96 protein-coding genes (1 of these 96 only partly in view) are annotated in these 114,994 nt (G+C 71.3%); 45 read left to right on the forward strand and 51 right to left on the reverse strand.

The features are described from left to right. Positions 1 to 328: 328 nt before the first annotated feature. Complete coding sequence (locus tag ACIQUQ_RS06730) at positions 329 to 6,793, forward strand: RHS repeat-associated core domain-containing protein (RefSeq protein ID WP_403972093.1); 6,465 nt, start codon at positions 329 to 331, stop codon at positions 6,791 to 6,793. 530 nt (positions 6,794 to 7,323) lie between these two features. On the opposite strand, the gene ACIQUQ_RS06735 is transcribed toward ACIQUQ_RS06730, so the two are convergent. The 6 genes from ACIQUQ_RS06735 to ACIQUQ_RS06760 all read right to left on the reverse strand — a co-directional run bounded on the left by ACIQUQ_RS06735 (position 7,324) and on the right by ACIQUQ_RS06760 (position 17,660). Beyond that, complete coding sequence (locus tag ACIQUQ_RS06735; protein WP_403972095.1) at positions 7,324 to 8,370, reverse strand: PDR/VanB family oxidoreductase; 1,047 nt, start codon at positions 8,368 to 8,370, stop codon at positions 7,324 to 7,326. Between the two features lies 1 nt (position 8,371). Next, the gene (locus tag ACIQUQ_RS06740) at positions 8,372 to 9,256 is read right to left on the reverse strand and encodes a metal-dependent hydrolase (RefSeq protein ID WP_403972097.1); all 885 of its coding nucleotides are present in this window, start codon (positions 9,254 to 9,256) and stop codon (positions 8,372 to 8,374) included. A gap of 90 nt (positions 9,257 to 9,346) precedes the next feature. Beyond that, on the reverse strand, positions 9,347 to 11,305 hold the full coding sequence (locus ACIQUQ_RS06745) for a hypothetical protein (protein ID WP_403972099.1): 1,959 nt from the start codon (positions 11,303 to 11,305) through the stop codon (positions 9,347 to 9,349). Between the two features lie 78 nt (positions 11,306 to 11,383). Further along, on the reverse strand, positions 11,384 to 12,178 hold the full coding sequence (locus ACIQUQ_RS06750; protein ID WP_403972101.1) for a tyrosine-protein phosphatase: 795 nt from the start codon (positions 12,176 to 12,178) through the stop codon (positions 11,384 to 11,386). 61 nt (positions 12,179 to 12,239) lie between these two features. Continuing rightward, a complete protein-coding gene (locus tag ACIQUQ_RS06755; protein WP_403972103.1) occupies positions 12,240 to 12,842 on the reverse strand; it encodes a rhomboid-like protein in 603 nt (200 codons plus the stop codon). A 138-nt stretch (positions 12,843 to 12,980) separates the two neighbouring features. Then, a complete protein-coding gene (locus ACIQUQ_RS06760) occupies positions 12,981 to 17,660 on the reverse strand; it encodes an FG-GAP-like repeat-containing protein (RefSeq protein WP_403972105.1) in 4,680 nt (1,559 codons plus the stop codon). 691 nt (positions 17,661 to 18,351) lie between these two features. On the opposite strand from ACIQUQ_RS06760, the gene ACIQUQ_RS06765 reads away from it, so the two are divergent. From ACIQUQ_RS06765 to ACIQUQ_RS06780, 4 genes are all read left to right on the forward strand, one after another. After that, positions 18,352 to 25,362 carry an RHS repeat-associated core domain-containing protein gene (locus ACIQUQ_RS06765; RefSeq protein ID WP_403972107.1) on the forward strand — a complete coding sequence of 2,337 codons (7,011 nt, stop codon included), beginning with the start codon at positions 18,352 to 18,354 and terminating at the stop codon, positions 25,360 to 25,362. 35 nt (positions 25,363 to 25,397) lie between these two features. Further along, entirely contained in the window at positions 25,398 to 25,700 is a 303-nt protein-coding gene (locus ACIQUQ_RS06770; RefSeq protein ID WP_403972109.1) for a hypothetical protein, read from the forward strand. Positions 25,701 to 26,042: 342 nt separating this feature from the next. Continuing rightward, entirely contained in the window at positions 26,043 to 26,633 is a 591-nt protein-coding gene (locus ACIQUQ_RS06775; protein WP_403972111.1) for a hypothetical protein, read from the forward strand. 75 nt (positions 26,634 to 26,708) lie between these two features. Further along, positions 26,709 to 28,145: a PepSY-associated TM helix domain-containing protein gene (locus tag ACIQUQ_RS06780; protein ID WP_403972113.1), complete on the forward strand. Its 1,437-nt coding sequence runs from the start codon at positions 26,709 to 26,711 to the stop codon at positions 28,143 to 28,145. An 87-nt stretch (positions 28,146 to 28,232) separates the two neighbouring features. On the opposite strand, the gene ACIQUQ_RS06785 is transcribed toward ACIQUQ_RS06780, so the two are convergent. Next, a complete protein-coding gene (locus ACIQUQ_RS06785) occupies positions 28,233 to 28,928 on the reverse strand; it encodes a winged helix-turn-helix domain-containing protein (protein ID WP_403972115.1) in 696 nt (231 codons plus the stop codon). 373 nt (positions 28,929 to 29,301) lie between these two features. Continuing rightward, on the reverse strand, positions 29,302 to 30,327 hold the full coding sequence (gene glnII / locus ACIQUQ_RS06790; RefSeq protein WP_403972117.1) for a glutamine synthetase: 1,026 nt from the start codon (positions 30,325 to 30,327) through the stop codon (positions 29,302 to 29,304). 183 nt (positions 30,328 to 30,510) lie between these two features. Here glnII and ACIQUQ_RS06795 point away from each other — a divergent pair, with 183 nt between their 5' ends. Beyond that, the gene (locus tag ACIQUQ_RS06795; protein ID WP_403972119.1) at positions 30,511 to 31,437 is read left to right on the forward strand and encodes a Gfo/Idh/MocA family protein; all 927 of its coding nucleotides are present in this window, start codon (positions 30,511 to 30,513) and stop codon (positions 31,435 to 31,437) included. Positions 31,438 to 31,508: 71 nt separating this feature from the next. Here ACIQUQ_RS06795 and ACIQUQ_RS06800 read toward each other — a convergent pair whose 3' ends face one another. Together ACIQUQ_RS06800 and ACIQUQ_RS06805 are read right to left on the reverse strand one after the other, a co-directional pair. Beyond that, a complete protein-coding gene (locus ACIQUQ_RS06800) occupies positions 31,509 to 32,042 on the reverse strand; it encodes a hypothetical protein (RefSeq protein ID WP_403972121.1) in 534 nt (177 codons plus the stop codon). 199 nt (positions 32,043 to 32,241) lie between these two features. Continuing rightward, positions 32,242 to 32,610, reverse strand: coding sequence for an arsenate reductase family protein (locus ACIQUQ_RS06805; RefSeq protein ID WP_403972123.1), 369 nt, complete (start codon positions 32,608 to 32,610; stop codon positions 32,242 to 32,244). 123 nt (positions 32,611 to 32,733) lie between these two features. Here ACIQUQ_RS06805 and ACIQUQ_RS06810 point away from each other — a divergent pair, with 123 nt between their 5' ends. Further along, positions 32,734 to 32,982 (forward strand): hypothetical protein, encoded by a 249-nt coding sequence (locus ACIQUQ_RS06810; RefSeq protein ID WP_399939521.1) that lies wholly within the window; start codon positions 32,734 to 32,736, stop codon positions 32,980 to 32,982. Between the two features lie 125 nt (positions 32,983 to 33,107). Beyond that, positions 33,108 to 34,589: a VCBS repeat-containing protein gene (locus tag ACIQUQ_RS06815; protein ID WP_403972125.1), complete on the forward strand. Its 1,482-nt coding sequence runs from the start codon at positions 33,108 to 33,110 to the stop codon at positions 34,587 to 34,589. 69 nt (positions 34,590 to 34,658) lie between these two features. Here ACIQUQ_RS06815 and ACIQUQ_RS06820 read toward each other — a convergent pair whose 3' ends face one another. Further along, a complete protein-coding gene (locus tag ACIQUQ_RS06820) occupies positions 34,659 to 35,093 on the reverse strand; it encodes a hypothetical protein (protein WP_403972127.1) in 435 nt (144 codons plus the stop codon). A gap of 314 nt (positions 35,094 to 35,407) precedes the next feature. Then, positions 35,408 to 35,611, reverse strand: coding sequence for a hypothetical protein (locus tag ACIQUQ_RS06825; protein WP_403972129.1), 204 nt, complete (start codon positions 35,609 to 35,611; stop codon positions 35,408 to 35,410). Between the two features lie 199 nt (positions 35,612 to 35,810). Between ACIQUQ_RS06825 and ACIQUQ_RS06830 the strand changes: the two genes are divergently transcribed. The 5 genes from ACIQUQ_RS06830 to ACIQUQ_RS06850 all read left to right on the forward strand — a co-directional run bounded on the left by ACIQUQ_RS06830 (position 35,811) and on the right by ACIQUQ_RS06850 (position 39,997). Further along, a complete protein-coding gene (locus ACIQUQ_RS06830) occupies positions 35,811 to 36,308 on the forward strand; it encodes a DUF6907 domain-containing protein (protein ID WP_403972131.1) in 498 nt (165 codons plus the stop codon). Then, complete coding sequence (locus tag ACIQUQ_RS06835) at positions 36,305 to 36,682, forward strand: DUF6907 domain-containing protein (RefSeq protein ID WP_403972133.1); 378 nt, start codon at positions 36,305 to 36,307, stop codon at positions 36,680 to 36,682. The genes ACIQUQ_RS06830 and ACIQUQ_RS06835 overlap by 4 nt, the downstream gene beginning before the upstream one ends. Next, entirely contained in the window at positions 36,679 to 36,882 is a 204-nt protein-coding gene (locus ACIQUQ_RS06840) for a hypothetical protein (protein ID WP_403972135.1), read from the forward strand. Before ACIQUQ_RS06835 ends, ACIQUQ_RS06840 begins: the two co-directional genes overlap by 4 nt. After that, positions 36,869 to 37,786, forward strand: a complete 918-nt coding sequence (locus ACIQUQ_RS06845; RefSeq protein ID WP_403972137.1) for a hypothetical protein — start codon at positions 36,869 to 36,871, stop codon at positions 37,784 to 37,786. Before ACIQUQ_RS06840 ends, ACIQUQ_RS06845 begins: the two co-directional genes overlap by 14 nt. 78 nt (positions 37,787 to 37,864) lie before the next feature. Continuing rightward, entirely contained in the window at positions 37,865 to 39,997 is a 2,133-nt protein-coding gene (locus tag ACIQUQ_RS06850; protein WP_403972139.1) for a cell division protein FtsK, read from the forward strand. Positions 39,998 to 40,154: 157 nt separating this feature from the next. Here the strand turns inward: ACIQUQ_RS06850 and ACIQUQ_RS06855 are convergent, their stop codons facing one another. The 11 genes from ACIQUQ_RS06855 to ACIQUQ_RS06905 all read right to left on the reverse strand — a co-directional run bounded on the left by ACIQUQ_RS06855 (position 40,155) and on the right by ACIQUQ_RS06905 (position 49,330). Further along, positions 40,155 to 43,592 carry a phage tail tape measure protein gene (locus ACIQUQ_RS06855; protein ID WP_403972141.1) on the reverse strand — a complete coding sequence of 1,146 codons (3,438 nt, stop codon included), beginning with the start codon at positions 43,590 to 43,592 and terminating at the stop codon, positions 40,155 to 40,157. A 10-nt stretch (positions 43,593 to 43,602) separates the two neighbouring features. Then, entirely contained in the window at positions 43,603 to 44,805 is a 1,203-nt protein-coding gene (locus tag ACIQUQ_RS06860) for a phage major capsid protein (RefSeq protein ID WP_403972143.1), read from the reverse strand. Between the two features lie 268 nt (positions 44,806 to 45,073). Next, positions 45,074 to 45,352 (reverse strand): hypothetical protein, encoded by a 279-nt coding sequence (locus ACIQUQ_RS06865; protein ID WP_403972145.1) that lies wholly within the window; start codon positions 45,350 to 45,352, stop codon positions 45,074 to 45,076. 220 nt (positions 45,353 to 45,572) lie between these two features. After that, complete coding sequence (locus tag ACIQUQ_RS06870; RefSeq protein ID WP_403972147.1) at positions 45,573 to 45,953, reverse strand: HNH endonuclease; 381 nt, start codon at positions 45,951 to 45,953, stop codon at positions 45,573 to 45,575. Positions 45,954 to 45,961: 8 nt separating this feature from the next. After that, positions 45,962 to 46,333 carry a hypothetical protein gene (locus tag ACIQUQ_RS06875; protein ID WP_403972149.1) on the reverse strand — a complete coding sequence of 124 codons (372 nt, stop codon included), beginning with the start codon at positions 46,331 to 46,333 and terminating at the stop codon, positions 45,962 to 45,964. A 169-nt stretch (positions 46,334 to 46,502) separates the two neighbouring features. Further along, positions 46,503 to 46,751, reverse strand: coding sequence for a hypothetical protein (locus ACIQUQ_RS06880; protein WP_403972151.1), 249 nt, complete (start codon positions 46,749 to 46,751; stop codon positions 46,503 to 46,505). 174 nt (positions 46,752 to 46,925) lie between these two features. Beyond that, the gene (locus ACIQUQ_RS06885) at positions 46,926 to 47,126 is read right to left on the reverse strand and encodes a hypothetical protein (RefSeq protein WP_403972153.1); all 201 of its coding nucleotides are present in this window, start codon (positions 47,124 to 47,126) and stop codon (positions 46,926 to 46,928) included. Then, positions 47,123 to 47,326, reverse strand: coding sequence for a hypothetical protein (locus ACIQUQ_RS06890; protein ID WP_403972155.1), 204 nt, complete (start codon positions 47,324 to 47,326; stop codon positions 47,123 to 47,125). Before ACIQUQ_RS06890 ends, ACIQUQ_RS06885 begins: the two co-directional genes overlap by 4 nt. Beyond that, entirely contained in the window at positions 47,323 to 48,618 is a 1,296-nt protein-coding gene (locus ACIQUQ_RS06895; protein ID WP_403972157.1) for an AAA family ATPase, read from the reverse strand. Before ACIQUQ_RS06895 ends, ACIQUQ_RS06890 begins: the two co-directional genes overlap by 4 nt. Then, positions 48,615 to 49,079, reverse strand: coding sequence for a hypothetical protein (locus tag ACIQUQ_RS06900; RefSeq protein ID WP_403972159.1), 465 nt, complete (start codon positions 49,077 to 49,079; stop codon positions 48,615 to 48,617). Before ACIQUQ_RS06900 ends, ACIQUQ_RS06895 begins: the two co-directional genes overlap by 4 nt. Positions 49,080 to 49,135: 56 nt before the next feature. Next, entirely contained in the window at positions 49,136 to 49,330 is a 195-nt protein-coding gene (locus ACIQUQ_RS06905; protein WP_403972161.1) for a DNA-binding protein, read from the reverse strand. Positions 49,331 to 49,447: 117 nt separating this feature from the next. Here ACIQUQ_RS06905 and ACIQUQ_RS06910 point away from each other — a divergent pair, with 117 nt between their 5' ends. Both ACIQUQ_RS06910 and xerC read left to right on the forward strand, forming a co-directional pair. Then, positions 49,448 to 49,870, forward strand: coding sequence for a helix-turn-helix domain-containing protein (locus ACIQUQ_RS06910; protein WP_403972163.1), 423 nt, complete (start codon positions 49,448 to 49,450; stop codon positions 49,868 to 49,870). Then, a complete protein-coding gene (gene xerC / locus ACIQUQ_RS06915; protein WP_403972165.1) occupies positions 49,870 to 50,967 on the forward strand; it encodes a tyrosine recombinase XerC in 1,098 nt (365 codons plus the stop codon). Before ACIQUQ_RS06910 ends, xerC begins: the two co-directional genes overlap by 1 nt. A 21-nt stretch (positions 50,968 to 50,988) precedes the next feature. Here xerC and glnA read toward each other — a convergent pair whose 3' ends face one another. Beyond that, positions 50,989 to 52,398, reverse strand: coding sequence for a type I glutamate--ammonia ligase (glnA, locus tag ACIQUQ_RS06920; RefSeq protein ID WP_403972167.1), 1,410 nt, complete (start codon positions 52,396 to 52,398; stop codon positions 50,989 to 50,991). Between the two features lie 231 nt (positions 52,399 to 52,629). Between glnA and ACIQUQ_RS06925 the strand changes: the two genes are divergently transcribed. Next, a complete protein-coding gene (locus ACIQUQ_RS06925) occupies positions 52,630 to 53,097 on the forward strand; it encodes an RDD family protein (protein WP_399939532.1) in 468 nt (155 codons plus the stop codon). 96 nt (positions 53,098 to 53,193) lie between these two features. Here the strand turns inward: ACIQUQ_RS06925 and ACIQUQ_RS06930 are convergent, their stop codons facing one another. The 5 genes from ACIQUQ_RS06930 to ACIQUQ_RS06950 form a co-directional block, all read right to left on the reverse strand. Next, positions 53,194 to 53,898, reverse strand: coding sequence for a DUF4191 domain-containing protein (locus tag ACIQUQ_RS06930; RefSeq protein ID WP_403972169.1), 705 nt, complete (start codon positions 53,896 to 53,898; stop codon positions 53,194 to 53,196). Positions 53,899 to 53,917: 19 nt separating this feature from the next. Continuing rightward, positions 53,918 to 54,106, reverse strand: a complete 189-nt coding sequence (locus ACIQUQ_RS06935) for a hypothetical protein (RefSeq protein ID WP_403661412.1) — start codon at positions 54,104 to 54,106, stop codon at positions 53,918 to 53,920. 223 nt (positions 54,107 to 54,329) lie between these two features. Continuing rightward, a complete protein-coding gene (gene lipA, locus ACIQUQ_RS06940; RefSeq protein WP_403660357.1) occupies positions 54,330 to 55,277 on the reverse strand; it encodes a lipoyl synthase in 948 nt (315 codons plus the stop codon). A 160-nt stretch (positions 55,278 to 55,437) separates the two neighbouring features. Next, positions 55,438 to 56,262, reverse strand: coding sequence for a lipoyl(octanoyl) transferase LipB (gene lipB / locus ACIQUQ_RS06945; protein WP_403972171.1), 825 nt, complete (start codon positions 56,260 to 56,262; stop codon positions 55,438 to 55,440). 43 nt (positions 56,263 to 56,305) lie between these two features. Further along, the gene (locus tag ACIQUQ_RS06950; protein WP_403972173.1) at positions 56,306 to 56,713 is read right to left on the reverse strand and encodes a hypothetical protein; all 408 of its coding nucleotides are present in this window, start codon (positions 56,711 to 56,713) and stop codon (positions 56,306 to 56,308) included. Positions 56,714 to 56,885: 172 nt separating this feature from the next. Here ACIQUQ_RS06950 and ACIQUQ_RS06955 point away from each other — a divergent pair, with 172 nt between their 5' ends. After that, positions 56,886 to 58,325 (forward strand): regulator, encoded by a 1,440-nt coding sequence (locus tag ACIQUQ_RS06955; RefSeq protein ID WP_403972175.1) that lies wholly within the window; start codon positions 56,886 to 56,888, stop codon positions 58,323 to 58,325. 296 nt (positions 58,326 to 58,621) lie between these two features. Here ACIQUQ_RS06955 and ACIQUQ_RS06960 read toward each other — a convergent pair whose 3' ends face one another. The 4 genes from ACIQUQ_RS06960 to ACIQUQ_RS06975 form a co-directional block, all read right to left on the reverse strand. Further along, complete coding sequence (locus tag ACIQUQ_RS06960; RefSeq protein ID WP_403972177.1) at positions 58,622 to 59,857, reverse strand: FAD-dependent oxidoreductase; 1,236 nt, start codon at positions 59,855 to 59,857, stop codon at positions 58,622 to 58,624. Positions 59,858 to 60,004: 147 nt separating this feature from the next. Continuing rightward, a complete protein-coding gene (locus ACIQUQ_RS06965; RefSeq protein WP_403972179.1) occupies positions 60,005 to 60,916 on the reverse strand; it encodes a TIGR01777 family oxidoreductase in 912 nt (303 codons plus the stop codon). Between the two features lie 112 nt (positions 60,917 to 61,028). Continuing rightward, positions 61,029 to 61,523 (reverse strand): hypothetical protein, encoded by a 495-nt coding sequence (locus ACIQUQ_RS06970; protein WP_403972181.1) that lies wholly within the window; start codon positions 61,521 to 61,523, stop codon positions 61,029 to 61,031. Between the two features lie 279 nt (positions 61,524 to 61,802). Next, positions 61,803 to 62,474 carry a VIT family protein gene (locus tag ACIQUQ_RS06975; protein ID WP_403972876.1) on the reverse strand — a complete coding sequence of 224 codons (672 nt, stop codon included), beginning with the start codon at positions 62,472 to 62,474 and terminating at the stop codon, positions 61,803 to 61,805. Between the two features lie 160 nt (positions 62,475 to 62,634). Here ACIQUQ_RS06975 and ACIQUQ_RS06980 point away from each other — a divergent pair, with 160 nt between their 5' ends. Then, positions 62,635 to 63,819 (forward strand): PP2C family protein-serine/threonine phosphatase, encoded by a 1,185-nt coding sequence (locus tag ACIQUQ_RS06980; protein ID WP_403972183.1) that lies wholly within the window; start codon positions 62,635 to 62,637, stop codon positions 63,817 to 63,819. Between the two features lie 15 nt (positions 63,820 to 63,834). Here ACIQUQ_RS06980 and ACIQUQ_RS06985 read toward each other — a convergent pair whose 3' ends face one another. Then, on the reverse strand, positions 63,835 to 64,488 hold the full coding sequence (locus ACIQUQ_RS06985; protein WP_403972185.1) for a TetR family transcriptional regulator: 654 nt from the start codon (positions 64,486 to 64,488) through the stop codon (positions 63,835 to 63,837). Positions 64,489 to 64,599: 111 nt separating this feature from the next. Between ACIQUQ_RS06985 and ACIQUQ_RS06990 the strand changes: the two genes are divergently transcribed. After that, positions 64,600 to 65,370, forward strand: a complete 771-nt coding sequence (locus tag ACIQUQ_RS06990) for an SDR family NAD(P)-dependent oxidoreductase (protein WP_403972187.1) — start codon at positions 64,600 to 64,602, stop codon at positions 65,368 to 65,370. A 35-nt stretch (positions 65,371 to 65,405) separates the two neighbouring features. Here ACIQUQ_RS06990 and ACIQUQ_RS06995 read toward each other — a convergent pair whose 3' ends face one another. Further along, a complete protein-coding gene (locus tag ACIQUQ_RS06995; RefSeq protein ID WP_399940510.1) occupies positions 65,406 to 65,924 on the reverse strand; it encodes a DUF4240 domain-containing protein in 519 nt (172 codons plus the stop codon). A 56-nt stretch (positions 65,925 to 65,980) separates the two neighbouring features. On the opposite strand from ACIQUQ_RS06995, the gene ACIQUQ_RS07000 reads away from it, so the two are divergent. Continuing rightward, positions 65,981 to 66,892 (forward strand): SDR family oxidoreductase, encoded by a 912-nt coding sequence (locus ACIQUQ_RS07000; protein ID WP_403972189.1) that lies wholly within the window; start codon positions 65,981 to 65,983, stop codon positions 66,890 to 66,892. 74 nt (positions 66,893 to 66,966) lie between these two features. Here ACIQUQ_RS07000 and aceE read toward each other — a convergent pair whose 3' ends face one another. The 5 genes from aceE to ACIQUQ_RS07025 all read right to left on the reverse strand — a co-directional run bounded on the left by aceE (position 66,967) and on the right by ACIQUQ_RS07025 (position 75,829). Continuing rightward, positions 66,967 to 69,651 (reverse strand): pyruvate dehydrogenase (acetyl-transferring), homodimeric type, encoded by a 2,685-nt coding sequence (aceE, locus tag ACIQUQ_RS07005; protein WP_403972191.1) that lies wholly within the window; start codon positions 69,649 to 69,651, stop codon positions 66,967 to 66,969. A gap of 215 nt (positions 69,652 to 69,866) precedes the next feature. Further along, on the reverse strand, positions 69,867 to 70,490 hold the full coding sequence (locus ACIQUQ_RS07010; protein WP_399940513.1) for a GntR family transcriptional regulator: 624 nt from the start codon (positions 70,488 to 70,490) through the stop codon (positions 69,867 to 69,869). A gap of 286 nt (positions 70,491 to 70,776) precedes the next feature. Beyond that, positions 70,777 to 72,561 carry a 2-oxoglutarate dehydrogenase, E2 component, dihydrolipoamide succinyltransferase gene (sucB, locus tag ACIQUQ_RS07015; RefSeq protein WP_403972193.1) on the reverse strand — a complete coding sequence of 595 codons (1,785 nt, stop codon included), beginning with the start codon at positions 72,559 to 72,561 and terminating at the stop codon, positions 70,777 to 70,779. 57 nt (positions 72,562 to 72,618) lie between these two features. After that, a complete protein-coding gene (gene lpdA / locus ACIQUQ_RS07020; RefSeq protein ID WP_399939560.1) occupies positions 72,619 to 74,007 on the reverse strand; it encodes a dihydrolipoyl dehydrogenase in 1,389 nt (462 codons plus the stop codon). A 298-nt stretch (positions 74,008 to 74,305) separates the two neighbouring features. Next, positions 74,306 to 75,829 (reverse strand): leucyl aminopeptidase, encoded by a 1,524-nt coding sequence (locus ACIQUQ_RS07025; protein WP_403972195.1) that lies wholly within the window; start codon positions 75,827 to 75,829, stop codon positions 74,306 to 74,308. Positions 75,830 to 76,173: 344 nt separating this feature from the next. Between ACIQUQ_RS07025 and ACIQUQ_RS07030 the strand changes: the two genes are divergently transcribed. The 6 genes from ACIQUQ_RS07030 (at position 76,174) to ACIQUQ_RS07055 (ending at position 83,611) form a co-directional block, all read left to right on the forward strand. Further along, a complete protein-coding gene (locus ACIQUQ_RS07030) occupies positions 76,174 to 78,201 on the forward strand; it encodes a hypothetical protein (RefSeq protein ID WP_403972197.1) in 2,028 nt (675 codons plus the stop codon). Between the two features lie 109 nt (positions 78,202 to 78,310). Then, positions 78,311 to 79,834, forward strand: coding sequence for a GT4 family glycosyltransferase PelF (gene pelF / locus ACIQUQ_RS07035; RefSeq protein WP_403972199.1), 1,524 nt, complete (start codon positions 78,311 to 78,313; stop codon positions 79,832 to 79,834). Then, positions 79,831 to 81,369, forward strand: a complete 1,539-nt coding sequence (locus ACIQUQ_RS07040) for a hypothetical protein (RefSeq protein WP_403972201.1) — start codon at positions 79,831 to 79,833, stop codon at positions 81,367 to 81,369. Before pelF ends, ACIQUQ_RS07040 begins: the two co-directional genes overlap by 4 nt. A gap of 18 nt (positions 81,370 to 81,387) precedes the next feature. Beyond that, on the forward strand, positions 81,388 to 82,035 hold the full coding sequence (locus ACIQUQ_RS07045) for a spherulation-specific family 4 protein (RefSeq protein WP_403972203.1): 648 nt from the start codon (positions 81,388 to 81,390) through the stop codon (positions 82,033 to 82,035). Next, a complete protein-coding gene (locus ACIQUQ_RS07050) occupies positions 82,032 to 82,832 on the forward strand; it encodes an endo alpha-1,4 polygalactosaminidase (RefSeq protein ID WP_403972205.1) in 801 nt (266 codons plus the stop codon). Before ACIQUQ_RS07045 ends, ACIQUQ_RS07050 begins: the two co-directional genes overlap by 4 nt. A 77-nt stretch (positions 82,833 to 82,909) precedes the next feature. Further along, positions 82,910 to 83,611 carry a hypothetical protein gene (locus tag ACIQUQ_RS07055; RefSeq protein WP_403972207.1) on the forward strand — a complete coding sequence of 234 codons (702 nt, stop codon included), beginning with the start codon at positions 82,910 to 82,912 and terminating at the stop codon, positions 83,609 to 83,611. Here the strand turns inward: ACIQUQ_RS07055 and ACIQUQ_RS07060 are convergent. Next, entirely contained in the window at positions 83,538 to 84,338 is an 801-nt protein-coding gene (locus tag ACIQUQ_RS07060) for an adenosylcobinamide-GDP ribazoletransferase (protein ID WP_403972209.1), read from the reverse strand. The two genes, ACIQUQ_RS07055 and ACIQUQ_RS07060, sit on opposite strands and share 74 nt — an antisense overlap. Before the next feature lie 68 nt (positions 84,339 to 84,406). Here ACIQUQ_RS07060 and ACIQUQ_RS07065 point away from each other — a divergent pair, with 68 nt between their 5' ends. Further along, entirely contained in the window at positions 84,407 to 85,168 is a 762-nt protein-coding gene (locus ACIQUQ_RS07065) for a hypothetical protein (RefSeq protein WP_403972211.1), read from the forward strand. A 39-nt stretch (positions 85,169 to 85,207) separates the two neighbouring features. Here the strand turns inward: ACIQUQ_RS07065 and ACIQUQ_RS07070 are convergent, their stop codons facing one another. Then, positions 85,208 to 85,486: a hypothetical protein gene (locus ACIQUQ_RS07070; protein WP_403972213.1), complete on the reverse strand. Its 279-nt coding sequence runs from the start codon at positions 85,484 to 85,486 to the stop codon at positions 85,208 to 85,210. Positions 85,487 to 85,500: 14 nt separating this feature from the next. Further along, positions 85,501 to 86,292 carry a PspA/IM30 family protein gene (locus ACIQUQ_RS07075; RefSeq protein ID WP_399939587.1) on the reverse strand — a complete coding sequence of 264 codons (792 nt, stop codon included), beginning with the start codon at positions 86,290 to 86,292 and terminating at the stop codon, positions 85,501 to 85,503. 242 nt (positions 86,293 to 86,534) lie between these two features. On the opposite strand from ACIQUQ_RS07075, the gene ACIQUQ_RS07080 reads away from it, so the two are divergent. Beyond that, the gene (locus ACIQUQ_RS07080) at positions 86,535 to 87,146 is read left to right on the forward strand and encodes a DUF3043 domain-containing protein (protein WP_399939590.1); all 612 of its coding nucleotides are present in this window, start codon (positions 86,535 to 86,537) and stop codon (positions 87,144 to 87,146) included. Positions 87,147 to 87,304: 158 nt separating this feature from the next. Next, positions 87,305 to 88,060, forward strand: coding sequence for a class I SAM-dependent methyltransferase (locus ACIQUQ_RS07085; RefSeq protein WP_403972879.1), 756 nt, complete (start codon positions 87,305 to 87,307; stop codon positions 88,058 to 88,060). 52 nt (positions 88,061 to 88,112) lie between these two features. Here ACIQUQ_RS07085 and ACIQUQ_RS07090 read toward each other — a convergent pair whose 3' ends face one another. Beyond that, positions 88,113 to 88,328: a hypothetical protein gene (locus ACIQUQ_RS07090; protein WP_403660431.1), complete on the reverse strand. Its 216-nt coding sequence runs from the start codon at positions 88,326 to 88,328 to the stop codon at positions 88,113 to 88,115. Positions 88,329 to 88,433: 105 nt separating this feature from the next. Between ACIQUQ_RS07090 and ACIQUQ_RS07095 the strand changes: the two genes are divergently transcribed. From ACIQUQ_RS07095 to ACIQUQ_RS07125, 7 genes are all read left to right on the forward strand, one after another. Beyond that, positions 88,434 to 89,645: a bifunctional adenosylcobinamide kinase/adenosylcobinamide-phosphate guanylyltransferase gene (locus tag ACIQUQ_RS07095; protein WP_403972215.1), complete on the forward strand. Its 1,212-nt coding sequence runs from the start codon at positions 88,434 to 88,436 to the stop codon at positions 89,643 to 89,645. 62 nt (positions 89,646 to 89,707) lie between these two features. Then, on the forward strand, positions 89,708 to 90,769 hold the full coding sequence (gene cobT / locus ACIQUQ_RS07100; protein ID WP_403972217.1) for a nicotinate-nucleotide--dimethylbenzimidazole phosphoribosyltransferase: 1,062 nt from the start codon (positions 89,708 to 89,710) through the stop codon (positions 90,767 to 90,769). 104 nt (positions 90,770 to 90,873) lie between these two features. Next, a complete protein-coding gene (locus ACIQUQ_RS07105) occupies positions 90,874 to 92,703 on the forward strand; it encodes a phosphatidylglycerol lysyltransferase domain-containing protein (RefSeq protein WP_403972219.1) in 1,830 nt (609 codons plus the stop codon). Continuing rightward, positions 92,700 to 93,389: a hypothetical protein gene (locus ACIQUQ_RS07110; protein ID WP_403972221.1), complete on the forward strand. Its 690-nt coding sequence runs from the start codon at positions 92,700 to 92,702 to the stop codon at positions 93,387 to 93,389. Before ACIQUQ_RS07105 ends, ACIQUQ_RS07110 begins: the two co-directional genes overlap by 4 nt. 157 nt (positions 93,390 to 93,546) lie before the next feature. After that, complete coding sequence (locus ACIQUQ_RS07115) at positions 93,547 to 94,746, forward strand: sensor histidine kinase (RefSeq protein ID WP_403972882.1); 1,200 nt, start codon at positions 93,547 to 93,549, stop codon at positions 94,744 to 94,746. Continuing rightward, positions 94,743 to 95,429, forward strand: a complete 687-nt coding sequence (locus ACIQUQ_RS07120) for a response regulator (RefSeq protein WP_403972223.1) — start codon at positions 94,743 to 94,745, stop codon at positions 95,427 to 95,429. Before ACIQUQ_RS07115 ends, ACIQUQ_RS07120 begins: the two co-directional genes overlap by 4 nt. A gap of 210 nt (positions 95,430 to 95,639) precedes the next feature. Beyond that, the gene (locus ACIQUQ_RS07125) at positions 95,640 to 98,786 is read left to right on the forward strand and encodes an efflux RND transporter permease subunit (RefSeq protein WP_403972225.1); all 3,147 of its coding nucleotides are present in this window, start codon (positions 95,640 to 95,642) and stop codon (positions 98,784 to 98,786) included. A gap of 74 nt (positions 98,787 to 98,860) precedes the next feature. Here ACIQUQ_RS07125 and ACIQUQ_RS07130 read toward each other — a convergent pair whose 3' ends face one another. From ACIQUQ_RS07130 to nadA, 3 genes are all read right to left on the reverse strand, one after another. Next, positions 98,861 to 101,194 carry a TCP-1/cpn60 chaperonin family protein gene (locus ACIQUQ_RS07130; RefSeq protein ID WP_403972227.1) on the reverse strand — a complete coding sequence of 778 codons (2,334 nt, stop codon included), beginning with the start codon at positions 101,192 to 101,194 and terminating at the stop codon, positions 98,861 to 98,863. Further along, complete coding sequence (locus ACIQUQ_RS07135) at positions 101,181 to 101,606, reverse strand: hypothetical protein (protein ID WP_403972229.1); 426 nt, start codon at positions 101,604 to 101,606, stop codon at positions 101,181 to 101,183. Before ACIQUQ_RS07135 ends, ACIQUQ_RS07130 begins: the two co-directional genes overlap by 14 nt. 106 nt (positions 101,607 to 101,712) lie before the next feature. Next, on the reverse strand, positions 101,713 to 102,900 hold the full coding sequence (gene nadA, locus ACIQUQ_RS07140) for a quinolinate synthase NadA (RefSeq protein WP_403972231.1): 1,188 nt from the start codon (positions 102,898 to 102,900) through the stop codon (positions 101,713 to 101,715). Positions 102,901 to 103,203: 303 nt separating this feature from the next. Here nadA and ACIQUQ_RS07145 point away from each other — a divergent pair, with 303 nt between their 5' ends. Next, positions 103,204 to 103,560, forward strand: a complete 357-nt coding sequence (locus ACIQUQ_RS07145; RefSeq protein ID WP_403972233.1) for a HesB/IscA family protein — start codon at positions 103,204 to 103,206, stop codon at positions 103,558 to 103,560. 84 nt (positions 103,561 to 103,644) lie between these two features. Here ACIQUQ_RS07145 and ACIQUQ_RS07150 read toward each other — a convergent pair whose 3' ends face one another. Further along, positions 103,645 to 105,075 carry a hypothetical protein gene (locus ACIQUQ_RS07150; protein WP_403972235.1) on the reverse strand — a complete coding sequence of 477 codons (1,431 nt, stop codon included), beginning with the start codon at positions 105,073 to 105,075 and terminating at the stop codon, positions 103,645 to 103,647. 76 nt (positions 105,076 to 105,151) lie between these two features. Beyond that, a complete protein-coding gene (locus ACIQUQ_RS07155; protein ID WP_403972237.1) occupies positions 105,152 to 105,361 on the reverse strand; it encodes a hypothetical protein in 210 nt (69 codons plus the stop codon). Positions 105,362 to 105,519: 158 nt separating this feature from the next. Between ACIQUQ_RS07155 and ACIQUQ_RS07160 the strand changes: the two genes are divergently transcribed. Then, positions 105,520 to 106,497, forward strand: a complete 978-nt coding sequence (locus ACIQUQ_RS07160) for a carbohydrate kinase family protein (RefSeq protein ID WP_403972239.1) — start codon at positions 105,520 to 105,522, stop codon at positions 106,495 to 106,497. Between the two features lie 120 nt (positions 106,498 to 106,617). Here ACIQUQ_RS07160 and ACIQUQ_RS07165 read toward each other — a convergent pair whose 3' ends face one another. Then, positions 106,618 to 108,000, reverse strand: a complete 1,383-nt coding sequence (locus ACIQUQ_RS07165; protein WP_403972241.1) for a cysteine desulfurase/sulfurtransferase TusA family protein — start codon at positions 107,998 to 108,000, stop codon at positions 106,618 to 106,620. A 283-nt stretch (positions 108,001 to 108,283) separates the two neighbouring features. Here ACIQUQ_RS07165 and coxB point away from each other — a divergent pair, with 283 nt between their 5' ends. From coxB to ACIQUQ_RS07185, 4 genes are all read left to right on the forward strand, one after another. Then, entirely contained in the window at positions 108,284 to 109,255 is a 972-nt protein-coding gene (gene coxB, locus ACIQUQ_RS07170; RefSeq protein ID WP_403972244.1) for a cytochrome c oxidase subunit II, read from the forward strand. Continuing rightward, positions 109,252 to 110,982: a cytochrome c oxidase subunit I gene (gene ctaD, locus ACIQUQ_RS07175; RefSeq protein ID WP_403972246.1), complete on the forward strand. Its 1,731-nt coding sequence runs from the start codon at positions 109,252 to 109,254 to the stop codon at positions 110,980 to 110,982. Before coxB ends, ctaD begins: the two co-directional genes overlap by 4 nt. Next, positions 110,979 to 111,377 (forward strand): cytochrome c oxidase subunit 4, encoded by a 399-nt coding sequence (locus tag ACIQUQ_RS07180; RefSeq protein WP_399939632.1) that lies wholly within the window; start codon positions 110,979 to 110,981, stop codon positions 111,375 to 111,377. The genes ctaD and ACIQUQ_RS07180 overlap by 4 nt, the downstream gene beginning before the upstream one ends. A gap of 147 nt (positions 111,378 to 111,524) precedes the next feature. Next, positions 111,525 to 112,772, forward strand: coding sequence for an Ig-like domain-containing protein (locus ACIQUQ_RS07185; protein WP_403972248.1), 1,248 nt, complete (start codon positions 111,525 to 111,527; stop codon positions 112,770 to 112,772). 100 nt (positions 112,773 to 112,872) lie between these two features. Here the strand turns inward: ACIQUQ_RS07185 and ACIQUQ_RS07190 are convergent, their stop codons facing one another. Then, positions 112,873 to 113,274: a hypothetical protein gene (locus tag ACIQUQ_RS07190; RefSeq protein WP_403972250.1), complete on the reverse strand. Its 402-nt coding sequence runs from the start codon at positions 113,272 to 113,274 to the stop codon at positions 112,873 to 112,875. Positions 113,275 to 113,447: 173 nt separating this feature from the next. On the opposite strand from ACIQUQ_RS07190, the gene ACIQUQ_RS07195 reads away from it, so the two are divergent. From ACIQUQ_RS07195 to ACIQUQ_RS07205, 3 genes are all read left to right on the forward strand, one after another. Continuing rightward, positions 113,448 to 114,068 carry a heme-copper oxidase subunit III gene (locus tag ACIQUQ_RS07195; protein WP_399939640.1) on the forward strand — a complete coding sequence of 207 codons (621 nt, stop codon included), beginning with the start codon at positions 113,448 to 113,450 and terminating at the stop codon, positions 114,066 to 114,068. 65 nt (positions 114,069 to 114,133) lie between these two features. Further along, positions 114,134 to 114,943, forward strand: a complete 810-nt coding sequence (locus ACIQUQ_RS07200) for a c-type cytochrome (RefSeq protein WP_403972252.1) — start codon at positions 114,134 to 114,136, stop codon at positions 114,941 to 114,943. Further along, positions 114,940 to 114,994, forward strand: partial view of a Rieske 2Fe-2S domain-containing protein gene (locus ACIQUQ_RS07205; protein WP_403972254.1) — the beginning only. Its footprint extends 998 nt past the window's final position; the window shows 55 of its 1,053 coding nt (coding positions 1–55); it begins with the start codon at positions 114,940 to 114,942; its stop codon lies beyond the right edge, outside the window. The genes ACIQUQ_RS07200 and ACIQUQ_RS07205 overlap by 4 nt, the downstream gene beginning before the upstream one ends.

Raw genomic sequence — 114,994 nt, forward strand, 5'->3', positions numbered from 1 at the left:
TTTGGTGGGGGGGGGGGGGTGGGGTTTCTTGTTGTGGGGGGTGTGGGGGGGGGTTTTTTTGTCGTTCTCGGTGGGCGTGGCGGTGTTGGTGGGGGGGCCCGCGCCGCCCCCGGGGGGGCCGCGGCGCGCCCCCCCCGGCTCAGTCTCCGACACACCCAAACAATCGAAGGGCGATGACCGCTCGCGGGCTCGCCACATCTCAATGGAGTCCCTTTTGTCCATATTTGAACGCAGGTCTAGAGGTGAAGGGAGAGCTGGCCAGCGCTTCCACGCCCCCGGCCGCCGATCGCGCATACCGCTGATCGGTGCCCTGGCCCTGGCCCTTTCGGTGCCGGCCTCACTCACACCGCTGGCAGTCGCGGCCGAGCTGCCCGGTGCACCCAAGCTCCCGGAGCACAGGGCAAGTAAGGTCCACGCGATCACCACTCCGGGTGCCAAGGCCGCACGCGACCGGGTGGCGAAGGGCAAGGCTGAGAACAAGGTCCAGGCGGACCGTGCCCGCGCCGAGGCCCGCTCCACTTGGCCGGAGGCGCGGACGCTGACCCAGGACATCTCCTCCTCCCGCCCCGCAGGCCGGTCCATCGTCGACGTACGCCCGGCCCGCCAGGGCAAGGGCGTACCGTCCCTGCACTCTGCGGCCGGTACGGCCACCGTCAAGGTGCTCGACCAGAAGGCTGCCAAGAAGGCCGGCGTCACCGGCGTGCTCTTTTCCGTCGCCGCCCAGAAGCCCGGCCCGGCCACCGTGACGGTCGACTACGGTTCCTTCGCTTCCGCCGTCGGTGGTGCCTGGTCCACCCGGCTCGGTCTGGCCCGGCTGCCTTCCTGCGCGCTGACGACGCCGGAGAAGGCCGAATGCCGCCAGGCCACCGCGCTGCCGTCGGACAACAACCTCAAGACCGCCACACTGACCGGGACCGTGTCGGGCCTCTCGGCCGCATCCCGGGAATCCGCGGTCTTCGCCGTGATGGCGACCACCGCCACCTCAGGCAAGGGCGCGGGCGACTTCAAGGCCACGCCGCTCACCTCCTCCTCCACCTGGGAGGCCGGCGGTTCCTCAGGCGCGTTCACCTGGTCCTACCCGCTGCCCGTACCGCCGGCCGCGGCGGGGCCGGCCCCGTCGCTCTCCCTCTCCTACAACTCGGGGACGATCGACGGCCGGACCGCGAACACGAACAACCAGGGCTCCCTGGTGGGCGAGGGCTTCGACCTCAGCTCCTCCTACATCGAGCGCAAGTACGGCTCCTGCGACGACGACGGCCAGACCGACAAGCTCGACCTGTGCTGGAAGTACGACAACGCGTCCCTGGTGCTGAACGGCAAGGCCACCGAACTCGTCAAGGACGACGCCAGCGGCGAGTGGCGCCTCAAGGACGATGACGCCTCGCAGGTCACCCGCCTGACGGGAGCCGTCAACGGCACCGCTGGGGGCGAGTACTGGAAGGTCGTCACCGGCAACGGCACGACCTACACTTTCGGCCTGGACAAGCTGCCCGGCGCGGACACCCAGCGCACCAACTCCACCTGGACCGTCCCGGTCTTCGGCGATGACAACGGTGAGCCCGGCTACGACCAGGGCGCGACCTTCTCGGCCCGTGCCAAGGTGCAGGCTTGGCGCTGGAACCTGGACCTCGTCGAAGACGTGCACGGCAACGCCTCCACCTACTGGTACACCGCCGAGTCCAACTACTACGCCCAGAACGGCGACAAGACCGCACTGAAGGCGTACGTCCGGGGCGGCTACCCGACCGAGATCCGGTACGGCCAGCGCTCCGAGGCCCTGTTCACCGGCACGGCCTCGCACAAGGTCACCTTCAGCTACGGGGAGCGTTGCTTCGCCAGTAGCTGCGCCTCGCTGACCGAGACCACCAAGCAGAACTGGCCCGACGTACCCTTCGACTCGATCTGCTCCGAGACCGAGGCCGAATGCCGCGCCACCGGCCCGTCCTTCTTCACGCGCAAGCTGCTGAAGTCCGTGAAGACGTACGCGTGGTCCACCACGCTGGAGCCGGACGCCTACGCCTACATGGACTCCTTCGACCTCACGCAGGAGTACCTCGACGCCGGCGACATCGGTGACACCACCGACCAGACGCTGACCCTGAAGTCACTCAAGCGCACCGGCCGCTACGGCACGGACATCCCGCTGCCCGCGGTCGACTTCACGTACCACATGCGACCCAACCGGGTTGACGTCGACGGTGACGACGTCCTTCCGCTGAACCGTCCTCGCATCGACACCATCACCTCCGAGGCCGGTGCGATCACCACGGTGACCTACTCCGGTCAGGAGTGCGTCCGCGGCAGTGCCATGCCGGTCGCCGAGGACGACAACAACATGTCGTGCTACCCGGTTTACTGGCCCGTCAACGGCGGCGACCCGGAGCTCGACTGGTTCCACAAATACCGGGTGATCGCAGTCGGCACGGCCGACCCGGCCGGGCAGAACGAGCTCGTCGAGAACGCCTACGCGTACGAGAACCCGGGCTGGCACTACAACGACGACCCGTTCACGCCGGAGGACGAGCGCACCTGGTCCGCATGGCGCGGCTACGGCAAGGTCACCACGTACACGGGCGCCGTGGGCACCACCCGCTCGAAGACCGTCAAGGTCTTCATGCAGGGCATGCACGGCGACAAGCGCAAGGGCACGACGGCCACCCGGACAGCGGTCGTCACCGGCGTGGACCTGCCGGGGGTCTCCGTCCCTGACATCAACGACAACAACCAGTACGCCGGGTTTCTCCGCCAGGAGCTCACCTACGACGGCGCCACCCCCATCTCCTCGACGGTCAACCTCATCTGGTCCAAGATGACCGCCAGCCAGCAGAAGTCGTACGCCGACACCAAGGCGTACTTCCTCCGGGCGTCGAAGACCTACAAGTACACCTACCTCACCGCGTCCGACTCGTGGCGCAAGGTCCACACCGAAACCGCCTACGACGACTACGGCATGGCCTATCGCGTGACCAACGGGGGTGACTCGGCCAAGACCGGCGACGAGACCTGCACGCGCACCTGGTACGCGCGCAATGCCGCGAAGGGCCTGACCAGCCTGGTCTCGCGGACCCGCACAGTCGCGGAATCCTGCACGGACAGCGCCGGTGAGGTGATCACCGATGACCAGCTGACCCTGCCCACCTCCTCCACGAGCCGCGGGGACGTCCTGTCGGACACAGCCACCGTCTACGACGACGCCACGGTCACCGGCTGGATCCCCAACCAGGTCCCCACCCTGGGCCTGGCCACCTGGACGGGACGGGCGAAGGCCTACCCGGCGGCGAACGGCACCGCCGACCGCGACCCCGCCGAGACCACCGGCTGGCAGACGCTTTCCACCACGACCTACGACACGGCCACGGTGAAGCTGGGCCGCCCGCTCTCCGTGACCGACGCGGCCGGCAACGTCACGAGCACCAGCTACACCCCCGCCAACACGGGACCGCTGGCGTCGACCGTGGTCACCGCGCCGAAGCTGGCCTCGAACGGCCAGCAGCACAAGAGCTACTCGTACGTGGACCTGCGTGGTGCAGTGACGCGGTCGTTCGACGCCAACCTGAAGGAGACCACCAACACCTACGACTCGGTGGGACGCATCACGGCGACCTGGCTGCCCAACCGCAGCGTCGCCGCGGGCGACACCGCGAACGTCACCTACGCCTACTCGCTGGTGCGCGGCTCGCAGCCGTGGTCCTCGGTCTCCACGCTGAAGGCGGACGGTACGACCTACCGGACCGTCTACTCGGTCTTCGACGCGGCCCTGCGCCCGCTGCAGACCCAGACCCCCTCGCCCAACGGCGGCCGCATCCTGACCGACACCCGCTACGACTCGCGCGGCAAGGCCTACGAGATGTACGCCGACATCTGGGACAAGGACAAGGCGCCCGACGGCGTCTACGCCCGAGCCGAGTACGGCGGCGCCCCGTCCCAGACCCAGACGGTCTTCGACGGCGCAGGCCGGCCCACGACCACGACGTTCCTCGTCTTCGGCGTGCAGAAGCGGTCGACGACCACCAGCTACACCGGCGACTCGGTGGCCGCCACGGCCGTCCAGGGAGGCACCGCCTCGCGCGTCATCACCGACGCGCTCGGCCGCACGGCGGAGACCCGGACGTACAGCGGCACGACCCCGACCGACCCCGCCTTCGGCGGCACTGCTCCGGGTACACCGTTCACCAGCGTCGTCAACACATACACGCGGGACGGCAAGTCCGCGTCCATCACGGGGCCGGACGGGGCCAAGTGGACCTACACGTACGACCTCTTCGGCCGACAGGTGACGGCGGTGGACCCGGACAAGGGCACGGCGACGTCCACCTTCACCGCTCTGGACCAGCTGGCGACGACGAAGGACGGCCGGGGCACGACCATCGCCTACGGCTATGACGAGCTCGGCCGCAAGAGCGGTCTCTGGAAGACCTCCAAGACGGACGCGAACAAGCTCGCCGCCTGGACGTACGACACGGTCCTCAAGGGGTACCCCTCCGCCTCGACTCGTTACGAGGGCGGCGTGACCGGCAAGGCGTACACCAAGGAGGTCACCGCATACGACACCCTCAGCCGGGCGACCAAGAGCCGACTGACCATCCCCAGCGACGACGCCTTGGTGACGAGCGGAGCCATCGCGGCGACGACGGAGTACCAGACCGACTACCGGCTCGACGGCAGCCTCAGCTCCACCGTCACTCCGGCCGCGGGTGGGCTGCCCTCCGAGGCGCTCACCTACACGTACGACACCCACGGGCTGGCGCAGTCCCTGTCCGGCACCACCGACTACGTCCAGGATGTCTCGTACTCGCCCCTCGGCGAGGTCGAGCAGCTGACCCTGGCCCGCTCGGCCGCCGTCGGTGTCAGGAAGACCTTCCTCGGCTTCACGCGTGAGGAGGGCACCCGCCGGCTCCTGAACTCCACGGTCAGCGACCAGACGCATGCCGGGATGCTGCAGGACGTCACCTATGGCTACGACCAGGTCGGCAACGTCACGTCGATCATGGACGCGGCACCCCTGAGCGGAATCAGCAAGGCCGACTTCCAGTGCTTCGAGTACGACGGCCAGCGCCGTCTGACCGAGGCGTGGACGCCCAAGACGGCGAGTTGCGCCCTCGGCGGGCGCGACGCGTCCACCTTCGACGGCGCGGCCCCGTACTGGAAGACCTACGCCTACTCCGCCTCCGGCCAGCGCACGAAGGAGACCACGCACAACGCGACCAGCACGGTCGAGCGGAACTACTGCTACTCGGGCACGCGCCCGCACACCCTGGTGTCCACCACCACGGCGGCGAGCTGCACCGGCGTGGCGGACCAGTACGTGTACGACGCGGCCGGCAACACCACCAAGCGGGTGCAGGGGACCACGAGCACGACCGTCCACGACCTCGTCTGGTCGCCGGAGGGCAAGCTGGACATGCTCACCGAAGGCTCGATGTCGACGGACTACGTCTACGACGCCGACGGTGAGCTGCTGATCCGCCGCAACCCCGGCGGTGAGACGGTGCTCTACACCGGTGGCACGGAAGTGCACACCGAGGGCACGAAGAAGTGGGCCACCCGGAGCTACGCCCTGGCCGGGCTCACGGTCGCCGTCCGCAGCAACGAGTCGGGCACGTCCAAGACCTCCTTCCTCGCCTCCGACCACCACGGCACGTCCACGATCGCCGTCGACAGCGCCGACACCCAGGACGTCAGCAAGCGCTACACGACCCCGTTCGGCGCCTCCCGGGGCACCGCGGTCGGCACCTGGCCCGACGACAAGCGCTTCCTGGGCAAGCCTGCCGACGCCAGCACCGCGCTCACCCATATCGGGGCGCGCGAGTACGACCCGTACATCGGCCAGTTCATCAGCGTCGACCCGGTACTCGAAACGGACAAGCCGCAGACGCTGAACGGCTACAGCTACGGAATGCAGAACCCGCTGACGTTCTCCGACCCGACGGGAAGGGAGCTCGGGTCGCCGCCGAACTCGTGCCTCTACGATCTGGCGAACTGCTCCCCGGAGATCCAGAAGTCCGTCGGATACGACCCGAGCACGCGCGGCACCGGTTCCGGTGGCGGAGGCACGGGTGGTTCCGGAGGCACGGGCGGAACCGGTGGCACCGGCCGTGACACGTCCTGGGACCAGGGTGACGTCTACTACCCGCTGACCATGGAATGGAAGCCCGCCTTCCAGCCCGTCCCGTTCGCTCCCATCACCGAATCCTTCGGCATCATCGACGAGCACGAGGAGCGCAACCAGTGGCAGACCTCACGCGCGCTGTTCTTCGGGTGGCTCTGGGGCGGGGGCTACCCGCTCGGGCCGAAGCAGAAGTTCAGGGGCGGCGATGCCTTCACCAAGGTGCTGGCCGGTGACGAGACGATCGGCGAAGCGCGCGCGATGCTCCTGGGGCAAGCTCTGCGAAGCGGTATGGGGGCGCCCTATGCGAAGGCGACCTACAACTTCGGCTACAAGGACCGGGGGCCCGAACCAGGTGCTCCGTGGTACAAGATGAACACCGCGCGCGGAATCTACAACGATTTTTCGAGCGTGCTGACCAACGGAGGACTGGGTCACTCAAACATGGCCGATGCCTTCCTGGGAACGTATGCGGCGACCGCTCGGATCAAGAGCGTCGACCGGGCAAAGGGTGATGTTCGGATCGCATTCACAGTGCGGAACCTGAGTGACTGGAATTCAGCCACCCACACGATTCCCAGATCGTGGAATCCCTATTTCGAGAAGACTTTCGGTGCCGCCGTGTCACAGAATTTTGCCTGGGAGGAAAGGCTTCCGCTGAACAGCTGCGGTTGCTGGGTCGAATAGTCTGGTAAGCGGGAAAGTGGGGCGGCTGTCCGGCCGCCCCACTTATCCATGGCGTGTTGGGAGAAGGAATGCGAACGAGTCGTGTGCTGACGGTGGCCGTGGCAGCTCTGCTGCTCTCGTCATGCGGTGGAAGTGATGAAACCCGCAGCAGCGTCGGTGTCGACGCGATCGTCGGTGCCTGGGTTGCGAAATCGGGAGCCCGGTTCGAATTCACGGCGGGCCGAGAATTTAGATCCAATGGCCTCGAACTGGACGATTTCCTCGCTCCGGGGTGCCCTACTGGTCCCGCTTCCGGTACGTGGGGCTTCTACGTGGACGAGGGGAAGTCCGGAGGGCTGGTCGCGGTCTCCCCCCAGGCGCCCTCGGGGGACAGGATCGGAGTCGTCTTCGAGGAGATTCGGCAGGGAGACTGCAGCATCAGTCTCAGCGTCCTCAAGGGTGGCGCCGCCCTCTGCGTCTCGGTCGACCTCGACGAGGTCTGCACGTTTGAAGACAGGTTCTCGCGCGTCCGTCCGAAGTAGCTCCCGCACCTAGAGGTCCAGGACCAGGTGGTCGTCCTTGGCGCGGGAGACGCAGAGGAGCATCGAGTCCTCGCGTTCCCCGTCGGTGAGGAGTTCGTCGCGGTGGTCGACCTCGCCCGCGAGGACGCGGTGTTGGCAGGTGCCGCAGAAGCCCTGCTCGCAGGAGTACGGGGTGTTCGGGAGTTCCCTGCGGATCGCGGCCAGGGCCGTCGAGTCCGCGGGGACCTCGATCGTGCGGCCCGAGCGGTGGAGTTCCACCGTGAAGGGGCGTGCGTCCGCGGTGGCCGTGGTCGGGGCGAAGCGTTCCAGGTGGAGCGTGGCGGCCGGGGGGACGAGGGCCGTCACCGCGTCCATCAGGGGTTCCGGGCCGCAGCAGTAGACCGCCGTGCCCGGCGGCAGGGTGCGGACGAAGTCCAGGTCCAGGAGGCCCGCTTCGTCCTCCGGGGTCACCGTCACGCGGTCCCCGTACCCGGCCAGGTCCGCCAGGAACGGCATCGTGGCGCGGCTGCGGCCCCCGTAGTGCAGGTGCCAGTCCGTGCCCGCCGCGGTGGCCGCCCGGAGCATCGGGAGGACCGGGGTCAGGCCGATGCCGCCGGCGATGAAGACGTACCGGCCGGCCGGGACCAGTGGGAAGCGGTTGCGCGGGACGCGGAGCTCCAGTTCGGCGCCCTCCACGAGCTGCTCGTGGACCTCGCGCGAGCCGCCGCGGCCGTCCTCGACCAGCCGGGTGGCGAACTCGTACGCGCCCTGCTCGGCAGGGTCCCCGCAGAGGCTGTACTGCCGGACCAGGCCCGAGGGGAGGTGTACGTCGACGTGTGCGCCCGGCTCCCAGGAGGGGAGGTCCGGGGATTCGACGCGGATCCGGACCACGCCGTCGGCGACCACGTCCCGCCGCGTGATCAGCCCGTACAGCGGGCGGCGCGGCGAGTAGCCCGAGACCGGGTCCGCCAGGGCCGGCAGCGGCCACAGCGGGGACCGCTCGATGCGCGTGCGCAGGGCCCGCCTCACCACCAGCGCGGTGCCGGCCGCGAGGGCCAGCTTCAGGGCACGGGACACCTCACGCACCGCCGTTCGCGCCGGGCGACGAGGCCAGGTACGCGGCCGCCTGGGCCGTCGAGCCCTCCTGCGAGGGGTGGTACGCCTTCGACAGGTAGCGGGGTATGGACTTCAGCATCGCGGGGGTGGAGGGGAGCGTGCCCGCCCGGCCCGCCCGGTAGAACTGGCCGAAGGAGGCCTTGGCGTCCGTCAGCGTCGGGTCGTTCTCCATGAAGAACCGGGCCCCGCGCTGCCACAGGAACACCAGCGCGCCGAAGGCCGTGGCCCAGGTCCGCACCCGCCGCCGGTACCCGCCGTCCACGTGCATGAACAGCTCGAAGGCCACCGACCGGTGCTCCACCTCCTCCGCGCCGTGCCAGCGCAGCAGGTCCAGCATCACCGGGTCCGCGCCCCGCCGGTCCAGTTCGTCCGCGTTGAGCACCCAGTTGCCGAGGAAGGCGGTGTAGTGCTCGATGGCCGCGATCATCGCGACCCGTTCCATCAGCCACCAGTGCCGCGCCCTGCCCGGCGGCAGCGTGCGGTCCCCGAGGAGCTTCTCGAAGAGCCAGTCCACCTGGGCGGTGTACGGCGTCGGGTCGAGGCCCAGCCGCCGCAGGTGGGGGAGTACGTCGTCGTGGGCCTGGGAGTGCATCGCCTCCTGCCCGATGAAGCCGATCACGTCCTCGCGCAGCCGGTCGTCCCTGATGTGCGGCAGCACCTGCTTGTAGACGTGCACGAACCAGCGCTCGCCCGCCGGGAGCAGCAGGTGCAGCACGTTCATCGTGTGCGTCGAGAACGGGTCGCCGGGGAGCCAGTGGAGCGGGGTGTCCTCCCAGTCGAAGGACACCTGGCGCGCCTTGAGCTCCATGTGCTCGGACGCCACCGGGGCAGGCTGCGTATTAGACATGGCGTCAATGTACTGATGGGTAGAGCTTCTGCAATACCCCCTGCAAGCCAGTTGTTGCGGAAGGCCGCCTCCCGGGCAGCCCCGCACGCCCTACCGCAGCACCCCGGCCTTCGTCCCGTCCGCCAGCCGTCCGCTGAGCTCCACCTGCGCGCCCTCCTCGGCCGGCGCGGCGAGCCGGCTGCCCACGACGGTACGGTTCACCGCCCCGCCGACGGTCACCGAGGCGAACTGCCGGCTGCCGGCGGCCAGCACGTACCAGTTCCCGGCCCGCGACTTCCACAGCACACCCGCCAGCACTCGCGGCAGCCTCGGGCCGCACTCGGCCGCCCCCTCGCCGCGCGCCACCAGCGCCCCGACGCCGCCGCCCGGCGCCTGGAACTGCGCCAGCACCCGGTCCGCCGTGCCCCGCCAGGTGTCCGCCCGGGTGCACAGCCAGGCGGCGGTGCCGTTGCCCTCGGGCAGCTGCTGCTTCGCGTACGCCCAGGAGTTGACCGACCGGACGCCGTGCGCCCGTACGGCCGGGAGCAGACAGGCCGTACGGGCCCACTGACCCAGTTCCGTCGCGCCGGCCACATCCGTCGGCGCCTCCGGCGGGCCCGAGGTCAGCCGGGCCGGGATCAGCTCGCCCAGGTCTGTGACCAGGCGGGTGACGGAGCCGGAGCCCGACCCCGATCCGTCCCCGGAGCCCGCACCGGCGGCCGTGGCCGAGGTGAAGGCCAGTGCGTTCCACGAGACGCAGGAACGGTCCAGCGCAGGACCGGCGGAAGGCGCCGTCACCCCGTCCGTCAGCCGCAGCGGCGCCGGCTCGGCGGCGGGCTTCAGCAGGTCGCGCACCGCGGCCGAACGCACCCAGGGGGCCGTCAGGTACCGGACGTTGCCGTCCACCCGGCTCAGCACCAGGGCGTTCGCCGTCTCCGCGGAGGCCCCGTCGGCCCGCGCGAAGTCCAGGGCGGCGCCCGCGGTCCCGGCGCGCGGCTCGGCGTACCGCACGATGCGCAGCCCGTCGTACAGCAGCACCACCACGGCCTGGTCCACCTCGCCCGCGTACAGCAGCTGCGGGGGGCCCATCGCCGGGCCGGCCGGCGTACCCGGCGTCGCGGACACCCGTACGGCGGCGCCGGGCCGGGCCCACACGGCGAGCGCGCGCCGCAGCAGCTCGCGGTCGGCGGTCCGCCCGCCCCGCGCGGGCCAGACGGAGAAGTCGCTGCGGGAGGACGTGCGCCAGGCCTCCGCCCCGGCGAACGTCACCAGCGCCGGGTCCAGGGCCTGCTCGGCGGCGGCGTTCCGGGCGTACGGCGGGGCCGCCGCGCCGTCGGCGCCCCAGCCGCCGCCCGGCAGGGCGAGCAGCGTCCCGGCCACCAGGGCGGCGGCCGCCGCGGCGAGCGCGGTACGGGCGTGCCGGCGGCGCCGCAGCAGGTCGGTGGGCCGGGCCTGGAGCAGGCAGGGGTCGAACTCGGGGGAGTCCAGCAGCGGGTCGGACTCCGCGTCACCGGCCTGCGCGAGCGCCTCCGCCGGATCGGCCACCCCGGCCGCGGCCAGCACCCGGGCCACCTCGGCCTCCGGCAGGCCCTCCATGGCCCGCAGCACGTAGGCCGCGCGCCCGGCACCGGTCAGCGTGCCCAGCCACTGGTCCAGCGCCAGCTCCTCCGCGCCCCCGGCGCGCGGGAACAGCCGCAGCCCCCACACCTGGGGCAGGGCCGGCGGCAGCTGCGCCCGCTTGGGCCAGGCCCGCCGGCGCAGCGGCAGCCCGGCCTCCAGCGCGGCCCGCAGCACGCGCAGCCGGACGTAGGCGTACCCCGGATCACCGCCGGCCGCCCCCCTGCGCTGCGCGGGCAGCGCCCCGGTACGGGCCCGGGGGAGGGCGCGCTGCGCGAGGGCGTGCGCCGTGAGCACCCGGCGGTTGCGGCCGAGGCCGGGCGGCAGCACCAGGTAGGCGATGCGCACCAGCCGCGGGTAGTGCTCGACGATGGCGGCCTCGGCCCGGTCGAGGTCGACCTCGACGGCGGCTGAGGGGGGCGCGGGGCGGGTGGCGGTATCCGGATTGGGCACGTTCAGCAGAACGAGCGAATCGTCGGATGGTCACCGCCCCGGCACGGGCCTGCCCCGCCTGCCCGGACGGTCTGGGCCTCAGCCGGACAGCCGCGCCCGGATGGCCTCCACCGCCTCGTCGGAGACGCCCAGGCCCTCCCGTACGTACTTCTCCATCGACCCGTACCGCGTCGCGACCTCGTCCAGCGCCGCCCCCAGGTACGACGGCACCACGCCGATCAGCGCCAGCGCGATCTCGGGGTTGCCCCCGGACGCGGTGAAGCCCTCGATCATCGGGGCGAAGGCCTGCCGCACCGCCGGGTTCACGGAGAGGTACTCGGCCATCAGGGTCTCGTCGTCCGCGCCGAGCAGCGCCAGGACGACGGTCGCCGCCCAGCCCGTACGGTCCTTGCCCGCCGTGCAGTGGAAGAGCAGCGGGCCGGCCTCGGGGTCCGCCAGCTCGGTCAGCAGCGTGCGGTACGCGGCCTGGCCCGAGCCGGAGCTGACGAAGGAACGGTACGTCTGCTCGAACAGCCGCTCCGCGCGCCCGCCGCCCAGCTCCCGCTCCGCCACGGCCGGGTCCGCCAGCAGGTGCTTGAGCTGCGCCGCGGCCGGCATCTCGCCGGAGGTCACCTTGTCGGCCAGCACGTCGCCCACGAGCACCCGGACGCCCTCCGGCACCCGGTCGGGGTGGTCGGCGCGCTCGGCGTCCGTACGGAAGTCCAGCACCGTGCGCACGCCCAGGCCGGCGAACGCCGCGTCGGCCGACAGGTCCAGCCGGTCGAGCTGTCCCGAACGCAGGACGAGGCCCGGGCGCACGCTGCGCCCGCCGGGCAGCGGCGTGCCGCCGAGGTCGCGGACGTTGGCGACGGTGGTGGACGGTATGGCGGTCATCGGAGGGGCTCCAGGTCACTCGTAGGGCAGGGCACGGCACCCGCCACGATCGGCGAGGCTTTCATCCCGTTATGCGGGCTTTCATCAATGAACGTACGGGAGGTCGGCGGTCTCCGGCGACCGCCAGCCCGAGCCCGAGTGCCAGCGCCACCAGGTGCCCGGCGTCCGTGAAGGTGCGCTCCCGCCGCAGCAGCGGCCGCACCCCCAGGGCCAGCAGCCCCGCCCGCGCACCGGTCCGCACGGGCCCCCGCGGCAGTACGGACGTCAGCGCGCCCAGCACCGCGTAGAACCCGTAGCTGGTCCCCACGTCGACCGCACCCCGCACCTCGGGCCCGGCCCGCCGCGCGCGCAGCGCCCCGTACACGAGAGCCGTGGCACCCGCGTGCCCCAGCGCGAACACCCCGGCGGCCCACCAGGCCCCGTAGGCGTACTCGGCGTACCCGAGCACGGCGAGCAGCAGCAGCGCGTAGGGGAGCGGCATCGGCTCCTCGACCACGAACGCACTGCTGACCAGGGTGTCCCAGCGCCCGGCGGCGAGGTTGTCGACGTTGGTGGAGCAGGCCAGCAGCACCCGCCGCCGCACCCCGCCGTCCACCCGCGCGAGCGCGAGGGCACCGGCCTGCACGACCCCGGTGTACACGGGGGCGAGGAGTAAGGGAGTCATCCGGCCATGATCGCCTACCATCTCGGAACGGCGAGGGCCGGGGCGGCCGTACGAACACGGCGCCGCCGCGTCCCCCGCTGGGGGGAACTCGGCGGCGCCGCGGTGTGGCGATCACTGATCACCACGTGGTGGCCGGTCCTACCAGGTGCCCGGTTCTGCGAACCATGAGCCGAGCGGGTCCTTGAAGCCGCCCTCGGGGTCCGTCCGGAAGGTATTGATCTTGCTCGCCCCGCTGAACGTGTAGTTGTACGTCACGGTGATGTCGGCCAGGCCGTCCTGGTCCACGTCGCCTGTGAGGTAGTTCCCGGGGCCCGAGAACCAGGCGTCGGGGCCGGAGTCCCAGGCGCTGACGGGGGCGCCGTAGCCGCCGTCGGCGTTGGCCTTGAGTGTGTGGATCGTGGTGTTGCCCCCGCCGTTGTACCGGACTGCGGCGAGGTCGGTGCGCTTGTCCCCGTCGAAGTCACCCGCGGTGACGTCGAGGCGCTGCACGTCCCACCCGGAGGCCGCACCCCAGGACTTGAATGGGGCGTTGAGGAGGCCGTCCGCCTTGGCGGTGAACGTCCAGACGTTCACGCTGCCGGCGCCGTAGACGTAGACGCAGGTGAGGTCGCTCCTGCCGTCGCCGTTCGCGTCGCCGACGGTCCAGCGGCAGAGGGACGGCGTGAAACCGGACCCCTTCCAGCCGGCCTTCGGTGCGCCGAAGCCGCCGCTCGCGTCGGCGGTGAAGGTGTGGAGCCCCATCGTGCCGTCCTTGTGGTCGTACACCGCGATCAGGTCGTCCCGGTGGTCGCCGTTCGTGTCGCCGGCCAGGACGGTGGTGTTGTTCCAGTCCCATCCGGAGGTCAGCTCCGCACTCTTGAACGGCGCGTAGAAGCGGCCGTTGGAGTGCCCCAGGAAGGTCCAGGCCGTCTCGGTGCCGTTGCTGTAGCCGTAGAAGGCAGCCACGTCCGTCTTGCCGTCGCCGTTGAAGTCCCCGGTCGCCCACTTGGTGCGGTTGGCGCCGAAGCTGCCCTTGACCGGGGTCGGGATCTCGGCCGCCGCGCCGTACCCGCCCTTGCCGTTGCCCAGCGAGACGTACAGCGCCGAGGTCTCGGAACCGTAGTCGTACGCGGTGATCACGTCCGGGTGTCCGTCCCCGTTGACGTCGCCCGCCATGTCCTTGCGGAGGTGGTTGGTGAGGTCGGTGGACTTGTGCTCCTCGGCGACGCCGGTCGTGTCGTTCCAGCGGATGTAGCCGTTCTGGAAGTCCGTCCGCATGCCGCCGGCCACCGCGTACTCCTCGGAGAGGGGGTAGCCGAGGCTGCTCTTCTCGAAGCCGTCCCCGAGTGTCGCCCACCGGCTGTAGATCGCTCCGTAGACGGGCCAGGCGCCGGTGCCGGAGGTCCAGTAGACGGATCCGCTGTCCGCCGACTGCCAGCGCTTCCGGAACAGCTGGTACCGGCCGCCGGCCGAGGAGGTGGCCTTCTCGCTGCTGGTCGGGTAGCCGATCATCTTGGTCCCGCCGATCGCCTTGAAGCGGGTGTAGATGCCGCCGTGGATCTCGTGGGCGTCGGTCTCGGGGGACCAGTAGATCGCGCTGAGCTTCCCACCCTTGCTGAAGGTGGTGAACCTTCCCTGGTCGTCACCATCAGCGGTGTGACGCTCGTCGGACGTGGGGTACCCGAGGATGCCGCTGTCCTTGGAGAGGGCGGACCACCGGTTCCAGATCTCCCCGTGCACGGACCAGGCGCCGGTGTGCGGGCTCCAGTAGATGGAACGATTGTTCACGCCGGTCTTCGGGGTGCGGAAGTGGGCGTAACGGCCGATGTTGTCGGAGGCGGTCAGGACGTCGGTCGCCGGGTACCCGAAGGCGGTCACGCCGCCCAGCGACTTGAACTTGGACAGAACGGGTCCGCACAACGAGTGTTCGCCGGTCGCTGCAGAGCTGAACTTCTCGCAGGTGGACCACGGTGTGCCGGGTGGGACGATCTGGCGCGGCTGGCCGAAGGACGTGCCGTTCGCCGGTGCCTGACCGGGAAATGCGACGGTGGAACCCAGCGTGTCGCTCGACCAGAGGTCCGGGTAGCCGCCGGGCAGAGGCTTCCCCGCCGGGTCGTACTTGGCCTCGAAGTCACCTTCGCTGGAGAGCTGCGGGTAGTCCTCCTGCTTGAAACCCGTACCGATCCACGTGCTGCGGGGCGCAGGGTCGGAGAAGACGGAGAGGTCGAGCAGGGGGTCGTCCGACGCGGGAGAAGGGTCCTGTCGGCTCGTGTATTGGTGGATCTTCCCGGTGGACCCGTCGCGTGCCCATATCTCGGGCAGCCCGTCGCCGTTCAGGTCGCCGGGGGCGATCAGCGTCAGGCCGGTCCAGTCACCGTTCCCCACCGGCAGAACGGGGACGGTGTCGAGAGCGGCTTCGCCCTTCATGCCTCGGTAGAGCCACAGCTTGCCGCCGTCGTCCTTGACGAGGAGGTCACTGGAGTCGCCGGCGTCCACGGATCCGCTGTGGTTGTCGTCGTCGACGCTGGAGACCGCCAGTACCTGCTCGGCTTTGAGCCAGTGCCGGTCGCCGGCCGACGAGACGGTCAGCTCGCTTACGTCGTCCTTGCCGGAGCCGAGGGTGCCGTTGCCCTTGTTGTGGTAGACCCAGAGCTCCTTTTCCTCGGCCGGGTCCTCACTTGAGGGCCGCAGCACGACGAGGTCTTCCGAGTCGTCGGCGGACCAGCTGCCGCGGTGGGTGATGGACGCGCCCTGGAAGGACTCTTCCGAGGCGCGTTGTCCCCGTGCGAACGTGCCGTTTCCCTGTCCGGGGCTGAGCCAGAGCTCCCCCTCGGGGTTGACGGTCCAGAGGTCGGTGAGGTCGTCGCCGTTCACGTCGCCCGGCTTGTCCGGTGCTCCTCTGCGGCCGGCGTAGAAGAGGTGGGACGAGGTTTCGGACGTGTTCCCGGCAGCGTCGACGCCCCGCGCGTAGACGTACTGCGGGCCCGCTGCCCACGGAGTGAACTTGGCGGGCTGGCTCACGCCGCCAGTCGATGTGGCGGGAGCGCTCTGGATCGTGCTGTCCTGGTCGCTCCACCATTCGTAACGGGTGACGCCGGAGCCGGCACCCGTCGGCATGGAGAAGGTGAAGCTGCCGGCAGAGCCGGCCGGCTTGATTCCGGTGGTCTGGTTCGCCGGGAAGTCGTCGGAGGCGATCGTCGGTCGACCGCCGGGCCGGGTGGAGTCGATGGTGAAGCGGCACTGGCCGCCCCAGGGGCTCGTCGCGGAGCCGTCGGAGACACTGACGTCCCACCAGTACGTACCGTCGGGCAGGTCACGAGCCACGAGTGGCAGCGTGACGATCGACCCGCTGCCGACGTTGTTGACCGTCTTCCGCTTGGTGGCGGTGCCCACCTGGGCGTAGTCGAAGCGGACGGTGAGCGTTGTGTCCTCCGCGTCCCGGACCTTGGCCCGAAGGACGACCTGATCGGTCTTGCCTATGAAACCGCCGCTGCACGGAACCGTCGGGTCTGTGGACATGGCCGTGGGCCGGTCGGGCGCGGTGTTGAACCGGACGGAAACGCGGGCCGAGTTCGGGTCGAACTTGCGCCAGGAGACATCGATCGTGTTGCTCTTGGCCGTGAGGGCGAAGGACCACGAGGTCCACTTCAGGCGCGCCGCCTTGCCCATCATCGAAGCCACGTCGAACTCGACGAGACCCGAGGAGCCGGCCGGGCAGTCACGGCCACCGAAGGACACGTGTGAGCTGTCCACTGTGTCCCGCCACGCAGGCTGGTTGTTCCACGTGATGCCGCCGGGAAGGGTCGCGCCGATGTCCCTGACCAGAACCTCGCCCGACTTGCACGACCAGGAGCCGCTGTACTCCTGCTTGATCCGCAGCTTCGCCTCGACGATCTGCTTGCCACGGAATTTCGCTGTCGGGATGCGGAAGTACGAATTCGCCTGGACTTCTCCACCGCGTTGGGTGTCGTTGGCCCGGCCGACTCGCGCGTAGTCGGACAGGGTGCCGCCGTTGGCGTACACGGTGCTCTCGGAGCCCGGAATGGCGGTGTGCTTGTACGCGAGAGCCCAGGCGTTCTCGAACGAGTCGTCCCAGACGGGATCGATCACGACCGGGAAGACCGTGCCCGGGTCCGTGAGCATCTTCTGATCGGGGGCGAGGGTGAGGGCGCCGGCCGTCAGCCGTACCCCCAGCGCGGACTGGCGGGCGCCGTCTGCGGCGCCCTTGAGCGCTTGGGCGAGGGGAAGGGTGGTCCGCTTCCCGGCCGACGCGGCGGTCCCCGGCGCGGCCGACTCGGACGAGTCCCACATCACCGGCCTGGGCGCCGTGAACGTCGCCGTTCCGTTCGGATTGACCGCCTCGATGCCGCCGTCCGGACGGGACTTGAGCTGCAACCCCTTGGTCCGGACACCAAAGGTGACGGCCGAGAGGGCGGAACTGCGGGCTGCCTGCGCGTTCTTGACCACGAGCGCGTGGCTGAACGAGCTGCCTGCGGCCGTCACCGTCAGATCGACGCCGGGCATCACGTTCGGATAAGTCGCGGTCGATCCGGTGATGTTGGGGCGGGGGAGCTTGTCGTGCCACGACAGCGACAGCTCACGCCCACCGCGCCGCAGCGTCGCAAAGACGGTGTCGCCGCCTCCCGAGAACGACATGCTGGACGTGCTGGCACGAGGCGCCACCCGGCCGTCCCCGCGCCGTTCAAGCGCTGGGTCGACGGGCACGAGCCTGCCGTTCCTGCGGACGCGGACCGGGACGATCGACTGCTCGAGCGTGAGCGTGCCGTCGGGGTTGGCGAAGACCGCGTCGCTCTCCGTGCGGCGCGAGAGGATCTCCACGGGCTTGCCCGACTTCTTGGCGGCGGCTCCCGCCTTTGCGCTCTCACTTTCCTGGTCCGATGAAAGATCCTTTGAGGCGGTCGCGGAACCGGCCTTTTCGTGAGTCCCGGAAGCCGCCGCCGGAAGTGCGCTCAACAGGCCCGCCGACATGGTCGATGCGACCAGAACGGCAATGTTTCCAGAGATTGTGAGTCTTGGAATTCTCATTGCCCTTCCCCCCTTTTTTCGTATTTCTTGATCTGACTCATTCATTCCCCTCCTCGTTTGCTGAGCGAACGCTCAGTGGGTTGCTCGGAAGGTGTCCTGGCCTCCGCTGACCCCCTGGGAGCGCGCATGCTCGGCGCCCTTTGTAGCAGGTCAAGCCGTCAGTGGGGTGTCCAGGTGGTACTTCCGGTTTGATCGTCTGTGCGCACTTTATGGCTGCTTGACGCTGTGCTGCATTACACGCGGAAAGGTGTTCCCTGAGCGGTCGTCAGGTGCTAGCTTTCCCGGCTAGTTGTGTCCAGAAGGGTTTCAGGGGTGGGGTTTAGGCGTGCAAGTCAGTGCTGGCCGAAAATTGATGTACGGAGGCGGAAAATCGCCCAGGGGGTGGATTCTCCCCCTCGCGACGGCGCTTCTGTTGTCCGGTCTACCGGCTCTTCCCGCAGCTTCGGCCGCAGCGGCAAAGGGCTCGCTGCCCGGGTTGCAGAAGGTGGCCGAGGTTCGTGGGGAGCGGCACGAGGTACCGGCCGGTTCGGCCCGCAAGCCGCAGCCCGTGACCTGGAAGGGGCAGTCGGCCGCCGCTTGGCCGAAGGCCGGCTCGGCAACGGTTGAACTCCCTGCGGGGACGCTCGCACGGGCCGCGGCCAAGGACTCCCGGTCCGCCTCCGCGGTGGCGTCCGACGGCCGGAAGGTGCGGGCCGGAACCCTTCCCGTCGCGCTCAATCGCAAGGCGGGCGGCGCACGTACGTCGAAGGCCGCAGCGGTCACCGGCGCCGACTCCGCAGTGACCGCGAAGGTCGACCTCAAGGAACGCAAGGCCGCCTCGAAGGCCGGGGTCAACGGCCTGCTCCTCGGCATCGGGCGCACCGACCGCTCCGCCGGCGTCGCGCCGCTGAGCGTCGAACTCGACTACAGAGCCTTCCGTGACACCTACGGCGCCAACTGGGGGCCGCGACTGCGGTTCTCCGCACTGCCGGCCTGCGCGCTGACGACTCCGGGCAAGCCCGAATGCCGCCTCCGCACGCCTGTGGAGACACGCAACAACAGCGTCGGCGGAACGCTCACGGCGACCGTCGACGTCCCGGCGGCTGCCAAGACCGCCTCCGCCGCCTCGGCGCCGGTGGTGCTCGCGGCCGAAGCCGGGGCCGAGGGGCCGAACGGAAACTTCCGCGCCACGTCGCTGAGCCCGACCGGCAGCTGGACCGGTGGCGGCTCCGCCGGCGAGTTCAGCTGGTCGTACCCGATGGACGTGCCGGGATCCCTCGGCGGTCCGGCGCCTTCGCTGGGTCTGACGTACTCGTCCGCGAGCGTCGACGGACGGACCGTCGCCACCTCGCAGCAGTCGTCCTGGGTGGGTGACGGCTGGGAGCTCGGTGCGGCCTCCAACTTCGTCGAGCGCACCTTCGTGCCCTGTGCGGAGGACCGCAAGAAGACCGGGTACAACAACCCCAAGAACCCGACCGGCGACCTCTGTGAAGGCCCGCCGACCGTGACGCTGTCCCTCAACGGCTCGTCCACCCAGCTCGTCCTCGAGGGCGGGGACAAGGCCGGCAACAAGTGGCGCCAGGCCTCGGACGACGGCAGCAAGGTCGAGTTCATCAGCGTCCCCGTCGACTCCGCCAAGCCCAACGGCGAGAAGAAGGACTACTGGCGGATCACCAACCGCCAAGGCGTGAAGTACTACTTCGGCATCAACCGACTCGGGGGCTGGGCCGAGGGCAAGGACGAGACCAACTCGGTCTGGCGGGTGCCGGTCTACGGCAACCACCCTGGCGAGGCCTGCCACGAGGCGGCGTACGCGGACTCGGTGTGCGACCAGACCTGGCGCTGGAACCTCGACGCCGTCGTCGACCCGCGCGGCAACGTGATGACGTACTGGTACGAGAAGGAAACCAACTTCTACGGCTCCAACGTCACCGAACTCGGCAAGTCCACCGCCCGCCAGTACGACCGCGGCGGCTGGCTCAAGCGCATCGACTACGGTCAGCGCACGAGCAACTACTTCGCCCCCGGCGCGTCCCGCATCACCTTCACCGTCGCGGAACGCTGCCTGGAGCCGACGGCCACCAGCACGGACTGCGACCCGGCGAAGCTGAAGTCGACATCATCCGACACCGTCACGAAGCGGTGGCCCGATGTACCGGCCGACCAGCTCTGCGAATCAGGCATCGAGTGCACCAAGCGCTTCTCCCCGACCTTCTTCACCCGCAAGCGCCTCACCGCGGTCAACACGCACGTCCTGGTCGGCGGCGCCTACAAGCCGGTGGACACGTGGACGCTCGGGCAGGACTTCCGCGCGACGGGTGACGGCTCGGTGGCGGGGGAGTACCCCCTCTGGCTCGCCGAGATCCGCCACACCGGCAAGAACGGGGCGCCGCTGTCCCTGCCTCCGGTCACCTTCAGGAACATCCAGCTGCCCAACCGCGTGGACAACGACACCGACGGTGATCCGCCCTTCCTGCGGCACCGGATCAGTGTCATCGAGGCGGAGTCGGGCGCGCAGACCACCGTGCAGTACGCACCCACCGAGTGCTCCAGCAAGACGCCGGTCAAACTGCCGACGGACCTCGACGACAACCACCTGCGCTGCTATCCGGTCATCGAGGAGACGGCCGACCCCAGCGACCCGACCGGCATGAAGAAGGTCTACTCGAAGGACTGGTTCCACAAGCACCGAGTGGACTCCATCCGCGAGGCGGACAAGAACGCCACGTCGAGTCAGGCCAAGGTCACCACGTTCGAGTACGACGAGGCCGGCCCGGCCTGGGCCTACGACGACGAGACCGAGAACGTCAGCGACGCCGTGCGGACCTGGTCCCAGTACCGCGGCTACGCGAAGGTCCGCACCCTCGTGGGTGACGTCGTCGGCAAGCGCACCCTCGTCGAGAACCGCTACTACCGCGGCCTGGACGGGGACAAGCGACAGAGCGGCACCGAAGGCCTGGCGGCCGAGGTGGTCGACTCCGAGGGAGGGAAGGTGCCGGACCGCGAGCAGTTCGCGGGCATGGTGCGCGAGACCCTCTACTACAACGGCGAGGCGGGGCCGCTGGCATCGGCGACCCTGTCGACGCCCTGGATCGACGGCCCGACAGCCACCCGGTCTCGTGACGGCGCCTCGCCGCTGGAAGCCTGGAGGCAGGGCCCGAAGAGCGTGGCCTCGCGCACGGTCCTCTCCGGCAACCGCGGGCAGCGCCGCACGCAGGTCGACCACGAGTACGACGCGGCGACCGGCCTGCTGACCAAGACCTCCGACCGTGGCGACACGGCCAAGACCGGCGACGAGTCGTGTACGCAGTACACGTACCACGTCGACGCGGCCAAGTACCTCTACCTGCAGAAGCGGGTGGAGACGCTGACGAAGGCGTGTGACGCGACCGGCATCGTCCGGCCCGCGGACGTGGCCTCCGACGTGGTCGTCGACTTCGACGCGGTCGGCAACGTCACGAAGGCCCAGTCGCTCTCCGGCTACGCCGACGGCGCGCCGCAGTACCAGCTGACCGGCACCACGACGTTCGACGCGTACGGCCGTCCGACGTCGGTGACCGACGTCTCGGGCAACGTCACCAAGACCGAGTACGCGCCTGCCACGGGCGAGGTCGCGACGAAGATCACCACGACCAACCCCCTCGGGCACAAGAGTTCCATGGAGCTCGACCCCGGACGGGGTCTGGCCCTCGCGCAGGTCGACGCGAACGGCCGCCGTCAGGTGATGCAGTACGACTCCCTCGGCCGCCTGACCAAGGCCTGGTCTCCCGACAGGGATCCCGCGACGCAGATCCCCGACGGTGAGTACAGCTACACGGTCACTCCGGACGCGCCGGTCGTCATCACCACGAAGCGTCTGCTGGAGAACGGCAAGTACCGCGTCACGTACGACATCTACGACGCGATGATGCGCCTCCGCCAGAACCAGGAGGAGGCGATCGACAACGGCCGGATCATCACCGACACGTTCTACGACGCCTCCGGCCAGATCTGGAAGGAGAACGGCGCCTACCACAACGCCGTCGCTCCGGAACCCAAGCTCTTCGCCCCGATGGACAAGGACGTGCCGTCCTCGACGGTCACGGAGTACGACGGCCTCGGCCGTCCGGTGACGACGAAGGCGCGGACCAAGGGCGAGACCACCTGGGAGACCAAGCGCTACTACGGCGGCGACTGGGTGGGCGTGATCCCGCCCGAGGGCGAGACGGTCACATCGTCACTGATCGACGCGAAGGGCCGCAAGACCCAGCTGCGCCAGTACCAGGGCCGGACGCTGTCCGGTGCGTACGACAAGACCGACTACAAGTACACCGCGAAGGGGCAGCTGGAGTCGGTCACCGACAACGCCGGCAACACCTGGTCGTACAAATACGACATCCGTGGCCGCATGTACGAGTCGACGGACCCGGACAAGGGCACGTCGAAGACCACCTTCGACGTGATGGACCGTCCCGCGACCGTCACGGACGGCCGAGGCAAGACGATCGCCCTCGGGTACGACGTGCTGGGACGGGTCACGGGCACCTACTCGGGCTCGCTCCAGGGGACCAAGCTCACGGAGCAGACGTACGACACACTGCCCGGCGGTCTCGGCATCCCGGTGGCGTCGACCCGCTTCGACAACGGAGCCGCGTACCGCCAGGAGATCACGGCCTTCGACCAGGAGTACCGTCCGCTCGAATCCAAGATCACCATCCCGGCGGCCGAGGGAAAGCTGGCCGGCGAGTACGTCTACAAGAACTCGTACACCGAGACGGTCGGCCTGCCCGGCACGATGACCTTCCCGGCGGCCGGCGGCCTGGCCTCCGAGCGCGTCACCTTCGGCCACCACGGGCTCGATGGACTCACCACGATGAACGTGGGCCTGACCCACTTCGTCACCGACCTCGACTTCACCCCCATGGGCGATGTCGTGCGCACCAGGGTGGGCCCGCTCGGCAAGCAGCTCATCAGCAGCTACACGTTCGACGAGCAGACGCGCCGGCACAAGACGGCCACCCACGACCAGGAGGTCGGTACCACCGACTACCGCCGCATCGGGGAGACGTCCACGTCCTACGACGCCGCTGGCAACATCACGAGCATCACGGACACCGAGGGCCCGAACCCGACCGCGGCCACCACGGACACCCAGTGCTTCGCGTACGACTACCTGCGGCGCATGACGGACGCGTGGACGGCCACGGACAACTGCGCCGTACGGCCCACGTCCGCCGCACGGTCGATGGTCGGCGGCCCGGACGCCTACTGGTCCGAGTACACGCTGGATTCCTCGGGCAACCGGACCCGCGAGGTCAAGCACGACCCGTCCGGTGACGAGTCCAAGAACGTCACGCGCACGTACACGTACGCCGTCGGCCTGCCCACCAAGAGCCGCCTGGCGACGGTGGACACGACCGGCCCGTCCGGGTCGCGCACGGAGAGCTACCAGTACGACCCCGCGGGCAACACGGAGAAGCGCACCATCCAGGGCAGCACGCAGTCGCTGGTCTGGGACACCGAGGGCCACCTGGACAAGGTCACCGAGGGGACGAAGACCACCGAGTTCGTCTACGACGCGAGCGGCAACCGTCTGATCAGGCGTGACCCGACGGGCACGACGCTGTACCTGCCCGGCACCGAGGTCCGTATGGACAAGGCCGGGAACATCGTCAAGGGCACGCGCTACTACTCCCACCCGGCCGGCCCGGCGATGGTCCGCACGGTGGAGGGCGGCAAGACCACGACGTCCTTCCTCCTCGGCGACCACAACGGCACGGCGACGACCTCGGTCGACTCCGCCACGCAGGCGGTCACGCGCCGCAAGTTCACGCCGTTCGGCGAAGAGCGCGGCGCCCAGCCGACGATGTGGCCGGGCGAGCGCGAGTTCATCGGCGGCACCAAGGATGAGTCCACGGGCCTGGTCCACATCGGGGCACGCGAGTACGACCCGGCTCTGGGCCGCTTTATCTCGGTCGACCCCGAGATGGACATCGCGGACTCCGAGACGATGAACCCGTACTCGTACGCCCGCCACAGCCCGGTCACGTTCAGCGACCCGACGGGGCGCCGGATGTGCGAGGAAAGCGGCCCCGGCAGCATGTGCAAGGGTGTCGGCCCGGCCACGGGTGGCGGAGGCGGAGGCGGCTCCGGCACCACCAGCGGAGGCAGCGGTTCCACCGCACCCCCGCCGGCCCCGGCCCAGCCGACGCCGTCGGTCAGCGCGGCGGACGTCGCGGCGGCCAAGAAGCTGAAGCAGCAGTCCAAGATGGACGTCATCATCCAGATCAGCAAGGAGGTCCTGAAGGACGTCAGCGGTTGGAACGACATCGCGGACTGCGTGGGAGGCAGCAAGTCGGCCTGCGCCATGATCGCGATCGACGCCGCCCTGTCGTGGGGAGGCAAGGCGGTCAAGGTCGCCAAGGGCCTGTGGAAGGCCTACAAGCTCTACGACAAATGGAAGAGTGCGGTTGCCTGGGCCACCAAGGTCCTGAAGCGAGCCGATGACGACGCTGCGGCGATGGCCAGGTACACGGAGGAACTGGCCGAGTACCGCAAGCAGGCCGACGCGGCGAAAGCCGCGGCCGCAAAGGCGGACGAAACGGCCACAACGGCCGCCCAGAAGGCCGACAGCGGAGGCGGCGGGGGCGGTGGCAACGCGGACAGCAGCGCCGGAGCCACCTGTCGCCCGGGCAACAGCTTCGTTCCGGGCACCAAGGTCCTCATGGCCGACGGCTCCACCAAGGCCATCGAAGACCTGAAGCCCGGCGACGAGGTGGCGGCGAAGGAACCGGAGACCGGAAAGGCCGGATCGAAGAAGGTCGCGGCCACGATCATCGGCAAGGGCGCCAAGAACCTGGTCCGCATCACGCTCGACCTGGACGGCGACAAGGGCACCAAGACATCGACGGTCACGGCGACCGACGGCCACCCCTTCTGGGTCCCGGAACTTCGCAAGTGGCTCAAGGCCACGGACCTGACCCCTGGAGACTGGCTCGAAACGGGCGCAGGCACCCGCATCCAGATCACGGCGGTAACCCGCTGGACCCAGCGTTCCACGGTCCACAACCTCACCGTCACGGACATCCACACGTACTTTGTGCTCGCAGGCGCCACCCCGATCCTCGTTCACAACTGTGGTGGTACTGCCACCGTTTCCTATGACCCAGATATGGGGTCCACTGGACACGCAATAATTCGTATCGACATGGCCGACGGTCGATCGCAGATCACTGAGCAGGTAATTAATGGAATCCCTGCCAGGCAGGGCCAGTACAACGGGCTTCCGACCACGGGTGCGCACGCGTTCCCGGAAGACCTCGGCCCTAACACGAGGAGTCTCACCTTCGACTTGCCGGACGCAGAATCTGCCTACGCGGCTCAGGGGAGGACCATTGATGCGGACCTCGGCGCGTACGATGGAATGGACAATAGTTGTGTGACCTATTGTGTTGACATCCTGCGAGCTGGTGGGGTCAACCTCCCGGAAGGGCGTCGAGGGATGGCCGTGCTACGAGGAAGGATGAACAGAGGGTGAGTCAAGCAGGTGGGCCGTCCGAGTATGTCAAGGTCTTGGCCGAGATCGTCGCCAGCCCGAGAGTTGGCGGATTGCATCTTCGTCGAGTGGGTGAACTTCTCGTCGCGCGCGAAGAGTTGAATGAACGGTTCCTGGATGCCGGTAGGCGTAAATTCTCGGATGTCGAGTTCGATGACATCGTGATCAAGTCGTCAGATCTTGATGACGAATATGTTCGAGTGTGGCGGGCCTGTGAAGAGGCGACTCGCGAATGGCGCCACGCTGAAGGTCTGCCAGCATTGGCCCTTGCGTTGAAGCGAGCCGCCGATTTCTATCGTGGGGTTGCAGCCTCTGCCTGACGCTGAACAGAAAAGGAAAGCGAGCGGCCCCATCGGGTCTACTTCGGTGGGGCCGCTCGCGTGTGCTGTGGGCGCCTGGCGGCTGAGCGTTCGCGTCACCGATGACCGGCACGTCCCCCTGACCGGGGCAGGGGGACGTGCTCGCCGCGAAGCGCGTCGGCGTCGGCAGGAGGTCGTGTAGCGGGTGTCCGTCCAGCCTGAACCATGTCCACTGGACACGGTGGGTGGCCGGCGTGCGAGCATGGCCCGGACATGACGAAATCGCCCTCGCCGGTTCGCGCGATACGGGCCGCGGTGTTCGCGGCGATGTGCGTGGCATTGGCTGCTGTGGGGCATTCGTCCATGTCTGACGGGGAGATACCGTTCGGGGTGCTTCTGGGGGCTTCTGCGGGTGTCGCGGGGCTGGCCTGGGCCGGTGCCCGGTGCCGGCGCGGCGGGTTCGCCATCGGCGCCTCGCTGCTGGCCGTCCAGGGCGCCCTGCACCTGCTCTTCGTCCGTACCGAGCGCCCCCATCCCGCCGCCCACCTGCACCACCACATGGACATGGACATGGGTGCGTCCGCCATGGGCGCGGGGACGGACATGGGTGCCGGCGGGGCCGCCATGGCCGGCATGGGTGCGCACAGCGGCATCGGCATGGTCGCCGCGCACGCGCTCGCCGGGCTGCTCTGCGCCGCCTGGCTGGCCCGCGGCGAGGCGGCGCTGTACCGCCTCCTCCGGGTCGTGGCCCTGCTGGCCGCCGCACCGGTCCGCCGCGCCCTGGCCCTCGTACGCGCCCACGCGCCCGAGCCGCCCGCGCGCCGCCCCCGCCCCCCGCACCACCGCCCGCGCCGTCTGCGCGGGGCGGTGCACGCCCACGCCCTGGTCCGGCGCGGGCCGCCCGTCTTCCGAGCACCGAGCACCACGGCCCCCGGCCGTCCTGCCTGCGCCTGACGAAGACGGCGTATCCGGCGTGATGGCGTGACCTGGGGCCGGTTCCCCATGTCTTCGCCAACACCTAGGACCATCATGGCCATTGACGATCCCGTGCAGCCCCGCGCCGACGCCCCGGAAGTACCGGAAGCCCCGGCCGTCGACGAGACCACCACCACCTGGCGCGCCCTGCGCCCCCTCGTCCGCCGCCTGCACTTCTACGCGGGCGTGCTCATCGCCCCCGTGCTCTTCCTCGCCGCGCTCACCGGCACGCTGTACGCCCTCTCGTACCCGGCCGAGAAGCTCATGTACTCCCACGAGCTCACCGTCCCCGTCGGCGACACGGCCCAGCCGCTGAGCCGGCAGGTCGCCGCCGCCAAGGCCGCGCACCCCGACGGCGAGGTGACCGCCGTCTGGCCGGCCCCCGAGGACGACGCCACCACCCGCGTCCTGATGGACAGCCCCTCGGTCGCCGAGGACCGCACCCTCACCGTCTTCGTCGACCCGTACACCGCGCAGGTCCGCGGCACGCTGGAGACGTCGGGCGACGCGCTCCCGCTGCGCGCCTGGCTCTCCTCCTTCCACGCGAACCTCCAGCTCGGCGAGACCGGCCGGATCTACAGCGAGCTGGCCGCCTCCTGGATGTGGGTCGTCGCGCTCGGCGGCCTCGCGCTCTGGGTCGGCCGCCGCCGCGCGGCGCGCAAGGCCCTGCCCCTGACCCGGCCCAACCGCAAGGCCACCGGCCGCCGCCGCACCCTCTCCTGGCACGGCTCGGTCGGCCTGTGGGCCGTCACCGGTCTGGTGGTCCTCTCCGCGACCGGCCTGACCTGGTCGACGTACGCGGGAGCCAACATCGACGAGCTGCAGACGAAGCTCGGCGGCTCCACGCCCAGCGTGAGCGCCACCCTCGACGGCGGTGCGGCGGCCGGCGGCGAGCACGCCGGCCACCACATGGGCGGCGCCACCGCGCCGAAGCCCGGCGGTCCGGACGTCGGCATCGACAAGGTGGTCGAGGCGGCCCGCGCCCAGGGCGTGGACAGCACCCTCCAGATCACGCTGCCCGCCGAGGGCAACGGCTACGTGGTCAAGGAGCGCGACAAGCAGTTCCCGACCCACCTCGACTCGGTGGCCGTCGACCCGGCCGACGGCAGGGTCATGGACACGCTGCGGTTCGCGGACTACCCGCTGCTGGCCAAGCTCACCCGGTGGGGCATCGACGTCCACATGGGCATGCTCTTCGGCCTGGTGAACCAGCTCGCGCTGGCCGCCCTCGGCGTCTCCCTGATGTTCCTGGCCTTCTGGGGCTACCGGATGTGGTGGCTGCGCCGCCCGACGAAGGACCGGGCGCTGAGCTTCGGCCGGCCGGTCGCGCGCGGGACCTGGCGCAAGGTGCCGCTGCCGGTGCTGCTGCCGCTCGCGGCCGTCACCGCGGTGGTGGGCTGGTTCGTCCCGCTGCTCGGGATCAGCCTGGTGGCCTTCCTGGTGCTCGACGTGGTGCTGGGCCGGGTCGCGGCGACCCGGGCCGGCGCGTAGCCACGGACAGGCGAAGGGTCCCGTAGGACGGGGCCGCATGCGAAGGGGCCCGCACTCCCTCCTCGGAGTGCGGGCCCCTTCCGCATGTCACGGCGCGTACTTGTACCCCACGCGCCGGACCGTTTGGATGGCCCCGCGGTGCGCCGCGCCCAGCTTGCGGCGGAGGCGGGCGATGTGGACGTCGACTGTACGGCCGTCGCCGACGTGGCCGTAGCCCCACACGGTGGTGACCAGCTGGTCGCGGCTGTGCACCCGGTGCGGGTTGGCGACCAGGTGGGCGAGCAGCTCGAACTCCAGGTACGTCAGGTCGAGTTCCTCGCCGTCGACCTCGGCCGTGCGCTGGGCCGTGTCGATCCGCACGAGGTCGTCCCCGGTGACGGTGGACTGGGCGGCGGCGGGTGCGGCCGGCACCGGGACGGCGGCGAAGGCCGGCTGGTGGGCGGACGCGAGGCGGGCGGCCGACGGATGGACGGCCGACGGATGGACGGCCGACGGGTGGACGGCCTGCGGGGAGACCGGATGGGAGCCGAACGGGACCGGCTGCTGCTGGTCCGCGGGTACGAGGACCAGGTAGCCGACCATCGGCGGCTGGCCCGGCAGGGCGGGCACGGTGTGCTGCGGCGCGGGCAGCCAGGTGGCGCCCGGCGGCAGCAGGTCGACCACGCGCGCCACCTCGTCACGGTCGACGGCGCGCAGCCGGTGCCGGCTGGGAGGGAAGGGAAGGGTGGCGGTGGCGGTCGCAGCGGAGGTGGCAGCGGACGGGAAGGAACGGGTGCTGGTCATGAGTGGTCAGCTCTTTCACGCGGAGAGTCGTCGGCAGGAGACGTGCGTCGTACCGCGCAGACCGAAGGCCTGTTGGAAAAGGCTTTAGAGGGCCGGCGCGTTCATCGCGCGGCAACACACCCGGTCGAAGTCGTGATGCTGACGGGAGGGCCAGAACGGCTCGAGGTCGCTGCGACCTGTCGAGGTGTGTGAGTGGCTGGCCATGGGCTCATTGAAGCAGATGCAACGCTCCCGTCGTAGTCCCGTCTCACCTGGTAGATCCGGAAGTTCAAATTCCGCCCGGTGCGGGTTCCCGGAACGCACGGAGGAGCGCCCGCCGTCGGCGCGGCGGGCGCTCCTTCACGTCACTTCAGGCCCTGCTGAGACGCTCGTCTCAGACCAGGCTCTCCTTCTCCAGGCCCGAGCAGCAGGTGTCCACGATCAGGCGGGTCACCACGTACGGGTCCACGTTCGCGTTGGGACGGCGGTCCTCGATGTAGCCCTTGCCGTCCTTCTCCACCTGCCACGGGATGCGGACCGAGGCGCCGCGGTCCGAGACGCCGTAGCTGAACTCGTTCCACGGGGCGGTCTCGTGCAGACCGGTCAGGCGCTCGTCGATGCCCGCGCCGTAGTTCTTGACGTGGTCCAGCGGCTTCGAGCCCTCGCCCAGCGCCTCGCACGCCGCGATGATCGCGCGGTAGTCCTCGCGCATCGCCTTCGTGGAGAAGTTGGTGTGCGCGCCCGCGCCGTTCCAGTCGCCCTTCACCGGCTTCGGGTTCAGCGTCGCCGAGACGTTGAACTCCTCGGCCGTGCGGTACAGCAGCCAGCGCGCGACCCACAGCTGGTCGGAGACCTCCAGCGGGCCGACCGGGCCCACCTGGAACTCCCACTGGCCGGGCATGACCTCGGCGTTGATGCCGGAGATGGCCAGGCCCGCGGTGAGGCAGTGGTCCAGGTGCTTCTCGACGATCTCGCGGCCGAAGATCTCGTCCGAGCCGACACCGCAGTAGTAGCCGCCCTGCGCGGCGGGGAAGCCGCCGACCGGGAAGCCGAGCGGGCGGTCGCCGTCGAAGAAGGTGTACTCCTGCTCGATGCCGAAGATCGACTCCTGCGCGGCGAACTTCTCCGCGACCGGGCGCAGCAGCGCACGCGTGTTGGACTCGTGCGGGGTCATGTCGATGTTCAGGACCTCGCAGAGCACCAGCACGTTGTTGCCGCCGCGGATCGGGTCCGGGCAGGTGAACACCGGCTGGAGCACGCGGTCGGACGCGTGGCCCTCGGCCTGGTTGGTGCTGGAGCCGTCGAAGCCCCAGATGGGCAGCTCGCCGCCGGGCTCGCCGGGGAGGATCTTCGTCTTGGAGCGGAGCTTGGCCGTCGGCTCGGTGCCGTCGATCCAGATGTACTCGGCCTTGTACGTCACGGGCCCTCATCCTTCGGCTGGCGGTGCTGCGGGTTGCGCGCTGCGCGGCGCTGCGCACGCTGCGGTGATGACCGCAGCGTGCCAAGGCGCGATTTCCCGGCCGTTGCCCATGTGTGAACCCCGTGTTACCGGGGTTTCAGGGCGCCGGCCGGTGTCCCGCCAGGTTTGCGGCAGACTGTGCGCGTGACCATTTCGTACGATTTGAACTCGGGCGGCAGACCGCCCCGCGTCGGACTGCTGGGTACGGGCCCCTGGGCGGCCCGTACCCACGCCCCCGCCCTCGCCGCGCACGCCGGATCCGAGTTCGCGGGCGTGTGGGGCCGCCGCCCCGAAGCCGCGGCCGAGCTGGCCCGTACCCACGACGTGAAGGTGTACGACTCGCCGGACGCGCTGTTCGCGGACTGTGACGCCGTCGCCTTCGCGCTGCCGCCGGACGTGCAGGCCCCGCTGGCCGTCCGGGCCGCCGCCGCGGGCTGTCACCTGCTCCTCGACAAGCCCGTCGCCACCGGCGTCGCGGCCGCCCGCGAACTCCACGAGGCCACCGTCCGGCACGGGGTCGCCGGCGTCGTCTTCCTGACCCTCCGGTTCGCCGAGCCCACCGCGGGCTGGGTGGCCGAGCAGGCCGCGCTCGACGGCTGGTTCACCGCCCGCGCCCACTGGTTCGGCGCCGTGTTCCCGCCCGACGGCACCCGGAGCCCGTACGCCGCCTCGCCGTGGAGGCAGGAGAAGGGGGGCCTCTGGGACGTCGGCCCGCACGCCCTCTCCGTCCTGATCCCGGTGCTCGGCGAGGTCACCTCCCTGTCCGCCGCCCGGGGCCCCGCCGACCTGGTGCACCTGGTGCTCCGGCACGCCTCGGGCGCCTCCAGTACCGCCGCGCTCACCCTCAGCGCCCCCAGGGAGGCGTCCGGCGTGGGCGTCGAGCTGCGCGGCACCCCGGGCATCGCCTCGCTGCCGGACTGGAGCGACGTACCCGGCGCGTACGGGCGGGCCCTCGACGCCCTCCTGGAGTCCGCCCGCACCGGTGTGCCCCACCCGTGCGACACCGGCTTCGGGCTGCGGCTGACGGAACTGCTGGCGGAGGCGGACGCACAGCTGGCGGCGGCGGAGTAGCGACCGCGGCGGCCGAGCGGCACCCCGCCGCGGTGCCGGGCGGCGACCGGCGCCCGCACCGCGGCCGAGAGCTACTTGATGAGGGCGTTGGCCACCACGATGGCCAGCCCGATCGCGGCGTCCGCGACCCCGATGACCAGCGCGGACGCCAGCCGGTAGCCGGTGCGCAGCGCGGCGAAGGCGCCCCAGGCGAACAGCAGGCCGGTGTTCAGGCCGAGCCCGGTCGCGGTGGTGGGCGCCGGGTCCCAGTCCCAGAACCCGGCCAGGCAGAGCAGCAGCACGGTCGGCAGCGCGGCCACGACCATCGGCCACTCGTCGAGCAGGGCCTGGCCGAGCTGCCGCCAGCGGCGGCCCCCGGGCACGCCGGGGTGCTCGGCCGCGTGCGAGGACATGTGGTGGGCGTACCCGTGCACCAGGCCGGCCGCGGCCACCGTCACCAGCACCCAGGCCGCGTCGTAGAAGGGGGTGTACGGGGCGCCCGCGGCCTCGTTCTGGAGTGCCGCGAGCAGCGCGCTGGCCAGGATCGTCCCGTACACGCCCCCGAAGGCCCACGCGGTGCCGCGGTGACCGCCGTGCCCGCCGTGCCCGCGGTGGCCGCCGCGCACGGAGGTACCGGAGGCACCGGAGGCACCGGAGGGACCGGGCGGACCGGGGCGAACCGACGGACCCGGCGGGCCGGAGTGCCCGCGGTCACCTGAGTCGCCGCCCGGGCCGGTGCCGGGGGTCTGGTACTCGTCCACGTCGTTCCTTCCGCTGCCACCCCCCGGTCGCGGCAAACGTACGCAAACCGGGATGAGGCGGGCGTCAAGACACGCGCCGGGCCAGCGCCTCCTCCACCGCCTCCGGGGTGCGCGCGACCAGCGCCGTACCGTCGTCCGCGGTGATGATCGGACGCTGGATCAGCTTCGGGTGGGCGGCGAGCGCGGCGATCCACCGCTCGCGGCCGGCCCCGTCGCGGTCCCACTCCTTCAGGCCCAGCTCCTTCGCGACGGCCTCGCCGGTGCGCGTGATGTCCCACGGCTCCAGACCGAGCCGGTCCAGCACGGCCCGGATCTCGTCCTCGGTCGGCACCTCCTCCAGGTAGCGGCGCACGGTGTACTCGGCGCCCTCGGCGTCCAGCTGGGTGAGGGCGCTGCGGCACTTGGAACAGGCGGGGTTGATCCAGATCTCCATGCCGGAAACGGTACCTCCGAGAGGCACTGAAGTGGGCTCCGACCAGGGGCGATTGTCAGTGCCCGGCAGTAAAATCGAAGCAGAAGAGAGATGGTCAGACACCCGTCCTGGGGGAGGATGCCGATGGCGACCACCACGTTCGTTCCCGTCAAGAAGAAGGCCTTGCCCGCCGGTCTGCCGCGCGAGTGGTACGAGAACCACAACCGCCGCCTGAAGGCCATGCGGCTGGCCATATCCCTGCTCGACTCGGGCACGTACGACCCCAAGCGCGCCACCAACCGCAAGATCCGCACCATGGCCGCGCGCACGGGCATCCACCGCCCGTCCAACACCACCTGCCGCCTGGTGCGCTCCCTTATGCCGCCGCAGTAGTCCCGACCGCACGTGCGCCAATGCCCCCGGGGAAGGAAATCCGTCTCCGGGGGCATCCCTTTGCCCTGCCGGGGAGTCTGACCCGGCGAAACGCACACCTGTACGTGAACCCTGGGGGATTTCACATGCGCCTTCGCACCGTCAGTGCGACAGCCCTCTGCACGGCCACCGTCCTCGCCGCCGTCGGCCTGGTCCCGGCCGGCGCCGCGCCCGCGACGGCTCCCGCCGCCACCGCGGCGGCAGCCGCGCCGAAGGGGCCGGACTTCAACGGTGACGGCTACGCCGACCTCGCCATCGCCGCGTACACCGCCACCGCGGGCGGGGTCGCCCGCGCCGGCGCCGTCGCCGTGACGTACGGCTCCGTGGCCGGAATCGGCAAGGACAAGGCGTCGGTCATCACGGCCGCGAGCGAGGGCGTCCCGGGCGACCCGGTCGGCAACGACAAGTGGGGGAGGATCCAGGGCCACGGCGACCTCGACCACGACGGGTACGACGACCTGGTCGTCAGCTCGCAGAGCCTGGCGAACTCCGACCGGGCCGTCATCCTGTGGGGAGCGGCGAATGGCCTGACCGGCGGCACGGAGCTGGACCTCGGCAGGCCCTCCGACACCGTCCCCGTGCTCCGCAGCATCCGCATCGCGGACGTCGACGGCGACGGCAGGGACGACATCATCGGCAGTGCCTACCTGGGCGTTGACCCCACGAAGCGGACGTGGGGCTTCGGCACGCTCAGGGGGCCCTTCACCCGCGACGGCAAGGCGGCCGGGGTCCGGTACCGCGAGACCTCGGTCACGGACAAGCTGGCCAACCTGGACGCGCTGGCGGACATGACCGGCGACGGCCTTCCGGACATCCTGACCGTCGCCACCCTTCCGACGGGGAAGCGCGTCTACCGCGTGTACAAGAACACCGGCACCGGCTTCACCCTCACCCCCGGCATGCAGGAGCTGCCGACCAAGCCGGGGTTCGTGGTCCCCACCGCCGCCGGAGACTTCAACGGCGACGGATACGCGGACGTGGCGGGCGCCCCCACGTGGTCGTACACGAACCCGTACGGCCAGGTCTACATCGCGTACGGCGGCCCCGCGGGTCTGAGCACCACCCTGAAGCCCAGCGTCATCAACGAGGACACCCCCGGCGTTCCCGGTTCCCGGGACCACGTGGACCGCTGGGGCGAAGCGCTGGCGGCCGGTGACATCAACAAGGACGGGTACGCAGACCTGGTCGTCGGGGCGCCCTGGAAGGACGCCACCGACTCCGCGGGCAACGAGATCCTCCGCCCCGGCTCCGTCACGGTGCTGCGGGGCAGCGCCTCAGGCCTGACCGGCACCGGTGCCAAGACCATCACCCAGTACACCGCGGGCGTCCCCAGCAGCAACGAGCGGCTGGACCACTTCGGCACCGCTGTCAGCGTGGTCGACGGCAACAAGGACGGCTACGGCGAGGTGTACGTGGGCGGCGACGGCGAGGACTCCTTCAAGGGCCGGGTGTGGAAGCTCCCCGGCACCGCATCCGGCGTCACGGGCACGGGGTCGACCTCGTTCAACCTGACGGATCTCGGCGGCCCGGCCGGTGGCGCCTACTTCGGCTCCGGTTTCACCAACTGACCTGTCTCTCCTCAGCCGGGCGCGGAACCGCACCCCCGGCTGAGGAGTTCGGGCCCGTGCGCACCGGTGTCACTGGTCGGCGGGAACGGTGTCCGTGCTGCCGGGGACCAGGCTGTCTGGGTTCAGCCCGTTGCGGTCGTCGTGCCTGCGGTCGTCGTGCCGGTTGTCGTGGCGGCTGTCGCTGTCGTGACGGTTGTCGCTGTCGTGACGGTTGTCGTTACGGTGGTCGTCGTTCCAGCGGTGGTCGTGCCGGACGGCGTCCACGTCGTCCCAGCACCAGCTGGGACGGTGGTCCCAGTCGCGGTTGCAGCACTGCTCCCACCACCAGTCGTCGGTGGTGTTCCAGACCCTGTTGCAGCACTCCCGCCACTGGCGCTCGGTCAGCGGACGGTCGTCGCACCGCCACGTCCCGCCGCCCGTGGCCGACGCGCCGGCCATCGGCATCAGACCAAGGGTCAGGCCTGCGGCACCGGTGACGACTGCTGTGACGATCCTGCGGCGCATCTCCATGCACCTCCGCACATCGATCGGGTATTCGGTTTCGGGGCCCTCCTCCACCGTCCCCCCGCCGCCGGGGCCCTGTCAAAGCGCGACGGCCCCCGGCCACGCTCCGAAGAGCGGGGCCGGGGGCCGTTCCGCGAGCTCAGACCGGGTGTACCGGCGAGTTCTTACAGGTCGAAGTAGAGCTCGAACTCGTCGCGTATCGGGCTGACCTGCAATGAGTGGCGAATGGGCCTCTGACCTGCGGATTTGGTCCCTCGTCATGCCCCGTTGTAGCCCGTCATGATTCGTCATGCTGCGGACTGTCTGCGGACCGCTCAACCGTCACCGTCTGCACTCGCCTTCACGATCCGCCGGATCTGCTGGCGGGTGTAGCCGGTGACCTCGCAGACGTCTTTCTGGGGCACCCCATCAGCATCCGCCTCCCGGATCGCGGCCGCCAACTCCTGCCGCAGGATCTCCGTCCTGACCTCGGCCTCCCTGAACCGGCGCGCCAGGTGCTCCAGTGATCGCTTATCCATGACACACAGTGTCCCATTCAGATTCATGGAACATGACGTTACCTATGCGCGGCTTATTTGCCTAGGTGCTGGGCGTTGACAAGGGAACATTATGTTCCCTACGGTGAGTGCATCGCCTCGGAAACGAGGACGGCCCCGGCCGGTGGTTGCACACCGAGCGGGGCCTAGATCCGAACCCCTCCATCAAGGGAGTCGAACCATGGGCAACACCGTACCCTCCCGCGCCCTGCCGAAGCTGGCCGCGATGCCGGTCCAGCCGACGGCGAAGGACCGCGAGACCCTGCCCGCCGGCCGGACGTGGTCCTTCCTGGACAGCACGACCGGCAACATGCGGCAGGTCACCTGCCTGTCCGGCTGCACCGTCGACCACAGCCGCGACATCGAGACGCCCACCCACCCTGAGGACGTCTGGTGCTGCACGGCCAGCAGTGACGTCACCCTGCCGATCAACGAGAGCGGGGAGATCGAGGAGTTCCGCGTCCTGAGCGCGTTCATCCGGCAGGAGCCGTTCTCCCGCAACATGCACGAGCGGGTCCCGCACGCGCAGGTCGAGATCGTGGACGACCACTTCATGGAGAGCCTGGACCCGGACGGCCTGGCCACGGTCATCCTGACCCTTGAGGGTCAGCTGGCGAAGTTCCGCGCGGTCCACGCCCAGCTGGTGGAGCTGCGCGAGCAGGGCCGGGTGCAGCTGTGAGCGAGTCCCTTCCTCACGTCACGGTGCTCACGGCCGACCACGGGCCGGTCACCTTCCCTGAGCCGAACTGGTGCCTTGGCGTCCACCCGGACGGTGGCGCCAGGGCGGACATCCACCACCAGGGCGCCGAGCAGCCGGGCACCTTCACCGTCGAGCGGTACGGGCGGCTGGAGTTCCTGACGGCGTTCTTGTCGCAGTACCCCTACGCCGAGATCGGGTCGCGCCGGGTGACGGTGGCGGTCGACATCAACGGCGACCACGTCGAGTTCAACTCCGGGGACCTGGGCGACCTGGCCGCGTCCCTCACCGCGCACGCGCTCTACACGCTGCTGCCGTTGCGGGCCCGCCTGCAGGCTCTCGAAGGCGACGAGTGACGTCGAAGTGGCCCGTGCCGCGGCCGACGGAGAACGCCGCGCTGCGTTCCGTCGGCCGCCGGCCCCGGCCCTACCCCAGCGTTCCGGCCCTGATGGCCGCCCTGATCCTCGCGAACCGTGCCTCTGACCGGCACGGCGCCAACCTGGCCGCCCACCGCGTGGTGCGCGTGGCCGAAGGAGTCACCGATGAAGTTCATTGACGAGAAGCGCCGCCGCTGGGTCGAGCGCACCATCGACGGGACCACGAACGTCGTCCCCGAGACGTACACCGTCCGCACGCCGAAGCTGCCCCGCGACAAGGACGCCCTGGCCCTCGCTGGAGTGTCCGGCCTGGTCCTCGCCCTCACCCTCGTCGCGATCGTGTGGTCGACGTACTCCATCGGGCAGCTGCTCGGCGGGGGCGTCGGGTACGCGGCCGGCACCGTCTTCGACGTCGCCTGGCTGGCCGTCCTGGTCCTGGAGTGGCTGGCCCGCTTCGACCCCGCCAAGCGCCAGTTCCCGCGGAAGGTCGGCTGGGCCCTGGCCCTGGTCGCCGCGGCCGCCATCTTCCTCGAGGGCCAGCTCGCCGGCAGCTGGGAGATGGCCGTCGTCGGCGCCGCCGTGTCCATCGTCGCCAAGGTGCTGTGGTGGGCAGTGTTCAAGCACATCGACCGGGACCTGTCCGAGCCGGACGCGGCGTGGGTCGCGGCGGAGATGTCGAAGGCGAACGCGAAGCTGGCCATCGCCGGCGCGCGCCGCCAGGCAGCGAAAGCGGAAGTCGCCGCACGGCTGGAGCTGCTGGCCGCCGAGAGGGTCCTGGGCGAGCTCGCGGGGCCGGAAACCGTGTATAACATCCAAGATTTTCCGGCCGCGATCACCGGCGAACAGGCCCGCGAACACGGCACCGCTCCGGGGCGCCCCGAACCGTCCTTGAACAGCGCGAACGATGTTCCCGAACAGGGCCCGAACCTGGCCCACCTGGCCCGGGTGGAGCTGACCGCCGGCGCCTCGAAGGAGGAGGCCGTGGCCGCGATCCTCGCCAAGGTTCCCGCCGCCAAGCGGGCCTCGCTCGAAGCCACCGTGCGGCGGGAGCGGAACAAGCTCGACCGCCTCGGCTACCGGTAGCAGAGCGGGGCGGCCGGGCCCTTCCACGGTACGGCCGCCCCTCCTCCCGATCCCAACGGAACCAGGAAGGGGAACATCATGACCCAGACCATCACCGGTCCGCTCAACGGTCATTCGAAATTGACGCTCATCAAGCCCGAACACGTCGTTGAACAGGCCGAACCCACCCCGACGTCGGCGCCGGTCGAGAAGGTCGAGGCGGTCGACCGCCCTGACAACCCCCTGGCGGACTGGCTGACCGTTCCGGACCAGCCGATCCTGCCGGCGTGGGCCCGCTCCGCCGCGTCGCTGAAGGCCAACACGGTGGCGTTCTCCCGCCTGTGCAGCTGGCACGCCCGCTACCACAGCATCCGCACCCCCAAGTACGCGGCGAAGGCGGCGTGGCTGGTCTCCCGCGGCTTCTTCCGGGCGTGCTGGGGGCTGTGGCCGGTGCTGACCGCGCAGGACCACACCAAGACCGTCAAAGCTCTGCGTGCCCAGGTGAAGGCCAAGCCCGAGGACGTCGACCTGGCGGTGCGCCACCAGATGGCGCACCGTGAGCGGACGCAGGCCCGCCGCTGGCGGTGGGGTACCGCCGGCGTCGCGGTCGCCGCGGCCACCGCCGGCGTGCTGCTGGCCGATCCCCTGTTCCTGACCGCCGCCTCCACCGCCGTCGCGGTGCCCCTCGGCTACCTCGGGCGGGGCAAGGAGACCCGGCTGCTGGACCAGGCGGTGCCGCCGCTGCGGGTCGACATGTCCGCGCAGCAGCTGAACGACGCGCTGCGTGCCGCCAGCCTCCTCAAAAGCGGCAAAGGCGACGACGAAGGCCCGAAGGTCACGTGCGTCATGGGGCCGGTTCGCGACGGCCGCGGCTGGAGCGTGGTCTTCGATCTGCCGCGCGGCGGCGGGAAGACCGCATCCGACGTCCTCGCCAAGCGGGAAGCCATCGCCTCCGAACTCGGCGTAGATGAGATCCAGGTCGTCATGTCCCGCGTGCGCGCCGCGCAGGGCGGCAACGCCTCCCGCGTGAGCATGTGGGTTGCCGACGACGACCCGTACCTGGCTGAGCCGGTGCCGTCGCCGCTGGCGAAGCTGGAGCGGTTCTCCATCTGGGACCCGATCCCGTTCGGGCAGGACGCCCGCGGTACCCGCATCAGCGTGCCGGTGGTGTGGCAGTCGATGTTCTTCGGTGGCCTGCCCCGCCGCGGCAAGACGTTCACTCAGCGGCTGATGACCGCGGCCGGCCTGCTCGACCCGTGGGTGCGGCACTACGTCGCCGACTTCAAGGGCGGCCAGGATTGGATGCAGATGCGGCAGGTCGCTCACCGCCTGGTCCTGGGTGCCGAGGACGACGCCATCGCCGCGTTCAAGGCGATGCTGACGGAGCTGCTGACGGAGATGGAGCGCCGCTTCGCGATCCTGCGGGAGCTGCCGACCAGCATCTGCCCCGAGGGCAAGCTGACGCCGGCGATCGTGGAGCGGTACAAGATGCCGTTCATCTTCGTCACCGTCGACGAGCTGCAGGAAGCGTTCCTGGCCATCGGCGACGAGAAGGAACGCAAGGCCGTCATCGACGACATGGCCCGCATCGCCCGCCGCGGGCCGGCCGCCGGGTTCATCTCCAACTACGCCAGCCAGCGCCCGGACGCCGAGTCGGTGCCGACGAAGCTGCGGGAGATCATCACCATCCGCGCGTGCACGCAGGTCACCGACCAGACGTCGTCGGACATGGTCCTCGGCAAGGGCAAGGCGTCCATGGGTGCGGACGCCTCGGTGCTGTCGGAGGACCACAAGGGCGTCGTCGTCCTGGTCACCGGCCCGGCCAGCTTCGCCACCGTCAAGAACGACCTGCTGACGACCGCCGAGTTCAACGCGCTGTGCGCCAAGGGCCGGGCGATGCGCAAGGAGATAGGGCAGCTGACCGGCGACGCGGCCGGCGACATCGTCACCGGCGCCGAGGAGACCGGCTACCGGGTGCCGGCCATCATCTCCGACGTCCTCGAGGTGATGAAGCACAGCCCCCGCATGTACACCCGCGACCTGCTCGACCGGCTGTCGAACCTCGACGAGGACACCTACGGCGACTACGACGCCGAGCGCCTGGCCAAGGACCTCGAGGCGGCCGGGGTGAAGCGCACCAGCAAGCAGGTGAAGATCGACGGAGTCAACGGCGCCGGCTACCAACGCCGCGACGTCGAAGGCGCCGTGCCCTTCAACGACCTGCCCGGGTAGAGGCCCCCGCCCCTACCAACCCCCAGGGGACGGACCTGTGTAACGCAGGTCCGTCCCCTTTCGCGTTGGGCCCGAAAGTAGCGGGGCCTCTTTACCCCGGTAGCAGGGGCGGTAACGGCCGCTGACCTGCAAGGTAACGCGGGTAGCGGGGCCCCGGTCAGATGCGCCGACCGGCCGCCATGCGCATGGACTGGCTGCGGTCGTAGGCCGTCACCTCCTCGCCGGCGACGCCCTTCACGTAGGCCTTGAGGGTGGGGCCGTCCTGGATCTGGAGGACGATCGGCTGTCCGGGCTGCAGGCCGCCCCGCTCCTCCCGCGCGGCGGCCTGCAGGCGGGCCGGCGCGGCCGCGGCGGCCGCTACGGCAAGCCGCGTCATCGTCGTCCACTGCGAGGGCGTCAGGACCGCCTCCGGCTTGCCGGTCCCGTTGAACGTCAACGTCCTGCCCGGCATCAGCCAGCCGCCCGAGTCGTAGCCTCCGGGGCGGTTGTAGGCGGCCGGGAGGCTGCCGTACCGGGAGAGGGCGTAGCGCATGGAGGCGTAGATGTTGGCCAGCGGGTCCCACACGCCGCGGCCGCGGAGCGCGCCGGCGTAGGCGTTGAACGTGGGGTCGATGACCTGCATCAGGCCCTTGGAGGGGGTGCCGTTCTTGGCGTTGATGTCCCAGTTGTTGATGGCGTTGGGGTTGCCGCCGGACTCCTGGTTCATGCGGCGCAGGGTGATGGCCAGGTAGCTGGCCGGCTGGCCGACGAGGCGCAGCGCCTGCAGGACGAGCGAGGCCCAGCGCTGCACGCCGGACCCGCCGACGTCGACCTTGCCGGCGTCGCCAGCGCCGACGAGGCTGACGACCTTGTCCTTCAGCGTGGACAGGATCTTCAGCGGAATCCCGGTCATCAACCTGCCGAAGCCGGTGCCGGCGATGGAGTTCAGCTGCCGGCGGATGAAGCCGGTGGCTGCGGTCCAGGCCTTGCCGGGGTTGGCGAGCAGGTCCGTGATGTCGCTGAAGAAGCTCCCGATGCCCTTGGCCTTGTCCTTGACCCAGCCGACGATGCCGCCGTCCTTGAAGCGCTGGATGGGGCCGCCGGCGGCGAAGCCGGGCAGGGCCCCGTGGCGGTTGATGTAGTCGAGGGTGCCGAAGCCCAGCTTGCGGGCGGAGCTGCGGCGGATGACGTACTCGTCGGCCATCATCAGGGCGGGGATGGAGTCCCTGCCGGGGGTGCCGCCGCGGGTGCGGCCGCCTTGCGCGAACTTGATGACGTTGAGCTTGTCGGCGCCGGTGAAGTCGGCGACTGTGTTCCACAGTTTGCGGATGCCGTTGTTGTAGACGGTGTCGATGATGAACTGGACGGGCTTCTTGGCGATGGCCTTGAGTCGGTCCCAGATCAGCCCGATCGCGGACACGCCGGTCTTGAACGAGTCCTTGATGTTGTTGACGCCGCGCATCAGGAAGTCGAACGTCGGCTTGATGCCGTTCTCCCAGACGGCGCTGATCGTCTTCTTGATGCCCTCCCATACGGGCTTGATGGTGTTGGTCCAGAAGCGCATGAAGGCGGGCGCGAGGACGTTCTTGATGTAGTAGACGACGATGTCGAAGGCGGTGCGGACCTTGCGCCACCACTCCAGGATCTTCTCTCCGATGGCTTCGAAGACCGGCTTGATGACGTTGCTCCACAGCCACTTGGCGACGAACGCCAGGAACTTGAAGACGCCGACGACCTTTTCGAACGCGGGCTTGATCGCGTTGTTCCACAGCCACATCGCCAGGAACCCGATCAGCTGGAACACGGGCTTGATGAACGTGCGCCACAGCCAGCCGACGATGGCGGCCAGGATCTTGAAGATGGCGATGATCGGGCCGACGACGATGACGATCAGGATCGTCGCGAGGATCTTCGCGGCCGCGGCGATGAAGGAGAACACGGGCTTGAAGACCGCGTTCCACAGCCACAGCGCGACGGTCGCCACCCACTTGAAGGCGATCACGAGGGCGCCGAGGATCGGCTTGAGGACGGAGTTCCACACCCACAGGGCGGCCGTCTTGATGCCTTCCCACGCGGCCTGCACGAGCTGCCGGAACGTCTCGCTCTTCTTGTAGGCGATGACCAGAGCGGTGCCCAGCGCGACGAGCGCGATCACGATCAGCGTGATCGGGTTCAGGGCGAGGACGGCGTTCAGCAGCGCCTGCGCCGCGGCGAAGCCTTCGGTCACGAGGGTCACGCCCTTGGTGATGGCCGCCCATGTGGCCGTCGCCGCACCCGCAATCCCCGCGGCGAGGGCCTGAGCGTTCAGCGCCAGGGCCACGCCGCCGATGAGGACGACCAGCGGGGCCAGCCACACGCCCCATTCCTTCAGGAAGCCGATCGTGGACTGCAGCCCCGTCCACAGCACCTCGAGGACAGGGAGGAACAGGTCGGCCAGCACCGAGGTCACGCTCTTCAGTGCCGGCAGGACGTCGTCGTTGAACGCGTGCGCCCAGTCGGACAGCAACGGCAGCACCTTGCCGCCGATGAAGTCGACGAAGGTCTGCTGCACGGCCCGCGTGAACACCTTGATCTCATGCGACGGGCCGGAATGCAGCGTCTTGCCCAGCGTGGCCGCCGAGCCGGTGACTTGACCGAACGCGCCTGCAGCCTTGGACGGGTCGAGCTTGAACAGGGCCGCGCCCAGATCCTCCGCCTGGGTACCGAACAGGCCGACGGCCGCGGCGTTCTGCGCCACCGGGTCCTTGATGCCGCGCAGCCGGTCCAGGACCAGCTGCAGGCCCTCCTGGGCGCCCTGGCCGCCCTTCGCAATCTTCGCGCTCATGTCCTGCGCGCTGAGCCCCAGAGCCTTGTACGCGTCCTGCGACGTGGTGGACATGTCGATCGCGCGGATCGAGAACTCCTTCAACCCGTCGGCGATGATGTCGGTATCGCGGGCGCCGCCCTGCAGGCCTTGCTGGAACAGGCCCAGCGCCTCGTTCGCGTCCAGACCAAGTTTCCGCAGCTGGACCGGGTACTCCTGGAACGTCTCGAGCAGGTCCTCGGCGTTCGGGCCGAGCTTCTGGAAACCGACCGTGATGATGTCGAGGGCTGACTCGGCAGACGGCGCCAGGTTGTTCTTCAGCAGCGCGGACACGGCCTGTGTCTGCATGGACATGTCTGTGCCGAACGTCGTGGCAACGTCCGTCATCTTCGACGCGATCGACTCCAGCTGAGCGTTCGTCGCGTCCGGCTTGACCAGGCCCGCGTTCATGATCGAGCGGATGACCTCGGCACCCTGCTCGAAGGACTCCGTGACGCCCTTCGTGTACAGGGCGCCGGCAACCTTCCCGTAGCGGGCGGCATCCTTGCCCGTCGCGCCCAGCTGGGCCTGCAGCTTGGACGTGATGTCCAGCTGCCCCATGGCTTCCGACAGGCCGGCGACGAGCAGCGCGCCCGCCGCCGCGCCGGCGGCCGCCGCGCCGAGCTTCAGCTTGTCGGTCATGCGGCCGCCCGCGGCAGTACCCGCCTCCTCGCCCGCGTCACCCATCGGCTCGATCAGCTGACGCCGAATCTCACCGCTGATGCCCCGGACGGAGGGGATGATCTGCAGGACGGCATAGCCCACGTTGGGCATAGCCGGCCCCTTACGCGGTCAGGTCGATCTCGACGATCGCGGACGGCTGGAAGATCTTCAGGCCGGCGTCCATCTCCGCGCGGAAGCGGATCATGTTGCGCTGGAAGTCCGTGGCGCCCACGCCCTCGCTGATCGCGTCCGGGTCGTAGATGTTCTCCGACCAGTCGAAGCGGATGTCCTCCACCAGCTGCAGCTCGGTCGCCAGGCGGAAGTTCACCAGGTGCGCGACCCCCGCGGTCTGCGCGGTCGTCGACACCACCGGCATGCCCCACAGCCGGCGCGCGGAGACGTCGACCGTCTGCACCGGGCCGCCGAGGTAATACTGCGCCTCGTTGTCCGCCAGGAGCTCGATGGTCTCCCAGTCGTTCGGGTGCACGACGTAGGCGGCGCCGTCCGCGAACGACAGGGTCTCCAGCTTGGTCTTGGCCTTGCGGGTCGTCTTGAGGATGTCCGTGTCCCAGGCCTGGGACTGGGAGCCGGACACGTTCGCGATGCCGGTCATGTTCTCGCCCGACCCGGAGCCGTTGATGATCTGCTGCTCGAGGGCCATCTCGACACCGAGACGCATCTCCATGTCGAGGAAGCGCTGCAGCATCGGCGCGTCCCGCAGGTCCTGGCGGGAGATCGGCTCCGACAGGTGCGCGATCGTGCGCGTGCGGTCGTCGACGCGGGTCAGGGTGAAGACGCTCGTCGGCTTCAGCGCGCCGCGGGCGACGACGTCGGCGTTGTTCGTGCGGGTCGTCTGCCGCATGTACGAGAACCGAGACGGGCCGGTCACGGTCGGGATGAGCTGCCGCAGCACCAGCGCGGGCACGCCCGTGCGGACCGGCTCGGGGTCGAGAGGGATCGTCAGCGGCACCGAGCCGCCGGCCAGGATCCCCTTGTACCCGTCCGGGTCGGAGGTCGCCTTGATGACCTTCTCGCCCCAGTCGGAGCCGCCGGCCGCCTTCACGCGCGGGTGCACGGCATCGGTCTTCGCGCGGGACGGCTTGGCGATGTCGTCGCCGAGCGCGCGCAGGGTCTCCGACAGGCTGGCGGACGCCGACGGCTGGGCAAGCTGGCCCTTCAGCTGGTTCGCGGTCGCCAGGTGATTCTCCACCTCGGCCTGCTCGGCCGCGGTCAGATCCCGCCCCTCGGAGTCGGCCTTGGCGAGGATCGCCTTGCCGGCGAGGAGCGCAAGCTTCATCTGGGCTCGCACGGTCTCGTGGTCCATGGATGTGTCCTTCGGGAAGTCGCGATGGCTTCCCGCACGTTCCGGAGGATGGCCGCGCTGTACGCGCTGGGCGGTCCTGCAACGGAGGGTCCGGGCGGCGCCGAACTGAGCGGACGACATGCTGGCCGGCGCCGCACCGGAACGGTCGCCGGGGGCGGCGACTTGGCGGGCGGGTTACCCCGATGGCCGCCGCTCTGCCCCCAGCTTCCTGCTAACGGAACGGATCGCCGACGGTCATGCCCTGGCCGTCGATCAACCTGCAGTCATTTTAGCTGGTAGGACCTACTTCGCGGAAGATCTCCGCCCCGTCCCGAAAGGTCGTCATCTCCCAACACGCGCACGCGCAGGGCAGGCACACCAGCCGCTCGACCGCCAGGCCGCCGTCACCCATGAACCACACGCCGCCCTCGGCGTCCATGAGCCTGCCGGCCGACGCCTCCGACACCCAACCGCCCACAGGCAGCACCTCGGTGGGCGCGTGCTGCACCACCACGGCCAGCAGCCGGGCGCCGGCGGCGCGCTTCCCGTCGATCGCCTTCACCTTCACGGCCGCCTCCAAGCCCTGTCGTCCCAGTGCTGCGCCGCCTCGAGCGGCATGTCCTCGTACCTCGGCGGCCACGCGCGCTTGACCGGCACCTTCACCGCAGGGCCGCGCGGCTTGGCGGGGGCGTTTCCACTGGTCAGCTGATGATCCCCTAGTGAAGATTCTGAGCGCGTGCCTTCCGACTTCACCGCGGCGGGTCCCCTGCCGTTTGAACTGGTGATTGTCACTGCCCTACCCCCCGACGGCGCTGGTTCCCGCGGAGTGCTTCGCGCTTGGACTTGTCGGCGTGGCAGGGCTCGGCGTGGATGAGGCCGAGGTTGGCCAGGTCGGTGATGGCGCCGCCCTCGGCGACGGGCGTGATGTGGTCGAGGTGAAGCGTCTCGTCCTCGTCGGGTTCGCCGCCGCAGTAGTAGCAGCAGCCGTTGTCGCGGCGGCTGACGCGCCGCTTGAGGGCGCGCCAGGCGCCGGAGCTGATGCCGTAGCGGCCGGCCTTGTCATCTCGTCCGCGCCAGGCGATCGGCTGGTGGGCGTCGCAGCGTGCGCCCTTGGTTGCGAGCTCGTGGCACTCAGGATCTGTGCAGCGGCTTGGTGGTGCTGTGGGCATGTCGTCTCCTAGGCGGCCGCGTCCGGGCCGCTGGCCTCGATCCGGGCGAGGAAGTCGCGCGTGCGCGTCACGTTCCCTGGGCGGGCGGTCAGGGCGAGCTCGGAGAGGGCCCTCAGGGCTACCAGGGCGGCCTGACGGCCCGTGGAGGGGTCCAGGGCTTCCAGGATGGCCGCCGTGCCCGCCTCGTCGCGTCTGAGCGCTGCCTGGGCAAGACGTGCGCCGTACTGCTCGGGCTTGGCGACGCGGGCGAGCTTGGCCTGGTGTCGTGCGGTGAGTCCGCGGGATCGTGCGGCTGCGAGGGCTGCGCGCCTGTCGCGGTCGGCCTTGCGTTTGCGTTCTGCTGCGTCTATCTGCTGCTGGACTACGTCGTTGACGTTCATGTCGCCTCCGGGTGTGGCGTGTAGTTGGGGCAGACGGGTGTGTGTGCGTCCTGGCAGTGGCTGCTCTTGTCGGTGTGGATGCGGGCCCCGCACCCCTGGGGGCAGAGCCGGTACCTCCCCCTGCGGACGGGGGACCCGCACGCCATGCAGGTGAGGGGACGACGGCGGGTCACCACTGCTCCTGGGGCGAGGCCTTGTGGTCGGGGGCATAGACGATCGTGCGGCCCCAGTGGGTGAGCGCCTCCGCCTCGATCACGACCACCGGAGCCTTCGGGCCGCCGGACACGAAGGGCAACAGGATGGGCTCGTCGTCGGAGTCGACTGACGGCTGCCAAGCGACGATCGGGTCCATGGCGACGTTCTTGCCGTCGGTCTCGCGGAGGTACCAGCCGGGGGTGGCCGGGATGGGGTTGGTCATCTGCTGCTCCTCTGGGGTTGGGCTGGGAGACGTACATCTCCGGGCGAGGAAGGGGGTCGAGCGGGTGGATTGCCGGGTGGAGGGTGGAGGGTTGTGGAGGGTTTTCCGCTTCTTCCCACGCGTGTGCGCATGGGAGTTATTGGGCGACCCTCCACAACCCTCCACTTCCGCAGGTCAGAGGCTTTCGGCATTCCTGTCTGCGGCGGCCTCGGCGATGGCGGCGATCAGCTCGTCGGAGTGGCTGGCGAGCCATCCGCCGAGGGCCTTCTCCACGCCGGCCTGGATGACCTCGGGGGTGCTGATGTCGTGCTGGCTGAGCCAGAAGTCGAAGGAGTCGGCCACACCCTTGGTGATGGCTTCGGGTGGGATGGTCACAGCGCCTCCTGGATGGCTCGGAACGTGTCGGGGATGTCGGAGACGGCGCGGCTGAGGACGGGGCATCCGTCGTCGTGGCCGATGGCCAGGTGCCAGATGCCGTACTCGTCCTGGTTGAGCTTGGCGGGGTCGCTGTTGCAGTGGCCGCAGGTGTAGGCGGCAGCAAGGGCGACGACGGCGGGCGGGGGCTGCTCGTTCACGATGCCTCCGGCAGGGGCTCGCAGGTGGGGTGGAAGGACTCCCCAGCCGCCACGTGGACGGGGTCGAGGGGGGTTTCGCAGAACCGGCAGACCTTCGAGTCGGGGACTACGCTCAGTGAACGGTTTTCCGTAGGTGACACGTAGGTGCCATAGGCGCCAAGCCCCTGGGTACTGGCGCCTATGGCACCTACGGGGGTTTCCTTGGCATCTACGGTCTCGTCGGTGACGCTGAGTACCCACGTCCAGGACCGGTCTTTCCCGAATCCGGAGGGCTCGGACGACACTCCTGCCTTGCTCCGTGCGCGCTGCAGGGTGCGCTTGGCGATGCCGTCTCGCTCGCCGGCCTTGATGACCTGACCGGCGTCAGCCTGGCCGCCTGCATCGGTGAGGTAGCCCTTGAGCCAGCGGATCGCCTCATCGCGCTCGCTGACCTCCTCCCGGTCGACGGGTGTCGACAGGGTGTCCTCGACGCTGCGTTCCGCGATGCCGGTGAAGACGAGGCGGCCGACGTTGGCGTTGCCCTTGGCGGTGGGTACATCGAATCCCTCGATCAGGTACGAGAGGGACGGCAGGTCGAGCTTGCCCAGGCTGTTCTTCGTCTGGGTCATCACCTGCTCCTCGGTCTCCCGATCACGGGCGAAGGCGATGACGGCACGAGCGAGATCCTTGAACGCGCCCGATCCGGAGATGAGTTGAGAGGCGTCGGTACCGCTGCCCTTGTTGAAGTGGGCGATACCGAGGGTCAGGGCTTTCGTCCGTTCAGCCATGCGCACCAGCGGCTCGAGGGCCTGACGGACGTCCTGGGTGCGGTGCGCGTCGGTTCCCGTGCCGAGCGTCGACATGAGCGGGTCGACGATCAGCGCGGCGACGTCGTAGTTCGCGATTTCCTTCTCGAGGAGGGATACGTCCATGGGGAGGGAGATCATCGTCTCGCCGCGGAGCATGTCCTCGGCGTCGACCCGGAACACGCGGTCGAGATCGGCGCCAGCAGCGATTAGGCGGGGTACGAGGGTGCGAGACCAGGAGTCCTCGACCGCCGCGTAGAAGACGTTCTTGGGCTGGCCGTAGAACGTGCCAGGGAGTTCGCCGCGGGAGATGCGGGCGGCTACCCAGATACCGAAGCTCGACTTGCCCGTGCCTTCCCGGCCGGCGGCGAGGGTGAGCGCTCCGGCGGGGATCCGACCGCACTGCGGCTCGGGTTCCCATGCCCAGATGACGGGTTCGGGTTCGATGGTCGAGGCGGCCGTGAGCTTAATGCGCCGCTGGGGGACCTCGGGGTCGAAGTCGGTCACGCGGCCTCCTGGTGGCCTTCGGTGGGGGTGCGGTGCGGGAGGTCGACCTGCTTGCCGTCGATCCAGTGCCTCCACCAGCCGGGGCGGCCGGGGATGGCGACCGGCGGCCACCCGGGGGTGGCGGTGACCTCGTGCGGGGTGTGGGGGCGGCGGAGCTCCTCGAGCTCGGCGCGGGTCTTGGCGTCGGCGCGGAAGCCCTGGCGGCTGATCTGCTCGAGCTCCCAGAAGAGCCGTTCGCCGTCTCCGTACTTGCGCCACTTCTCGGCTGCGTCGAGTGCGGCGGCGAGCCGGCGGGGGTCGTCGGGGTGGAGGTCCCGCCACGCGTGGGAGGCGTAGGGCGGGAAGTCGTGGGCGTAGAACGCGGTGCGGGCGTCTGCCCAGAGGCCGGCGAAGTCGTCCGGCGCGGGCCACTCGCCCGGCTCTCGCTGCTGCGGTACCGTGGGCGCAGTCTTTCCGCTCATCGCGGAGGCTTCCTGAGACCCCCCAGTGTGGAGCTGGGGGGTCTTTGCGTCGTGGGTCATGCCGCGTTCCGCCTCCCTGCCATCTCGGCGTCGTAGGCCTCGATGTCCTCCCAGCGGGCACGCAGGTACTTGCCCACGCGGAACATGAGCGGACCGATGGACGTCTGGGTGTGGTGCCAACGGCGGACGGTCGCCTGGGGAACGCTGTAGTGCTCGGCGAGTTGGGGAACGGTGGCCAGTGGCCTGCGCATTATGTGCCTCACAGGATCGAAATGTTCTCTCAAGGAACCAATGGAGCCATGAGAGTTCGTTGTGTGCGATGGTGCCCCATCGTTGCTTGTTCTGCAAGGACCCCTTACTGTTCCTTCATGGAACATGAAGAGGCAGCCGGTCCTGTCGAGGTCATCGCCCGCAGGGTCAAGGAGGTCCGCGGCCGCAAAGGGCTCACCGCCCAGCAGCTAGCAGACAGACTTCGGAAAGCCGGGGTCCCCTGGGACCGGGCCACCGTGACGAAGCTCGAGACGAACCGTCGTCAGAACGTCTCCGTCGTGGAGCTGCTAGCCCTGGCGCGGGTGCTTGACGTGGCGCCGGTGCACTTGCTCGTCCCCTTGGGGGAGGGGCCGTATCAGGTGACCCCTAACGAGACGGCCTTGGCCAGCCGCGCTCGTCGCTGGGTTCGAGGTGACACGACCCTGCGGGGCGGAGACGCGCAGATCTACTACAGCGAAGTGCCCTTGGATGAGATCCGACAGGTGCAGCAGCTCGGAACGGCCCATGAGGAGCAGGGCTGATGGCTGGCAGCATCAAGATGCGACCGAACGGCAAGTACAGGGCCCGCTATCGGGACGCGACCGGCCGTGAGCATGCCCGGCACTTCGAGCGGAAGACTGATGCCCAACGGTGGCTTGACGAGGAGACGGCGAGCCTTGTCACGGGGAACTATGTCAACCCGAAGGACCGCAAGGTCACCGTCGACGAGTGGTGCGAGAAGTGGATCGCCGGCTACGAGTCGAATCGACCGTCTACCGTCCGGCAGGCACGCGTGCACCTGGCCCGAATCCGTAAGGAGTTCGGGCCTTTGCCGTTGGCGGCCATCAAGCCGAGTGCAGTGAAGTCTTGGCTGGCCCGCCTGCAGAAGGAAGGCCGGCAGGCGTCCTACGTGAACGCGCTGCACAGTCGCCTGTCCCAGCTTATGACGGACGCCGTTCACGACGGCCTGCTGACCTCGAACCCGTGTTCCCGTCGGACATCGCCAGGTGCAGGTAAGCCCCGGCCTTACGTGGCGACGACCGAGCAGGTGTGGCAGCTGTATCAGGCGTTCGAGGAGAGGTACAGGCTGGCCGTCCTGCTAGGGGCATTCGCGGGCCTGCGAGTCGGGGAAGTCTGCGGGCTTCGTCGGGTAGACGTGGCTTTCGAGGAGCGGGAGATCCGGCCGGCCGTTCAGTATCCGGCCGAGCCCCTGAAGACGGAGATGAGCCGTACCGCAATCCCGATCCCGGACGAGCTGCTGGCTGAGCTGCCGCGGCCGTTGGGCGGAGAGCCGGCAACCGTGTTCGCCCATGACGGCGGTGCCCAGGTAAGCCCGTGGGCGATCGAGAGGCAGATGCGGGCGGTGCGCGCGACAGTCCCGGCCCTCCCCGCGGGCTTCCGCTTCCATGACCTGCGGCACTACTACGCGTCGCTGCTCATCAGCAAGGGTGCCGACGTGAAGGTGGTGCAACATCGGCTCCGCCACGCGTCGGCGAAGACAACGCTGGATACATACAGTCACCTGTGGCCGAACACGGAGGAGACGACGCGGGCCGCGGTGGGGTCCGCGATGAAGGGCATGATCAAAAAAGCTGCGGACCCTGTGCGGACCGGCACAGGGTCCGCAGAGCGAACCTAGAGGTCAAGCCTCAGTCGATCTTTACAGGTCGAAGTAGAGCTCGAACTCGTGCGGGTGCGGGCGCAGCTGGATCGGGGCGATCTCGTTGGTGCGCTTGTAGTCGATCCAGGTCTCGATCAGGTCGGGGGTGAAGACACCGCCGGCCAGGAGGTACTCGTGGTCCTCCTCCAGGGCCTTCAGCACGGCCTCGAGGCTGGTCGGGACCTGCGGCACGGCCGCGTGCTCCTCGGGGGCCAGCTCGTAGAGGTCCTTGTCGATCGGCTCCATCGGCTCGATCTTGTTCTTCACACCGTCGAGGCCCGCGAGGAGCAGCGCCGCGAAGGCGAGGTACGGGTTCGAGGACGGGTCCGGCGCGCGGAACTCGACGCGCTTGGCCTTCGGGTTCGAGCCCGTGATCGGGATGCGCATGGCCGCGGAGCGGTTGCGCTGCGAGTAGACCATGTTGACCGGGGCCTCGAAGCCGGGCACCAGGCGGTGGTAGGAGTTCACCGTCGGGTTGGTGAACGCCAGCAGCGACGGGGCGTGCTTCAGGATGCCGCCGATGTAGTAGCGGGCGGTGTCCGAGAGACCCGCGTAGCCCGTCTCGTCGTAGAAGAGCGGCTCGCCGCCCTGCCACAGCGACTGGTGGACGTGCATGCCCGAGCCGTTGTCACCGAAGATCGGCTTCGGCATGAAGGTCGCGGTCTTGCCGTTGCGCCAGGCGACGTTCTTCACGATGTACTTGAAGAGCATCAGGTCGTCGGCCGCGGCCAGCAGCGTGTTGAACTTGTAGTTGATCTCGGCCTGGCCGGCGGTGCCCACCTCGTGGTGCTGGCGCTCGACCTGCAGACCCTGGGCGTCGAGCTCCAGGGAGATCTCGGCGCGCAGGTCGGCGAAGTGGTCGACCGGGGCGACCGGGAAGTAACCGCCCTTGTAGCGGACCTTGTACCCGCGGTTGTTCTCCTCCGCACCGGTGTTCCAGGCGCCGGCCTCGGAGTCGATGTGGTAAAAGCCCTCGTTCGCGCTGGTGGCGAAGCGCACGCTGTCGAACACGTAGAACTCGGCCTCGGGGCCGAAGTACGCGGTGTCGGCGATGCCGGTGGAGGCGAGGTACGCCTCGGCCTTCTTCGCGATGTTGCGCGGGTCGCGGCTGTAGGCCTCGCCCGTGATCGGGTCGTGGATGAAGAAGTTGATGTTGAGCGTCTTGTCCTTGCGGAACGGGTCCAGCCGCGCGGTCGACAGGTCGGCGCGGAGCGCCATGTCCGACTCGTGGATCGCCTGGAAGCCGCGGATCGAGGAGCCGTCGAAGGCGAGCTCCTCGTTCGGGTCGAACGCCGCCGCCGGGATGCTGAAGTGCTGCATCACACCGGGCAGGTCGCAGAACCGGACATCAACGAACTTGATGTCGTTGTCCGCGATGTACTTCTTCGCGTCGTCGGCGTTCTGGAACATCCAACTCCTCCTACCCCCGACCCCGGGGGAGGGGCGGGTCGCATAGCTCGTGGTGCGTCAGTGCGGTGGCGCACGCTGACCCGACCATAAGCAGACGGGATTTCTCAAGCATGACCCATTTGTTTCGCACAAGTTAACCGGGGTCCCAGCCGTCGGGCCTAGCGCAACGCCCCCGGGCGCCCTCCCGGAGGCCCCCCGGGGCGGTTTTCCGGGTCCGGGTACCGTGGTGGGGTGGACAACAGGCAAGCAATCGGATCGTGGCTCTCGGGACCCCGCGCGGCGGCCGAGGACATGGGCGTCGACTTCGGGTACCGCGGCGAGCGCCTGGGCCTCCCGCAGGAGGGGCCCGGCTCGGTGGCACGGATGGGACGGCGGTTCGCCGCCCTGTCCATCGACTGGGCCCTGTGCCTGCTGATCGCATACGGGCTGCTCGCTGGCCGTGACTGGCAGGCGATGGGCAACTGGCCCGTGGTGGTCCTGCTCGTGCTGAGCGTGCTCACCGTCGGCACCGTGGGCTTCACCCCCGGCAAGCGCCTGGTCGGCCTGCGCGTGGTGGCCGAGAACGGCGGCCGGCTGGGCATCGGCCGGGTGGCGCTGCGCAGCGTCCTGCTCGTGCTCGTCATCCCCGCCCTGGTCTGGGACCGCGACGGCCGCGGCCTGCACGACCGCCTCTCCCGCGCCGTCCAGGTGCGCATCTGAGAACGCCGGGCGTCCGGAGCGACCGGACCGCGTACGGGGAAGGGCCCCGGGAACCAGGTTCCCGGGGCCCTTCCCCGTACGCGTAGGAGTGGCGGGTCAGCGCATCTTGTTGCCGCGCGGCATCCGCGCGCCGCCACGGCCGGGGACGGGGCCCTTCGGCAGCGGCATGTTGCTCATCAGGTCGCCCATCGCCCGCAGCCGGTCGTTGACCGTGGTGACCTGGGGGCCGGCCAGGACGCGCGGCAGCTTCAGCAGCGTCGTGCGGACCTTCTTGAGGGGCACCTCGCCCTCGCCCGTGCCGACGATGATGTCGTGCACCGGGATGTCCGGCATGACGCGTGACATCTTCTTCTTCTCGGCCGCGAGGAGGGACTTCACGCGGTTCGGGTTGCCCTCGGCCACCAGCACGATGCCGGCCTTGCCGACGGCGCGGTGGACGATGTCCTGCTGGCGGTTCATCGCCACGGCCGGGGTGGTCGTCCAGCCACGGCCCACGTTCTCCAGCACCGCCGCGGCGGCGCCCGGCTGGCCCTCCATCTGCCCGAAGGCGGCGCGCTCGGCCCGGCGGCCGAAGACGATCGCCATCGCCAGGAAGGCGACGATGAAGCCCAGGATCCCGAGGTAGACCGGGTGGTCGATCAGGAAGCCGATCGCAAGGAAGACGCCGAAAGTGACGATTCCCACGCCCGCCACGATCAGACCGACCTTCGGGTCCGCCTTGCGGGTCATCTTGTACGTCATTGCGATCTGCTTGAATCGCCCGGGTGTCGCAGCAGCGGCTGCGTTTGCCTTCCTCGCCATGTACCGAAGTTTACGTGTCTTACGGCAGACGGGTAGCCACGGCCTCGAGCGCGTGCTCGGTTTCGACCCGGTCGCTGGCGCGGCGGCGGTCCTCCAGGACGGCCGTCCAGGCGTTGCGGCGCGCGGTGCGCATGAGCAGGGATTCGACGGCGCGGAGCGCGTCGGTGACGGTCGGGATGGCGGTGGCGCGTAGGGGCGCGGCCTGCATGGTGTCGATCCCTTCGTGGTGCGCTCGGCCCGGGGGCGGGGTGCTGCCGTGTGCGGTGCGTGCGGCGCTGCCGTGTGCGGTGCGTGCGGCAATCGTCACTGACTGGTGTTACCAGTGCGTGACCGGTCGGTCAAACAGTGATGAAACCTTGATGGGGGCCCATGGGGCCGGAGCGACACCGGAAAAGCAGAGCGGCCCGTGTTTCCACGGGCCGCTCCGTTCGTCACACCGTCGCGCGCTTGTCCATCGCCTGCTGGTAGAGGCGGCCGGCGCGGTACGAGGACCTGACCAGCGGGCCGGACATCACGCCCGAGAAGCCGATCTCCTCGGCCTCCTTCGCGAGCTCCACGAACTCGTCCGGCTTCACCCAGCGCTCCACGGGGTGGTGCCGCGGCGAGGGCCGCAGGTACTGGGTGATCGTGATGAGTTCGCAACCCGCCTCGTGCAGGTCGCGCAGCGCCTGGCTGATCTCCTCGCGCTCCTCGCCCATGCCGAGGATCAGGTTCGACTTGGTCACCAGGCCGTACGCGCGGGCCTGGGTGATCACGTCGAGCGAGCGCTCGTAGCGGAAGCCGGGACGGATCCGCTTGAAGATCCGCGGCACGGTCTCGATGTTGTGCGCGAAGACCTCGGGGCGGGAGGCGAAGACCTCCTCCAGCAGCTCGGGCACCGCGTTGAAGTCGGGGGCCAGCAGCTCGACCTTGGTGTGCCCGCCCTCGCGGCCGGCGGTCTGCTGGTGGATCTGGCGCACGGTCTCGGCGTACAGCCAGGCGCCGCCGTCCGCCAGGTCGTCGCGGGCGACGCCGGTGATGGTGGCGTAGTTCAGGTCCATCGTGACGACGGACTCGCCCACGCGACGGGGCTCGTCGCGGTCCAGGGCCTGCGGCTTGCCGGTGTCGATCTGGCAGAAGTCGCAGCGCCGGGTGCACTGGTCACCGCCGATGAGGAAGGTGGCCTCGCGGTCCTCCCAGCACTCGTAGATGTTCGGACAACCGGCCTCCTGGCACACGGTGTGCAGGCCCTCGCTCTTCACGAGGCTCTGCATCGCCTTGTACTCGGGACCCATCTTCGCCCGGGTCTTGATCCACTCGGGCTTGCGCTCGATGGGGGTCTGGGCGTTACGGACCTCGAGGCGCAGCATCTTGCGTCCGTCGGGTGCGACTGCGGACACGACCGGCTCCCTGTGACTTTTGATTCCTCGGCGCCCACCAGGGTACGCCCGTTATTCGTACGCTCTTACGTCCGGCCAACCTGAGAGTGCCCGGAGGCATTCCCACGGCCCCGGAGGGTGTCAGGTCGCGGGCCCCGGGAAGGACCCGCGGCGGCACCCGTCAGGAGGCCGCCGGAGCGGCCGCCTCCGGCTCCATCTCGCGCTCGACCTCGCGGGGCAGCAGCGTCGCGCCGGCCATCACGTCGGCCAGGTGCCGCTCCACGACGGGCAGCACGTCGGCGATGGTGATCTCCCGGCCCAGTTCCTCCGAGAGCGAGGTCACACCGGCGTCGCGGATGCCGCAGGGGATGATCCGGTCGAACCAGGTGCTGTCCGGGTTCACGTTGAACGAGAAGCCGTGCATCGTGACGCCCTTGGCGACGCGGATGCCGATGGCGGCGAGCTTGCGGTCCTCGCGGCGCTGGCCGGCGTTCGAGGGCGCGTACTCGGGGCCGTTCAGTCGCGGGTCGAACTCCTCGTCCGTCAGGCGCGGGTCGAACTCCAGCGTCAGCCCGCCGACGGCGGGGCGCTGCTCGACGGGGTCGCCCAGCACCCAGACGCCCGAGCGGCCCTCGATGCGGGTGGTCTCCAGGCCGAACTCGGCGGCCGTCCGTATCAGGGCGTCCTCCAGGCGGCGCACGTGGGCGACCACGTCCACCGGGCGGGGCAGCTTCATGATCGGGTAGCCGACCAGCTGGCCGGGACCGTGCCAGGTGATCTTCCCGCCGCGGTCCACGTCGATGACGGGGGTGCCGTCGAGCGGCCGCTCGCTGTCGGCGGTGCGGCGCCCGGCGGTGTAGACCGGGGGGTGCTCCAGCAGCAGGCAGGTGTCGCCGATCTCGTCCGCGAAGCGGGCGGCGTGGACGCGTCGCTGCTCGTCCCACGCCTCGGTGTACTCGACGGAATCCGGCCCGAAGCCCAGACGGACAAACCGCAGCTCAGCCACCGCAGCGCCTCCTCGTTGAAACTGCTGTGTGCACGTATCGCACTCAGCCAGGGTACGCAGCCGCCGCTCCCGCCGGTCCGGGAGGGGCGTACGGGGCCGGGGCCTGCGGGGCCGGGGCCTGCGGGGCCGGAGGCTGCGGGAGGGGGGCCTGCGGGACCGGGGCCTGCGCGGCCGTGGCCGGAGCCGCCGGCTCGGGCGGGCCGTACGGGTTGGGCGGCAGCGGCCTGCGGCGCCGGCCGCGCGGGAAGTCCGGGTCCTCCTCGGCGCGGGGCAGTCTGCGGTGCCCCTCGGAGTGGTCGTTCACCCAGCCGCAGACCCCGCACGCGTACCGCCCGTCGAGCCCCGCGATCAGCGTCCCGCACCGGCGGCACTCGGCCTCGGTGATCTCCGGCGCCCGGAGGTGCTCCGGTGCGGAGTCGTGCGGAGGCTCGGCGGGGACGTGCGGGTTCATGCCGGGCAGCGTACGCGGGGGTCAGGGGGTGATCCGTAAAGGGGCATCCCGGTTCTTCGCACGATCGGATGAATGTGGGGCAGAGCAGGCGGCGAGGCCGGAGTTGGCCGCTACATTCACGCCGTTCACAGGGCCGGGTCGACGGTCCGGAAGTCAGGAGACCGTGGAGCCGATGACGGAACGACCCCCGCAGCGAGTCCCCAACCGGCAGCTCGCGGCACTGATCGCCGAAGCGGGCTTCTCCAACGCCGGACTGGCCCGCCGGGTCGACCAGCTCGGCCTGGAGCACGGTCTGGACCTGCGGTACGACAAGACGTCCGTGACCCGGTGGCTGCGCGGGCAGCAACCGCGCGGCACCACCCCCGCACTGATCGCCGAGGTCTTCACGCGCCGCCTCGGCCGGCGCCTCTCCGCGCAGGACCTGGGCCTGGACGCGTGCGCCCCGGTGTACGCGGGGCTGGAATTCGCGGCCACGCCCGAGGAGGCCGTCGACATCGCCAGCGGCCTGTGGCGCAAGGACTCCGGCAGCCACGCCGAACTCCGCAAGATCGCCTTCACGCCGGCGGGCCTGGTGGTGCCCAGCCGGGACTGGCTGATCGGCCGCCCCGACGAGCGGGTGGGCCGCGGCGAGCCGGCGGCTGGCCCCCGGGTGCCGGGCCAGGGGCGCACCACGGTGCCCCGGCAGCGCCAGATCGACCGGGGCCCGGGACAGCGGGTGACCGGCGGCGACATCGCGGCGCTCCGCTCGGTGTCCGAGCTGTTCCGGGCGCTGGACCACGCGTACGGCGGCGGGCACGCGCGGCAGGCGCTGGTGCGGTACCTGGAGCACGAGGCCGAGCCGATGCTGCGCGGCACGTACGGCGAGACCACCGGCCGGCGGCTGTTCGCGGCCGCGGCCGACCTGACCAGGCTGGCGGGCTGGACCTCGTACGATATCGCCGCCCACGGGCTGGCCCAGCGGTACTTCGTCCAGGCGCTGCGGCTCGCCCAGGCCGCGGGCGACCGGGCGTACGGGTCGTACGTGCTGGTCACAATGAGTCGGCAGGCGGTGTACCTCGGGCACGGCAGGGAGGCCGTCCAGCTCGCCCGGGTCGCCCAGCAGGGCGTGGGCACCGGCGCCCCGCCGGTGGTGCAGGCCCTGCTGCACGCCGCGGAGGCCCGCGGGCACGGGGTGCTGGGCGAGGTACGGGCCTGCACGGCCTCCCTGGTCCGGGCGGAGCGGTCGCTCGGCGCCGCCCGGCCGGGGGACGACGTGCCGCACTGGGCGCGCTTCTTCGACGAGGCGCAGCTCGCGGACGAGTTCGGGCACGCGCACCGGGACCTCCAGCAGTACCGGGCCGCCGCGCAGCACGCGGAGCGGTCGCTGCAGCTGCGGGCCCCCGGCTACGCGCGGTCGCGGCTCTTCTGCCGGGTGGTCCTGGCCACCGCCCGGCTGGGGCTGGGGGAGCTGGACCAGGCCTGCGCCCTGGGGGCCGAGGCGGCGCAGCAGGCGATGGAGATGCGGTCGGTGCGGGCGGTGGAGTACGTACGGGACTTCGAGCGGCGCCTGGAGCCGTACCGCGACGCCGCCGCCGTCCGTACGTACCGCGACCGGGTGGCGGCCCTCCCGTAGGCCCGGCCCCGGCCGCACCGGGGCCGTGCCGGGCGCCCCCGTGCCGGGCGCGGGCCCCGTGCCGGGTGCGGTGGCGCGTGGGTGCGGGCCGTTGCCGCTGCGCGGGGCGTGCCCCACCCCGCCCTTCTCCCGTTCACCGGGGCAGGCCCCGGACCCCCTCGGACCCCAAGCGCCGGGCGGGCTCCAGCCTTCGTGGCCTGCCCCGGATCCCGCGCCTGTGCCGGGCGGCCGAGGCCCGGGACAGCAGGGGGCGGCCTCCCGGCGCGGGGGCGGTCGGGCGGCCCTCCCGGGAGGGGTCAGGCGGCGGCCGGGAGCGGGACCCGCGGTTCCGGGGCCGGAATGCCGAAGTCCGCGACCAGCGACTGCGCCGCACGGCGGGCGGAGAACAGCGCACCCTGCACCGTGTTCGTGTCCCGGTGGTCCCCGCACACGTACAGCCCCGCGAGCACCCGCACCGGCCGCCGCAGGTCGTACGGCGGCGGCATGGCCGGCACCGCCTCCGCCGTGTGGTGCACGGCCAGCAGCTCCCAGTCGGCCACCCCGGCCCCGGGCCCGTACAGCGCCGCCAGGTGACCCCGTACGTCCCGCTCGGCGGGCGGCGGCCCCAGCACCGTGGAGGAGACCAGGGACATCCCGAGCGGCGCCCGGCGCGGATCTACGGCGGACATGACGGCGGTGTGCGCCACCGGGCCGCGCCCCTCCGCCTCCAGCAGCAGCGAGGCGTCCCCCGGCACCCGGCCCGCCACCGCGTGGTGGAAGACCGTCACCGGGTGGAAGCCCGGCACCCGCAGCCCCGGCAGCAGCTCCGCCGCCTCCCGGGCCCCGGTGGCCAGCAGCACCGCCCGGCAGCGGAACTCCCCGTGCTCCTCGGTCCGAACCAGGCTGGTCGACACCGACCGCACCCGGACCCCGGTGAGCAGCGCGCCCGGCGGCAGGCCGGCCGCCAGCAGTGCGGGCAGGGCCGCCGCGCCGCCTTCCGGCACCGCGAGCCGCCCGCGCGCGAAGCCCCGCAGGGCCAGGTCCGCGACCCGGCTGGAGGTGCCCAGACCGGCATCGGACAGCAGGGTGGCCAGCAGGGGCCGCAGCACCCCGGCGAAGGGCCGCGGCAGCGCCGCGAGCGCCGGCCGCTCCGGCCGGGCCGTCAGCCGGTCCACCGGCACGGCGGCGAGCCGGGCCAGCGCCGCGTTCAGCAGGGAACCCCCGGCCAGCGCCCGGGCGGCGGTCCTGGTGCCGCCCACCCGCTGCTGCCGGCCGTCCCCGCAGACCAGCACGCCGGGTGCGAAGGTCCGCAGTGCGAGGTCGGCCAGCCCCGGGGTGCGGGCGAGCTCCGGGTACGAGGTGTTGAGGAGCTGGCCGATCCGGTCCAGCCGGAACCCGTCGACGGTTTCGGTGGCCATCCGGCCGCCGGGCTCCCGAGCCGCTTCCAGAACGGTGACGTTGATACCGGCGCCGACCAGATGGTGAGCGGCCGCGAGTCCCGCGACTCCCGCTCCCACGATGACGACGTCCGCGTGATGCGCGCTGCTGAGCACGTGCCCCTCCCCGAGGTCGGTCGGCGCTGGTGTCTGGTGTGGGGATCCTCCTTCCCCCAACACGCTCCACCAGAACCCGAGTCGGCCTAAGGAGTGGGCGCAAGTCCGGTCGCATGCGGTCGCACGCCGGTCGCACAACGGTCGTATTCAGTCGCCCCGGCGATCCGCGGTGAGCGCCCACCGCAGCGCGTCCTCGACGGTCGGGTCCTGGAACCGGAACCCCGCGTCCAGCAGCCGCCGCGGCACCGCCCGCTGACCCGTCAGCACGTCCTCCGCGAACTCGCCCAGCGCCAGCCGGATCGCGGGCGCCGGCACGGCGAAGACAGCGGGCCGGTGCAGCAACCGGCCCAGCACGGCCGTCATCTCACGGTTCGTCACCGGGGCGGGCCCGGTCAGGTTCACCGGACCCGACAGCCCGTCCTCGTCGATCAGGAACCGCAGCGCCGCCACGTGGTCGCGCAGCGACATCCAGCTCATGTACTGGCGGCCGGTGCCCAGTCGCCCGCCGAGCCCCGCCCGGAAGAGCGGAATCAGCCGCCGCCCCCAGGCGCCGCCCCGGCCGGCCACCACGGGCCCGGTGCGGGTGAAGACCGTACGGACCCCCGCCTCGCGCGCCGGGGCGGTGGCCGCCTCCCACTCCACGCACAGGGACGGCAGGAAACCGCCGGCCACGGGGGAGTCCTCGTCCACCGTCCGGTCGCCCGTGTCGCCGTAGACGCCCACGCCCGAGGCGTTCACCAGCACCTGCGGAGGCTCGGGCAGCGTGGCGAGGGCGGCCGCGAGCGTCCGGGTGCCGAGCACCCGGCTGTCGCGGATCTCCTTCTTGTACGCCGCGGTCCAGCGGTGGTCGCCCAGGCCCGCGCCGGCCAGGTTGACCACGGCGGCGCACCCCGTCAGACCGGACTCCTCGACGTACCCCCGCTTCGGGTCCCAGGCCGCCTCGTCGGGCCCGCGCGGTGGCCGCCGCACCAGGCGGCACACCTCGTGCCCGTCCGCACGCAGGGAGCGCACCAGCGCCGTGCCGATGAGTCCGGCCGAGCCGGTGACCGCGATCCGCATGCCCCGACCCTAGTGGGCCCACCTCGTGCCGACGCCGCCCGAGCGCCCAACTCGCTGGTGCCGACGCGCGTCCGCCACCCGTTGCGGCGGGGGCGCGGCGACGGTCGGCCCCTCACGAGGCGGTGCGGGTGACGTCGGTGATCCGGCAGGTGACGGCCCGGTCGACCTGGGTCAGGCTCTGGGCCCGCTCACGCGACGCCTGCCCAGGGGCCAAGTGGCTCGTCGAGGCGTTGGCCTCGGCGAGGCGCTCGCCGGACGCCGCCACGAACTCGACGCCGATCCAGTAGTCGCTCGCCTTGCCGCTGTGGTTGGTGATCGTGAGATCGGCGTGGGGCCAGCGCGTGGTCGGGTCGGTCTCGCACGCGGTGATCCGCACGTCGTCCGCCGGCCTGTGCGGCCCCGGACCGGGGGCCTCCCTGAACGCGAGCGCTCCGATGCCGATCGCCGCGAGGAGCCCGAGGCCGCCGACGACCAGGCCGACCGTGAGGCAGCAGGCTCTGGACGAGTCCTTCCGGGGCGGGGCCGGGGGCGGTGCCCAGGCACCGCCCGGAGGTACGGGCGGGCGCTCGCCCCATCCCGGGGGCTCGCTGCCTCTCGGACTCCCCATCTGGCCCTCCCGTCGCTCAGTGAGCCGGCCGGCAGCTCCACGATGCGCCTGGCTCCGGCGGACGGCACGTCAGCGGGTGGCGCGGAAGCGGGCCGGCCGCACGCGACCGGCGCCCGGCCCTCCGCGGGCGACGGCTCCGGTGCGGCGTAGGGGACCCCGTCCGGTACGGCCGTTGAGCCCCCGTCCGGTACGGCCGAGGAGCCTCCGTCCGGTACGGCCGTTGAGACCCCGTCCGGTACGGCCGGGGAGACCCCTGCAGCCGACTCACGGCCGAGGCCCTTACGCCCCGCTCGCGCTCAGCAGGTGGCCGGCCGCGTACGTGACCGCCATCGCGAGGCCGCCGCCCGCCATGTTGCGGGCCACCGCCCGCAGCGGCGGGGCGCCGCCCAGGCCCGCGCTCACCCGGCCGCACAGCGCCAGCGCCAGCAGCACCGCGACCACCGTCACCGGGACCCGCTGCGACGGGGCCGGCAGCAGGATGGCGAGCAGCGGCAGCAGGGCGCCCACGGTGAACGACACGAAGCTGGCCAGCGCCGCGTGCCAGGGGTTGGCCAGCTCGTCCGGCTCGATGCCCAGCTCGACCCGGGCGTGCGCGCGCAGCGCGTCCCGCTCGCTGAGCTGCTCGGCCGCCTCGCGGGCTACGTCCCGGCTCAGGCCGCGCGCCGCCAGCAGTCCGGTCAGCTCCTCCAGCTCCGCCTCCGGGTCCTCGGCCAGCTCCTGCCGCTCGGTCTCCAGGGCGGCCCGCTCCGAGTCGCGCTGGGAGCTGACGGACACGTACTCCCCGGCCGCCATGGAGAGGGAGCCCGCCAGCAGGCCGGCGACGCCGGCCGCGAGCAGCGCGGTCCGGGAGGTGGTGGCGCCGGCCACGCCGACCACCAGGCCGGCGGTGGAGATGATGCCGTCGTTCGCGCCCAGGACGCCCGCCCGCAGCCAGTTCAGCCGGGTGCTCATGGCGGCCGACCGGCCCTCCGGCGGCTCCGGGGGCACTTCGGGCTCCGGGGGCACGGGCGCGCCCGTCCGCTGCTCTTCGGTCACGGGAACACTCTGGTGCGCTCGTCCGTCCGGGGCCACCCGGAATGCGGGGGCGCCCGGGGCGTACGAGGGTGAAGGGGTGAGCAGGCGTCGACGAGGGGACGCAGAGCCCGGCTGGCTGCGGGGCGCGCCGCCCCCGGTCTGGGCCCGGCTCGCCCCGGTCGTGGCGCTGGTGGTGCTCTCCCTCGCCCAGTTCCTCACGCCGGAGAACGTGGAGCTGGGCTTCTTCCTGGCCGCGCTGCCGCCGGTCGCCGCCTTCTCGTACGGGGCGCTGGGCACCGCCGTCTTCGGGATCGTCGTGCTGGTGCTGCTCGGGGTGCCGTCGCTGGACGTGGGCCACGCGCAGGGCGTCGACCTGGTGAACGTCGCCCTGATCGGGCTGCTCAGCGTGGTGATCGCCTGGGTGCGCAGGCGCCGGGACGCGCAGCTCGTGAGCGTGCGCACGGTGGCCGAGGCGGCGCAGCTCGCGGTGCTGCCGCCGGTGCCCGAGCGGGTGGGGGACCTGCGCTGCGCCGGGCTCTACCGGGCCGCCCAGCGGGGCACGCTGGTGGGCGGCGACCTCTACGACGTACGGGCCGGGCCCTACGGCGTACGGGCCATCGTGGCGGACGTGCAGGGGCACGGGCTGGCCGCGGTGGGGACCGTGGCGGGGCTGCTGGGCGCGTTCCGCGAGGGGGCGCTCGACGACGCCGGCCTGGACGCGGTGGCGGCCCGGCTGGACCGCAGGCTGCTGGAGGACTCCGCGGCGGTGGAACACGACGAGCTGTTCGCCACCGCCGTCCTGCTGGAGTTCCCGCCGGGCAGCGGAGCCGTGCGGATCCTGTCCTGCGGGCACCCGCCGGTGCTGCGGCTGCGCGGCACGGCCGTGACCCCGCTCGTCGTGGATCCGGGGCCGCCGCTGGGGCTGGGCCTCGCGGGTCTGGCGCAGCCGGTGGTGGGGGAGGTCCGGCTGGCGCCGGGGGACCGGGTGCTGGCCCACACCGACGGCGTCACCGAGGCCAGGGACGGGGAGGGGGTCTTCTACCCGCTGCTGGAGCGGCTCCCTGCGCTGGTCGCCGAGGCGGGCGCCGGTGCCGCCCCGCCGGAGGGGGTGGTCGACACGGTCTGGCGCGACCTGTACGCGTACACGCGCGGGCCGGAGGACGACGTGGCCCTGCTGCTTCTGGCCCCCGACGGGGCCCGGGGCGACGACCAGGGCCGGCCCCCGGGCGACGTCCCCGACCACGCCTCGGACCACGCCCCGGGCCGCCTGGGCCCGGCCTGATCCGAAAGACACCGCCTAGCCCCGCCGCAGCACCGCCATCCCGCCCGTCAGTTCCCTGAGGCACCGCACGGCGAGCTCCGCCGGCGAGCCCGGGCCCCGCTGCGGGGCGTCGCCGGCGGACCAGACCTCCAGCGAGACGCGGATGGCGTCGGTGGCCGCAGCCGCCAGCAGACGGATCTCCAGCGGGTCCGCCGAGTCGCCGGCCAGTCGCGCCAGCACCGGGACCAGCCGCTCCTCGGAGTCCTGGTTGACCTGGAACCACACCGCGCGCAGGGCGGGGTCGTCCGCCGAGGCGCGCAGCAGCCCGCGGGTCCACTCCAGGCCCTCCTCGCCGTCGGGGAGGGTCAGCGACGAGGTGATCGCGCGCTCTATGGCCGGACCGAGCGCCACGCCCGGCTCCTCCGCCTCCAGCAGCGCCCGCCACGCGTCGCCGCCCCCCGCCAGCAGCGGCGCCACGGCGTCCTGCTTGCTGCGGAAGTAGCGGTAGAAGGTGCGCAGCGCGACCCCCGCCCGCCGGGCGATGTCCTCGGCGGTCGTGCCGTCGGGCCCGTGCTCGGCGAACAGCGCGCAGGCGGCCCGCGCGATGTCCAGCTGCGTGGCCGCCTTGCGGCGCTCCGTGAGGGACTGGCCGGGGCCGGTGGCGGGGGAGTAGGGACGAGGCGATCTCACCCCCGCAGACTACGTCAGGGAGGAGACGTATTGCATGGATTGACAGGATGGCAAAGCGTGTCACTTACTCGTAGGGTCAGTGACTGACACCTACGTACTCGGAGAAGACACATGCAGCGTTACGAAGGCAGGCGCGTCCTCGTCACCGGCGGCGGTTCCGGCATCGGCCAGGCCACCGTCCACCGGATCCTGGCCGAGGGCGGCCGGGTCGTCGCCGTGGACGTCAGCGAGACCGGCCTGAAGGCGACGGCCGACCGCGCCGCCGCCGACGGCACCGCCGCCCGCCTCACCACCGCCCTGCTCGACATCTCGGACGAGGCCGCGGTCCGTGCCGGCGTCGCCGCCGCGGTCGAGACCCTCGGCGGACTGGACGTCCTGGTCAACGCGGCCGGCATCCTGCGCTCCGAGCACACCCACAAGACCTCGCTGGAGCTCTGGAACACGATCGTCTCGGTCAACCTGACCGGCACGTTCCTGATGGTCCGCGAGGCGATCCCGGCGCTGCTCGAGGGCGACAAGCCGGTGATCGTGAACTTCAGCTCGACCTCGGCCTCCTTCGCGCACCCGTACATGGCGGCGTACGCGGCCACCAAGGGCGGCATCCAGGCCATGACCCACTCCCTGGCCGCCGAGTACAGCAAGCAGGGCCTGCGCGCGGTCAGCGTCGCGCCCGGCTCCATCGAGAGCGGGATGACCACCGGCAACGGCCCCGGCCTGCCCGAGGACACCGACTGGTCGCTCTTCGCGAAGCTGGCCCCCGCCATCGGCCAGGGCTTCGCGGGCCCCGACACGGTGGCCGGCGTGGTGGCCATGCTCGGCTCCGAGGACGGCGCCTTCATCACCGGCACCGAGATCCGCATCGACGGCGGCACGCACTACTGAGCCGCGCCCCCCCGGGGCTGAGGGAGGGGACGCCCTCAGCCCCGGAACCGCTCCCAGAGCCGCGGGTACCGCACGCGCAGCACCGCCTCGTCCTCGAACTCCAGCGGGGTCCCCGCCGGCTCGGCCGCCTGCACCGGGATGCCCAGGTCCGGCGCCACCACGCCGGTCAGCTGCTCGTACGCGTCGTCGGCGGCGTACCCCAGCTCCTCGCCGTCCCCGTCGATCTCCTCGTCGAACTCCCCGAGCAGCTCCGCCAGATGGTCCGGGTCGTGCACCCCGCCCTCGAAGACCTCCCGGCCCTGCCCGATCAGCCAGCAGCGGAAGTAGTCGAAGGCGTCGTCGCTGGCACCGTCCAGGAGCACCCAGGCCGCCCCCCACAGCTCCCAGGTGTACGCGCGGTTGTAGCGCGCCTCGAAGTGCCGGGCGAAGTCCAGCACGGACTCCGGGTCGAGCGTCGTCAGCCGTTCCACCAGCAGGTCGGCATGCTTCTCGGGGTCGCCGTCGGCGGCCTCGCGGGTGCTGTCGACGATCTCCCAGAACTCCGTCTCGTCCATCACGGGATCCAGCATCACGGGTGCGCGTGGCCCCCGCCACCGCGAGAATCCGTCGCATGGGAGACCTCAGCGGAAAAACCGCCCTCGTGGCCGGTGCCACCCGCGGCGCGGGCCGGGCCATCGCCGTCCGGCTGGGGGCGGCGGGCGCCACCGTGTACGTCACCGGGCGCACCAGCCGGCAGCAGGCCAGCGAGGTGGGACGGACGACGGAGACCATCGAGGAGACCGCCGAGCTGGTGACGGCGGCCGGCGGCGAGGGCGTCGCCGTCGTCGCCGACCACCTCGATCCGGAGCAGGTACGCGCCCTCGTCGAGCGCATCGACGCCGAGCGGGGCCGCCTCGACGTCCTGGTCAACGACCTCTGGGGCGGCGAGCACCTGGTGGTCTTCGGCAAGCGGATGTGGGAGACCGAACTCGACCGCGGCCTGCGGATGCTGGAACTGGGTGTGAAGAGCCACATCATCACCAGCTGGCACGCCCTGCCGCTGCTCATCCGGAACCCCGGCGGACTCGTCGTGGAGATCACCGACGGCACCGCGCGCACCAACGAGCGCTTCCGCGAGAACTTCTTCTACGACCTGGCCAAGAACGGACCCATCCGGATGGCCGCCACCCTCGCCCACGACCTCAGGGACACCGGCTGCACGGCCGTCTCGGTGACCCCCGGCTGGCTGCGTTCCGAGCAGATGCTGGAGACCTTCGGGGTGACGGAGGCGAACTGGCGCGACGCCACCGCCAAGGTGCCCGGCTTCGGCGTCTCGGAGTCCCCCCTCTACGTCGCCCGCGCGGTGACGGCCCTGGCCGCGGACCCGGACGTGCACCGCTGGAACGGGCAGTCCCTGTCCAGCGGACAGCTCGCCCGGGAGTACGGGTTCACCGATGCGGACGGCAGCCGTCCGGACGCCTGGGCGTACATCGAGGAGGTCGAGATCGGCGGCGCCGACCGCACGCCGGACGACTACCGCTGACCGGACGGAAAAAGGAGCGAGCGGCCGCACCCCTCCCCCTGGGGTGCGGCCGCTCACGTCACGGGCGGGCCGTCCTACAGGCCGTAGCGCTCCCGCGCCTCCTTGACCGCCGAGGCCGGGACCTCGCCGCGGCGGGCGAGCTGGGCCAGGGCGGCGACCACGATGGACTGCGGGTCGACGCCGAAGTGGCGACGGGCGCCCTCACGGGTGTCGGAGAGACCGAAGCCGTCCGTGCCCAGCGAGGTGTAGTCCTGCGGGACCCACTGGCTGATCTGGTCCGGCACCTGGCGCATCCAGTCGGAGACCGCCAGCACCGGGCTGGTGACGCCCTCCAGCGCACGGGTCACGTACGGGGTGCGCTCCTCGCCGCGCAGCAGCGCCTCGTCGCACTCCAGCGCGTCGCGGCGCAGCTCGCCCCAGGAGGTGGCGGACCACACGTCGGCGGCCACGTTCCAGTCGGCGGCCAGCAGCTTCTGGGCCTCCAGGATCCAGTGGATGGCCGTACCCGAGGCCATCAGCTGGATCTTCGGGGCGTCCGCGGCCGGGGCCGCCTCGCCGAGGTCCGCCGCCGTGTTGAAGCGGTAGAGGCCCTTGACGATGCCCTCCTCGACGCCCTCGGGCATCGCGGGCTGGGGCTTCGGCTCGTTGTAGACCGTCAGGTAGTAGAAGACGTCCTCGGGGTTCTCCCCGTACATCCGCTCCAGACCGTCCTTGACGATCACCGCGATCTCGTACGCGAAGGCCGGGTCGTAGTTGAGCGAGGCCGGGTTGGTGGCCGCGATCAGGTGCGAGTGGCCGTCGGCGTGCTGGAGGCCCTCACCGGTCAGCGTCGTACGGCCGGCCGTGGCGCCCACGATGAAGCCCTTGCCGAGCTGGTCGGCGAGCTGCCACATCTGGTCGCCGGTCCGCTGCCAGCCGAACATCGAGTAGAAGATGTAGAACGGGATCATCGTCTCGCCGTGCGTCGCGTACGACGTGGCGGCGGCGATGAAGTCGGCCATGGCGCCGGCCTCGGTGATCCCCTCGTTGAGGATCTGGCCGTCCTTGGCCTCCTTGTAGTACATCAGCTGGTCGCGGTCGACCGGCTCGTACGTCTGGCCCAGCGGCGAGTAGATGCCCGCGGACGGGAACAGCGACTCCATGCCGAAGGTGCGGGCCTCGTCGGGGACGATCGGCACCCAGCGGCGGCCGGTCTCCTTGTCCCGCATCAGGTCCTTGACCAGGCGGACGAAGGCCATGGTGGTGGCCATCTCCTGCTTGCCGGAGCCCTTGAGCAGCGGCGCGTACGACTTGTCCGCGGGCTGCGGCAGCGGCACCTGGTGCACGCGGCGGGCCGGGGCGGGGCCGCCGAGGGCCGCGCGGCGCTCCTGGAGGTAGCGGACCTCGGCGGAGTCGGCGCCCGGGTGGCCGTAGGGGACCACGCCGTCGGCGAAGGCGCTGTCCGGGATCGGGAGTCCGAGCAGGTCGCGCATGCCCTTGAACTCGTCGATGGTCAGCTTCTTCATCTGGTGGTTCGCGTTCTTCGACTCGAACCCGGGGCCGAGGGTGTAGCCCTTGACCGTCTGCGCCAGGATCACGGTCGGCGCGCCCTTGAACTCCAGGGCGGCCTTGTACGCGGCGTAGACCTTGCGGGGCTCGTGGCCGCCGCGCGAGGTGTGGAAGCACTCGGCGATCTTCGCGTCGGTCAGCACGCCGGCGAGCTGGACCAGCGCCGGGTTGACGCCGAAGAAGTGCTCGCGGATGTAGGCCACGTCGCGGGTGGCGTACGTCTGGAACTGCGCGTCCGGCACCTCGCGGAGGCGGCGGACCAGCGCGCCCGTGGTGTCGAGCTGGAACAGCTCGTCCCAGGCCGAGCCCCAGAGCGTCTTGACGACGTTCCAGCCGGCACCGCGGAAGGCACCCTCCAGCTCCTGGACCACGCGGAAGTTGGCGCGGACCGGGCCGTCGAGGCGCTGCAGGTTGCAGTTGATGACGAAGGTCAGGTTGTCGAGACCCTCACGGGCCGCGAGCGCGAGGGCCGCGGTCGACTCGGGCTCGTCCATCTCGCCGTCGCCCAGGAAGGCCCAGACGTGCGAGTTGGAGGTGTCCTTGATCTTCCGGTTCTCCAGGTAGCGGTTGAAGCGCGCCTGGTAGATCGCGGAGAGGGGGCCGAGGCCCATGGAGACCGTGGGGAACTCCCACAGCCAGGGCAGCCGGCGCGGGTGCGGGTAGGAGGGCAGGCCGTTGCCGCCGGACTCCTGCCGGAAGTTGTCGAGCTGCTGCTCGCTGATGCGCCCGTCGAGGAAGGCGCGGGCGTAGACGCCGGGGGAGGCGTGGCCCTGGACGTACAGCTGGTCGCCCGAGCCGTCGGCCTCCTTGCCCCGGAAGAAGTGCTGGAAGCCGGTCTCGTAGAGCCAGGCGGCGGAGGCGAAGGTGGCGATGTGGCCGCCGACGCCGTACTTCGAGCCGCGGGTCACCATGGCGGCCGCGTTCCAGCGGTTCCAGGCGGTGATGCGGGACTCCATCTCCAGGTCACCGGGGAACTCGGGCTCCGCGGCGGTGGGGATGGTGTTGACGTAGTCCGTCTCCAGGAGCTTCGGCAGGGCGAGCCCGGCGGCCTCGGCGTGCTGGAGCGTACGGCGCATCAGGTATTCGGCGCGGTGCGTACCGGCGGCCTTGGCGACGGCATCCAGGGAGGCCGCCCATTCGGCGGTCTCTTCGGTGTCGCGGTCCGGGAGCTGGTCGAGCTCGCTCGGAAGCTTTCCTACGGGGTCGGACATCGGTGTGCGCCGCCTTCCGGTACGTGGGAGGGGGTGAAGAACTGTTCCCTGACTGGCAGGACAGGGCCGATGGGCCTGGTTGTGGCCCGCGGAAGACTGTAAGTCCCTGATCGATGATCGATCAAAGGAATCTGACGAAAAAATGGTCATTACACAAAAGTTGGCACTCCGTGCCGTAAATTTGGGCACGGAATGCCATCTCAAAATGGGACAAGTCAGGCGCTGGGTGCACATCCGAGCACGTGGTGCTTCACCAGTACGCCGATCTCGGGGTCCCTCCTTCGGAAGGCCTCGACCAGAGCCTCGTGCTCCTCGGCGTACGACTTCTGCACGGTGCCGAGCCAGCGGATCGACAGCGCGGTGAACACCTCGATGCCCAGGCTCTCCCAGGTGTGCAGCAGGACGCTGTTCCCGGCCGCCCGCACCATCTCGCGGTGGAAGGCCACCGTGTGCCGCACCTGGGCCGTGCCGTCCGAGAGCCGGTCGGCCTCCCGCAGGGCGGCCACGTGCGGCTCCAGGGCCGAGGTGTCGGTCGCCAGGGTGGGGGCCGCCAGCTCTGCGGCGATCTGCTCCAGGCCGGCCCGGACGGGGTAGATCTCCTCCAGGTCGGCCGCCGACAGGTTCCGCACCCGGACGCCCTTGTTGGGCGCCGACTCGATCAGCCGCAGCGTCTCCAGCTCGCGCAGGGCCTCGCGCACCGGGGTCTGGCTGACCTCCAGCTCGACCGCGATCCGGCGCTCCACGATGCGCTCGCCGGGCTTCCAGCGGCCGCTGACGATCCCCTCCACGATGTGCTCGCGGATCTGCTCGCGCAGCGAGTGCACCACGGGTGGGGTGATCATCTGGGATTCATCTCCTGTGGGTCGACAGGGCCTTCGTGCGTAGACAATACGGCGGCGGGGGCCCCCCCCCGGGGGGGCGGGGGGGGGGGGGGCGGGGGGGGGGGGGGGCCCGCCCCCCCGAACACAGATAGAGCCGCCGCGACCCCCACAAAAACCCCCCCCCCCCCCACCGCAAAAGCGCGGGGGCGCCGCGGGCACCTGCGGCCGGCCCCCCCCCCCCCGCCCCCCCGCCGGGGGGGGGGGGGGGGGGCCCCCGACGGTGAGGCTCGTTACAAGTCCCCTGTTACAGGCCGAGCTCGACCTCGAACTCGCCGGCCTCCAGGATCGCCTTGACGGCCGTCAGGTAGCGGGCGGCGTCCGCGCCGTCCACCAGACGGTGGTCGTAGGAGAGCGACAGGTAGGTCATGTCGCGCACGGCGATGGTCTCGCCCAGGTCCGGGTGGTTGATGACCACGGGACGCTTGACGGTGGCGCCGATGCCCAGGATCGCGACCTGGTTCGGCGGCACGATGACCGTGTCGAACAGCGCACCGCGCGAGCCGGTGTTGCTGATCGTGAAGGTGGCGCCGGACAGCTCGTCCGGGGTGATCTTGTTGCTGCGGACCTTGCCGGCCAGGTCGGCGGTCGCCTTGGAGATGCCGGCCAGGTTGAGGTCGCCCGCACCCTTGATGACCGGGGTCATCAGGCCCTTCTCGGAGTCCACGGCGATGCCGATGTTCTCCGAGTCGAAGTAGGTGATGGTGCCCTCGTCCTCGTTGATCCGGGCGTTGACGACCGGGTGGGCCTTCAGCGCCTGGGCAGCGGCCTTGACGAAGAACGGCATCGGGGAGAGCTTGACGCCCTCGCGGGCCAGGAACGAGTCCTTGGCCTTGCCGCGCAGCTTCATGATCTTGGTGATGTCCACCTCGACCACGGAGGTCAGCTGCGCCTGCGAGTGCAGGGCCTTCATCATGTTGTCGCCGATGACCTTGCGCATGCGGGTCATCTTGACCGTCTGACCGCGCAGCGGGGACGTCTCCAGGGCCGGGGCCTTGGCGGCGGCGGCCGGGGCGGCGGCAGCGGCCGGAGCCGGAGCGGCGGCCTTGGCGGCCTCCGCGGCGGCGATGACGTCCTGCTTGCGGATGCGGCCACCGACACCGGTGCCCGTGACGGTCGCCAGGTTGACGCCGGACTCCGAGGCCAGCTTGCGGACCAGCGGGGTCACGTACGCGCCCTCGTCGCCGGAGACGGCGGCGGGAGCGGCCGGGGCCGGGGTGACCGGAGCCGGGGCGGCGACCGGGGCGGCGGCCTGGACCGGAGCCGGAGCGGCGACCGGGGCGGCCGGCGCGGCCGGAGCCGGAGCGGCCACGGGGGCGGCCGGAGCCGGAGCCGGAGCAGCAGCCGGAGCCGGGGCGGCGGCCGGAGCCGGGGCGGCCGGGGCCGGGGCGGCGGCCGGGGCCGCACCCGCGGCGCCGATGACGGCGAGACGGGCGCCGACCTCGGCGGTCTCGTCCTCGCCGACCAGGATCTCCAGCAGGGTGCCGGAAACCGGCGCCGGGATCTCGGTGTCGACCTTGTCGGTCGAGACCTCGAGCAGCGGCTCGTCGGCCTCGACGGACTCGCCGACCTGCTTCAGCCAGCGGGTGACGGTGCCCTCGGTGACGGACTCGCCCAGGGCGGGCAGCACGACGTCGGTGCCGGTGGCACCGCCCGCCGCGGGAGCCGCGGCAGGGGCCTCGGCGGCCGGGGCCGGGGCGGCCGGAGCCTCGGCCACGGGGGCCGGAGCGGCGGCGGGGGCCTCGGCGGGCGCCTCGGCGGCCGCCGGGGCGGGGGCAGCGGCCGGAGCGCCGGTGCCGTCGTCGATGATGGCCAGCTCGGCGCCGACCTCGACGGTCTCGTCCTCGGCGACCTTGATGGAGGCCAGGATGCCCGAAGCCGGGGCCGGGATCTCGGTGTCGACCTTGTCGGTCGACACCTCGAGCAGCGGCTCGTCGGCCTCGACGCGCTCGCCCTCGGCCTTCAGCCAGCGGGTGACAGTGCCCTCTGTGACGCTCTCGCCGAGCGCCGGAAGGGTTACGGAAACCGCCATGGTTTCAGTTGCTCCTAACGGATGTGCGGAAGTGGTCGTCGCGCCCGGTGACTGTGATTAGTCGTGGGAGTGCAGGGGCTTGCCCGCGAGCGCCAGGTGGGCCTCGCCGAGAGCCTCGTTCTGCGTGGGGTGCGCGTGGATGAGCTGCGCGACCTCGGCCGGCAGAGCCTCCCAGTTGTAGATCAGCTGGGCCTCGCCGACCTGCTCGCCCATCCGGTCACCGACCATGTGGACGCCGACCACGGCACCGTCCTTGACCTGGACGAGCTTGATCTCGCCCGCGGTCTTCAGGATCTTGCTCTTGCCGTTGCCCGCCAGGTTGTACTTGAGGGCGACGACCTTGTCCGCACCGTAGATCTCCTTGGCCTTGGCCTCGGTGATGCCGACGGAAGCGACCTCGGGGTGGCAGTACGTGACGCGCGGCACGCCGTCGTAGTCGATCGGGACGGTCTTCAGACCGGCCAGACGCTCCGCGACCAGGATGCCCTCGGCGAAGCCGACGTGCGCGAGCTGCAGGGTCGGGACGAGGTCACCGACGGCCGAGATGGTCGGCACGTTGGTCTGCATGTACTCGTCGACCAGGACGTAGCCGCGGTCCATCGCGACGCCCTGCTCCTCGTAGCCAAGGCCCTGGGAGACCGGGCCGCGGCCGATGGCGACCAGCAGCACCTCGGCCTCGAAGGTCTTGCCGTCGGCCAGCGTGACGCGCACGCCGTTCTCGGTGTACTCGGCCTTCTCGAAGAAGGTGCCGAGGTTGAACTTGATGCCGCGCTTGCGGAACGCGCGCTCCAGCAGCTTGGAGCTGTTCTCGTCCTCGACCGGGACGAGGTGCTTCAGGCCCTCGATGACGGTGACGTCGGTGCCGAAGGACTTCCACGCCGAGGCGAACTCGACGCCGATGACGCCGCCGCCCAGGATGATCGCGGACTCGGGGACGCGGTCCAGCACGAGCGCGTGGTCCGAGGAGATGATGCGGTTGCCGTCGATCTCCAGGCCCGGCAGCGAGCGCGGCACGGAGCCGGTCGCCAGGAGGACGTGGCGGCCCTGGATGCGCTGGCCGTTGACGTCGACGGACGTCGGGGAGGACAGGCGGCCCTCGCCCTCGATGTACGTCACCTTGCGGGAGGCGACCAGGCCCTGCAGGCCCTTGTACAGGCCCGAGATGACCTCGTCCTTGTACTTGTGGACACCGGCGATGTCGATGCCCTCGAAGGAGGTCTTGACACCGAACTGGCCGGCCTCGCGGGCCTGGTCCGCGACCTCGCCCGCGTGCAGCAGAGCCTTAGTGGGGATGCAGCCGTTGTGCAGGCAGGTGCCGCCGAGCTTGTTCTTCTCGATCAGGGCAACGTCCAGACCCAGCTGCGAGGCGCGCAGGGCCGCGGCGTAACCGCCACTGCCACCGCCGAGGATCACTAGGTCGAAAACGGTGCTGGCGTCGTTCGCCACGTCACGTCCTCCATGCATGTGCGCCGGGCGCCGGTCTCCTGTGACCGGGCGGCGGCTGGTGTTCGGCCGCTTTTCTTCGGCCCCTGTGGTGGGGCCCTGTCCTGCCGAGAACCCATCTTCGCATTTGTCGAGGGAACGCGGGACGCCGGGCCCGGGGTGTGGCAAGTCCGTGATGCAGCCCACGGGGGTTACCGACCCGTAGGCGGCTGCGGATTTCGTTGAGAGTGAACACAGCCGTACGGCCCCGGACCGAGGGCGGTCAGGGGCCGTACGGACCGGATCAAACCGGACGGCCCGGTCAGCCCAGGTCGCCGGTGGCGGTGCGCTCGGCCAGCCGGACCAGGGTGCGGACCGCGGATCCGGTGCCGCCCTTGGGGGTGTAGCCGTACGGGGCGCCCTCGTGGAAGGCGGGGCCCGCGATGTCGAGGTGCGCCCAGGTGATGCCCTCGCCCACGAACTCCTGGAGGAAGAGGCCGGCCACCAGGCCGCCGCCCATGCGGACGCCCATGTTGGCGATGTCCGCGGTGGGGGAGTCCATGGTCTTGCGCAGGTCGGCGGGGAGCGGCATCGGCCAGGAGGCCTCGCCGACCTCCTCGGCGATCTCGTGGATCGAGGTCCGGAAGGCGTCGTCGTTCGACATGATGCCGAAGGTGCGGTCGCCCAGCGCCAGCACCATGGCGCCGGTCAGGGTCGCCACGTCGACGATCGCGTCCGGGTTCTCCTCGGAGGCGCGGGTCAGCGCGTCGCCCAGGACCAGGCGGCCCTCGGCGTCCGTGTTGAGGACCTCGACGGTCTTGCCGCTGTACATGCGCAGCACGTCACCGGGGCGGGTGGCGGAGCCGGAGGGCATGTTCTCGGCGAGCGCCAGCCAGCCGGTCACGTTGACCTGGAGGCCCAGCTTCGCGGCGGCGACCACGGCGGCGAACACGGCGGCGGCGCCGGACATGTCGCACTTCATCGTCTCGTTGTGGCCGGCCGGCTTCAGGGAGATGCCGCCCGAGTCGTAGGTGATGCCCTTGCCGACGAAGGCCAGGGACTTCTCCGCCTTCGGGTGGGTGTAGGAGATCTTCACCAGGCGCGGCGGGTTCTCGGAGCCCTTGCCGACGCCCATGATGCCGCCGTAGCCGCCCTTGGTCAGGGCCTTCTCGTCGAGCACCTGGACCTTCAGGCCGATCTCCTTGGCGGTGGCCTGGGCGACGGCGGCGAAGGCCTCGGGGGTGAGGTCGTTCGGCGGGGTGTTGATCAGGTCGCGGGCGATGTTCACCTCGGTCGCGACGATCTTGGCGCGCTCGATCGCGGCCTTGTGCTCCTTGTCACGCGGCTTCGCGCCGAGCAGGGCGACCTCGGCGAGCGGCTGCTTGCCGTTCTTGCCGTCCTTCTTGTCGCCGCCCTGGTACGCGGTGAAGGCGTACGCGCCCAGCAGCGCGCCCTCCGCCACGGCGGTGACGGCCGAGGCGTCCTCGAGCGGCAGCGCGAAGGCGGCCTTCTTGGCGCCGTGCAGCGCGCGGGCCGCGGCACCGGCGGCGCGGCGCAGGGCCTCCTCGTCGAAGGACTCGTCCTTCTCCGGCTCCGAGCCGAGGCCGACGGCGATCACGACCGGGACCTTGAGCCCGGCGGGCGCCGGGAGCTTGGTGACCTCGCCCTCGGCGCCGCCGGCGCCCAGGGCGTCGAGAACGGCGGCGAGCTTGCCGTCGAACGCCTTGTCCACGGCCTCGGCGCCGGGGGCGACGACGGGGCCCTTGGCGCCCTTCGCGACGCCGATGACGAGGGCGTCGGCGCGCAGCGTCGCCGCGCCGGCAGTGCTGAGAGTCAGAGCAGTCACGGTGGTGAGGTCTCGCTTCCGTTTTTGTCGTATGGGCCGAGGGGGTGGTCGGCCATGCTCGGCGATCGTATTCCGGGCCGTCCGCCGCCAGAAATGAGCCTACGCGCACGCACTCGTCCGCACGCCACTCCGCCGTTGGTCAGGTTGTTCGACCGGAAGGTCCCCGGGTTCACCCATCTGTGGTCACTGCTCCGGGTTTGCCGCTCGGGACTGATGAGGTCCGCGAGACTCGACCCACTCTCGCAAGGGGACGCGAGGTTCCTTTGCATGATTTCCACAGAGCCTCACCCGTACGGCCTCCGTCAGGGCCGGTGGTGGGGGCTGCTGCGGGGGGAAAGGCCACGATGGTCCACAGGAACCGGATGAACCGGACGGCTGCCGTGTGCGTGGCGGCGGCGCTGGTGTCGGTGGCAGTGCCCGCGGTCACGGCGACGGCCGCCGTGACACCGCGGATCGACCTCAAAGTGCTGGTGGTGGACGACGGGGGCAGCGCGGTCGACGCCGTGACCAGCGAGCTGCGGGACACGGGCGTGCCGTACACGACCGTCGAGCTGGGCAGCCCCGGCCGCCCGGTGATCGACGCCGCCTTCCTCGCCGACACCGTCGACGGGCGGCCGCGCGCCAAGTACCAGGGCGTCGTCCTGCCGAACGAGGACCCGTTCGGCGCGGGCAGCGCCGAGATGGCCGCCCTGACCGCCTACGAGGCGGCGTACGGCATCCGCCAGGTCGACGCGTACACCTGGGCCCACCCGGGCGTGGGCCTGGAGTACACCGACAACGGGGGCTACTCCGGCCAGCTCGACGGGGTCCAGGCGGCGCTCACCGACGCCGGGCGCGCGGGCCCGTTCGGCTACCTCGCAGGTCAGGTGACCTTCGAGGACAACTCGGGCCTCATTCCGGAGAGCTACGGCTTCGCCGGCAAGCCCCGCCCGGGCTACACCAGTTATGTCGAGATGCCGGTGGCCGGCGGCGGCCGGGCCTCGCTGGTCGGCGAGTACACCCACGACGGCCGCAGCGAACTGGTCGTCACCTTCGGCTACAACCAGTACCAGCGGCAGTACCGGCTGCTGGCCCGGGGCATCGTCGACTGGCTCACCCGGGGCGTGCACCTCGGCCAGTCCCGGAACTACCTCTCCGTGCACGTCGACGACGTCTTCGCGCCGGACGCCCGGTGGAACAAGGAGCTCGACTGCACGCCCGGCGACTACGACTGCGCGGGCGGCGAGAGCGAGGGCTCGACGATCCGGATGACGGCCGCCGACGCCCAGTACGCGGCGCAGTGGCAGCAGGCCCGCGGCTTCACCCTCGACATGGTCTACAACGCCGGCGCGGGGGAGGAGTGGAAGGCGGAGAACGGCGGCACCGACGCCATGGCCGCGCAGCTGGTCGCCGACCGGGCCAAGTACCGCTGGATCAACCACACGTTCACGCACCCCTTCCTCGGCTGCGTCCAGGACGTCTCCGCCGTGCCGTGGAAGTGCGCCACCGCCGCCAACGGCACCACCCAGTGGATGAGCCGCTCCGAGATCTCCGCGCAGATCCGCGACAACCACAACTGGGCGGTGGGCAAGGGCATCTCCGTCGACCGCACCGAGCTGGTCACCGGCGAGCACTCGGGCCTGAAGACGCTCCCACAGCAGCCCGTCGACAACCCCAACCTCGCCGGCGCGCTCGCCGACAACGGGGTCCGCTGGATCGCCAGCGACAACTCCCGCGAGCCCCAGCAGCGCGCCGTCGGCAACGCGCTGACCGTCCCGCGCCACCCGATGAACGTGTACTACAACACGGGCACGGCCGCCGAGATGGCCGACGAGTACAACTGGATCTACACCAGCGCCGCCGACGGCGGCAGCGGCATCTGCGAGTCCAACCCGGCCTCCACCTGCCTGCCCGAGCCGCTGGACACCGCCACCGGGTACGCCGAGTACATCGTCCCGCAGGAGGCGCGCACCGCCCTGCGGCACGTCCTCGCCAACGACCCGCGGCCGCACTACGTCCACCAGTCCAACCTGGCCGAGGACCGCATCCTCTACCCCGTGCTGGACGAGATCCTGACCACCTACCAGGGGCTGTTCGCCGCCAGTACCCCGCTGGTCAACCCGCGCCAGCGCGACACCGGCACCGAGTTCACCCGCCGCGCCGCCTGGGACAAGGCCCTCGCGGACGGCAAGGTCACCGCCTACCGCATCGGCACCACCGTCACCGTCAAGGCGCCCTCCGGCGTCAGCGCCCCGGTCACCGCGCCCGAGGGCACCCGCAAGCAGCTGATGCTCGGCACGGGCGCCTGGGGAACCGCCTACGCCGGCAACCGGTCCGCGTGGACCGCGCCGGAGCTCCTGCAGTCCGCGGTCACGCTCAAGCTGCCCAGCTGAGTCCGGCCGGCAGGACCGGCCGCACGACGCACACCACCGACCGCACCACCTCGCCGGCGCACCCGCATCCGGGGCGCCGGCGCCTTCGAGTCCTGGGGGGACCAACCGCATGAGCCATGGGCGCCACGTCACCATGCTCACCGAAGGCACGTACCCGCACGTCCACGGCGGCGTCAGCACGTGGTGCGACCAGCTGGTCCGCGGCATGCCGGAGGTCGACTTCAACGTCGTCGCCCTCACCGGCACCGGCCGCGAACCCGTCACCTGGGAACTGCCGCGCAACGTCTACCGGCACACGGCCGTCCCCCTCTGGGGACCCGCGCCCGGCCGGTCGGCGCGCACCGTCCTGCGCGGCCGCGTACACCGCCGCTTCGCCGAGACGTACGAACGCTTCGTGCTCTCCCTCCTGGGCCCGCCCGCCCCGGACGAGTTCTCCGCCGCCCTCTACGACCTCGCCGCGCTCGCCCGCACCGGACGCCTCTCCACCGCACTGCGCTCGGAAGCGGTCCTGCGCACCCTGATGGCCGTCTGGACCCGCCCCGACCTGCCGGTGTCCGGCTCCCGTCCCACCCTCCACGACGCCCTCACCGCCAACGACCTGCTGGAACACGCCCTGCGCCCGCTGGCCGTGCGCATCCCGGACGACTGCGTCGCGCACGCCGTCAGCAGCGGCCTGGCCACCCTCCCCGCCCTCGCCGCCCAGCGGCTGGACGGCGTCCCCTTCCTCCTCACCGAACACGGCATCTACCTGCGCGAGCGCTACCTCGGCTACCGCAGCCAGGCCCAGCGCTACCCGGTCAAGGCCCTGATGCTCGGCTTCTACCGCGAGCTGAACTCCGAGGGCTACCGCCAGGCCGACCTGATCACCCCGTGCAACCAGTACAACCGCCGCTGGGAGGAGCGCGGCGGCGCCCCCGCCGACCGCATCCGCACCGTATACAACGGCGTCGACCCGCACCGCTTCCCCGAGGCCGGCCCCGAGCCCGAGGTCCCCACCCTCAGCTGGTGCGGCCGGATCGACCCCATCAAGGACCTGGAGACCCTGATCCGCGCCTACGCCCTGATGCGCGCCGAACTCCCCGCGCTCCGCCTGCGCCTCTTCGGCCCGGTCCCGGCCGGCGGTGAGGACTACCAGCTGCACCTGGAGAAGGTCGCCGCCCAGCTCGGCGTCAGCGACGGCATCAGCTACGAGGGCCGGATCAGCGAGGTCGCCAAGGCCTACGCGGCCGGCAGCGTCGTGATGCTCTCCAGCATCAGCGAGGGCTTCCCCTTCAGCATCATCGAAGCCATGTCCTGCGGCCGGACCACCGTCTCCACCGACGTGGGCGGGGTCCGCGAGGCCGTCGGCGACACCGGCCTGGTCGTCCCGCCCCGCGAACCGGAGCTGATGGCCCGGGCCACCCTCGCCCTGCTGCGCGACGACGCCCGCCGCGCCGAACTCGGCCGCGCCTCCCGCCGCCGCGTCGTCGAGAAGTTCACCCTGCACCAGTCGGTGGACGGCTTCCGGCACATCTACCGCGAACTGGCCGCACAGCCCGTGCCGCACCTGCACGCCGACCTGGCGGGCGACTGGTCGCCCCGCACGGCCGACCCCTGGTACCGCGAGCTCGCGGCGGACGGGAGCCTGTGGTGAGCGGACCGCTGTGGCTGACGCCGGGAGCCCGCTCGGGCGACGACACCCTGGCGCTGACGATCCCCCGCCCGCGCCGTTCGGGACCGCTCGCCGACGACCCCATGGACGAACTGGCCGACCGGCTGTCCCCGCACATCGCCGGCGCCGTCCACCCGGACGAGATCGCCGCCCTGCTGGAGTCGGACGGGATGACGGACGAACACATCCGGCTCTCCTACGGGCGGCAGGACTCCTTCTCCCTGGCCGAGGACCTGTACGCGCGGGTGCCGCGGAAGTTCGACGAGCCGGACGGCGGGGCACCCGACCCCTGGCGGGTCTCCCTGACGGCCTGTCTGCTCCGGGGCATCGTCTTCGCCCTGCCCGGCCTCGCCTACCTGCTGGGCGCCCCGCTGCTGGAAGGCCCACCGGACCGGCTCGGACTGCCGGCCGGCACCCTCACGCTGCTGGCCGGGGCGCTGATCGGCTGGGTGTGGGACCAGACCCTGTCGCACCGCGCGTACTCCTGGCTGGGCCTGGGCGACCGCGCCGCCGCCGGGCGCACCCTGATGCTCGGCGCCCCCGTCGGGGCGCTGCTCGGCACCGCCGCCGCGGTCGCCGTGCCGGGGCCCGTCTTCTGCGTGGCCTTCGCCGCCGGCCAGGCCGTGTACGTCGGTGCCGCGACCGTGCTGCTGGTGCTCGGCCGGGAGCGGGTGCTGCTCTACGCCCTGCTCCCGATGGCCGCGGGCTCCGTGGTGGCGTTGGCCGTCGGCATGCCGGTGCCCGTCCGGGTCGGGCTGCTGGCCGCGTCGCTGGCCGCCGCCTGTGCACTGGCCGTCCGGGAACTGCCGGTCGCCGAGGGGGTACGGGCGCTCCGGGCCAGGATCCGCGGGTGGGCGGCCGCCCGGGCCGAGCGCGATCCCGTCCACTGGAGGATGCTGCGGGGCGCGGAGGAGGACCGGGTGCCCCGGGGGCCGCGGCTCGCGGACTCGGTGCCCTTCGGGGTGTTCGGCCTGGGCACCGGGCTGCTGGTGCTGTACGCGGCGCTGGGCGAGGTGCTCGCCGGGGGCCCGGCCGAAGCGGTCGCCGCGCCCTCCGCCGTGGCGCTCACCCTCAGCATGGGCCCGGCCGAGTGGCTGCTGCACCGGTTCCGCAGCGGGAGCCTGGCCGGGCTGCGGGCGGCGGGGACGCCGGGCGCCTTCTGGCGGGCGATGCTCGTGACCCTGGCCGAGTGCCTGTCCGCCTACCTCGCGGTGCTGCTCGCGCTGGGGGTCGCGGGGACGCTGCTGTGGCCCGGGGCGCCGGGGCTCGACGTGCCCCGGCTGGCCACCCTGCTGCTGCTCGGCGCCGTGATGTGGACCGGGCTGCTGCTGCAGTCCTTCGGCGCGGTGCGGGCGGCGGCCGGGGTGTGCGGGGCGGCGGCCGCCGTCCAGAGCGTGGCCCTGCTGACCGGCGCGGGACAGCCCCGGCTGGTGCAGCTCGCGGTGGCGGGGGCCGCGGCGGCGGTGCTGGCCGTGCTGGTCTGCGTACTGCTGAGCCGGGCCACCGCCCACCGATAGAAGATCCGGAAGGACGACATGCTGCTGGTGCCGCTCTACGAGCACCCCGCCGACCGGCCCGAGGACTGGGAGGCCCTGATCCGCGCCGCGGATCTGCTGCGCGCCGTCGTGCTCAACCCGGCCAGCGGGCCGGGCACGCGCGCCGACGAAAGGTTCCTGGCCGTCTGCCACCGGCTCAAGGACGCGGGCGTGCCGGTCCTCGGCTACGTCGACACCGACTACGGCCGGCGCCGCCACGGGGCCGTCGTCCAGGACCTGCTGCGCTACCGCGACTGGTACGGGGCCGACGGCGCCTTCCTCGACCAGGCAGCCGCCGAGGGGGAGTTCCTGCCCCACTACCGGCGGCTGTCGGTCGCCGCCCGGGCCGCCGGCGCGCACACCCTGGTCCTCAACCACGGCGCCCACCCGCACCCCGGGTACGCCGAACTCGCCGACGTACTGGTGACGTTCGAGGGCCCCTGGGACGCCTACCAGGCCGTCGAGGTGCCGGAGTGGACCGGCGCGCACCCGCCCGAGCGGTTCTGCCACCTGGTGTACGGGGTGCCGCCGGGAGCCCCGGCCGCCGAGCTGGCCCGCCGGCGCGGGGCCGCCGTGCACTGCGCGGTGCCGGGCGCCGGCGCCCACCCCTGGGCCGGGCTGCCGCAGGGTCTCGGGGCGGTCGGATGAGGCGCCTGCTCCGGGCCGTCGTACCGGTGCTGCTGGCCGTCGCCTGTGCCCCGTCCGCGCCGCCCGCCGCGCGGGGCGGCTCCGGGGAGGCGACCGCCGAACGGTGGCGGCCCCGCCCCGGACTCACCTGGCAGTGGCAGCTCAGCGGCCGGCTCGACCTCTCCGTCGACGCCGAGGTCTACGACGTGGACGGCTTCACGACCACGGCCGCGCAGGTGGAGGCCCTGCACCGGAAGGGCCGCAAGGCGGTCTGCTACCTGTCGGCCGGCGCCTGGGAGGAGTTCCGGCCCGACGCCGGCGACTTCCCCGAGGGGCTGCTCGGCGAGGGCAACGGCTGGGAGGGCGAGCGGTGGCTCGACATCCGGGCCACCGCCCGGCTGGAACCGCTGCTGGCCGAGCGGCTCGACATGTGCCGTGACAAGGGCTTCGACGCCGTGGAGCCCGACAACACCGACGGCTACCGCAACCGCACGGGCTTCCCCCTGACCGCCGCCGACCAGCTCCGCTTCAACCGCATGATCGCCCGGCTCGCCCACGAGCGGGGCCTGGCCGTGGGCCTGAAGAACGACCTGGACCAGATCCCCGAGCTGGTCGGCGACTTCGACTTCGCGGTGAACGAACAGTGCGCGGAGTACGCCGAGTGCGAGCGGCTGACCCCCTTCGTGAAGGCCGGGAAGGCCGTCTTCCACGCCGAGTACGAGCTCCCCGTGGACCGCTTCTGCGACCGCTCCCGCGCCCTCGGCCTCAGCTCCCTGCTGAAGCGGTACGAGCTCGACGCATGGCGTCGGACCTGCTGAATCGTGACCTGCACGGCGTTGACTGGCCGGACGGCCGACCGGACAGTGTTCGCACGTTCAGCGACCCGGTGGGAAACGTGACACGACAGGTGCAGCAGGTGCAGGAACAGGACCACGACCACGCCGCGCGCTGCGCCGTCCTCTTCGCGGCGGGCGCCTTCGAGGACGTACGGCGCACGGCCGGCTCGGGACTCGCCGACCGGGGGCCCGACCCCGTGCTCTACCGCTGGCTGGGCCTGGCCCACGCGGCCGAGGACGAGCGCGACGGCGGCCATGACGCCGAGGCGGAGCTGGCGTACCGCAAGGGGCTCGAACTCGCCGCGGACGATCCCGGCCTGCTGGTCTCGTACCTGCGGCTCTGCCTGCGCGCGGACCCCGTGGACCACCCCGGGAGGGCCGCGCGGGCGATCGCCCTGGAGTGCCGGATCGCGAAGGTCGTGCCCAAGGGGTCGCCGGAGCGCGACCGGGTGGACGAGGTACTGCGCTTCGGCGGCCGGGACTATTGGGAGGACCCGGCCCCGGCCGGAACCCCGGCCGTTCCGGCTCCGGTGGCCGGTGCTCCTGCCGCTCTGGCACCGGCGGCCGTGGCTTCTTCCGTACCGCCTCCCACGGCCGTGGCTCCTGCCGTCCCGGCTCCCGAAGCCGGGGTGCCCGCCGCAGAGGCAGCGGAGACAGCGGAGGCCGCGGAAGGCGGGGACGCGCCGGTCAGCCCAGGGTCAGGACCACGAGAGCGGTGGTGGCGGCGGTTTCGGACAGGGCGCCGAACACGTCACCCGTGACCCCGCCGAAGCGGGCGACACAGCGGCGCAGCAGCAGTTCGGACACGGCCAGCGCGGCCAGGACCGCGACCAGCTGCCGTGCCACCGCGGCCGGACCGAGCGGCAGCGCCGCGGCGGCACAGGCCGTCGCGACGACGGCCACCACGGCCAGGGCAGCCCCCCGCGAAACCACGCCGGCGACCGCGGCGCCCAGTCCTTCCGGCCGGGCCGCCGGCACCCCGGCCCGTGACGCGAGGGTGAGGGCGAGCCGGGCGGCCGCGGCGGCTGCCACGGCGGCGAGCGCACCGCGGGCCCAGCCCTGCCCGTACAGCTCGGCGAGGGCCGCGACCTGCGCGAACAGCACCAGCACCAGGGTGATCACGCCGAACGGCCCGATGTCGGACTGCTTCATGATCCGCAAGGCGTCCTCGGCCGGCTTCCCGCTGCCCAGCCCGTCCGCGGTGTCGGCCAGCCCGTCCAGGTGCAGCCCGCGCGTCAGGACCGCCGGCACGGCGGCCGTGGCCACCGCGGCGAGCAGCGGCCCGGCCCCGGCGAGCAGCAGCCCCGTGCCCAGAGCCGCCGCGAGCAGCCCCACCGCCAGCCCCGCCAGCGGTGCGCAGAGCATGCCGGCGCGGGCGGCCGGGCGGTCCCAGCGGGTGAGCCGGGCGGGCAGCACGGTGAGGGTGCCGAAGGCGAAGCGCACGCCGTCGGCGAGCGTGGCGGGCCCGGCGGGCGGTGTTTGGCTCATCGCGCGAACGCTACCCGGTGGCCCGGCAGGTAAATTGCCTCATAAGTGCCGAATCGGGAGCTGGTGGTATGGGTCACTGGTGGTACCGGAACATCGTCGAGCCGGGCAAGCTCCCCATGCTGCTCGCGCTGGTCTCCTTCGTGATGTCCTTCCTGGTGACCCGGACGATCACGCGGATGATCCGGGCCGGCAAGGGCCCCTTCCGCAACGTCACCCCCGGCGGGATGCACGTCCACCACGTCGTGCCCGGCGTGGTCCTCGTGATCATCGGCGGATTCGGTGCCATCGGCAGCGCCCACCACAGCTTCGGGGCGCTGCTCTCCGCCGTCCTCTTCGGCCTCGGCGCGGGCCTCGTGCTCGACGAGTTCGCGCTGATCCTCCACCTCGACGACGTCTACTGGAGCGAGCAGGGCCGCAAGAGCGTGGAGATCGTGGTCCTCACCGCCGCCCTCGTGGCCCTGGTCCTCGGCGGCTTCCTGCCGTTCGGCGTGAACGAACTGACGGCCGACGAGCGGAGCAACCGGGGCCTGGTCGTCATCAACACCGCCACCAACTTCTTCCTCGCCCTCGTCGCCCTCTGGAAGGGCAAGCCGCGCACCGCCCTGGTGGGCGTCCTCATCCCGTTCGTGGCGTTGATCGGCGCGATCCGGCTGGCCCGGCCCGGCTCCCCGTACGCCAAGCGGTTCTACGCGAAGCGCCCGAAGGCGCGGGCGAAGGCCGGCCTGCGGGCGTACCGCCACGACAGGCGCTGGGCCGTGCCCCGGCGCAAGATCCAGGACTGGATCGGCGGTGCGCCCACCCCGGAGAAGGAGACGGCCCGGCCGGGATGAGAGCCCGGCCGGGCCGTCGTACGTACTCTCCGCGCGGAGTCAGCCCGGGATCAGGCCGTCGTCGCTCAGCATCTGCCGCACCTCGTCCAGGGACGAGTCCGGCGACGGCAGGATCAGCTCCGACGGCTCCAGGGCGTCGTCCGGCAGGGGGGTCCCCAGCTCCCGCACCTTGTCCAGCAGGGCGCACAGGGTCCGGCGGAAGCCGACCTCGTCGCCGCCCTCCATCTCCTTGAGCAGCTCGTCGTCCAGCCCGTTCAGCTCGGCGACGTGGCTGTCGTCCAGCCTGACCTGGCCTTCCCCCATGATGCGGACAATCATGACGGGCCCCTGTCCTACTGCTTGTCGAACCGGTGCTGGGAGTGCGACTGCTGCGACGGGTCGGCGGCGCCGCCCTCGATGGCGGGCTTCGGCGCGGAGCCGCCCGCCAGCTCGGCCTTCATCCGCTGGAGCTCGAGCTCCACGTCCGTACCGCCGGAGAGGCGGTCGAGCTCGGCCTGGATGTCGTCCTTGCCGCCCAGCCCGCTCTGGTCGTCGAGCGCGCCCGAGGCCAGCAGCTCGTCGATCGCGCCGGCGCGGGCCTGGAGCTGCGCGGTGCGGTCCTCGGCGCGCTGGATCGCGAGGCCGACGTCGCTCATCTCCTCGGAGATGCCGGAGAAGGACTCCGCGATCCGGGTCTGCGCCTGGGCCGCGGTGTAGGTGGCCTTGATGGTCTCCTTCTTCGTGCGGAAGGCGTCCACCTTGGCCTGGAGGCGCTGCGCCGCCAGCGTCAGCTTTTCCTCCTCGCCCTGCAGGGTCTGGTGCTGCACCTCCAGGTCGGAGACCTGCTGCTGGAGGGAGGCGCGGCGGGACAGCGCCTCGCGCGCCAGGTCCTCGCGGCCCAGGGCGAGTGCCTTGCGGCCCTGGTCCTCCAGCTTGGCGGACTGCCCCTGGAGCTGGTTGAGCTGGAGTTCGAGGCGCTTGCGGGAGGTCGCGACGTCCGCGACGCCCCGGCGCACCTTCTGGAGCAGCTCCAGCTGCTTCTGGTACGAGTAGTCGAGGGTTTCGCGCGGGTCCTCGGCCCGGTCAAGGGCTTTGTTCGCCTTCGCGCGGAAGATCATCCCCATACGCTTCATGACACCGCTCATGGGCTTCGCGCGCCCCCTTCTGACGACTTCAGGTCCAGGACTCCGACATCACCCACAGTACGGGCCCTGCCTCCATTACCGCACTGTTCGAGCCCGGATGTGCTCCTCCTCCAGGACGACTGCGCTCGGCGGACGTCCGGCCTGAGGAGTAGGTGACACCAGGACCCGGCACCGGGGTAGACGCCCGTCGTTGCCGGATCGTTCCCCGGCGGGGTGGGGTCCATGCCGCACACCCCGTACCCTTGGGTTCTGTGTTTGGTAGCCGTTCCTCCAAGGATGAGAAGGCGTCCGCCACCGACAAGGTGAGCGACGACCTCTCCAAGCAGCCCCGTGACCCGCAGGCGCCCAAGGGCCGCCCGACGCCCAAGCGCGCCGTGGCCCAGTCGCAGCGCAAGGCGGTCGTGGCCTCGACCGGAAACCGCAAGGAGGACGCGAAGCGGGCACGCGAGCGTCGCCGCGCGGAGCTGTCGCGCCAGCGCGAAGCCCTCGCCTCCGGCGACGAGCGTTACCTCCCCGCACGCGACAAGGGCCCCGTGCGGCGCTTCGTCCGCGACTACGTGGACTCCCGCTACTCGGTCGCCGAGATGTTCCTGCCGCTGGCGGTGATCATCCTGGTGCTGAGCATGATCCGTCAGCCGGCCATCCAGAACGTCGCGCTGCTGCTGTGGCTCGCGGTCATCGCGCTGATCATCGTCGACTCGATCGGCCTGGTCTTCCGCCTCCGCAAGGCCCTGAACCAGCGCTTCCCGGACGAGCCGAAGCGCGGCGCGGTCCCGTACGGCCTGATGCGCACCCTCCAGATGCGTCGCCTGCGCCTGCCGAAGCCGCAGGTCAAGCGCGGAGAGCGGCCCTGAGTACGGCCGACGAGGCGGTAGCCGCACCGGCCGGGACCACGGTCCCGGCCCAGCCGGGCCCCCCGGCCACGGCTCCGGCCACCGCTGCGGCGGCCGTCGGCGCGGCTCCGCGTCCGCCCGTCCGCCCGTCCGGTTTCAGTGGCGGCGCCGACGCCTGGCTGGCCGGCCTCAACGGCCTGCGCAACACCGTCCGCCAGGAGCTGGTCGCCCGCCAGGTCGAGGAGCAGATCACCGCCCGCTACCCGGTCGGGCAGCGGCTGCGGATCCTCGACGTCGGCATGGGCCAGGGCACCCAGGCCCTGCGGCTCGCCCGGGCCGGCCACAAGGTCACCGGACTCGAGTCCGACCCCGGCATGCTCCAGGTGGCCAGGGACGCCCTGGCCGGCGAGCCCGCCGGCATCCGGGAGCGGGTCCGCTTCATGGAGGGCGACGGCCGCGAGACCGGCGCGCACTTCCTGCCCGGCAGCTTCGACGTGGTGCTCTGCCACGGGGTGCTGATGTACGTCCCCGAGCCCGACGCCATGCTGGCGGCACTGGCCCGGATGCTGGCCCCCGGCGGCCTGCTCTCGCTGCTGGTCCGCAACGCCGACGCGCTGGCCATGCGGCCGGGGCTGAGCGGCGACTGGGCGGGAGCCCTGGCGGCCTTCGACACCGACGCGTACACGAACCGGCTGGGCCTGCCCGTACGGGCCGACCGGCTGGACGCCCTCACCTCCACCCTGTCCGGCATCGGCGCGCCGCTGCACGCCTGGTACGGGGTGCGGGTCTTCACGGACACGGTCGGCAACGAGGTGGAACTCCCGGCCGCGGAGGAGCTGGAGCGGCTGCTGGCCGCCGAGGACCGCGCCGGACGCGTGGACCCGTACCGCGGGGTGGCGGCGCTGCTGCACCTCTGCGGGGTCCGCGGTCAGTGACCCGACGGCTGGGTGCCGCCCCCGGTGGGGCCACACCCAGCCCGTGCGGGCGTTACGACGCTTCCGCCGCCTCGCGCAGGGACATCACGTACAGCTCGGTCCCGTTGTCATCGCTGAGCGCCACCTTCTCGGCCCCGCCCTCCAGCAGTTCCTTCCAGACCTCGCCGATCCACGACTCGGCGTCCCCCTGCGTGGTGAACTCCTCGGGCTCCACCGCCGGGGCCGTCTCCGCGCCCTGCGCGTCCTCGAACCGCCACGTCCACGCCATGCCCGCCTCCGATGCTCGTCCGTACGCGTCGGCTGTACGCAGTCCAGCCTGCCCGCAGCGTAGCCGGGCGCGCACGGGTTGCGGGGACGCGGGAGGATCATCCACGTGGAACTGACTCTCCTCGGTACCGGGGCGCCCGACGGACTGCCCCGCCCCGGCTGCCCCTGCGCCGCCTGCGCCGCCGCCGTCGGCCCGCTGGCCCGGGCCGCCACCGCGCTGCTCGTGGACGGCGCGCTGCTGCTCGACCTCACCCCCGGGGCGGCGCTGGCCGCCGCCCGTGCCGGGCACTCGGTGTCCGGGGTGCGGCAGGTGCTGCTGACCCATCCGCACGACGGACCGGCCGTGGAGCTGCCGCCCGGGCTGCCGACCGCGGTCCGGGTGCCGGACGGCCGCGAACTGGTGGTGATCAGCGGGCACCGGGTGCGGGCCGTGCCGATGGACTCGCCGGGCACCGGGTACGAGGTGACCGGCCCGGACGGGGAGCGGCTGCTGTACCTGCCGCCCGGCGGGTCCCCGGCGGGGGCCGGCGGAGCGGGCGGGCGCCGGGACCGGGCGTACGACCTGGTCGCCATGGACGTGGTGGGGCGCCCCGACGCACTGGCCCGGCTGCGGGCCGCGGGCGCGGTGGGGCCGGCCACCGACGTGGTCGCCGTCCACCTCGGGCACGAGGTGCCGCCGGGCGCGGAGCTGGACCGGCAGCTCGCGGCGGCCGGGGCCCGGGCGGTGCCGGACGGCACGACCCTCGTGGTGGGGGAGTACCACGCCGTACCCGACGTGCCGCGCCGGACGCTGGTGCTGGGCGGGGCGCGCTCGGGCAAGTCCGTGGAGGCCGAGCGGCGCCTGGAGTCCTTCCCGACGATCGAGTACGTCGCCACCAGCGGCACCCGCGAGGGCGACCCCGACTGGGCGGCCCGGATCACCCTGCACCGCGACCGACGCCCCGGCTCCTGGCGCACCACCGAGACCTGCGAGCTCGCACCGCTGCTGGCCGCCGACGGCCCGCCGCTGCTGATCGACTGCCTGGCCCTGTGGCTCACCGACGCGATGGACCGGGTCGGGGCGTGGGACGACGGCACCTGGGCGGAGACCGGTCGCGCGGCGCTCGCCGAGCGGGTGGCGGAGCTGGTCGCCGCGGTCCGGGCGACGGGCCGTCAGGTGGTGCTGGTCAGCAACGAGGTGGGCTCCGGCGTGGTCCCGGCCACCGCCTCGGGCCGCCGCTTCCGGGACGAACTGGGGCGCCTGAACGCAGCGGTGGCGGCCGAGTGCGAGCAGGTGCTGCTGGTGGTCGCGGGACAGGCGCTGGTCCTGCGCGGGTGACGGCCCCGGCCGGGCGCCGGGCGGGGCGCTGACCGGGCCGGGCCGCCTGTACTGTTCGGCAGATGAGCAGGCTGAACCTCGACGACTTCTCCGATCTGATCGAACGCCCCGACGCGGGCGTGCGGCGTGACGCCGAAGAACGCCGTGAACGGCTGGCCGTGCCGCCCGGTTCCCTGGGGCGGCTCGACGAGCTCGCCGAGTGGCTCGCCGCCGCGCAGGCCGCCGTACCGGTCAAGCCGGTCGAGCACCCGCGGGTCGTGCTCTTCGCGGCCGACCACGGCGTGGCCTCGCTCGGCGTCTCCGCCCGCCCGGCCGGCTCGGCCCACGAGCTGGTCCGCAAGGTGCTGGACGGCGAGAGCCCCGTCTCGGTGCTCGCCCGCCGCCTCGGCGCCGGGATCCGGATCGTCGACGCGGGCCTGGACTGCGAGCCGGAGCTGCTGCCCGAGGAGGTCGTGCGCCACCGGGTACGCCGGGGCAGCGGCCGGATCGACGTCGAGAACGCCCTCACCGCGGAGGAGGCGGAGGCCGCGCTCCGCATGGGCATCGCCCTGGCCGACGAGGAGGCCGACGCCGGCACCGACCTCGTGGTCCTCGGCGACCTGAGCGTCGGCGGCACCACCGTCGCCGCCACCCTGATCGCGGCCCTGTGCGGCACGGACGCCTCCGTGGTCACCGGCCGCGGCGGCGCGACCATCGACGACCTGGCCTGGATGCGCAAGTGCGCCGCGATCCGCGACGCGCTGCGGCGGGCCCGGCCCGTGCTGGGCGACCAGATCGAGCTGCTCGCGGCGGTCGGCGGCGCCGACGTCGCCGCGATGACCGGCTTCCTGCTCCAGTGTGCGGTCCGCCGTACGCCGGTGATCCTCGACGGCGTGGTCTCGGCGGCCTGCGCCCTGGTGGCCCAGCGGGCCGCGTTCCGCGCCCCGGACTGGTGGCTGGCGGGCCAGGCGAGCGGCGAACCGGGACAGAGCAAGGCATTGGACCGCATGGCACTCAACCCGTTGCTCGATCACGGCGTCACAGTAGGAGAAGGAACCGGGGCGTTGCTCGCACTCCCCCTCGTCCAGGCGGCCGCCGCACTCGCTGCGGAGCTGCCCGTGCGTGAGGTGGAGGAGACGCACTGAGCCGCGGGGAACCGGCGCCGACCACGCCGGTTCCCGTGCTCTCATGTGAAGGATGATGCCCCATATCATCGCTTTTCATGGGAGAAGTCCGTTTGGCTACCGATATGACCGACCGGAAGACCGCCGGTGGGGACTCGGTCCGGGGGGAGAGCCGGGACACCGGCCGGAGCGCCGGCCCGGGCACCGGCGCAATCAGCGAGCGGGCGCGCCGCAGCGCGTCGTTCGCCGTCTGGTACCTCCGCACCGTCGCGTTCGTCAACTTCCTCAGCGCCGTGTGGGTGTCCCTCGGGGCCGACCTCCGCCGGCACAACTCCGAGGACTACTTCACCCCGTACATGCTGACGGCGGGCTTCGCGTCTGGCCTGTTCACGCTCTTCCTCGCGGTGACCATGCGGCGCCGCAAGCGCGCGGCGTGGATCCTCAACCTGGTGCTCAGCGGGCTGCTGCTGGCCGGACTCGCGCTGACGATGTTCTGGCCCGACCCGGACTTCGCCGCCATCCGCCGCCACCCGCAGAACTGGGTCTCCCTCGGCCTGACCGCCGCCTTCGTGGCCGCGCTGCTGCTGGGCCGCCGCGAGTTCTACGCCAAGGGCGACCGCTCCAACCCGAGGCTGGCCGCCGCCGTCGCCGTCCTGGGCCTGCTGGTCACCTCGTTGGCCGCCGCCCTGCTCGTGGGCGCCACCAACGCCACGCCCGAGCACGCCGAGGCCTCGTTCATGCACCGCTGGCGGTACGGCGTGATGCGCCTGGTCACGCTGGCCACCGACGACTCCGCGTACCCCGGCATCAACACCCCCGGCTGGGTCGACGTCGCCATCAACGTGCTGTCCACCCTGCTGCTCCTGGCCGTCCTGTACGCGGCCTTCCGCTCCCGCAAGGCGGTCGACCCCCTCACCGAGGACGACGAGGAGCGGCTGCGTGCGCTGCTGGCCCGGCAGGGCGACCGTGACTCGCTCGGCTACTTCGCGCTGCGCCGGGAGAAGAGCGTCATCTGGTCGCCCACCGGCAAGGCCGCCGTCACCTACCGCGTCATGGGCGGCGTATCGCTCGCCTCCGGCGACCCCATCGGCGACCCCGAGGCCTGGCCGGGCGCCATCGAGCCCTGGCTGGCCGAGGCCCGCGAACACGGCTGGGTGCCGGCCGTCATGGGCGCGAGCGAGGAAGCCGGCACGGTCTACGCGCGCCACGGCCTCGACGCCCTCGAACTCGGCGACGAGGCCATCGTCGAGACCGACGAGTTCACCCTCGAAGGCCGCGCCATGCGCACCGTCCGGCAGGCCTACAACCGGGTCAAGCGGGCCGGCTACGAGGTCCGCATCCGCCGCCACGCCGACATCCCGGCCGCCGAGATGGACGAGCTGCTGCGCCGCGCCGACGACTGGCGCGACGGCGCGACCGAGCGCGGCTTCTCCATGGCGCTTGGCCGGCTGGGCGACCCCGCCGACGGCCAGTGCGTGATGCTGGAGTGCACCGACGCCGAGGGCGAGCTGCGGGCCCTGCTGTCCTTCGTCCCCTGGGGCCCCAAGGGCCTCTCCCTCGACCTGATGCGCCGTGACCGCGACTCCGAGAACGGCCTGATGGAGTTCATGGTCATCGAACTCCTGCAGCGCTCCCGGGAGATCGGCATCACCCAGGTCTCCCTCAACTTCGCCATGTTCCGCTCGGTCTTCGAGCGCGGATCCCGGCTGGGCGCGGGCCCGGTGCTGCGTCTGTGGCGCTCGCTGCTCTCCTTCTTCTCGCGCTGGTGGCAGATCGAATCCCTCTACCGGGCCAACGCCAAGTACCGGCCCATCTGGGAACCGCGGTTCATGCTCTTCGAGAAGAGCTCCGACCTGCTGCGGATCGGCATCGCGGCGGGCCGCGCGGAGGGCTTCCTCGAAGCCCCGGGGCTCCCGAAGTGGGTGCACCGCAGACACCTGGAGAGCAAGCGTTGAGGGAGTTCGCCCGTCGCGAGTGGGGGCCCCTCTACCGGACGGTCCGGGAGGCCCTCGTCACCCGCAGGTGGCGCGCCGTTCCGATGACCCTGGGCGCGGTGGCCCTCACCTCGGTCTTCCAGATCGTCCAGAACCAGCCGTGGGGCTTCCGTCCCGTCCAGAACCTCGGCTCGGTGCACGCCACCGACCCGCTGTGGCTCGCCCTGCTGCGCACCCCGCTCTCCCTGTTCGTGCCGGCCCTGGACCTGCCGGTGTGGGGTGCGCTCGCGCAGATACTGCTGGTCTTCGGCATCGCGGAGATCTGCATCGGCTGGTGGCGGACCCTGCTGGTCGGGTACGTCGCCACGCTCGCCGGCACGACGTACGCGCGGATCGGCATCGCCCTGGGCCCCGACCACCCGCTCGGCCTGCCGGAGTCCGACAAGCTGGTCAACGACACCGGCCCGTCCGCGGCGGTGGTCGGCCTGGCGGTCTTCGTCTGCTGGCGGTACCGGGCGTACGTGACGGGCGGCGTGGTGATCCTGCTGATGGTGGGCGAGATCCTGGTCAAGAACAACCTGGCGGGCAAGGAGCACCTGGCCGCCATCGCGGCGGTCCTGGCGCTGATCGCGGTCCGCGTCGCGATCTGGGGCCCACCTCCGGTGCCGCCGGCCGTGGCGTCCGCCCGACGGGCGTCCCTCCCGTAGCCGGCGGAGCCATCCTGCACGGGGCCGGCGTCCGGGTGGGCCATGGCCGGCGGGGCCAGGGCCGGCGGGGCACCCGGCACGGGAGGGGGCGGGAAACCCGTACCCTCTCCCGGTGAGCACCCCACTGGCCCCCGGCCTCGCCCCCACCCGCCACTGGATGCGCCGCCATCCCCTGGCGATGGACGCGGTCCTGGCCCTCGGCGTGCTCGTCGCCATGGTGCTCGGCTCCTTCGTGGAGCCCTCCGGCATCCACGGCCGCCCCACCTTCGGCACCCGCACCCCCGACCTCCCCAGCCTCACCCTGATGCTCATCGGGGCCACCGCACTCGTCTTCCGGCGCCGCAGGCCCAAGGCCGTGCTCGCCGCCACCTGTGCCGTGTCCCTCGTCGAGCTGTTCGCGGGACCGCCCCGTGCACCGGTCCCCATGTGCGCCGTCGTCGCGCTCTACACGGTCGCCGCCAGCACCGACCGCCCCACCACCTGGCGGGTCGGCCTGCTCACCATGACCGGCCTCACCGCCGTGGCCATGCTGGTCGGCCCGCTGCCCTGGTACGCCCAGGAGAACCTCGGCATCTTCGCCTGGACCGGCATGGCCGCCGCCGCGGGCGACGCCGTCCGCAGCCGGCGCGCCTTCGTCGACGCCATCCGCGAGCGCGCCGAGCGCGCCGAACGCACCCGCGAGGAGGAGGCCCGCCGCCGGGTCGCGGAGGAACGCCTGCGCATCGCCCGCGACCTGCACGACGTGGTCGCCCACCACATCGCCCTGGTGAACGTCCAGGCCGGGGTCGCCGCGCACGTCATGGACAAGCGCCCCGACCAGGCCAAGGAGGCCCTGGCCCACGTCCGCGAGGCCAGCCGCTCGGCGCTCAACGAGCTGCGGGCCACCGTCGGCCTGCTCCGCCAGTCCGGGGACCCGGAGGCGCCCACGGAGCCCGCGCCCGGCCTCGGCGTGCTCGACGAGCTGGTCGACACCTTCCGCCACGCCGGGCTGCCGGTCGAGGTGGCCAGGGACTGTACGGACGCCCCGCTCCCCGCCTCGGTCGACCTGGCCGCGTACCGGGTCATCCAGGAGGCGCTGACCAACGTGCGCAAGCACGCCGGCCCCGACGCCCGGGCCGAGGTCAGCGTGGTCCGCGTGGGCCGCACGGTGGAGATCACCGTCCTCGACGGCGGCACCACCGACACCGTCGTCCCCGTCCCCGCCCCCGCCCCCGAACCCGGCGGAGGCCACGGCCTGCTCGGCATGCGCGAACGCGCCACCGCGCTCGGCGGCACCTGCACCGCGGGCCCCCGCTTCGGCGGCGGCTGGCGCGTCCATGCGATCCTGCCCCTGGAGACCGCGGGGGAGGAACGATGACGATCCGGGTGCTGCTGGCCGACGACCAGGCCCTGCTGCGCAGCGCTTTCAAGGTGCTGGTGAACTCGGAGGCCGACATGGAGGTCGTCGGGGAGGCCTCCGACGGCGCCGAGGCCGTCCGGCTGGCCAGGGAACAGGCCGCCGACGTGGTGCTGATGGACATCCGCATGCCCGGCACCGACGGGCTCACCGCCACCCGCATGATCAGCGCCGACCCCGAGCTGGCCGGCGTACGGGTCGTGATGCTGACCACCTTCGAGGTGGACGAGTACGTCGTCCAGTCCCTGCGCGCGGGCGCCTCCGGCTTCCTCGGCAAGGGCGCGGAACCCGAGGACCTCCTCGGCGCCATCCGGATCGCCGCCGCCGGCGAGGCCCTGCTCTCCCCGGCCGCCACCAAGGGCCTGATCGCGAAGTTCCTGGCCCAGGGCGGCGGTTCCGTCTCCGGCCCCGCCCAGGGCCAGCACGCGGAGCGGATGGCCACGCTGACCGGCCGGGAGCGCGAGGTCCTCGTCCACGTCGCGGCAGGCCTGTCCAACGACGAGATCGGCGGGCGGCTGGAGGTCAGCCCCCTCACGGTCAAGACCCACGTGAACCGGGCCATGGCCAAGCTCGGCGCCCGCGACCGCGCCCAACTGGTGGTCATCGCCTACGAATCGGGACTGGTCCGGCCCCGCGTGGACTAGTCCGCCCATTTCCGGGCAAGCCGGACGAGCGGTGAACGGCGCCCCACGGGTGGGGAGTACACCCCTGTACTCCAACCGCGGTATGCGGGAGATAAGGAAAGGGACCTGGGGGCGAGGATCCGGCCCCGGTGGATGGCCGAAGGTGGAGGCTGGGCGGCTCCGTACGCCCGACGCCCTGCCTGATCCGCCACGGAAGAGAGACCTCCACCCATGTCCTGGCTGTCCCGCTTCAGCCTCGCGCAACGGGCCCTGATCGGACTCGTCTCGATCGTCGCGCTCGTCTTCGGCGCCATCGCCATCCCGCAGCTCAAGCAGCAACTGCTGCCCTCCATAGAACTGCCCATGGTCTCGGTGCTCGCCCCCTACCAGGGCGCGTCCCCCGACGTGGTGGAGAAGCAGGTCGTCGAGCCCCTCGAAAGCACCATCAAGGCCGTCGACGGCATCACCGGCGTCACCTCCACCGCCAGCGAGGGCAACGCCCTCATCATGGCGACCTTCGACTACGGCGACAGCGGCACCAAGCAGCTCGTCGCCGACGTCCAGCAGGCGGTCAACCGGGCCCGCGCCCGGCTGCCCCAGGAGGTCGACCCGCAGGTCGTCGCCGGCTCCACCGACGACATCCCGACCGTCGTGCTCGCCGTCACCTCCGGCAAGGACCAGCAGGCCCTTGCCGACCAGCTGGAGCGCACCGTCGTCCCCGTCCTCCAGGACGTCGAGGGCGTCGGCCAGGTCAGCGTCGACGGCGTCCAGGACCTCCAGGTCACCGTCTCCCCGGATCCGGCGAAGCTCGCCGCCAGGGGACTCGACGCGGGCGCGCTCGCCCAGGCCCTCCAGGCCGGCGGCGCGACCTTCCCGGCCGGCTCCTTCGACGAGCAGGGCCAGAACCGCACCGTCCGCGTCGGCACCGGCTACACCTCGCTGAAGCAGGTGGAGGACCTGCGCCTGTCGGCCGGTGCCGGCAAGCCGGTCACCCGCCTCGGGGACGTCGCCACGGTGAAGCAGGAGCCGTCCGCGGCCGTCTCCATCACCCGCACCAACGGCAAGCCCAGCCTCGCCGTCGTCGTCACCATGGACAAGGACGGCAGCGCCGTCGCCATCTCCGACGCCGTCAAGGACAAGCTGCCCGGCCTGCGCGCCGACCTCGGCTCCGGCGCCGAGCTGACCGTCGTCAGCGACCAGGGCCCGGCCGTCTCGAAGTCCATCTCCAGCCTCACCACCGAGGGCATGCTCGGGCTGGTCTTCGCGGTGATCGTGATCCTGGTCTTCCTGGCCTCGCTCCGCTCGACCCTGGTCACCGCGGTCTCCATCCCGCTCTCGGTCGTCCTCGCGCTGATCGTGCTGTGGACCCGGGACCTGTCGCTCAACATGCTGACCCTGGGCGCCCTCACCATCGCCATCGGCCGCGTCGTCGACGACTCGATCGTGGTCCTGGAGAACATCAAGCGCCACCTCGGCTACGGCGAGGAGCGCGAGAGCGCCATCATCACCGCCGTGAAGGAGGTCGCCGGCGCGGTCACCTCCTCCACGCTGACCACCGTCGCGGTCTTCCTGCCCATCGGTCTGGTCGGCGGCATGGTCGGCGAGCTGTTCGGCTCGTTCTCCCTCACCGTCACCGCCGCGCTGCTGGCCTCGCTGCTGGTCTCGCTGACGGTCGTACCGGTCCTCTCCTACTGGTTCCTGCGCGCCCCGAAGGGCACCGACCCGGCCGACGCCGCGAGCGCCGCGGCCGCCCGGGCCGCCGCGGAGGAGAAGGAGGCCCGCAGCCTCCTGCAGCGCTCGTACGTGCCCGTGCTGCGGTTCGCGACCCGGCGCCGCATCACCTCCGTGGTCATCGCCCTCGTGGTGCTCTTCGGCACCTTCGGCATGGCGCCGCTGCTGAAGACCAACTTCTTCGACCAGGGCGAGCAGGAGGTGATGTCGGTCAAGCAGGAGCTGCCGCCCGGCACCTCCCTCGCCGCCTCCGACGAGGCCGCGCGCAAGGTCGAGAAGGCCCTCGACTCCGTCAAGGGCGTCAAGGACTACCAGGTCACCGTCGGCTCCTCCGGCTTCCTCGCGGCCTTCGGCGGCGGTACGGGCTCCAACCAGGCCCAGTACCAGATCACCCTGGAGGACGGCGCGACGTTCGAGGACACCCGCGACCGCCTCCAGGCGGAGCTGGACGGGCTCGACGGCATCGGCGAGACGAACATCGCCGCCGGCGACGGCTTCGGCAACCAGAACCTCAAGGTCGTGGTGAAGGCCGGCGACGCCGCCGTCCTCAAGCAGGCCACCGAGCAGGTGCGCAAGGCCGTCGCCGGCCTGAAGAACGTCAGCGACGTCCAGAGCGACCTCTCGCAGTCCGTGCCCCGCATCTCCGTCAGCGCCACCCCGAAGGCCGCCGAACTCGGCCTGAACCAGGCCGCCCTGGGCCAGCTCGTCGCCCAGTCCGTGCGCGGCAACCCGGTCGGCAAGGCCGTCCTGGACGACACCGAGCGCGACATCGTGGTCCGTTCGGCCCGCCCGGCCACCACCCTGGCCGAGCTCAGGGCGCTGCCCGTCGGCCCGCTGAAGCTCGGCGACGTCGCCACCGTCGAACTGGTCCCCGGACCGGTCTCGATGACCCGCATCGACGGCGCCCGCGCCGCCACCATCACCGCCCGCCCGGACGGCGACAACACCGGCGCGGTCAGCGCCGCCCTCCAGACCGAGCTGAAGAAGCTGGACCTGCCCGAGGGCGCCACCGCCGCCATCGGCGGCGTTTCCGAGGACCAGGACGACGCCTTCGCCTCCCTCGGCCTGGCGATGCTCGCGGCCATCGCGATCGTCTTCATGCTGCTGGTCGCGACCTTCCGGTCGCTCGTCCAGCCGCTGATCCTGCTGGTCTCCATCCCGTTCGCCGCCACCGGCGCGATCGGCCTGCTGATCGCCACCGGCACCCCGATGGGCGTCCCGGCGATGATCGGCATGCTGATGCTCATCGGCATCGTGGTCACCAACGCGATCGTGCTGATCGACCTGATCAACCAGTACCGGGCCCAGGGCCTGGGCGTGGTCGAGGCCGTGGTCGAGGGCGGCCGGCACCGCCTGCGCCCGATCCTGATGACGGCCCTGGCGACGATCTTCGCGCTGCTCCCGATGGCGCTCGGCGTCACCGGCGAGGGCGGCTTCATCTCGCAGCCGCTCGCCGTGGTCGTCATCGGCGGCCTGGTCACGTCGACGCTGCTGACCCTGCTGCTCGTGCCGACGCTTTACGCGATGGTCGAGCTCCGCAAGGAGCGCCGCCGGGACAAGCGCGCGGCGAAGCGCGCCAAGAAGGCCGGCACGGTCCCGGCCCCGGCCGCCGCGGCGGACGACGCGCCGGAGTCGGTCACGGTCTGACCCCGTGGCCCGTACGAAGCCCCCGCCCCCTCACCGAGAGGGGGCGGGGGCTTCGCCGTACGCGCGGGGGCCGGTCAGACCAGCTCCAGGAACTCCCGGGCGGCGTCCCGCACGGCCAGCAGCAGGCTGCGCTGCACCGCCACCGGGTCCAGGATCCGGCCCCGGCCGGTGAAGGAGCCGGTGCGGGCGTCGTACGTGCTGCGGGGCCAGGACTCGCAGCACTCGCGCACCACCTGGTCCGGGTCGCCCCCGCTGTTCGCGGCGATCACCCGTACCGGCTCGGTCAGCGCCTTCCCCAGCGCCCTGGCCACCACCCGTTCGTCCGCGCCCCTGGGTACCGGCAGCCTGCGCTCGCCGAGCACGGCGAACGCGTTGGCGGCGCCGGCCACCAGGCCCTCGTGCGCCGCGAGGCGGCTGATCCGCATCGCCTTGTGCGTCCGGAGCAGGGTGGACCTCCGGCCCACCGCGGCCTCCTCGGAGACGCGGACCAGCGCCACCCGGTGGGTCAGCTTCGCGACGCGCTCCCGGAGCCAGGCCTGGCGCACCGGGTCCGTCTCGAACGGCATGTCCCCGTGGAGCCGGTCGAGGAGCGTGCCGACCTCCTCGCGCCCGGGTGTTCCGGAGAAGACCGTGACCGCGCCGTCCGACCGCACCCACTCGGCGCGGCCGAATGCCCGCCTGCCGCCTTCGCGGAGTGCCGCCTGGGAGTCGAAGACCCGGCCGCCGGTCACGGTGGCGAGGTCGTGGAGCTGCTCCCGGAGCTGCGGCCCCCGGTGGTGCGTGGCCACCGCCAGCGCGCTCGCCGGGGGCAGGGCCCCGGCCACCTGCGGACCGATCTCGGGGGCGACGACGAGCAGGGGAGCGGCGGGGCCGAGCAGGGGCGGCAGGGCCTCGGGGGAGTGGAGGGGCACCGAGACCAGGGCGATGCGCGGGTCGGGGAGGGCGCGGGGCGCCTGCCGGGGGTGCACCGTCCCGTCGGCGGTCAGGTAGCCGCCGTCCAGCAGGTAGCCCTTGGGGAGTTCCAGGTGCACCCCGGGGGCGTGGCCCGGGTGGACCGTCATGACCCCCTCCACGCCGACCGCCTGCACCGCCTCGGTCACCAGGTCCGCGATCCGCTCGTCCGCCACGGCGGTGCGCAACGCGTTGGCGACGGTCTCGCGGTCGTTCGCCCCGTCGGGCCGGGCCTGGCGCATCACCATCCCGTCCAGCTTCACCTCGGCCGTCGCGAAGACCGCGTCCAGCGCCCGGGCCAGCCGGACCGGGTGGGCGCCGTCCGCGAGTTCGGCGAGGAGGGCCCGTACGAAGGAGGCGAAGACCAGCACGGCGCCGGCGGTGCCGTCGCCGACCTCCCGCTCCATCCGGGCAACCAGCGAGGTCACCAGTGCGTGGCCCAGGGCCGGGTAGCCGCCGGGTGGTGCCAGCCGTGCCACCACCTCGGCGGTGACCTGGCTGCGGAACGCGGGCCCGTCCTCGCCGGGCAGGACGAAGGGCCGCCCGTTGGGGCCGTAGGTGCGGTGCAGCGCCAGCGCCGTCCGCTCGATCCCGGCGTACAGCTCCGCGCCGACCGTGCCGCCCGGGGGGCGCGGCGACGTGGAGACGGGCCGGGTGGTGCCGTTGGCGCGCCGGGCGATCTTGAGGGTGCCCTTGCCGCCGAGCACCCAGTGCAGCGGGGTCTGGGGGGCCTCGGCCTCCAGCATCTCGTCCAGGACGTGGTGGTAGAGGTCCTCGGCGGAGACCTCGCCGTCGCCGTCCTGGTCGGCCCTGCCGGAGGCCAGGCCCTCGACCACGGCCCGGGTGAAGACCGACAGCTGCCCGCGGCCGGTCTGGGTGGCCTCCTCGGCGTCCGCCCCCGCGTCCTCCTCCCAGGCCTGCTGGAGTTCGTCCGTGGCGGTGATCACCACGATGCCGGTGCCGTCGGACTCCCTCGGGACGAGGGGGCCGTCCGGCACCCGGAACTGCTCCTGCAGGTGCACGGTGGTGTCGCCCTTGGCGCCGGGGCGGAAGGCCCCGCTGTAGCAGCAGTCGAGCAGCACGAGGATCCTGCGGGCGCGGCAGGCGTTCAGCAGGCTGCTGAGGACCGTCGCCGGCAACGAGCTGGTCGTCAGCCGGTTCTTCTTCGTGTTGCTGGCCGCGAAGTAGAGCTCCAGCTTCGAGTTCTTGATGCCGTGGCAGGACAGGTACAGCAGCAGCTGGTCGTCCGGCTTCCGGTCGGCGAAGAAGTCCTCGACGGCGCTGCCGATCACGTGGGCAGGCTGGTCCAGGACCGTCTGGACCTCGTAGTTCCCGATCGACGGATCGGCCAGCACCCCGGCGAGCGCGTCGGCGTCCCGGCCGGGGGCGGTGAGCGGCTTGAGGAGGGCGTCCTCGTACGTCGACGTCGCGATGACCAGTGCGTTACGCACCGCCATCGATCGCCTCCCGGCCCGGCTCGGGGAGCCGCTCCGCGGCCGGCGCCGCGGACTGGGCGATGAAGTGGTCCAGCAGCTGCTGGCGCTGGGCCTTGGTCAGCCCGGAGGCGGCGTACTCGTTCCCGCCGATCTTGACCCACACCCGGCGGGAGGCCGCCCACTGCACCCAGCCCTCGAACGCCGTCAGGAGGGCGGGGAACAGGGTGGGGCCGACCGTGACGGCCAGCTCGGTGAGCGAGGCCAGGCCCTCCGACTTGGAGCCGGGGGCGGCCTCGGCGGCCCTGGGCGCCACGTCGTCCACGCCCAGCTCCTCCAGCAGGGTCTGGACCTCCGCGCGGGCCTCCTCCTGCCCGCGTGCGTCGGCGTCCTCGCCCGCATCGACCAGGACCTCGATGGACTGCGTCGTCGTCATCGGTGAACTCCCCTCGTATGGGGGGAGGTTATGCGAAAGGGGCACCCCTGGGGGTGCCCCTTTCACCAACGGGTGCGGCCGGTCACGTCACGGCCGCGCGCGGCCGCTACGGCAGCGCCAGCATCCGCTCCAGCGCCAGCTTGGCGAAGCTCTCGGTCTCCTTGTCGACCTGGATCTGGTTGACGAGGTTGCCCTCGGCCAGGGACTCCAGGGTCCACACCAGGTGGGGGAGGTCGATGCGGTTCATCGTCGAGCAGAAGCAGACCGTGCGGTCGAGGAAGATGACTTCCTTGTCCTCGGCGGCGAATCGATTCGCCAGCCGCTTGACCAGGTTCAGCTCGGTGCCGATGGCCCACTTGGAGCCGGCCGGGGCCGCCTCCAGAGCCTTGATGATGTACTCGGTCGAGCCGACGTAGTCGGCCGCGGCGACGACCTCGTGCTTGCACTCGGGGTGCACCAGGACGTTGACGCCCGGGATGCGCTCGCGCACGTCGTTGACCGAGTCCACGCTGAACCGGCCGTGCACCGAGCAGTGCCCGCGCCACAGGATCATCTTCGCGCCGCGCAGCTCCTCGGCGGTCAGGCCGCCGTTGGGCTTGTGCGGGTTGTAGACCACGCAGTCCTCCAGCGACATGCCCATGTCGCGGACGGCCGTGTTGCGGCCCAGGTGCTGGTCCGGCAGGAAGAGCACCTTCTCGCCCTGCTCGAAGGCCCACTCCAGGGCCTTCTTCGCGTTCGAGGACGTGCAGATGGTGCCGCCGTGCTTGCCGGTGAAGGCCTTGATGTCGGCGGAGGAGTTCATGTACGAGACGGGTACGACCTGCTCGGCGACGCCGGCCTCGGTCAGCACGTCCCAGCACTCGGCGACCTGCTCGGCGGTGGCCATGTCCGCCATCGAGCAGCCCGCGGCGAGGTCGGGGAGGACCACCTTCTGGGCGTCGCCCGTCAGGATGTCCGCGGACTCGGCCATGAAGTGCACGCCGCAGAAGACGATGTACTCGGCCTCCGGCCTGGCCGCGGCGTCGCGGGCCAGCTTGAAGGAGTCGCCGGTCACGTCGGCGAACTCGATGACCTCGTCGCGCTGGTAGTGGTGGCCGAGGATGAAGACCTTGTCCCCGAGCTTCTCCTTGGCCGCGCGGGCCCGCTCCACCAGGTCCGGGTCGGACGGCGACGGCAGGTCACCGGGGCACTCCACGCCGCGCTCGCTCTTCGGATCGGCCTCGCGGCCGAGCAGGAGCAGGGCGAGAGGTGTGGGCTGGACGTCGAGGTCCTGCCGGGGCTGGGCGGTGGTCACGAGACACGCACCCTTTCTGTTCTGCGGATGCGTTGCGCTTCCGCTGAGCTCACTTCTCGTCTACTTGACGTTATCTATCATAACCGCTTCACGTCAGTTTGACGATGGATGATTGTGTCGATGTGACGAATTCGCCCGGCCGGTCAGGCGGCTCCACGGGCGCTCGAGTGTGTGCGAGCATGAATATCTGAAACAAGCGTCAGGCCCGGAATGAATCCGCGGCCGCGTCGGTTCCTACCGACGGCAAGAGTCCGACGTTTCCCTGCCCCGGCGGGGAGCCGCCCACTTCGGGAGTGAATGCAGATGTCCGTTCAGGACGACAAGACCACTGTGAGCGACGGCATCCTCCTGTCCGACGCCGCCGCAGCCAAGGTCAAGGGCCTGCTGGAGCAGGAAGGCCGCGACGACCTGGCGCTGCGCGTCGCCGTCCAGCCCGGTGGCTGCTCGGGCCTGCGCTACCAGCTCTTCTTCGACGAGCGCTCCCTCGACGGTGACGTCGTCAAGGACTTCGACGGCGTCAAGGTCGTCACCGACCGCATGAGCGCCCCGTACCTGGGCGGCGCCTCGATCGACTTCGTCGACACCATCGAGAAGCAGGGCTTCACGATCGACAACCCGAACGCCACGGGCTCCTGCGCCTGCGGCGACTCCTTCAGCTAAGCCTGGAGAGAGCCCCCAGCACGCGCCGAGGGCGGCGGTACCGGCACCGGTACCGCCGCCCTCGGCGTTTCTCGGGAACGCCCGCTACCTGCTGCGCGGCAGCTCCTTGCCCGTGGTGGCGTCCACCACCTTGCGGCCGCCCAGCGGCTGCTCCAGCGTCACCGTCAGCGACATCTCCTGGGCGATCAGGATGCACGCCCGGCCCGGCTCACGGGGCGTGTCGGTGATCTTGACCGTCACCGTCCCGGGGTGCTCCCGCACCTCCGCCGCGTACGTGCTGCACACCCCGCCCCAGAAGTGCACCGTCAGCTTCCGGCCGTCCTCCTGGTACGAGAACCCCGGCACCGTTCCCACCGGACCCGGCCGCACCTCGTCCTCACCCTCCAGCGCGACCTGCGCCACCGTGTGCCCCGGCCCGCCGTCCCGGCCGGCCACCTCGAACAGCCAGGCCGGCACCAGCTGCCGCGGCCCGGGGCCGGAGCGCGGGGTCAGCCCCAGCACGGCCCGCTCGACCGTCTCGCGGCGCGGCTGCTTCGGCAGCGCGGTGCCCGGCTCGCACGGATCGGGCACCGACGGGACCGCCCCGTCCGTCCCGGAGCCCGCGCCCGGCTCCGCGCCGGTGTCCGGCACCGGGGTCGCACAGCCGGCGACCTCCGCACCGGACCGCGCCGCGTTCAGCCGGTCCAGCGCCTGCTGCGCACCCACCACCGGCTGCTCGACGTTGCGCACCGGCGCCTTCAGGTTCCCGTCGGCCTTGGCCACCGCGCCGTCCGGGCCGACCAGCACCGTGGTCCGCCAGCCGGAGGTGGGCAGCCCGCCGATCACCGGATCGGCGTTCACCACCCGCAGCGGGCCCTGGACCTGCCGCGCGTCGAGCTTCGCGCCGTCCTGGCCGGCGGCCTTCAGCACCGGCACCGCCGCAGCCCTGGCCGCCGCCTCGCCGACCGGCGACCGCCCGTCGCCCTCCGGGGGCGTCACGGGGCCGCAGGTGTCTTTCCCCTTCTGGCAGTCGTCCCCGCCCCCGGACCGGTACGCCGTGTAGGTCCACGTCCCGGGCGCCTGCCGGGTCACGGTGAGCCGCGGGCCGTCGGGGTCGCGCACCACCCCGGCCTGCCACTGCTCGCCCGACAGCCGGGGCTCGCCCGGGATGCCGAGGGCCGCCGCGAGCCGGGCCACCTCCTGCTTGGTCACCTCGCCGGTGACGTCGTACGCCGGAGCCCTGCCCGGACCCCCGGGCAGCTTTCCCTCCGCCACGTACACCACGCCGCCGCCCGACGGGTCGGGCTCGCCCGGCGCGATGCCCGGCGGGGGAGTGCTCCCGTCCGCCGCGCCCTGCCGCGCGGCCGTGGCCGTGTCGCCGAGCGCGGCCCGCGGGTCACCGCCCGCCGACGCCGCCGCCCACCAGGCGCCACCGCCCGCCAGCAGCACCGTGGCCGCCGCCGCGACCACGACCGGCCCCGGCCGACGGCGTACCCGGCCGGTGTGCTCGCCCGCCCGCTCGTCTTCGCTGCTCACCGCATCGCTCCTTCGCCCGTCCACGGGACCGTGGTGCGTATGGGACGAAAGACTGGAGCAAGCGGTTCCCCGGAGGTCAGTCCCCGTACTGCGCAGTGCCCGCGATCAGCCGGACGGAGGAGCTCGGCACGCGCACGCCGTGGATCTGCGAGGGGGCCACGCGGACGGGGCGGGGCTCCGCCGGCACCGTCCAGTGCGGCGCCATCCGCGCACAGTCGCCGAGCAGCTCGGCCAGACCCGGCTCGGCCCCTTCCCGGGCGGAGTCGTTCACGCTGTACTGCCTCATGCGCTGCTCCCGATTCTGTGAGGGGTACCGGCACCGTACGCACGATGATCTACGCGAAGAAAGCCCTACTATCGGGTAGTTTTGACCGGTCTCCATGGGGGGTCAAGACCGGGTAGCGTTGACTGTCACCCTTCGCCCCCTGCAGGAGCATCCACGCCGTGCGTATCGCAGTCACCGGCTCCATCGCCACCGACCACCTCATGACCTTCCCCGGCCGCTTCGCCGACCAGCTGGTCGCGGACCAGCTGCACACGGTCTCCCTCTCCTTCCTCGTCGACAACCTCGACGTGCGGCGGGGTGGCGTGGGCCCGAACATCTGCTTCGGCATGGGCCAGCTCGGCGCCAACCCGATCCTGGTCGGCGCGGCCGGCTCCGACTTCGACGAGTACCGCGCCTGGCTCGACCGGCACGGCGTCGACACCCGCTTCGTGCGGATCTCCGAGGTCCTGCACACCGCCCGCTTCGTGTGCACCACGGACGCCGACCACAACCAGATCGGCTCCTTCTACACCGGCGCCATGAGCGAGGCCCGCCTCATCGAGCTCAAGTCCGTGGCCGACCGGGTCGGCGGCCTGGACCTGGTCCTGATCGGAGCCGACGACCCCGAGGCGATGCTGCGCCACACCGAGGAGTGCCGTACCCGCGGCATCCCCTTCGCGGCGGACTTCTCGCAGCAGATCGCCCGCATGGACGGCGACAACATCCGCACCCTCATGGAGGGCGCGACCTACCTCTTCTCCAACGAGTACGAGAAGGGCCTCATCGAGTCGAAGTCCGGCTGGACCGACGAGGAGATCCTGGCCAAGGTCGGCACCCGCGTCACCACCCTCGGCTCGCGCGGCGTGCGCATCGACCGCGTCGGCCACGAGCCGATCACCGTGCCGTGCCCGCCGGAGGAGCGCAAGGTCGAGCCCACGGGCGTCGGCGACGCCTTCCGCGCCGGCTTCCTGACCGGCCTCTCCTGGGGCGTCAGCCTGGAGCGCGCCGCCCAGCTCGGCTGCATGCTGGCCACCCTGGTCATCGAGACCTTGGGCACCCAGGAGTACACCCTGGCCCGCGCCCACTTCATGGAGCGCTTCACCAAGGCCTACGGCGACGAGGCCGCCGCCGAGATCAAGGCGCACCTGAACGTCTGACGTTCTCCGGGGCTCCGCCCCGACCCCCCCACGCCCCGAACGCCGGAGGACCGAGCCCCGCCGGCGTTCGGGGAGCGGGGCCCGGGGCGGAGCCCCGGAGCGCGGAACCGGACCACCGGACTACACCAGCCGGCGGACGCGGTACGCGGTGCCGGCGGCCGCCGGCGACTCGCCCAGGTACTCCTGGCCCCGCATCGCGCACCACGCCGGAATGTCCAGCCGCGCCACCTCGTCGTCGGACAGCACGGTCACCGTCCCCCCGACCGGCACCCGCCCGATCGCCTTCCCGAGCTCGATCACCGGCTGCGGGCAGCGCAGCCCCAGCGTGTCCAGCTCCAGCGACTCGACGTCCGGCGTCACGTCCGTCGCCGCCGGTACGACGCCCAGCTGCTCCCGCACCCCGGCCACCGCCCCCGGCAGCACCTCCAGGAAACGGTTCACCTCCTCCGCGGTCGTGCCCATCGGCAGCGACACCCGGACGTTCCCCTCGGACAGCACGCCCATCGCCTTCAGCACGTGGCTGGGCGTCAGGGTCGAACTCGTACAGGACGAACCGGACGAGACGGAGAACCCGGCCCGGTCCAGCTCGTGCAGCAGCGTCTCCCCGTCGACGTACAGACAGGAGAACGTGACCACGTGCGGCAGCCGCCGGTCCGCCGCGCCCACCACCTCGACGTCCGGCACCAGCCGGGCCACCCGGCGCCGGATCCGGTCCACCAGCACCCGCAGCCGCCGCGCCTCCTCCTCGGCCTCGGCCCGCACCGCCCGCAGGGAGGCCGCGGCCGCCACGACCGCCGGGATGTTCTCGAACCCCGCGGACCGGCCCGACTCCCGCCCGTCCGCCGGGCCTTGGGGCGCGAACCGCACCCCCTTGCGCACCGCCAGCAGCCCGACGCCCGCCGGACCGCCCCACTTGTGCGCGCTGCCGGCCAGCAGCGACCAGTCGCCCGGCACCGCTCCCCAGGCCAGTGACTGGGCCGCGTCCACCAGCAGCGGCACACCCGCCTCCCGGCACATCTGTGCGACCTCGGCGACCGGCTGCTCGGTGCCCACCTCGTGGTTGGCGGACTGGAGACAGGCCAGCGCGGTGTCCGGCCGCAGGGCCGCGGCGTACTCCACGGGGGAGACGGCGCCCGACCGGTCCACGGGCACCTCGGTGGTGGTGCCGCCCCGTGCCCCGTGTGCCGCCGCCGAATGAAGGACAGAACTGTGTTCGACCGCTGATACGACCAGGTGACCGCCGACCCGGCGACGGCCCGCGAGCGCCCCTTCGATGCCGAGGTGAACCGCGCGCGTCCCCGAAGGAGTGAACACCAGCTCGTCGGGACGGCACCCGACGGCCTCCGCCGCCGTCTCCCGTGCCGCGTCCAGCAGCAGCCTGGCCCGCCGCCCCTCACGGTAGAGCCGGGCGGGGTCGGCCCAGCCCTCGTCGATCGCGGCCAGCAGCGCCTGCCGGGCGACGGGGTGGAGCGGTGCGGAGGAAGCGGAGTCGAAGTACGGCACCCGCCCACGCTAGCCGCGGGCTGCGCCGATCGAGGTCAGGGGGCGTCAGATAGCGCCCGAACCCCGCCGATCGGGGGCAGTTGGACCGTCCCCCGGAAGGCGGAGCCACCCCTTCGGGGGCTGTAGCGGCGCGTTGGGCACCCTCCCCGCGCGACCCCAAATAGCGTCCAGTAGGGTTTGGTCCGCATAAACATCCAAACCCCTGCCCGCGTCAGGGCCGGCGACCGACCCGCGAGACGGCCGCAGCCGGTCGCGCGGGCCGAGACTCTCGGGAAGGCGCTACGTGAGTCCCTACGGCTCCGACCGCTCGCCGCGGCGCCCGATGCGGCGGAAGCTGCTGCAGGCGCTGACTGCGGGTATGGTCCTGGCGACCGCCACTGGTTGCTCGTATACCTGGAAAGACTTCCCCCGCCTCGGAATGCCCACCCCGGTCACCGAGGAGGCGCCGCGCATCCTCTCCCTGTGGCAGGGATCGTGGGCGGCCGCCCTGGCCACCGGTGTTCTGGTCTGGGGCCTGATCCTGTGGAGCGTCATCTTCCACCGGCGCAGCCGCACCAAGGTGGAGGTCCCGCCGCAGACCCGGTACAACATGCCCATCGAGGCGCTGTACACCGTGGTCCCGCTCATCATCGTGTCCGTGCTGTTCTACTTCACCGCACGTGACGAGTCGAAGCTGCTCGCCCTCGACAAGCCGGCCCACACGATCAACGTGGTCGGCTACCAGTGGAGCTGGGGCTTCAACTACGTCGAGGACGTCGACGGCGACGCGGCCACCCCGTCCGCGGGCGAGGTTCCGAAGGAGCTCGCCTCGATCCCGGACAAGTACACCAAGGAATTCCCTGCGGGCGCCGAGGGCGTCTACACCAAGGGTGTCCCGAGTGACCGCAACCCGCAGAACGGCAACCCGGGTCCGACCCTCTGGCTCCCCAAGGGCGAGAAGGTCCGTTTCATCCTGTCGTCGAACGACGTCATCCACTCCTTCTGGGTGGTGCCGTTCCTCTTCAAGCAGGACGTCATCCCGGGCCACACCAATGTCTTCGAGGTGACCCCCTCCCAGGAGGGCACCTTCATGGGCAAGTGCGCCGAACTCTGCGGCGTCGACCACTCCCGGATGCTCTTCAACGTCAAGGTCGTCTCCCCGGAGCGCTACCAGGCGCACCTGAAGGAGCTGGCTGAGAAGGGTCAGACCGGCTACCTCCCGGCGGGCATCAAGCAGACCGACCCGGCCCGGAACTCGGAGACGAACAAACTGTGAGCATCCTCAACGAACCTCAGGGTGCCGCCGCAGCCGACTCGTATGAGAACGAGCTGCCGGTGCGGCGCAAGCAGCCGGGCAACGTCGTCGTCAAGTGGCTGACCACCACCGACCACAAGACGATCGGCACGCTCTACCTGGTCACCTCGTTCGTGTTCTTCATCATCGGCGGCATCATGGCCCTGGCCATGCGCGCCGAGCTTGCCCGTCCGGGCACGCAGATCATGTCGAACGAGCAGTTCAACCAGGCGTTCACGATGCACGGCACGATCATGCTGCTGATGTTCGCGACGCCGCTGTTCGCCGGATTCGCGAACTGGATCATGCCGCTCCAGATCGGTGCGCCCGACGTGGCGTTCCCGCGGCTGAACATGTTCGCGTACTGGCTGTACCTCTTCGGCTCGACCATCGCGGTCGCCGGCTTCGTCACCCCGCAGGGTGCCGCCGACTTCGGCTGGTTCGCCTACTCCCCGCTGTCGGACGCGGTCCGCTCGCCGGGCATCGGCGCCGACATGTGGATCATGGGTCTGGCCTTCTCCGGCTTCGGCACGATCCTCGGCTCGGTCAACTTCATCACCACGATCATCTGCATGCGCGCGCCCGGCATGACGATGTTCCGCATGCCGATCTTCACCTGGAACGTGCTGCTGACCGGTGTCCTGGTCCTGCTCGCCTTCCCGGTCCTCGCGGCCGCGCTCTTCGCGCTGGAGGCCGACCGCAAGTTCGGCGCCCACGTGTTCGACGCGTCGAACGGTGGAGCACTGCTGTGGCAACACCTCTTCTGGTTCTTCGGACACCCAGAGGTGTACATCATCGCGCTGCCGTTCTTCGGCATCATCTCCGAGGTCATCCCGGTCTTCTCCCGCAAGCCGATGTTCGGTTACATCGGCCTGATCGGCGCGACGATCGCGATCGCCGGCCTCTCCGTGACCGTGTGGGCGCACCACATGTACGTCACCGGCGGTGTGCTGCTGCCGTTCTTCTCCTTCATGACCTTCCTGATCGCGGTCCCGACCGGTGTGAAGTTCTTCAACTGGATCGGCACCATGTGGAAGGGCTCGCTGTCCTTCGAGACCCCGATGCTCTGGGCCGTCGGCTTCCTGATCACCTTCACCTTCGGTGGTCTGACCGGCGTCATCCTGGCCTCGCCCCCGATGGACTTCCACGTCTCCGACTCGTACTTCGTCGTCGCGCACTTCCACTACGTCATCTTCGGCACCGTGGTCTTCGCGATGTTCTCCGGCTTCCACTTCTGGTGGCCGAAGTTCACGGGCAAGATGCTGGACGAGCGCCTGGGCAAGATCACCTTCTGGACGCTGTTCGTGGGCTTCCACGGCACGTTCCTGGTGCAGCACTGGCTGGGTGCCGAGGGCATGCCGCGTCGCTACGCGGACTACCTCGCCGCCGACGGCTTCACCGCCCTGAACACCGTCTCCACGATCAGCTCGTTCCTGCTCGGCCTGTCGATGCTTCCCTTCATGTACAACGTGTGGAAGACCGCCAAGTACGGCAAGAAGATCGAGGTCGACGACCCGTGGGGCTACGGCCGCTCGCTCGAGTGGGCGACGTCCTGCCCGCCGCCGCGGCACAACTTCCTCACGCTGCCGCGCATCCGCTCGGAATCGCCGGCGTTCGACCTGCACCACCCTGAGATCGCGGCCCTCGACCACCTCGAGGACCACGGCTCGACCAAGGCCGTCGCTGGTGGCAAGGAGGCCGGCAAGTGAAGATCCAGGGCAAGATGTTCCTCTGGCTCTCCGCCTTCATCCTGATCATGGCCGTCGTGTACGGCGTGTGGTCGAAGGAGCCGGCGGGCACCACCGCGCTGTTCCTGGCCTTCGGCCTGTCCGTGATGATCGGCTACTACCTGGCCTTCACGGCCAAGCGTGTCGACGCCATGGCGCAGGACAACAAGGAGGCGGACGTCGCGGACGAGGCCGGCGAGCTCGGCTTCTTCTCCCCGCACAGCTGGCAGCCGCTCTCCCTGGCCATCGGTGGCGCGCTCGCGTTCTGCGGCGTCATCTTCGGCTGGTGGCTGCTGTACTTCTCCACCCCGATCATCCTGGTCGGCCTGTGGGGATGGGTCTACGAGTACTACCGCGGTGAGAACGCGAACCAGTAGCACTCGCGGCTGAACCGACGACGGAGGCCCGGGCACCCCTCAAGGGGGCGCCCGGGCCTTCGCGTTGCGTGCGGACGGGTGGCAGCCGATCCCTCGTTTGCAGGCACCCGGCGCGCCGTGGTTGCCATCTGTTCATAGCGTTATGGCATGAGTCACACACCGCGTCTTTGGACGGTACTCAGCTGCTCCCTGCTGGTCGCGTCCCTCGGGGCCGGGGCCACCGCGTGCGGGACCGGGGACCACCCGCTCTCCGCCTCCCCGTACGACGCGGCCGACCAGGTCGCCTTCAACCAGAAGGCCGGCAGCCGGCCGATCGACCCCGACCGCCCCCTGGAGGTCACCCTCAAGGGCGAGGACGGCCGCATCACCGACGTCACCGTCACCGACACCCACGGCCGCCGCCTGGCGGGCGAACTCTCCGCGGACGGCGACCGCTGGCACAGCACCGCGGCGCTCGCCGCCGGCGTCCGCTACGCCCTCACCGTCAGCACGGAGGACGAGGACGGCGCCCCCGGACGCCGCACCCTGAGCTTCGAGACCACCCCGGCCAAGAAGCTCCTCAAGGCCGAGTTCGGCCCGGACGCGGGCACCTACGGCGTCGGCCAGCCCATCACGGCCGAACTCAGCGAACCGGTCAAGGACAAGGCCGCCCGCGCCGTCGTCGAACGCGCCCTGGTCGTGGAGTCCAGCCCCCGCGTCGACGGCTCCTGGTACTGGGTGGACGACAAGAAGCTGCACTTCCGCCCCAAGGAGTACTGGCCCGCCAACTCCACCGTCTCCGTACGGAGCAACCTGGAGGGGGTCCGGGTCGGCGACCACCTGTACGGCGCCGCCGCCACGCCCCTGAAGCTCACCATCGGCGACCGGGTCGAGGCCATCACCGACGCCTCCGCGCACCAGCTCACCTTCAAGCGCAACGGAGAAGTGATCAACACCATTCCGGTGACCACCGGAAAGCCCGGCTTCTCCACCCGCAACGGGGTCAAGGTCGTGCTGGGCAAGGAGTACTTCGTACGGATGCGCGGCACCAGCATCGGCATCGCCGAGGGCAGCTCGGAGTCGTACGACCTGCCCGTCTACTACGCCACCAGGGTCACCTGGAGCGGTGAATACGTGCACGCTGCACCCTGGTCGGTGGGCTCCCAGGGCTACGAGAACGTCAGCCACGGCTGCACCGGCATGAGCACCGGCAACGCCGCCTGGTTCTACGAGAACATCCGCGCCGGCGACATCGTGAAGGTCGTCAACAGCATCGGCAACGAGATGGACACCTTCGGCAACGGCTTCGGCGACTGGAACCTGGCCTGGGACAAGTGGCGCCAGGGCAGCGCCCTGCTCGCCGGCACCCCCGACCGGACCCCGGCGGACACGGCACGGCTGCGGCCCCAGGTGTAACCGCCGGGGCGGAAGGGGCGCGGTCCGCCCGAAGGGGCGTGCAGGCCCGCAGGAGGCGCCGTACGGCCCGTACGGCGCCTCCCGGGCGTCGAGCGGGCCGTCAGGCGGCGCGGGACAGCCGCTTGCGCAGCAGCGCCGCCAGCGTGTCCGGGAACTCGACCGGGTCCACCGGCAGGGTGACCGCGGCGTCGGCCCGGCTCCAGGTCGCCAGCCAGGCGTCCTGCGGGCGCCCGATCAGCAGCAGCACGGGCGGGCAGTTGAAGACCTCGTCCTTGATCTGCCGGCACACGCCCATGCCGCCCGCCGGCACCGCCTCGCCGTCCAGGACGCAGAGGTCGATCCCGCCGTCGTCCAGGGCCTTCAGCACCGCGGGCAGCGTCGCGCACTCAAGGAACTCCAGCGGCGGCACGTCCGACGCGGGCCGGCGCCCCGCCGCAAGCCGCACCTGCTCCCGGGTATTGGCGTCGTCGCTGTAGACCAGGACCCTCGCAGTCGCCCGCATCGTTCCTCCACGTGTCACATGAATCACGTTGATGATGCGCGGATGCTACTCCGTCCGACGCCCCCTCAACATCGGTTCGGACAGCCGTCTGATGGGCCGTTCGGGCAGTGCACACCCCCCGGACACTCCGAACGGCACCCCCCGGGGTGAGGGCGGGATAAGCGACCGACATAATGTCGGTCGTGGCGACAGCAACGACAGTAGATACCGGGCACGCGCACCCGACGGTCAATCGGCCGAACCTCGTCAGCGTCGGAACCATCATCTGGTTGAGTTCCGAGCTGATGTTCTTCGCGGCCCTTTTCGCGATGTACTTCACCCTGCGATCGGTGACGGGCACCGAGTACTGGTCGGAACAGGCAGAGGCCCTGAACCTTCCCTTCTCGGCGACGAACACCACGATCCTGGTGCTCTCCTCCCTCACCTGCCAGCTCGGCGTCTTCGCCGCCGAGCGCGGTGACGTGAAGAAGCTCCGCACCTGGTTCGTGATCACCTTCGTGATGGGTGCGATCTTCATTGGCGGCCAGGTGTTCGAGTACACCGAGCTGGTCAAGCACGAGGGCATGTCGCTCTCGTCCGGCCCCTACGGCTCGGTCTTCTACCTGACCACCGGCTTCCACGGTCTGCACGTGACGGGCGGTCTCATCGCCTTCCTGCTGGTCCTGGGCCGGACGTACGCGGCCAAGAGGTTCACCCACGAACAGGCCACTTCGGCCATCGTCGTGTCCTACTACTGGCACTTCGTCGATGTTGTCTGGATCGGCCTCTTCGCCACGATCTACCTGATCAAGTAATCGGGCCCGGCCCGACACTCATCCAGCAAGCACCGACGCAGAAGATCCTGACACCGGGGTAATCCGTGAAAAAGCTCTCCGCACGACGACGCCATCCGCTGGCGGCGGTCGTCGTTCTACTCCTCGCGCTGGCGGCCACTGGGGGGCTGTACGCCGCCTTCGCCCCCGCGGGCAAGGCGCAGGCCGATGAAACCGCCCAGTCCCTCGCCATCGAGGAGGGCCAGAAGCTCTACGCCGTCGGCTGTGCCACCTGTCACGGCCCGTCCGGTCAGGGTTCCTCCGACGGCCCCAGCCTGGTCGGCGTGGGCGCTGCCGCGGTCGACTTCCAGGTGAGCACGGGCCGCATGCCCGCCCAGCAGCCGGGCGCGCAGGTCCCGCGCAAGAAGAACATCTACACCCAGGCGCAGATCGACCAGCTCGCCGCGTACATCGCCTCCCTCGGTGCCGGCCCCGCCGTGCCGAGCGAGAAGCAGTACGACCCGGCCGGAGCCGACGTCGCCCGGGGTGGCGTGCTCTTCCGCAACAACTGCGCGCAGTGCCACAACTTCACCGGTGAGGGCGGTGCGCTGACCTACGGCAAGTACGCGCCGAACCTCGAGGGCGTGGAGCCGAAGCACATCTACGAGGCCATGCTCACCGGCCCGCAGAACATGCCCTCCTTCCCGGACAGCACCATGCCGGAGAAGGAGAAGAAGGACATCATCGCGTACCTGAAGACCGTCAACGGAGACGAGTCCGCGAGCCCCGGTGGCCTCAAGCTCGGCGGCCTCGGCCCCGTCAGCGAAGGCCTGTTCGGCTGGGTGTTCGGTCTGGGTGCGCTCATCGCTGTCGCCGTCTGGGTCGCGGCCCACACCGCTAAGGCCAAGAAGTCATGAGTAGCCAAGACATTCCCGAAGAGAACCTGCCGAGCGAGCAGGACGCGCACC

This window comes from Streptomyces sp. NPDC101118, assembly GCF_044759445.1.
Taxonomy (GTDB): domain Bacteria; phylum Actinomycetota; class Actinomycetes; order Streptomycetales; family Streptomycetaceae; genus Streptomyces.

Excerpts from the sequence above, each read along its gene's own strand:
- xerC (WP_403972165.1), top strand. The coding sequence starts at position 49,870 with ATGGCTGGCAGCATCAAGATGCGACCGAACGGCAAGTACAGGGCCCGC.
- ACIQUQ_RS06740 (WP_403972097.1), bottom strand. The coding sequence starts at position 9,256 with ATGTCTAATACGCAGCCTGCCCCGGTGGCGTCCGAGCACATGGAGCTC.
- ACIQUQ_RS07105 (WP_403972219.1), top strand. The coding sequence starts at position 90,874 with ATGACCGACCGGAAGACCGCCGGTGGGGACTCGGTCCGGGGGGAGAGC.
- ACIQUQ_RS07065 (WP_403972211.1), top strand. The coding sequence starts at position 84,407 with ATGGGTCACTGGTGGTACCGGAACATCGTCGAGCCGGGCAAGCTCCCC.
- ACIQUQ_RS07185 (WP_403972248.1), top strand. The coding sequence starts at position 111,525 with ATGAGTCACACACCGCGTCTTTGGACGGTACTCAGCTGCTCCCTGCTG.
- ACIQUQ_RS06995 (WP_399940510.1), bottom strand. The coding sequence starts at position 65,924 with ATGGACGAGACGGAGTTCTGGGAGATCGTCGACAGCACCCGCGAGGCC.
- ACIQUQ_RS06815 (WP_403972125.1), top strand. The coding sequence starts at position 33,108 with ATGCGCCTTCGCACCGTCAGTGCGACAGCCCTCTGCACGGCCACCGTC.
- ACIQUQ_RS07000 (WP_403972189.1), top strand. The coding sequence starts at position 65,981 with ATGGGAGACCTCAGCGGAAAAACCGCCCTCGTGGCCGGTGCCACCCGC.
- sucB (WP_403972193.1), bottom strand. The coding sequence starts at position 72,561 with ATGGCGGTTTCCGTAACCCTTCCGGCGCTCGGCGAGAGCGTCACAGAG.
- ACIQUQ_RS06990 (WP_403972187.1), top strand. The coding sequence starts at position 64,600 with ATGCAGCGTTACGAAGGCAGGCGCGTCCTCGTCACCGGCGGCGGTTCC.
- ACIQUQ_RS06805 (WP_403972123.1), bottom strand. The coding sequence starts at position 32,610 with ATGGAGATCTGGATCAACCCCGCCTGTTCCAAGTGCCGCAGCGCCCTC.
- ACIQUQ_RS06780 (WP_403972113.1), top strand. The coding sequence starts at position 26,709 with ATGGCCATTGACGATCCCGTGCAGCCCCGCGCCGACGCCCCGGAAGTA.
- ACIQUQ_RS07060 (WP_403972209.1), bottom strand. The coding sequence starts at position 84,338 with ATGAGCCAAACACCGCCCGCCGGGCCCGCCACGCTCGCCGACGGCGTG.
- pelF (WP_403972199.1), top strand. The coding sequence starts at position 78,311 with ATGAGCCATGGGCGCCACGTCACCATGCTCACCGAAGGCACGTACCCG.
- ACIQUQ_RS07130 (WP_403972227.1), bottom strand. The coding sequence starts at position 101,194 with ATGGCGGTGCGTAACGCACTGGTCATCGCGACGTCGACGTACGAGGAC.
- ACIQUQ_RS06830 (WP_403972131.1), top strand. The coding sequence starts at position 35,811 with ATGGGCAACACCGTACCCTCCCGCGCCCTGCCGAAGCTGGCCGCGATG.
- ACIQUQ_RS07070 (WP_403972213.1), bottom strand. The coding sequence starts at position 85,486 with ATGATTGTCCGCATCATGGGGGAAGGCCAGGTCAGGCTGGACGACAGC.
- aceE (WP_403972191.1), bottom strand. The coding sequence starts at position 69,651 with ATGTCCGACCCCGTAGGAAAGCTTCCGAGCGAGCTCGACCAGCTCCCG.
- ACIQUQ_RS07030 (WP_403972197.1), top strand. The coding sequence starts at position 76,174 with ATGGTCCACAGGAACCGGATGAACCGGACGGCTGCCGTGTGCGTGGCG.
- glnA (WP_403972167.1), bottom strand. The coding sequence starts at position 52,398 with ATGTTCCAGAACGCCGACGACGCGAAGAAGTACATCGCGGACAACGAC.
- ACIQUQ_RS07155 (WP_403972237.1), bottom strand. The coding sequence starts at position 105,361 with ATGAGGCAGTACAGCGTGAACGACTCCGCCCGGGAAGGGGCCGAGCCG.
- ACIQUQ_RS06905 (WP_403972161.1), bottom strand. The coding sequence starts at position 49,330 with ATGCGCAGGCCACTGGCCACCGTTCCCCAACTCGCCGAGCACTACAGC.
- ACIQUQ_RS06750 (WP_403972101.1), bottom strand. The coding sequence starts at position 12,178 with ATGACCGCCATACCGTCCACCACCGTCGCCAACGTCCGCGACCTCGGC.
- ACIQUQ_RS06970 (WP_403972181.1), bottom strand. The coding sequence starts at position 61,523 with ATGGGGAGTCCGAGAGGCAGCGAGCCCCCGGGATGGGGCGAGCGCCCG.
- ACIQUQ_RS07075 (WP_399939587.1), bottom strand. The coding sequence starts at position 86,292 with ATGAGCGGTGTCATGAAGCGTATGGGGATGATCTTCCGCGCGAAGGCG.
- ACIQUQ_RS06950 (WP_403972173.1), bottom strand. The coding sequence starts at position 56,713 with ATGAACCCGCACGTCCCCGCCGAGCCTCCGCACGACTCCGCACCGGAG.
- ACIQUQ_RS06870 (WP_403972147.1), bottom strand. The coding sequence starts at position 45,953 with ATGCCCACAGCACCACCAAGCCGCTGCACAGATCCTGAGTGCCACGAG.
- ACIQUQ_RS06860 (WP_403972143.1), bottom strand. The coding sequence starts at position 44,805 with ATGGACCACGAGACCGTGCGAGCCCAGATGAAGCTTGCGCTCCTCGCC.
- ACIQUQ_RS07120 (WP_403972223.1), top strand. The coding sequence starts at position 94,743 with ATGACGATCCGGGTGCTGCTGGCCGACGACCAGGCCCTGCTGCGCAGC.
- ACIQUQ_RS06880 (WP_403972151.1), bottom strand. The coding sequence starts at position 46,751 with ATGACCAACCCCATCCCGGCCACCCCCGGCTGGTACCTCCGCGAGACC.
- ACIQUQ_RS06785 (WP_403972115.1), bottom strand. The coding sequence starts at position 28,928 with ATGACCAGCACCCGTTCCTTCCCGTCCGCTGCCACCTCCGCTGCGACC.
- ACIQUQ_RS07090 (WP_403660431.1), bottom strand. The coding sequence starts at position 88,328 with ATGGCGTGGACGTGGCGGTTCGAGGACGCGCAGGGCGCGGAGACGGCC.
- ACIQUQ_RS06855 (WP_403972141.1), bottom strand. The coding sequence starts at position 43,592 with ATGCCCAACGTGGGCTATGCCGTCCTGCAGATCATCCCCTCCGTCCGG.
- ACIQUQ_RS06755 (WP_403972103.1), bottom strand. The coding sequence starts at position 12,842 with ATGACTCCCTTACTCCTCGCCCCCGTGTACACCGGGGTCGTGCAGGCC.
- ACIQUQ_RS06775 (WP_403972111.1), top strand. The coding sequence starts at position 26,043 with ATGTCTGACGGGGAGATACCGTTCGGGGTGCTTCTGGGGGCTTCTGCG.
- ACIQUQ_RS07050 (WP_403972205.1), top strand. The coding sequence starts at position 82,032 with ATGAGGCGCCTGCTCCGGGCCGTCGTACCGGTGCTGCTGGCCGTCGCC.
- ACIQUQ_RS07125 (WP_403972225.1), top strand. The coding sequence starts at position 95,640 with ATGTCCTGGCTGTCCCGCTTCAGCCTCGCGCAACGGGCCCTGATCGGA.
- ACIQUQ_RS07145 (WP_403972233.1), top strand. The coding sequence starts at position 103,204 with ATGTCCGTTCAGGACGACAAGACCACTGTGAGCGACGGCATCCTCCTG.
- ACIQUQ_RS06935 (WP_403661412.1), bottom strand. The coding sequence starts at position 54,106 with ATGCAGGCCGCGCCCCTACGCGCCACCGCCATCCCGACCGTCACCGAC.
- ACIQUQ_RS07045 (WP_403972203.1), top strand. The coding sequence starts at position 81,388 with ATGCTGCTGGTGCCGCTCTACGAGCACCCCGCCGACCGGCCCGAGGAC.
- ACIQUQ_RS06845 (WP_403972137.1), top strand. The coding sequence starts at position 36,869 with ATGAAGTTCATTGACGAGAAGCGCCGCCGCTGGGTCGAGCGCACCATC.
- ACIQUQ_RS06965 (WP_403972179.1), bottom strand. The coding sequence starts at position 60,916 with ATGCGGATCGCGGTCACCGGCTCGGCCGGACTCATCGGCACGGCGCTG.
- ACIQUQ_RS06975 (WP_403972876.1), bottom strand. The coding sequence starts at position 62,474 with ATGAGCACCCGGCTGAACTGGCTGCGGGCGGGCGTCCTGGGCGCGAAC.
- ACIQUQ_RS06955 (WP_403972175.1), top strand. The coding sequence starts at position 56,886 with ATGACGGAACGACCCCCGCAGCGAGTCCCCAACCGGCAGCTCGCGGCA.
- ACIQUQ_RS06930 (WP_403972169.1), bottom strand. The coding sequence starts at position 53,898 with ATGGCGAGGAAGGCAAACGCAGCCGCTGCTGCGACACCCGGGCGATTC.
- ACIQUQ_RS07135 (WP_403972229.1), bottom strand. The coding sequence starts at position 101,606 with ATGACGACGACGCAGTCCATCGAGGTCCTGGTCGATGCGGGCGAGGAC.
- ACIQUQ_RS07190 (WP_403972250.1), bottom strand. The coding sequence starts at position 113,274 with ATGCGGGCGACTGCGAGGGTCCTGGTCTACAGCGACGACGCCAATACC.
- ACIQUQ_RS06810 (WP_399939521.1), top strand. The coding sequence starts at position 32,734 with ATGGCGACCACCACGTTCGTTCCCGTCAAGAAGAAGGCCTTGCCCGCC.
- ACIQUQ_RS06910 (WP_403972163.1), top strand. The coding sequence starts at position 49,448 with ATGGAACATGAAGAGGCAGCCGGTCCTGTCGAGGTCATCGCCCGCAGG.
- ACIQUQ_RS06900 (WP_403972159.1), bottom strand. The coding sequence starts at position 49,079 with ATGAGCGGAAAGACTGCGCCCACGGTACCGCAGCAGCGAGAGCCGGGC.
- ACIQUQ_RS06820 (WP_403972127.1), bottom strand. The coding sequence starts at position 35,093 with ATGCGCCGCAGGATCGTCACAGCAGTCGTCACCGGTGCCGCAGGCCTG.
- ACIQUQ_RS07115 (WP_403972882.1), top strand. The coding sequence starts at position 93,547 with ATGCGCCGCCATCCCCTGGCGATGGACGCGGTCCTGGCCCTCGGCGTG.
- ACIQUQ_RS06850 (WP_403972139.1), top strand. The coding sequence starts at position 37,865 with ATGACCCAGACCATCACCGGTCCGCTCAACGGTCATTCGAAATTGACG.
- ACIQUQ_RS06875 (WP_403972149.1), bottom strand. The coding sequence starts at position 46,333 with ATGAACGTCAACGACGTAGTCCAGCAGCAGATAGACGCAGCAGAACGC.
- ACIQUQ_RS06825 (WP_403972129.1), bottom strand. The coding sequence starts at position 35,611 with ATGGATAAGCGATCACTGGAGCACCTGGCGCGCCGGTTCAGGGAGGCC.
- ACIQUQ_RS07195 (WP_399939640.1), top strand. The coding sequence starts at position 113,448 with ATGTCGGTCGTGGCGACAGCAACGACAGTAGATACCGGGCACGCGCAC.
- cobT (WP_403972217.1), top strand. The coding sequence starts at position 89,708 with ATGAGCAGGCTGAACCTCGACGACTTCTCCGATCTGATCGAACGCCCC.